The 115,343-nt window shown below is 65.4% G+C and carries 85 protein-coding genes and 1 pseudogene (2 of these 86 cut by a window edge); 27 read left to right on the top strand and 59 right to left on the bottom strand.

The window, feature by feature from the left end; all coding sequences use genetic code 11:
* The 6 genes from pncB to EO174_RS04985 all read right to left on the bottom strand — a co-directional run.
* A protein-coding gene (pncB, locus tag EO174_RS05010; protein ID WP_115677932.1) for a nicotinate phosphoribosyltransferase crosses the window boundary here: on the bottom strand, nt 1-1,186 show its 5' portion. Its footprint begins 11 nt before the window's first position; the window shows 1,186 of its 1,197 coding nt (coding positions 1-1,186); its start codon is at nt 1,184-1,186; its stop codon lies off the left edge, out of view.
* 162 nt (nt 1,187-1,348) lie between these two features.
* Nucleotides 1,349-2,317 (bottom strand): glycosidase-like protein, encoded by a 969-nt coding sequence (locus EO174_RS05005; RefSeq protein WP_126942709.1) that lies wholly within the window; start codon nt 2,315-2,317, stop codon nt 1,349-1,351.
* The gene (locus EO174_RS05000) at nt 2,299-3,594 is read right to left on the bottom strand and encodes a hypothetical protein (protein ID WP_164740088.1); all 1,296 of its coding nucleotides are present in this window, start codon (nt 3,592-3,594) and stop codon (nt 2,299-2,301) included. The genes EO174_RS05005 and EO174_RS05000 overlap by 19 nt, the downstream gene beginning before the upstream one ends.
* Nucleotides 3,595-3,643: 49 nt before the next feature.
* On the bottom strand, nt 3,644-5,551 hold the full coding sequence (locus EO174_RS04995) for a glycosyltransferase family 2 protein (protein WP_126942703.1): 1,908 nt from the start codon (nt 5,549-5,551) through the stop codon (nt 3,644-3,646).
* Nucleotides 5,552-5,564: 13 nt separating this feature from the next.
* Nucleotides 5,565-6,596, bottom strand: a complete 1,032-nt coding sequence (locus tag EO174_RS04990) for a transporter (RefSeq protein WP_164740087.1) — start codon at nt 6,594-6,596, stop codon at nt 5,565-5,567.
* 130 nt (nt 6,597-6,726) lie between these two features.
* Nucleotides 6,727-7,566 carry a glycosyltransferase family 2 protein gene (locus EO174_RS04985; protein ID WP_104649423.1) on the bottom strand — a complete coding sequence of 280 codons (840 nt, stop codon included), beginning with the start codon at nt 7,564-7,566 and terminating at the stop codon, nt 6,727-6,729.
* A gap of 353 nt (nt 7,567-7,919) precedes the next feature.
* Here EO174_RS04985 and EO174_RS04980 point away from each other — a divergent pair, with 353 nt between their 5' ends.
* The 4 genes from EO174_RS04980 (at nt 7,920) to EO174_RS04965 (ending at nt 12,955) form a co-directional block, all read left to right on the top strand.
* A complete protein-coding gene (locus EO174_RS04980) occupies nt 7,920-9,080 on the top strand; it encodes a phosphotransferase (RefSeq protein WP_126942700.1) in 1,161 nt (386 codons plus the stop codon).
* A 32-nt stretch (nt 9,081-9,112) separates the two neighbouring features.
* The gene (locus EO174_RS04975) at nt 9,113-11,278 is read left to right on the top strand and encodes a TonB-dependent receptor (protein ID WP_119127330.1); all 2,166 of its coding nucleotides are present in this window, start codon (nt 9,113-9,115) and stop codon (nt 11,276-11,278) included.
* Nucleotides 11,279-11,545: 267 nt separating this feature from the next.
* Nucleotides 11,546-12,121, top strand: coding sequence for a nicotinamide riboside transporter PnuC (gene pnuC, locus EO174_RS04970; protein WP_104598297.1), 576 nt, complete (start codon nt 11,546-11,548; stop codon nt 12,119-12,121).
* Between the two features lie 105 nt (nt 12,122-12,226).
* Nucleotides 12,227-12,955: a UTRA domain-containing protein gene (locus tag EO174_RS04965; protein WP_126942697.1), complete on the top strand. Its 729-nt coding sequence runs from the start codon at nt 12,227-12,229 to the stop codon at nt 12,953-12,955.
* Nucleotides 12,956-13,467: 512 nt separating this feature from the next.
* Here EO174_RS04965 and EO174_RS04955 read toward each other — a convergent pair.
* The 19 genes from EO174_RS04955 to xerD all read right to left on the bottom strand — a co-directional run bounded on the left by EO174_RS04955 (nt 13,468) and on the right by xerD (nt 47,319).
* Nucleotides 13,468-14,307 carry a glycosyltransferase gene (locus tag EO174_RS04955; RefSeq protein WP_126942694.1) on the bottom strand — a complete coding sequence of 280 codons (840 nt, stop codon included), beginning with the start codon at nt 14,305-14,307 and terminating at the stop codon, nt 13,468-13,470.
* Nucleotides 14,304-16,628, bottom strand: coding sequence for a type II secretion system secretin GspD (gene gspD / locus EO174_RS04950; RefSeq protein WP_126942691.1), 2,325 nt, complete (start codon nt 16,626-16,628; stop codon nt 14,304-14,306). The genes EO174_RS04955 and gspD overlap by 4 nt, the downstream gene beginning before the upstream one ends.
* Complete coding sequence (gene xpsN / locus EO174_RS04945; protein ID WP_126942688.1) at nt 16,625-17,416, bottom strand: type II secretion system protein XpsN; 792 nt, start codon at nt 17,414-17,416, stop codon at nt 16,625-16,627. The genes gspD and xpsN overlap by 4 nt, the downstream gene beginning before the upstream one ends.
* On the bottom strand, nt 17,406-18,059 hold the full coding sequence (gspM, locus tag EO174_RS04940) for a type II secretion system protein GspM (protein WP_126942685.1): 654 nt from the start codon (nt 18,057-18,059) through the stop codon (nt 17,406-17,408). Before gspM ends, xpsN begins: the two co-directional genes overlap by 11 nt.
* The gene (locus tag EO174_RS04935; protein ID WP_115677920.1) at nt 18,043-19,164 is read right to left on the bottom strand and encodes a PilN domain-containing protein; all 1,122 of its coding nucleotides are present in this window, start codon (nt 19,162-19,164) and stop codon (nt 18,043-18,045) included. Before EO174_RS04935 ends, gspM begins: the two co-directional genes overlap by 17 nt.
* Complete coding sequence (locus EO174_RS04930; RefSeq protein ID WP_126942682.1) at nt 19,161-20,012, bottom strand: type II secretion system protein GspK; 852 nt, start codon at nt 20,010-20,012, stop codon at nt 19,161-19,163. The genes EO174_RS04935 and EO174_RS04930 overlap by 4 nt, the downstream gene beginning before the upstream one ends.
* Nucleotides 20,009-20,644: a type II secretion system protein J gene (locus EO174_RS04925; protein WP_104585580.1), complete on the bottom strand. Its 636-nt coding sequence runs from the start codon at nt 20,642-20,644 to the stop codon at nt 20,009-20,011. Before EO174_RS04925 ends, EO174_RS04930 begins: the two co-directional genes overlap by 4 nt.
* Complete coding sequence (locus EO174_RS04920) at nt 20,641-21,057, bottom strand: prepilin-type N-terminal cleavage/methylation domain-containing protein (RefSeq protein WP_115050127.1); 417 nt, start codon at nt 21,055-21,057, stop codon at nt 20,641-20,643. The genes EO174_RS04925 and EO174_RS04920 overlap by 4 nt, the downstream gene beginning before the upstream one ends.
* Nucleotides 21,054-21,563: a GspH/FimT family pseudopilin gene (locus EO174_RS04915; RefSeq protein WP_119131815.1), complete on the bottom strand. Its 510-nt coding sequence runs from the start codon at nt 21,561-21,563 to the stop codon at nt 21,054-21,056. The genes EO174_RS04920 and EO174_RS04915 overlap by 4 nt, the downstream gene beginning before the upstream one ends.
* 10 nt (nt 21,564-21,573) lie before the next feature.
* Nucleotides 21,574-22,005, bottom strand: a complete 432-nt coding sequence (gene gspG / locus EO174_RS04910) for a type II secretion system major pseudopilin GspG (RefSeq protein WP_024939118.1) — start codon at nt 22,003-22,005, stop codon at nt 21,574-21,576.
* A 123-nt stretch (nt 22,006-22,128) separates the two neighbouring features.
* Nucleotides 22,129-23,346: a type II secretion system F family protein gene (locus tag EO174_RS04905; protein WP_126942679.1), complete on the bottom strand. Its 1,218-nt coding sequence runs from the start codon at nt 23,344-23,346 to the stop codon at nt 22,129-22,131.
* Nucleotides 23,347-23,521: 175 nt separating this feature from the next.
* Nucleotides 23,522-25,249, bottom strand: coding sequence for a type II secretion system ATPase GspE (gspE, locus tag EO174_RS04900; protein WP_164740086.1), 1,728 nt, complete (start codon nt 25,247-25,249; stop codon nt 23,522-23,524).
* Between the two features lie 129 nt (nt 25,250-25,378).
* Nucleotides 25,379-27,262 (bottom strand): diffusible signal factor-reguated S8 family serine peptidase, encoded by a 1,884-nt coding sequence (locus tag EO174_RS04895; protein ID WP_104585978.1) that lies wholly within the window; start codon nt 27,260-27,262, stop codon nt 25,379-25,381.
* 223 nt (nt 27,263-27,485) lie between these two features.
* The gene (locus EO174_RS04890) at nt 27,486-34,046 is read right to left on the bottom strand and encodes an ESPR-type extended signal peptide-containing protein (protein WP_126942676.1); all 6,561 of its coding nucleotides are present in this window, start codon (nt 34,044-34,046) and stop codon (nt 27,486-27,488) included.
* A 541-nt stretch (nt 34,047-34,587) separates the two neighbouring features.
* The gene (locus tag EO174_RS04885; RefSeq protein ID WP_126942673.1) at nt 34,588-36,471 is read right to left on the bottom strand and encodes a S8 family peptidase; all 1,884 of its coding nucleotides are present in this window, start codon (nt 36,469-36,471) and stop codon (nt 34,588-34,590) included.
* 87 nt (nt 36,472-36,558) lie between these two features.
* The gene (locus tag EO174_RS04880) at nt 36,559-40,524 is read right to left on the bottom strand and encodes a YadA-like family protein (protein WP_126942670.1); all 3,966 of its coding nucleotides are present in this window, start codon (nt 40,522-40,524) and stop codon (nt 36,559-36,561) included.
* A gap of 431 nt (nt 40,525-40,955) precedes the next feature.
* Nucleotides 40,956-45,002, bottom strand: a complete 4,047-nt coding sequence (purL, locus tag EO174_RS04875; RefSeq protein WP_126942667.1) for a phosphoribosylformylglycinamidine synthase — start codon at nt 45,000-45,002, stop codon at nt 40,956-40,958.
* Nucleotides 45,003-45,425: 423 nt separating this feature from the next.
* Nucleotides 45,426-46,229, bottom strand: coding sequence for a DsbC family protein (locus EO174_RS04870; protein WP_104585968.1), 804 nt, complete (start codon nt 46,227-46,229; stop codon nt 45,426-45,428).
* Nucleotides 46,230-46,347: 118 nt separating this feature from the next.
* The gene (gene xerD, locus EO174_RS04865) at nt 46,348-47,319 is read right to left on the bottom strand and encodes a site-specific tyrosine recombinase XerD (protein WP_104585982.1); all 972 of its coding nucleotides are present in this window, start codon (nt 47,317-47,319) and stop codon (nt 46,348-46,350) included.
* Between the two features lie 188 nt (nt 47,320-47,507).
* Between xerD and EO174_RS04860 the strand changes: the two genes are divergently transcribed.
* Nucleotides 47,508-47,969, top strand: coding sequence for an RDD family protein (locus EO174_RS04860; RefSeq protein WP_126942664.1), 462 nt, complete (start codon nt 47,508-47,510; stop codon nt 47,967-47,969).
* A 152-nt stretch (nt 47,970-48,121) separates the two neighbouring features.
* Here the strand turns inward: EO174_RS04860 and lptG are convergent, their stop codons facing one another.
* Both lptG and lptF read right to left on the bottom strand, forming a co-directional pair.
* On the bottom strand, nt 48,122-49,228 hold the full coding sequence (gene lptG, locus EO174_RS04855; protein WP_104585972.1) for an LPS export ABC transporter permease LptG: 1,107 nt from the start codon (nt 49,226-49,228) through the stop codon (nt 48,122-48,124).
* The gene (gene lptF, locus EO174_RS04850; RefSeq protein WP_104585974.1) at nt 49,225-50,307 is read right to left on the bottom strand and encodes an LPS export ABC transporter permease LptF; all 1,083 of its coding nucleotides are present in this window, start codon (nt 50,305-50,307) and stop codon (nt 49,225-49,227) included. Before lptF ends, lptG begins: the two co-directional genes overlap by 4 nt.
* 107 nt (nt 50,308-50,414) lie before the next feature.
* Here lptF and EO174_RS04845 point away from each other — a divergent pair, with 107 nt between their 5' ends.
* From EO174_RS04845 to EO174_RS04835, 3 genes are all read left to right on the top strand, one after another.
* Nucleotides 50,415-51,899 (top strand): leucyl aminopeptidase, encoded by a 1,485-nt coding sequence (locus tag EO174_RS04845; protein ID WP_104560061.1) that lies wholly within the window; start codon nt 50,415-50,417, stop codon nt 51,897-51,899.
* A gap of 121 nt (nt 51,900-52,020) precedes the next feature.
* A complete protein-coding gene (locus EO174_RS04840) occupies nt 52,021-52,446 on the top strand; it encodes a DNA polymerase III subunit chi (RefSeq protein ID WP_104535058.1) in 426 nt (141 codons plus the stop codon).
* 207 nt (nt 52,447-52,653) lie between these two features.
* The gene (locus tag EO174_RS04835) at nt 52,654-55,488 is read left to right on the top strand and encodes a valine--tRNA ligase (protein WP_126942661.1); all 2,835 of its coding nucleotides are present in this window, start codon (nt 52,654-52,656) and stop codon (nt 55,486-55,488) included.
* A gap of 1,138 nt (nt 55,489-56,626) precedes the next feature.
* Here EO174_RS04835 and EO174_RS04820 read toward each other — a convergent pair.
* The 5 genes and pseudogenes from EO174_RS04820 to pssA all read right to left on the bottom strand — a co-directional run.
* A pseudogene (locus EO174_RS04820) lies at nt 56,627-56,839 on the bottom strand (pectate lyase); the annotation flags it as partial.
* 56 nt (nt 56,840-56,895) lie between these two features.
* The gene (locus EO174_RS04815; protein WP_104583309.1) at nt 56,896-58,029 is read right to left on the bottom strand and encodes a pectate lyase; all 1,134 of its coding nucleotides are present in this window, start codon (nt 58,027-58,029) and stop codon (nt 56,896-56,898) included.
* A gap of 798 nt (nt 58,030-58,827) precedes the next feature.
* Complete coding sequence (gene rimI / locus EO174_RS04810) at nt 58,828-59,310, bottom strand: ribosomal protein S18-alanine N-acetyltransferase (protein WP_164739833.1); 483 nt, start codon at nt 59,308-59,310, stop codon at nt 58,828-58,830.
* Nucleotides 59,307-59,774, bottom strand: coding sequence for an alanine acetyltransferase (locus tag EO174_RS04805; protein ID WP_126942655.1), 468 nt, complete (start codon nt 59,772-59,774; stop codon nt 59,307-59,309). Before EO174_RS04805 ends, rimI begins: the two co-directional genes overlap by 4 nt.
* Before the next feature lie 10 nt (nt 59,775-59,784).
* The gene (gene pssA / locus EO174_RS04800; RefSeq protein ID WP_126942652.1) at nt 59,785-60,558 is read right to left on the bottom strand and encodes a CDP-diacylglycerol--serine O-phosphatidyltransferase; all 774 of its coding nucleotides are present in this window, start codon (nt 60,556-60,558) and stop codon (nt 59,785-59,787) included.
* Between the two features lie 118 nt (nt 60,559-60,676).
* On the opposite strand from pssA, the gene EO174_RS04795 reads away from it, so the two are divergent.
* The 3 genes from EO174_RS04795 (at nt 60,677) to EO174_RS04785 (ending at nt 63,484) form a co-directional block, all read left to right on the top strand.
* A complete protein-coding gene (locus tag EO174_RS04795) occupies nt 60,677-61,078 on the top strand; it encodes a DUF4124 domain-containing protein (RefSeq protein ID WP_164740085.1) in 402 nt (133 codons plus the stop codon).
* 114 nt (nt 61,079-61,192) lie between these two features.
* Entirely contained in the window at nt 61,193-62,887 is a 1,695-nt protein-coding gene (locus tag EO174_RS04790; RefSeq protein ID WP_126942649.1) for a proline--tRNA ligase, read from the top strand.
* A 144-nt stretch (nt 62,888-63,031) separates the two neighbouring features.
* On the top strand, nt 63,032-63,484 hold the full coding sequence (locus EO174_RS04785; RefSeq protein ID WP_104583304.1) for an H-NS family nucleoid-associated regulatory protein: 453 nt from the start codon (nt 63,032-63,034) through the stop codon (nt 63,482-63,484).
* Nucleotides 63,485-63,540: 56 nt separating this feature from the next.
* Here the strand turns inward: EO174_RS04785 and EO174_RS04780 are convergent, their stop codons facing one another.
* Complete coding sequence (locus EO174_RS04780; protein ID WP_126942646.1) at nt 63,541-64,800, bottom strand: threonine/serine exporter family protein; 1,260 nt, start codon at nt 64,798-64,800, stop codon at nt 63,541-63,543.
* A gap of 49 nt (nt 64,801-64,849) precedes the next feature.
* On the opposite strand from EO174_RS04780, the gene EO174_RS04775 reads away from it, so the two are divergent.
* The 4 genes from EO174_RS04775 to EO174_RS04760 all read left to right on the top strand — a co-directional run bounded on the left by EO174_RS04775 (nt 64,850) and on the right by EO174_RS04760 (nt 68,595).
* Nucleotides 64,850-66,079 carry an ABC transporter permease gene (locus EO174_RS04775; protein WP_180496775.1) on the top strand — a complete coding sequence of 410 codons (1,230 nt, stop codon included), beginning with the start codon at nt 64,850-64,852 and terminating at the stop codon, nt 66,077-66,079.
* An 85-nt stretch (nt 66,080-66,164) separates the two neighbouring features.
* On the top strand, nt 66,165-67,007 hold the full coding sequence (locus EO174_RS04770) for an ABC transporter ATP-binding protein (RefSeq protein ID WP_104583301.1): 843 nt from the start codon (nt 66,165-66,167) through the stop codon (nt 67,005-67,007).
* A gap of 2 nt (nt 67,008-67,009) precedes the next feature.
* Nucleotides 67,010-67,936 carry an MlaD family protein gene (locus EO174_RS04765; protein WP_011035876.1) on the top strand — a complete coding sequence of 309 codons (927 nt, stop codon included), beginning with the start codon at nt 67,010-67,012 and terminating at the stop codon, nt 67,934-67,936.
* Nucleotides 67,933-68,595, top strand: a complete 663-nt coding sequence (locus EO174_RS04760; protein WP_126942643.1) for an ABC-type transport auxiliary lipoprotein family protein — start codon at nt 67,933-67,935, stop codon at nt 68,593-68,595. Before EO174_RS04765 ends, EO174_RS04760 begins: the two co-directional genes overlap by 4 nt.
* On the opposite strand, the gene EO174_RS04755 is transcribed toward EO174_RS04760, so the two are convergent.
* Nucleotides 68,592-69,191: an alpha-ketoglutarate-dependent dioxygenase AlkB gene (locus tag EO174_RS04755; RefSeq protein WP_126942640.1), complete on the bottom strand. Its 600-nt coding sequence runs from the start codon at nt 69,189-69,191 to the stop codon at nt 68,592-68,594. The two genes, EO174_RS04760 and EO174_RS04755, sit on opposite strands and share 4 nt — an antisense overlap.
* A 127-nt stretch (nt 69,192-69,318) precedes the next feature.
* Here EO174_RS04755 and EO174_RS04750 point away from each other — a divergent pair, with 127 nt between their 5' ends.
* Both EO174_RS04750 and EO174_RS04745 read left to right on the top strand, forming a co-directional pair.
* Nucleotides 69,319-70,968 (top strand): electron transfer flavoprotein-ubiquinone oxidoreductase, encoded by a 1,650-nt coding sequence (locus EO174_RS04750; RefSeq protein ID WP_126942637.1) that lies wholly within the window; start codon nt 69,319-69,321, stop codon nt 70,966-70,968.
* 109 nt (nt 70,969-71,077) lie between these two features.
* Nucleotides 71,078-73,813, top strand: coding sequence for a rhamnan synthesis F family protein (locus EO174_RS04745; protein WP_126942733.1), 2,736 nt, complete (start codon nt 71,078-71,080; stop codon nt 73,811-73,813).
* 23 nt (nt 73,814-73,836) lie between these two features.
* On the opposite strand, the gene EO174_RS04740 is transcribed toward EO174_RS04745, so the two are convergent.
* Both EO174_RS04740 and EO174_RS04735 read right to left on the bottom strand, forming a co-directional pair.
* Nucleotides 73,837-74,475, bottom strand: a complete 639-nt coding sequence (locus tag EO174_RS04740; protein ID WP_126942634.1) for a CoA transferase subunit B — start codon at nt 74,473-74,475, stop codon at nt 73,837-73,839.
* Nucleotides 74,475-75,206, bottom strand: coding sequence for a CoA transferase subunit A (locus EO174_RS04735; RefSeq protein ID WP_126942631.1), 732 nt, complete (start codon nt 75,204-75,206; stop codon nt 74,475-74,477). The genes EO174_RS04740 and EO174_RS04735 overlap by 1 nt, the downstream gene beginning before the upstream one ends.
* 135 nt (nt 75,207-75,341) lie before the next feature.
* On the opposite strand from EO174_RS04735, the gene EO174_RS04730 reads away from it, so the two are divergent.
* Nucleotides 75,342-76,688 carry a phosphomannomutase gene (locus tag EO174_RS04730; protein ID WP_104583295.1) on the top strand — a complete coding sequence of 449 codons (1,347 nt, stop codon included), beginning with the start codon at nt 75,342-75,344 and terminating at the stop codon, nt 76,686-76,688.
* A gap of 45 nt (nt 76,689-76,733) precedes the next feature.
* A complete protein-coding gene (locus tag EO174_RS04725; RefSeq protein WP_104535074.1) occupies nt 76,734-78,137 on the top strand; it encodes a mannose-1-phosphate guanylyltransferase/mannose-6-phosphate isomerase in 1,404 nt (467 codons plus the stop codon).
* Between the two features lie 115 nt (nt 78,138-78,252).
* Here EO174_RS04725 and rfbD read toward each other — a convergent pair whose 3' ends face one another.
* The 4 genes from rfbD to rfbB form a co-directional block, all read right to left on the bottom strand.
* Nucleotides 78,253-79,161: a dTDP-4-dehydrorhamnose reductase gene (gene rfbD / locus EO174_RS04720; protein WP_126942628.1), complete on the bottom strand. Its 909-nt coding sequence runs from the start codon at nt 79,159-79,161 to the stop codon at nt 78,253-78,255.
* Entirely contained in the window at nt 79,158-79,715 is a 558-nt protein-coding gene (rfbC, locus tag EO174_RS04715) for a dTDP-4-dehydrorhamnose 3,5-epimerase (protein WP_104583293.1), read from the bottom strand. Before rfbC ends, rfbD begins: the two co-directional genes overlap by 4 nt.
* Entirely contained in the window at nt 79,712-80,599 is an 888-nt protein-coding gene (gene rfbA, locus EO174_RS04710) for a glucose-1-phosphate thymidylyltransferase RfbA (protein WP_104583292.1), read from the bottom strand. The genes rfbC and rfbA overlap by 4 nt, the downstream gene beginning before the upstream one ends.
* Nucleotides 80,600-80,660: 61 nt before the next feature.
* Nucleotides 80,661-81,716, bottom strand: coding sequence for a dTDP-glucose 4,6-dehydratase (rfbB, locus tag EO174_RS04705; protein ID WP_104583291.1), 1,056 nt, complete (start codon nt 81,714-81,716; stop codon nt 80,661-80,663).
* Between the two features lie 230 nt (nt 81,717-81,946).
* Here rfbB and EO174_RS04700 point away from each other — a divergent pair, with 230 nt between their 5' ends.
* The 6 genes from EO174_RS04700 (at nt 81,947) to EO174_RS04675 (ending at nt 88,120) form a co-directional block, all read left to right on the top strand.
* A complete protein-coding gene (locus EO174_RS04700) occupies nt 81,947-82,693 on the top strand; it encodes an electron transfer flavoprotein subunit beta/FixA family protein (protein ID WP_126942625.1) in 747 nt (248 codons plus the stop codon).
* Entirely contained in the window at nt 82,693-83,637 is a 945-nt protein-coding gene (locus EO174_RS04695; protein ID WP_126942622.1) for an electron transfer flavoprotein subunit alpha/FixB family protein, read from the top strand. The genes EO174_RS04700 and EO174_RS04695 overlap by 1 nt, the downstream gene beginning before the upstream one ends.
* A gap of 210 nt (nt 83,638-83,847) precedes the next feature.
* Entirely contained in the window at nt 83,848-84,546 is a 699-nt protein-coding gene (locus tag EO174_RS04690; protein ID WP_104561987.1) for an NAD-dependent epimerase/dehydratase family protein, read from the top strand.
* On the top strand, nt 84,536-85,486 hold the full coding sequence (locus EO174_RS04685; RefSeq protein ID WP_102580563.1) for a glycosyltransferase family 2 protein: 951 nt from the start codon (nt 84,536-84,538) through the stop codon (nt 85,484-85,486). The genes EO174_RS04690 and EO174_RS04685 overlap by 11 nt, the downstream gene beginning before the upstream one ends.
* Entirely contained in the window at nt 85,483-85,899 is a 417-nt protein-coding gene (locus tag EO174_RS04680) for a GtrA family protein (RefSeq protein ID WP_164739832.1), read from the top strand. Before EO174_RS04685 ends, EO174_RS04680 begins: the two co-directional genes overlap by 4 nt.
* A gap of 40 nt (nt 85,900-85,939) precedes the next feature.
* The gene (locus EO174_RS04675; protein ID WP_126942619.1) at nt 85,940-88,120 is read left to right on the top strand and encodes a hypothetical protein; all 2,181 of its coding nucleotides are present in this window, start codon (nt 85,940-85,942) and stop codon (nt 88,118-88,120) included.
* Nucleotides 88,121-88,355: 235 nt separating this feature from the next.
* Here EO174_RS04675 and EO174_RS04670 read toward each other — a convergent pair whose 3' ends face one another.
* The 15 genes from EO174_RS04670 to EO174_RS04600 form a co-directional block, all read right to left on the bottom strand.
* On the bottom strand, nt 88,356-88,625 hold the full coding sequence (locus EO174_RS04670; protein ID WP_126942617.1) for a hypothetical protein: 270 nt from the start codon (nt 88,623-88,625) through the stop codon (nt 88,356-88,358).
* Nucleotides 88,626-89,018: 393 nt separating this feature from the next.
* On the bottom strand, nt 89,019-89,960 hold the full coding sequence (locus tag EO174_RS04665; RefSeq protein ID WP_102580566.1) for an NAD-dependent epimerase/dehydratase family protein: 942 nt from the start codon (nt 89,958-89,960) through the stop codon (nt 89,019-89,021).
* Complete coding sequence (gmd, locus tag EO174_RS04660) at nt 89,944-90,978, bottom strand: GDP-mannose 4,6-dehydratase (protein ID WP_012439287.1); 1,035 nt, start codon at nt 90,976-90,978, stop codon at nt 89,944-89,946. The genes EO174_RS04665 and gmd overlap by 17 nt, the downstream gene beginning before the upstream one ends.
* A gap of 77 nt (nt 90,979-91,055) precedes the next feature.
* Nucleotides 91,056-91,655: a glycosyltransferase gene (locus tag EO174_RS04655; protein ID WP_206515039.1), complete on the bottom strand. Its 600-nt coding sequence runs from the start codon at nt 91,653-91,655 to the stop codon at nt 91,056-91,058.
* 35 nt (nt 91,656-91,690) lie between these two features.
* A complete protein-coding gene (locus EO174_RS04650; protein WP_126942730.1) occupies nt 91,691-93,439 on the bottom strand; it encodes a glycosyltransferase in 1,749 nt (582 codons plus the stop codon).
* Between the two features lie 20 nt (nt 93,440-93,459).
* A complete protein-coding gene (locus EO174_RS04645; protein WP_126942614.1) occupies nt 93,460-94,527 on the bottom strand; it encodes a glycosyltransferase family 4 protein in 1,068 nt (355 codons plus the stop codon).
* A 43-nt stretch (nt 94,528-94,570) separates the two neighbouring features.
* Nucleotides 94,571-96,859, bottom strand: coding sequence for a methyltransferase domain-containing protein (locus EO174_RS04640; RefSeq protein WP_241239969.1), 2,289 nt, complete (start codon nt 96,857-96,859; stop codon nt 94,571-94,573).
* Nucleotides 96,860-96,898: 39 nt separating this feature from the next.
* Nucleotides 96,899-98,185, bottom strand: a complete 1,287-nt coding sequence (locus tag EO174_RS04635) for an ABC transporter ATP-binding protein (protein ID WP_102580569.1) — start codon at nt 98,183-98,185, stop codon at nt 96,899-96,901.
* Nucleotides 98,182-98,967: an ABC transporter permease gene (locus EO174_RS04630; protein ID WP_042827951.1), complete on the bottom strand. Its 786-nt coding sequence runs from the start codon at nt 98,965-98,967 to the stop codon at nt 98,182-98,184. Before EO174_RS04630 ends, EO174_RS04635 begins: the two co-directional genes overlap by 4 nt.
* A 92-nt stretch (nt 98,968-99,059) precedes the next feature.
* Nucleotides 99,060-100,343, bottom strand: a complete 1,284-nt coding sequence (locus EO174_RS04625; RefSeq protein ID WP_241239968.1) for a glycosyltransferase family 4 protein — start codon at nt 100,341-100,343, stop codon at nt 99,060-99,062.
* A gap of 92 nt (nt 100,344-100,435) precedes the next feature.
* Nucleotides 100,436-101,635, bottom strand: a complete 1,200-nt coding sequence (locus tag EO174_RS04620) for a cystathionine gamma-synthase (protein ID WP_126942608.1) — start codon at nt 101,633-101,635, stop codon at nt 100,436-100,438.
* Between the two features lie 101 nt (nt 101,636-101,736).
* Nucleotides 101,737-103,107, bottom strand: a complete 1,371-nt coding sequence (locus EO174_RS04615) for a pyridoxal-phosphate dependent enzyme (protein WP_104583283.1) — start codon at nt 103,105-103,107, stop codon at nt 101,737-101,739.
* Nucleotides 103,108-103,386: 279 nt separating this feature from the next.
* Nucleotides 103,387-103,605 (bottom strand): YdcH family protein, encoded by a 219-nt coding sequence (locus EO174_RS04610; protein WP_002814034.1) that lies wholly within the window; start codon nt 103,603-103,605, stop codon nt 103,387-103,389.
* A 345-nt stretch (nt 103,606-103,950) separates the two neighbouring features.
* Nucleotides 103,951-104,841, bottom strand: a complete 891-nt coding sequence (locus tag EO174_RS04605) for a hypothetical protein (protein WP_115677892.1) — start codon at nt 104,839-104,841, stop codon at nt 103,951-103,953.
* Nucleotides 104,838-105,221, bottom strand: coding sequence for a DUF4398 domain-containing protein (locus tag EO174_RS04600; protein WP_039525328.1), 384 nt, complete (start codon nt 105,219-105,221; stop codon nt 104,838-104,840). Before EO174_RS04600 ends, EO174_RS04605 begins: the two co-directional genes overlap by 4 nt.
* A gap of 98 nt (nt 105,222-105,319) precedes the next feature.
* On the opposite strand from EO174_RS04600, the gene EO174_RS04595 reads away from it, so the two are divergent.
* Nucleotides 105,320-106,453, top strand: a complete 1,134-nt coding sequence (locus EO174_RS04595) for a PilT/PilU family type 4a pilus ATPase (RefSeq protein WP_104583280.1) — start codon at nt 105,320-105,322, stop codon at nt 106,451-106,453.
* A 960-nt stretch (nt 106,454-107,413) separates the two neighbouring features.
* Here EO174_RS04595 and maiA read toward each other — a convergent pair.
* Together maiA and EO174_RS04585 are read right to left on the bottom strand one after the other, a co-directional pair.
* Nucleotides 107,414-108,076: a maleylacetoacetate isomerase gene (gene maiA / locus EO174_RS04590; protein ID WP_126942605.1), complete on the bottom strand. Its 663-nt coding sequence runs from the start codon at nt 108,074-108,076 to the stop codon at nt 107,414-107,416.
* Between the two features lie 43 nt (nt 108,077-108,119).
* Nucleotides 108,120-109,178, bottom strand: a complete 1,059-nt coding sequence (locus tag EO174_RS04585) for a fumarylacetoacetate hydrolase family protein (RefSeq protein WP_184356804.1) — start codon at nt 109,176-109,178, stop codon at nt 108,120-108,122.
* 308 nt (nt 109,179-109,486) lie between these two features.
* Here EO174_RS04585 and EO174_RS04575 point away from each other — a divergent pair, with 308 nt between their 5' ends.
* A complete protein-coding gene (locus EO174_RS04575) occupies nt 109,487-110,875 on the top strand; it encodes a DEAD/DEAH box helicase (protein WP_104649381.1) in 1,389 nt (462 codons plus the stop codon).
* A gap of 146 nt (nt 110,876-111,021) precedes the next feature.
* On the opposite strand, the gene EO174_RS04570 is transcribed toward EO174_RS04575, so the two are convergent.
* Both EO174_RS04570 and EO174_RS04565 read right to left on the bottom strand, forming a co-directional pair.
* The gene (locus EO174_RS04570; RefSeq protein ID WP_126942600.1) at nt 111,022-113,307 is read right to left on the bottom strand and encodes a transferrin receptor-like dimerization domain-containing protein; all 2,286 of its coding nucleotides are present in this window, start codon (nt 113,305-113,307) and stop codon (nt 111,022-111,024) included.
* A 104-nt stretch (nt 113,308-113,411) separates the two neighbouring features.
* Nucleotides 113,412-115,343, bottom strand: the 3' portion of a protein-coding gene (locus EO174_RS04565) for a TonB-dependent receptor (RefSeq protein ID WP_126942724.1). The gene runs 690 nt beyond the window's last position; the window shows 1,932 of its 2,622 coding nt (coding positions 691-2,622); its start codon lies off the right edge, out of view — the gene reads right to left on this strand; the stop codon is at nt 113,412-113,414.

The following is a 115,343-nucleotide window of genomic DNA, read 5'->3' as shown; positions in this document are numbered from 1 at the left end:
CGTGGTCACCGGCGTCCGGTACCGGCGGCAGGCCGAACACATCGCGCAGATAGCGCAGGTAACCGGCGTCCTCGCACATGCTCTTGCCCGGCGAGTCGCTGAGCTTGGCCACCGGCTGCCCGTTGCAGCGGACCATCTTGATCACGATCTGCAGCGGCGTCGGCCCCAGGTCGTTGGTCAGGCTGGTGCCTACGCCGAACGCCAGCCGGCAGCGCGTGTGGAAGTGCGCGTACAGCCGCATCACCTTGTCGATATTGAGGCCATCGCTGAACACCAGCACCTTGGTCGCGGGGTCGATGCGGTGTGCCTGCAGATGGGCGATGACGCGCTCGCCCCATTCGAACGGGTCGCCCGAATCATGGCGCATGCCGTCGAACAGCTTGCAGAAATACAGATCGAAGTCGCGCAGGAACGCGTCCAGCCCCACCACATCGGACAGGGCGATGCCCAGGTCGCCACGGTACTCGCGCGCCCACGATTCCAGCGCGGCCACCTGCGAGTCGCGCAACCGCGGCCCCAGTGCCTGGAATGCCTGCAAATATTCGTGCGCCATCGTGCCCAGCGGGGTCAGGCCGTAATGCTTGGCGAAATACACATTGCTGGTGCCGACGAACTGCGCGCCCAGGCCGTCGCGCAGCAACGGCAGCAACTCGCCGTGCCAATGCCGCGAATAGCGCCGCCGGGTGCCGTAATCGGCAATCTTGCAGCCGGCCGGCATGCTGCGCAGGCTGCTCACCTTCTCGCGCAGGCGGCTGCGGCCTTCCTCGAAATCCGGCTCGGAGGTATTGCGGAACCACACCTCGTTGATGATCGCCAGCAACGGCACTTCGAACAGGATGGTGTGCAGCCACGGGCCGCGGAGGGTCAGCTCGATCTCGCCCGGATGGGTGGTCGATGCCGACAGCTGCAGGTATTTGCGGTCCAGATGGAACAGCGCCAGGAAGTCGGCGAAATCCGGCTTGATGAAGCGCAGGCCGCGCAGATAGGCCACCTCGTCCTCGTGCAGCCGCAACCGGCACAGCGCGTCGATCTCACCCGAGATCTCATCGATGAACTGCGCCAGATCCACGCCGGGCGTGCGGCATTTGAAGCGGTACTCGACCTGCGCGGCCGGATGCTGATGCAGCACCGCCTGCATCATGGTGAATTTGTACAGGTCGGTGTCGAGCAGCGAATGGATGATCATGCCGCCGGATTATGCCCGCAGCGGCGGGCGTGCCGCGTGCAAGCCGGTCGATGCGCGGGGGCGGCGGCACGCAAGCTGGCGGCAGTGCGCCGGGCCATTACCTTGGCGATACCCCAGCGATGGCGCTGGGCAATGGCGCTGGACGATGCCCAGCGCCATCGCTCAGCGCGCCAGCACCTGCTGCGCCGGTTTGCCCTGCACGGTGAAGTCGCTGTCGCCCGGCCCGCCGGCCTTGGGATCGGTGTACCAGCACCACAGCGCGATGCCTTCCACGCCGTGCGCCTGCAACACCTTGCGCCACTGCTGCAACACCTGCAGTTGCAGGCGGGTATCGACGGCGGCAGCGCGTTGTTCCGGGCTTTCCCAGGGTGCGGCCAGGCTGCCGCGTGCAGACCGCAGGCCCAGCTCCGCCACCCACACCGGCTTGCCCACACGCTGGCCCAGTTGCTGCAGGCGCTGCGCGGCGGCGTTCATCTCGGCCGTGCGGGCGGCGGCCGCTTCGGACAGGCGCGGATACAGGCTGGTGCCCACCGCATCGAACAACGACCAGTAGCGGAAGCTTTCGGCGTGCTCCATGCCATCGGCCACGTACAACAGCTTGCCGCGGTAGACCTTGCGCACCTCCGCCACCAGGCCGGGCCACTGCGGCGCGTCCTGCAGCTTGCGCAGTTCGGTGCCGATCACCAGTGCTTCGGCGTGCTCGTCTTCGGCCAGCCTGGCCAATGGCAGCAACGCGTTCTGATACGCGGCAAACCAGGCTGCCTGGTCGGTGGGCGCGGTGTCGCCGGCCCAATGCCCGGGAATCCACACATGTACCTTGAGGGTGGCCTGCAGGCCGGCGTGGTGGCTCTGCCGCAACGCGGCGCGCATGTCCTCCACGCTGCTGTCGCTGCCCAATACCGGGTCGTTCGACTGCGGGCTGGCCTGCCACACAAACGCCACCAGCAGCGCCTTGCTGGCGCCGGTCTTGGCCAGCGCATCCAGCGACTGCGCCGCGGCCTCGCTTTGCCACGGCGCATTGGCCGAGACCTTGACGTTGGCGCCCATCCACGTCGATGCATCCGCATTGCAGCCGTTGGCCAGCATGCACGCCCCGACCAGCAACGCGGTGCTCAGAACGCGTTTGAACATGTGGCAGATGCCTCGGTGGTGGACGCTGCGGTGCTCCGCGCGCAGTCCATTGCACCAATGGCCGCGGTGTTCTTGCCCGGCTGCACCATCGCCGCAGTGGCAGCCGCAGCGGGCGCACTGGCGCCGGCAGCACCCTGCGTGGCCACGGCATCGCCCACGGCGGTCGCCGCGGTGGGCGGCAACTGCGCCGCGTCCGCTGCCGGCGTCGCCGGGCCACTGGTCGGCAACGACACCGGCGCGGTCATCACCACCGCCTCGCCCTGCAGCAGGGACTGCGCGTCGGCAGGCGCCGCACGCATCCAGCTGCCCCAGCCCTGCGGCTGTACCCAGGCCGCCCCGATCAGGCCCAGCAACAGCAGGCCGGCGGCCTGGGTGCGCTGATCGGCATGCAGTGCGCGCAGCAGCAACGCGGCCGGCACCCACAGCAGCAGCAAGGCGTCGAACCCGGCCCAGCCGAAGGCGAACGCCAGCGCCGCCGCACAGAGGACGGTGCCGGCACTGGCCACCACACCGCGCGTGAGCGCGCTGCTGCGGCTGCGGGCCAGCAAGGCCAGGACCGGGAAGCAGACTACCGCCGCCACGCCCCAGCGCACCGCCGGCAACCAGTCTTGCGCATGCTCGGCCAACGGCAGCGGCAGCGGATGCGCGCCCTGCCCGATGCTGGACAGCGTCGGCCATGGTGCGTTGAACACGGTCAGGTTGACGTAGGCCCACATGCCGACCAGAAACGCGAACGGCAGGTAGCACACCAGGTAGAACGAGCCCGGCGCCTTGCGCAGCATCTGCGGCGGCATCACCAGCAGCAGCCACGGTGCCACCATCGTCGACAGTGCCAGGGTCTGCAGATCCAGGCACAGCAGGATGCACAACCAGCCGGCGATACGCAGATAGGTGAAGGCCTCCACCGGTGTCTGCAGGCGGCGCAAGGTGCGGCACAGGCCGTAGAACGCCAGAAGGCCCAGCGCCTGGCTTCCGCCTGCGGCGATCGGCAGCAGGAACAGCGGATTGCAGCCCACCAGCACCGTCAGCCCACTGGCCCAGCCACGTCCGAACACGCCGGCCAGATCGCGCCACAGCAGCGACAGGAATAGCGCGTTGGCGGCGACCGCCAGGAACGGCCAGACCTGGAACGGCAGATCCCAGCTGTCCAGCCCCAGATTGATCGCCCAGGCCAGCACGCCGGTTGCCGGCAAGCCGGCTGCTGGTGCGATGGCCGGTGCGGCGGAGCCGGCCGACTGCAGCAGCAACGGCTGGCTCAGCAGCGACAGCGCCACCACGGCGACCAGAAATGCCGGCAGCCCGCTGTGCCGGCGCGGAACTGGCGACTCACTCTTCGAGTGCGGCGCGGCGCTCGTTTTCCGAATGCTTGCTGATGCCATGAGTGGTCTTCTCCCAATAGAACGGATTGTGGATCAGCTGCCAGAGGCCCTTGTAGGCGGCGATCGACTGCAGCGCCCAGTACAACGGCACGGTCAGCGCATAGGGCGCCAGCTTGAAGTAATCGCGTTTGAACGCGGCCACCAGCGTGATGTAGATGAAGAACGCATTGGCCAACAACAGATTGACCAGCGAAATGGTGGCCAGCCACGGCGGGAAGAACCGTTCGAACGCGCTTGTCCCGGTGACTGCCCAGACCACGTACAGCGCCCACAGCACCGGCACGCCCAACGCGGTGAAGAAGCCGCCACCGATGAAGAACTGAAAGCCCCAGAAGCCCTTGAACCCGGTGCTGCGATACAGATGCACCGGGTCGCGCATGTGCACCAGCCAGGTCTGCATATAGCCCTTGAGCCAGCGCGAACGCTGCCGGATCCAGTTGGGAATGCTGACGTTGGCTTCTTCGAACGTGGTGGAGTTGACCACGTTGACGCGGTAGCCGTTCTGGATCAGCCGCACGCCCAGATCGGCGTCTTCGGTCACGTTGTACGGGTCCCACGCGCGCACCTGGCGCAACACATCCAGACGGAAGTGGTTGGAGGTGCCACCCAACGGAATCGGGATGCGCAGGTATTCCAGCGCCGGTAGGTAGAAGTCGAACCAGAGCGTGTACTCCAGCGTGAACATCCGCGTCAGCCAGTTTTCGTCGGCGTTGTAGTAGTTCAGGCGCGCCTGGATGCACACCACATCCTTGTCGGCCTTGCGGAATGCCGCCACCACGCGCTTGAGCTGATCCGGCTCGGGCTTGTCTTCGGCGTCGTAGATGGTGAGCAGTTCGCCGCGCGCAAAATGCAGCGCGTAGTTGCAGGCCTTGGGCTTGGTCTTGGGCTGCGACGGCGGCACCCGGATGATTTCGAAGAACGCTTCCAGGCCGAGTTTCTTGGCGGCCTCGATGGTGTCGAAATCGTCCGCTTCCAGTACCAGCTTCACGTCGAGCTTGCTGATCGGGTAATCCAGCTTGCGCAGCGCATTGGCCAGGATCGGCAGGACTTCCGGCTCCTTGTACATCGGCACCAGCACGGTATAGACCGGCAGGTCGTCATCGCGCAGTGCGGCCACTTCGTCCTCGGTGACCTTGATGTCGATGCGGTGGCGCGAGCCGAACCACACCAGCAACAGCTTCAGTCCGAAGGTCGCCAGAAAGCCCAGCGCCACCAGCACGTTGACGGTGATCAGGGCCGGCACCGGGAACAGCACCATCGCGATCACCAGCACCGCGGCGATTGCCCACAGCGTGAGCTTCTGCCCGCGCGTGACCACCTGGCGCGCCGAGTAGGTCGGCGCATGCGCTGCGAGCAGGTTCAGCGCATTGTCGGTGAGCTGCTCGTCGGCGTAGCGCTGCAGGCTCCAGATGATGTCGAACTTGGCGGTGCCGACAAACCGCACGTCTTCGCCGTAGTGCGCACGCGCCCAGGCGAACACCGCCGGGTCGGGGTCGGCCACGGCCAGCACCAGCACGCCGTCTTCGCGGCGCCACGGCAGCAGCAGACGCTGCGCATAACTTTCCAGATCGCCCGGGGTGAGCAGTTCCGGATCCGGCGGCTGCTGCACCAGGTCGACGAACTCCAGGCCGAAGTGCGCGGCGACGATGGCGTAGAACCGCTGCGCCGGCACGCCGCGCTGGGCCAGGATCACATCGCCCAGGCGCGAGTTCCAGCGTTGCTGCAACGCCAGCGCCGAGCGCAGTTGTTCGTCGGTGATGACGCCTGCCGTGACCAGCGCGCGGCCCAACAGACCGCGTTCGCGGCCGATGTCCGGTGCCCGTCCCAGCGCGTCCATTTCGCAGGTGACCGTCATTGTCGTGGCGTCCTTAGAACCGCCACCAGGCAGCCACGAATGGCCCACCTGCAGCGCCGGTGTTGCGGCCCATCACTGGCTGCTGATATCCCACCTGCCACTGGCTGCCGCCCGGCGCGGTGTACAGCGTGGACAGCTGCAGCTTCGTGAGGTCGTAGTTGGTGCCGGTGGCAACGAAGCCGACGCCCCCAGCAGAGCCTGGGACGTCAAAATTGTTGCGCCCGTTGCCCAGACCCTGGATCACGTTGACTTCGCCAAGCAGCAACCAGCTCGGGGTCAGGCTCAGACCGGTAGACGCGTCCACGCGCAGTTCGTCGGAGGCCGCACTGCCGCGCAGGCGCACTGCGCCGCCCAAATCCACGTAGCCGTTGCGCCCGCCCAGCGTGTAACCACGCCCACGGCTGTAACGCAGCTCTAGGCCATAGTCGCCCAGGCCCAGCGCAGGATCGGTATTCGCACTGGGATTGTTCGGATGGTAGGTCTTGCTGCGGCCATAAGCCGGAATGCTGACCAATGCCTGCACCGAGCTGCGCCAGACGTCCTCTTGCGCGCTTGGCAGCGCATAGCGCAAGCCAACTTCCTGATCGGCAAGACCGGTCGTACTGGTGCGGGTCCGGCCATCACCGCCGTAATTGCTGAAACCCACTTCGGTGAAATAGAAATTGCCGATGAAGCTCAGCTTGTCGGTCAGCCCATGCTCGACGTAGACATTCAACTGGTCCTGGCGGCTACGCCCGTTTCCGTCGAATTGTTGGCCCTCGCCAAACGTCGTGCGGTGATGGCTGTCGTCGAACCAGCCGCGGCCATCGCTATGCAGCGCCTTGACGATCACCAGGGTGTCGCCCTGCGGCTGGGTCCAGGCACCGGCCACGGCGATGGCCGGCACGGCGGCCATCACACAGCTCAGAGCAAGCGTCGATAGCGCAGCCGCCGGCACGCGGCGGGTGCTGGATGCAAGAGAAGGAGGCGAGACAACCGGACGGGACTGCAGCGCAGCGGCGCACGGCTGACGTACCCGCAGTTGCGGGTCGTTCTGTAAGGACATTTGCACGATTCCTGATGGGGGACCCGGAAGGGACAGGAAGCTAGTGATTGATCACACTTCGAAGCGAAACGTATCACAGTTACGCCCTGCCACCCATCACTGATTTATCACAAATTTAACGCTAGCGAACTCATCTCTTTCGCAACAATTTCGGCACCTGGGCAGCGGCATGGGTCCAGATCGCCAGCCATACGCCAAGCCGGGTGACCGGCCCGCGCCGGCCCGCTTCGAACTTGCGGAAATAGCGCCACAGCCCGCGGTGTTTGTGCCACTCCACGAAGAACGGCCGCGACCGGCTGGACACGCCACGCACGTGCACGACCTGCAGATCGTTGGCCACCGCCACCAGCGCGCCGGCCTGACGCGCCCGCCGGCACAGGTCCAGGTCTTCGGCATGCAGGCGGTAGGCACCGTCCCAGCCGTCGAGCCGGTCGAACAGGCTGCGCTGCATCAGCATCAAGGCGCCGGAGATGGCGTCGACCACCTGCAACGTCGCAGACGGATCGGCCGGCACCGCCAGCTGCGCGGCAGCGCGCGGTGCGCGCAGCATCGCGGCAAAATCCGGATCGCGGCGGCGCACTGCCGCATCCGGCTGCCCCTGCTCGTCCACCTGCTCCACGCCCAACAACACTGCCGCATGCCCTGCCGCGCGTGCGCACAGCTGCGCCAATGTGTCGCGCTCGACCATCAGGTCCGGATTGATGAACACCAGCCAGGGCGCCTGCGAGTCGCGCGCGCCCTGGTTGCAGGCCGTCGCAAAGCCGGGGTTGTCCGGGTTGGCGATGAAGTGCAGGCGCGCATCGGCCAAGGCATGCCGCTGCACGACTTCCAGGGTGTCGTCGCTGGAGGCGTTGTCGACCACCCGGATCTCGCTGATGCCCTCGGCCACGCGCAGCCGCGACAGGCACGCATCGATGGTGCTGCTGCTCTGGTAGGTGACGACGACGGCGGCGATCTGGACAGGAGTCATCGGTCCATTATCCGGTGCCGAGGCCGCGCAACGCCATCACGCCGATGCCGGCCCGCACATGACGGCTGGCAGCGCCAGCAGGCATACTGCGCGCCCGGAGCCGCCCGGCGGTCTTCCGCAGGCGCCGCCCACGGCGCACCCCACATTCTTCAGTGTCGAGATGACGGCCAGCGACCTTTCAGTGTTGCGCTGCCTTTTCATTCCCTGCAGCGCAACCGCCTGATGGCGCGCGTGCTGCAACGACGGCCCGGCAGCGCCGTCCGTGTTATCGCCGGTGCGCGCGCCGGGTCCGCTACAACGGCATCGATTGGCTGGTCTATACCACTGGCATGCGCCGCACAGGAGCTGCACGCATGAGCACCTCGCATCAGGTGCACGGCATGAGCCTGGAGTTGGCACTGCCGGACTGGCCGGTGTTGACCGCCGAGGAAATCCATCGCGTGCTGCAGCACGTTTGCGCTGCCGGCGATGGCGCACGGATTCGCTGGCATAGCGCACGCCCGTTTTCCGCTGCCGCCTGCGTGGACACCGCCACCGGCACGCTCATCGTCAAGCGGCATCACCGCAGCGTGCGCAGCATCGCCGACTTGCGCCAAGAACATGGCTTCATGGCGCACCTGCGCTGGGCCGGCGCGCCGGTGGTCGAGGTGCTGCACGATGCCGCGGGCCACACCGCCCTGGCCGATGCGCACTGGGTCTATGAAGTACAGCGCGCAGGCCTCGGCCAGGACCTGTATCGGGACGCCTTGTCGTGGACGCCCTTTACCAGCACCGCGCATGCGTTGGCTGCAGGCGCCGCGCTGGCACGCCTGCATCTGGCAGCGCAGGGATTCGATGCGCCGCCACGTCGAAGCAGCGTCCTGGTCGCCAACCTGGCGCTGTTCGCGCAGGCCGACCCGCTGCGGGCGGTGGAACAGGCATTGCTGTCGCGCCCCGGCCTGGCCGCCGATTTCCAGGGCCGGCCCTGGCGCCGCGATCTGGCCGACCATTTGCTGCCCTGGCACGCCCGGGCATGGCCGGTATTGTCGGTGCCCGGTGCATTGCCGCCGCTGTGGACGCACGGCGACTGGCATGCCTCCAACCTGCTGTGGCGCACGCACGACGATGGCGACATCGAGGTCGGCGCGGTGTTCGACTTCGGCCTGTGCGACCGCAATTTTGCGATGTTCGACCTGGCCACGGCGATCGAACGCAACCTGATCCCATGGTTGAACCTGGACGCAGGGCAACGTGCGCAGCCACAGCTGGAGCAACTCGACGCCTTGCTGGACGGCTACAGCCGGCACTGCACGCTGGGCGCGGTGCAGCTGCGGCAGCTGGTCGCCTTGCTGCCGATCGTGCATGCCGACTTCGCCCTGAGCGAGATCGACTACTTCGCAGGCATCACCCGCTCGGCCGACAACGCCGACATCGCCTATCACCGCTACCTGCTCGGCCATGCGGACTGGTTTGCCAGTGCCGATGGCCAGCGTCTGCTCGACCACCTGCACGCGCGCGCGCGCCGGTTGCCATGAGCGCTCTTTCTTCTCCTTTTCGAGTCCTGCGCATGTACCTGCCCGTCTCCCTGCCCCACCGCCGCCCGCTCGCGCTTGCACTCGCGCTGTGCGTGGCCACCCCCGCACTCGCGCAGCAAGACCCCGGCGCCGAGGCGGTGGAACTGGATGCGGTCAACGTGCGTGGCGAGCGCGCCGAGGCCAGCACCGCGTTGACCGGCTTCGGCGCCACGCGGCTGCTGGATGCCCCGGCCTCGATCGCGGTGATCGATCGCCAGCAAGTGCTCGACCGCCAGGCACGCGTGCTCAGCGAGGTATTGCGTGCCGATGCCTCCACGGGCGAGGCCTATGCACCGATCGGCTACTACGAAAATTTCGTCGTGCGCGGCTATTCGCTCAACGCCGCCAACAGCTACCGCATCAACGGCCTGAGCGCGGTGGGCGAGCAATCCATCGCGCTGGAAAACAAGCAGCAGGTGCAGCTCCTCAAGGGTCTGGCCGGGCTGCAATCGGGTGTCAACGAACCGGCCGGGTTGATCGACTACCGCACCAAGCGGCCCGAGCACGTGCGCAGCGTGACCCTGGGGACCGACGAACAAGGTTCGCGCTATGTCGCCGCCGACCTGGGCGACTGGTTCGGCGCCGAACGCAGCCTGGGCCTGCGCGTCAATGCCGCACGCGAAGACATCGACAGCTATGTCGACCACGCCGACGGCTACCGCAATTTCCTCTCGCTGGCCGGCGACTGGAAGATCACCCCGCAATCGCTGCTGCAGCTGGACGTGGAATACCAGCATCGCCAGCAACGCTCGGTGCCGGGTTATCAACTGCTGGGCGGCACCCAGGTGCCGCGCGCCATCGATGTGCATCGCCTGCTCGGCTACCAGCCGTGGTCGCGGCCGGTGGAGATGGATGCGCTCAATGCGCAACTGCGTTACGCCTACCAGTTCAACGACGACTGGCGCGCCACTGCCGAAGCGGCGCGCAGCCGCTCGGTGATCAACGATTTCTCCGCGTTCGCCTGGGGCTGTTACGGCGCGGCCAGTTGCGCCGATATCACCACACCGAACTTTTTCAGCGCGCAAGGCGAGTACGACGTCTACGACTACCGCAACCCCGACGACACCCGCGTGCACGATCAACTGCGCGCCACGCTGGAAGGCCGCGTGCTCACCGGCGCACTGGATCATCACCTGAGCATCGGCGGCGACTGGCTGCGCCGCACCATCGATCGTTTCGGCTCGGTCAACGAATTCGTCGGCAGCGGCAGCATCGACCGCGACCCGGAGGTGTTTGCACAAACCGACGTAGCCCTGGACCCGAAACAGCGCCGCCTGGACAGCCGTCAACGCGCCCTGGTGGTCGCCGACCGGATCGGACTGGGGCCGCGGTGGGAGCTGTCGCTGGGCGCGCGCTATGTGCGCCTGGACGAGCGCAGCTTCGATCGCGATGGCGTCCTGGAGCGCCGCACACGCAAGGACACGCTGCTGCCGCAGGCCGCACTGCTGTTCAAGCCGCAACAGAACGTGTCGCTGTATGCCAGCTACGCCAAGAGCCTGGCCGCCGGCGGCACCGCGCCGTGGTTTGCCGACAACGCCGATGAGATCCTGCCGCCGACCAATGCCTACCAGCTGGAAACCGGTGCAAAATTCGATTTCGACGGCCTGCGCCTGGGCGCGGCGCTGTTCGATATCCGGCAGGCCTACCAGTTCACCCAGCCGCAGGCCGATGGAGGCTTGCGCTATGTGCAACAGGGCCGCCTGCACAACCGTGGGCTGGAACTATCGGCCGACGGGGCGGCAACCGAACAGCTGCGCCTGTTCGCCAGCATCGCGGCGATCCGCGCGCGCGCCGAAGACACCGGGATCGCCGACTACGAAGGCCATCAGGCCATCAACGTACCCAAGCTGCGTGCCAGCCTGCAGGCCGACTACAGCGTGCCCGGCATCGACGGCCTGGCGCTGCTGGCAGGCCTGCAATACAGCGGTCGCAAGTTCGCCGACCGGCTCGGCAACGCCAGCGTGCCGGCCTACACCGTGGCCAACCTGGGCGCGCGCTATGCCACTGCACTGGGCGGGGTCGCCACCACCTGGCGCCTGAACGTGGACAACGTGTTCGACAAGCGCTACTGGCGCGATACGGGCGAATACCAGGGCGATGCGTATCTGTTCCCGGGTGCGCCGCGTACGGCGCGCCTGACGGTGCAGGTGGATTTTTGAGGTCTGCTGCCCCCATCCGCCCTTCGGGCACCTTCCCCCGCAGGCGGGAGAAGGACGTCGAAGCGAGTCAGCCGTGTTTGTGCGTGTTTGAGGCAATGGCTGAAAACAGCAGGCACCAGTTGAAGGCAGGGACTCAGCGGTGAGAGCGCTATCGCGTTTCCATCGCATGCAGATTCGGGGCACCGCGCAGCATCCACGTCCGACCGCACCGCTGTTTTGTACGGCTTGCACCTCTCCCACCGCTGTCCACTTTCCATCAGGCATTGCATGTCGTTGCTCGAATCCACCGCCGTCGTGATCAACCTGCTGGGCGTGTGGCTGACCGCGCGGCGCATTCGCTGGTGCTGGCCGGTCGGCATCGTGGCGGTGGCGCTGTATGCCTGGCTGTTCTATCAGTGGAAACTGTATTCGGACATGCTGCTGCAAGGGGTCTATGTGCTGACCCAGCTGTACGGATGGTGGCACTGGCAACGCGGTGCCGCTGCAGAAACGCGGATTCGCCCGCTGCCGATGCCGGCTGCGGAACTGTGGCTATCGCTATGCATCGGCGCGGCGTTCGCTGCGGCGCTCGGTGCCTACATGCATCACCGTACCGATGCCACGCTGCCGTGGCTGGATGCGGCGCTGGCCAGTTTCAGCCTGGTCGCCAGCGTGTGGGCCGCGCGCAAACGCATCGCCAACTGGGTGCTCTGGATCGTGCTCGATTGCATTTACGTAGGCGTGTTCCTGAGCAAAGGGCTATACCCCACCGCCCTGCTCTACGCCGGTTTCGTGGGGCTTGCGGTGTATGGATGGCGTAGCTGGAAAGCCCAACAGCAGCAGAACCCGGCAGGCGTTGCCTGAGCCACCTGCGGTTTGCGGGCGCGTTCTTCTTTACCATCGCCGCATGTACCTCTCTCACCCAACTGTCTTGCACAGGCGCTGCGGCCACCACCGGCGGATCGCCGCATGAGCGCACCGCGCCAGCACGCCATCACCGAAATTGTCTCCGCGCAGATCGCCGCCGGCGAATGGGGTCCTGACCAGCGCCTGCCGGTCGAGCGCGAGCTTGCCGAACGCTTCGGCTGCACCCGCATCACCTTGCGTGAGGCCTTGCAGCAACTGGAAGCGCAGGGACGCATCTACCGCGAGAACCGGCGCGGCTGGTTCGTCAGCGCACCGCGCGTGCGTTACGACCCCACCAGCATCGCCGGTTTCATGCAGTACGTGGCGGCGCAGGGGCGCAAGCCGCGCACCGAGCTGTTGAGTGCCACCCGCCAGGCGGCGGGCGCTGCCTACGCGGCGGCGCTACGGCTGCAGACGCCCTACGAAGAGGTCTTCGTGCTGCAACGCCGGCGCTGGATCGACCGCCGCGCGGTGCTGCTGGAAACCAACGTGGTGCTGGCTGCCTGGGCGCCGGGCCTGCTGGACCACGACCTGGCCGGTTCGCTGTCGAGCGTGTTCAACCGGAAACTCGGGCTGTTCCTGAGCCGCGCGCAGTTGTCGATGCATCCGGCCGGGCTGGACGCCGCGCAAGCCCTGTTGCTGCAGTCCACCACCGGCACGCCCTGCTTCCGGCTGCAGCGGATCAGCTACGCCGAAGACGGCCGCGCGGTGGAGCTGGATATCGAATCCTGGCGCCACGACGCGCTGGAGGTGGTGGTACGCACCGAGGCACCGATGCGGTCGGCTTCTTGAGCGGCTAACAAGACGACGTCACGTCAGTCATTGCACTGCGGCCTGGCTGCAGGGCCCTTGCCCGCCCACCATCGCGGGACACGCCGTGAATCCGTCCATGGAGGCTCTTACGCGGCATCCATGCCGCGTAAGGTCCCGCGACGGTGGGCGGGCAAGGACCAGTCGAGATGGTCGGTGTGCATGTTTTCAACAAAGCAACCGACTCACTCTCCGGTGCGGTGTCCTCGCCGATTGCGGGACCGTGTGGCGGCATGGATGCCGCCACCGAGCCCCCAGGGACGGGTTCACGGCGTGTCCCGCGAGCGGTGAGGGCACCGCGCCCTCGACCCCCTCGGCGTTTGACCTGGACTCCCGATAGCATCTACCAGCATACGGCCGACAAGCCACTGCACTCACCGCACGGCAAGCAGTCGTCAGGTTGCATAGGACAGCGCTCAAGAACTGCACTGCACAAGTCCATCGAACACCGGCTGCGCCCGCCTGACGGTGAGCATGCCGCTTTGGCAGCTGTTCTACGCGTCGAACAGCGTGCGCTGCGGGTCCGGCGGCGGCAGGTCGGCGAGCAGCTGCGCGAGTTGATCGCGCTGCGCACGTAGCGGGTCGTGCATCAGGAAGTTGGCCAGGCGTGCGTGCCAGGCCGGCCAGCGCGTGGCCAGTGCATCCATGTCGCCATCGGCCGGGCGGCCTTCGTGTGGCGAGGCGACAAAGGCGGTATCGCACAGCACGTTGCGCCATCCCAGCCCCGCCATGCGCAGACTCAGGTCCACCAGTGCCGCATACCAGGAGCCATAGCTGCTGGCATCCAGGCCGCCGGCCTTGCGCCGTGCGCTGCCGCGCAGCAGCACCGCGTGGCCGATCGCCGATGGCAGTTCCGGATGCAGCGGCGGCATCGCCGCACACGCAGCGGCGAGTCGCTCCGGCGCGGCCGGCAGTGGATTGAGTTCGCCCAGGCGTGGCCAGGCACAGGCTTCGCCTACATTGCTCCACGGGGTGGCGGTGGCAATCGCCGCATCGCGCGCAAAACAGGCATCGAGTTGATTCAACCAACCCGGCAGCGGGCAGGCATCCACACCCAGCACCACCACGTCGGCATCGCCGCAGGCGCTGAGCATTTCGTCCAGATGCGCGACCTCGCCGAGCATGCGCTGGCGCCGTGTGTGATGCGCCTGCAGCCGCGTGCGCGCCAGCCAGTGTGCGATCACCGCGCGGCCACGCGGGCCGGCCTGCGCGTCGTCGGCCAGCCACACCCGCGTGCCGGCGGGCGTGGCGGCATCCAGTGCGCCCAGGCAGGCATCCAGGGCCTCGTCGTCGGTGCCGACCGGCACCAGCACGACGGGCAACGCCGCACTCATTGCGGCTTCTGGCTGGGCTTCAGCGGCTCCATGGCCTTGAACTTCTGGCCGTATTCGTCGGTGAGATTGCGCGCTTCCTGCGGGTTGCGCACGATCGACGGGGTGATCAGCACGATGACTTCGCGGCGACGAGAATCTTTGGTCTTTGTCCCGAACAGAGCGCCGACCACCGGCAATTTACTCAGGAACGGCACACCGTCGCTACCGTCAGTTGTGCTGTCGTCGATCAAGCCCGCCAACATGATGGTGTCACCACTCTGCACGGCTGCTTCTGTCTTGACGCGACGCGTGTTGATATCGACATTGCAGGCAGCCGCATTGACTGTTGCTGTCGCAGAAAGACAAGCAGCAGGGCGATTCTCTGGACTACTAACCTCCTGCACGATATCTAGAAATACCATGCCGTCTTTCGTGACGCGCGGCCGTACTTTCAGGATCACACCGGTGTCGATGTATTGCACCGAAGAGAAGCTGCTGTCGCTACCAAGCCCGGTATTGATGGACGTCGAATTGATGGCAATACGCGAACCGACATTGAGCGTCGCTTCGGCATTGTTGCGCACAAACACAGAAGGCGTCTGCAGCAGGCGAACGTTAGTTACTTGATCGAGCGCAGTGATAATCGCAGCAGCGTTTTTCCCTAGAAAACTCCAAGCAACCCCTCCACTACCGACTTTCCCGGCGATGTCACCCCAGATGTTACGTCCCGCTGCATTTGCAAGACCAGCTCCCAGACCGATGCCCGTTCCATTGGTCAGACCGCCATCGGTCGCGGTTGCCGGTGCATTTACTGCATTTTCAAAATACCAGTTAACGCCGTAACTCAGCGCACCGGTCAAATTCACCTCAGCCACCTGCGCCTCGATATGCACCTGCATCGGCATCACGTCGAGCTTTTCGATGACGTCGCGGATGGAGGTCCATGCCTGCGGGGTGGAACGCACCAGCAAGGTATTGGTTTCGGCCACCGCCGACACGCCGACCTTGTCGCCTTCCACCTCCAGCGTCACCGCGCCATTGCCGTTGCTGCGCGGCGACAGCTGCAGGCTGCCGTTGCCCAGCCCACCGCTACTGCTGCCACTGCTGCTGCTGCCACCGAAGCTGCTGCCGGAGGAGCTGCCATCGCTGCTTTCGCCGACGCTGCCGCCGGTCATGCCCGAGCTGCCGCCCATGCTGCTGTCGCGATTGCCCAGCTGCCCACCCAGCACGCTGGTTTCCGCGCCCGGCGCCAGCGAAGCATTGGAGTCGCCGTTGTTGCCGCGGCCGCCGAACACCTCCGACAGGCGGTCGGCCAGGTCCTTGGCCTTGATGTACTTCAACTCATACGAGAACAGCCGCACGCCGCCACCGGCGCTGTCGATGCGGTCCAGCCACTGCTGGATCTGGTCCAGGTAGCGCGGTTGCGGGGTGATCACCAGCACCGCGTTGGCGTTCTCCAGCGGCATGAAGCGGAACATGCCGGCACTGGGCGTCTTGCTCTGTTCGCCGAAGACCTTTTCCAGATCTGCAGAAACCTTTTCGGCCTTGCCGGACTGGATCGGGAACACGCCCACCGACATGCCCGACAGCCAGTCCACGTCGAAGATCTGCACGGTGCGCAGGTAGTTTTCCAGCTCGGCGCGGGTGCCGCCCAGGGTGATCACGTTGCGCGAGGGATCGGTACCGACGATGGCGTTGGGGCGCGCGTACGGCTCCAGCACCTTCTTCATTTCGCTGGCGGAGATGAACTTCAACGGCACCACGCGCACCTCGAAGCCGCGCGCGGCCGAGGCCGATGCGGTGCTGGGCGCGACGGTGCCGGCCAGCGCCTGGTCGGCCGGCACGATGTTGTAACGGCCCCCGCTGAACACCATGCGCGCGTTATTCCAGCCCAGCACCATTTCCAGCAGGTTCAAGGCCTGCGCCGGCGAGACCGGATTGGGCGTGGCCAGGGTCACGGTGCCCTGCACGCCGGGGGCGATGACGTAGTTCTGCCCGAGCATGTCGCCCAGGATCGCCTTGACCACCGCCTGCACCGACTCGCCTTCGAAGTTGAAGGTGGCGCTGCCGCTGCTGGCCATGCCCAGCGTCGGTGCCGGCGCGCTCGCCGCGCTCTGGTTGATCATGGTGCCGCTGCCCCGCCGGATCACCGGGGTGGGCTTGGCGCTGGCATTGCCCTCGGCGCGTTGCTCGGCGCTGGTCTGGGTGGCGCCGGCAGCGCCGACTTGCGGGTCCAGGCGCGCGTCGCGGCGCACCTCCGGCGGCGGCGTGGAGGCGCAACCGGCCAGCAGGCCGATCAGCAGGGACACGGGAAACAGGCGCTGCGTCATGCGTTCACTCATTGGGTCTGACCGGGGGTAGAGCCGCTCTGGCGCTGCTGTTGCAGCTGGCGGCGTCGGGCTTCGATACGTTCGCGGATGGCGCGCATCTGATCGTCGGAGGGGCGTGGGGCTTCCTGAGCGCCATCGCTGCGCTGCGGCGGCACCGTCGGCGGTGTCTGCCCGCCGGGCTGCTGTGGCTGCGCGGCGGGCTGGGTCTGCGGCGGTTGCGTCGGCGCAACGGCGGCGGCATCGGGCGAGGGTAACGGCGGGATGGCGCCGGCAGCGGCGCGCGCGCCCGCATTGGCGGTGGGTGGCTGCCCGCCCAGGCCGTTGAACACATGCAACTCCAGTGTCTGAGTGCCGCCGGGGCCCTCGATGGTTGCGCTGCGCGGCTGCAGGGCGAGCAGGCGCCAGCCCTTGACCGTCTCGCCGCCCAGTTGCACACGCACCGAATCCTGCGGGTCCAGCGTCAGCGTGGCCATCTTGAAGTTGTCCGTCAGCAGCACACCGGTCAGGCGCACCGTCGAGGCAGCGCTGCTGCCGTCGTTGCCGGACAGGAAGAACGGATGCGGCAGGCGGTCTTCGGCGAAGGCCGGATGCGCGGCGATCTCCGAATATTTTTCGAATGCGCCCAGCCGTTCCGGGGCCGGTGCCGGCAGCGTGGGCAGGCGCTGCACCAGTGCCGGGTCGTCCGGCAGCAACTCCACGCGCTTGCCCAGCCCGGCCACGGCCAGTATGCATACCAGCAGCGCCCAGCCGACCACGGTGGCCAGCAGCCAGGTGCGCAGGCCGATCATGTCAAGGCGCATTGCCGGCCTCCGCAGCGTCGGGGGCGGCGGGCGCCGCGTCGGTGTTCAACGGCGCGGCGCTGGCGCCCGGGCGCAGATAGCCGGCCAGCTCGAAGGCGATATCCAGGCCGTTGCCGCTTTCGTTGGGCGAAAGTTGATAGCGCTGCGCCATCACGTTGAGATTGTCCACGAACAGGCGCGGGGTGCCGTTTTCCAGGCTGTACAGCACCGAGGCCAGCTCCGGCGTGCCGCAGCGCAGGCGCACCTGCACCGCAACGCGGGTGAAGCGGTCCTTGCTTTCCGGCTGCAGCGGCGAGCGGTTGCTGATCGCGCAGCTGCGGTTGCCGGGGCTGGCTTCCACCACCGCGCGTTCCAGCCGCTGCACCAGGCCGGCCGATGCCAGTTCGGCCGAGGTTTCCGGCAGGAAGCCCGGGCGGCTTTCCAGGGTCTGGCGCGCCTGGTGTAGCCGTTTGCTGACTTCCGGCGCCTGCTGCAGCTGCACGCGCACGCGCAGCTCGCGTTCGCGCAGCGCCTGCAGCTCGTCCTGCACGGCGATCATCGGCTGGGTGAACCAGGGGTGCACCAGCACCAGATAGGCCACGCCGATCACCAGCAGCAGCAGGCCCAAAGCGATCCAGCGATCGCGCTTAACGTTGCGTGGCATCGGCCGCCTCCTTGGCATCGGGGCCGGCCAGTTCGGCGGTGATGGTGAAGCGGTCGACGTTGCGGCCGGCATCGCTCTGCAGCACGCCGGTCAGCGAGGGCGTGCGCCACAGCGGCGAGCCTTCCAGACGCCGCACCAGCGAAGAGGCTTCGTTGCTCAACCCGATCAACTGCAATTGCCCGCCTTCGACCGAGAATTTTTCCAGATAGGTCCCACCGGGCAGGCGCCGGCTCAGCTCGTCCCAGATTTCCACCGAGGTCGGGCGGGTGGCGCGCTGCTGCTGGAAGAAGTTTGCACCTTCGACCAGATCCAGCAATTGCTGGCGTTCGGCGGCAACCTGGCGCGCACGCGCGGCGTTGGCCTGCACCTTGGCACGCAGGTCGTCGGCGGCCTGGCGGCGGTTGTCCAGCAGCAGCCAGCCGGCCACGGCCAGCAACACCAGTGCGGCGGCCGCGAGCAACAGGTTCCAGCGCTGCATCGGGTCGCTGCGCCGCAGCCGGCGCGCCGGTGGCAGCAGGTTCACACCCAATGGCAGGCCCTGCGCGTCGGCAACATCGATGCCGGACAAGGCGCTGGTCCATGCGTCGGGCACGCCGTCGGGGCCATCGATCATGCGTCGCGGCACCACCACCAGTTCGGCATCGAGCTGGCCGTCTTCGCGTACGTCCAGCACGCGCGCATCGAAGTACACCTGGTCGGCGGTGAACGGGGTTTGCCGGTCGATCTCGAAGCGCGCCACGTCCTGCAGGCGCGCCGCTGCCGCAGCAGGCAGGCGCAACGGGCGACGCAAGGCATGCGCGGCCGGCAGCAGCCAATGCCGCGGCAGGCCCTCCAGCGCGGTGGGCAGCAAGGCATTGACCTCCTGCGGCTGCACCGGCCATGGCAGGCTGGCGATGGCCTCGCTGCTGTGGTCGCGCTGACGCAGCAACTGCAACGCCTGCCCATCGGGCTGCAACAGCAGCCGCGACGGCGACAGGCCCAACTGCCATTGCCAGCGCTGCGGCAGCCAGGCCAGCAGCGATTGCTGCCACCAACGCCAGAAGCCTCCGGCGCCCGGCATGGCGCGTACGCCGATACGACCCAAGGTATCCCGCCATGCGGTCATTGCACTGCTGCTCCCTCTTCCCAACGCAACACGGTATACGCCGACCCAGGTAATGCGGACGCACTGGTGGAGACGACTGCCCGCAACACGGCCTCGCGTCCCTGACTCAGTCGCGCCCGGCTCTCGATACTATAAGTGTCCGACCCACCGACCGTCGCCTCGCTGCCCGGCAAACCCGGCGGCGCGTCACGCTGGGCCAGCAGTTGCCGCGCATCCAGGCCCATCGCGGTCAGCACCGGGCCGGGCGCAAAGCGCGCCTCGGGACGCGAGCGGCCGCTGTACAGGGTGAGGTTGGGCAACAGCTTGCGATACAGCTCGCCATCCATGCCCAGCACCAGGCGCAACTCGCCCAGCGTTTCGAACGGGCCATCCTTGGCACCGTACGGCAATCCGGCATCGGCGTAATCGCGATCTTCTGCGCCCCCCCCGGGCTGGCTCAGCGAGTCGCCGTCGCGCCAGTCGACGATGGCGCCGGCAATGCGCGTATCGCGGCCCTGTTCGGCACCGACCGCGCGCATCAGGCCGGCCAGCAGCGCGGGCTCGGCCATGTTCAAGTCCACCTTGCCGCTTTCGTCGGTGATGCGGATCTCCACCGTGGCATCGTCCATCTGCCAACGATAGCGCCGCCCGTCTGCAAGCCAGCGTGCCTGGGTGTCGGTGCTCTGCAGGCGGGATAACGCGTATTCCAGCCCGGAGCGCGCGCATTCCTGCGCCTGCGCGCCGTTGCGCAGCATGCTGCCCTGCAGCGCTTCCACCCGCGCGGTCAGCGCGAATGCGCCGATCATCGCGGTGAGCAGCGCAATCAGCCATAGCACCAACACCAGTGCGGCACCGCGCATCGCGCTCATTGCCCCGCTCCCGGGTTGCTGGATTGCGGCAGGGCCACCACCAGCGGCGGCCAGGCGGCACCGCCGCTACGGATCTCGATGCGCACCAGCAACGGCAGGCGGTCGTGCCATTCCCACTGCGGCAACCACGCGCTGAGGCGGCCGCTCTGCGGATCCATGCCGCGATACCGGAAGCTCACCTGCTGCACGTCGTCGGCAAGTGTTTCCGGCGGCAGCGTGGTGCCCTCCTCAATCGGCTTGCCCGATTGCAGCATGGTCAATGCGATCCGCAGGGTGCGCTGCTCGCCATCGCCGGCCACCGACAGATCGTGCAGATACGGCCCGCCGCGGCCCAGGTAATCCGGCACATCGGCGGCAAACCGCATGCGCTGCGCCTCGCCGATGAACAGCATCGGCTGCTGACTCTGCGGGTCGATGCCCATCGCGATCGGCAGTGCCGCCGCCAGCCGCCGGCGCAGGAATTCCTCCACCGCACGCACGCGCTCGCTGCGCTGGGCGATCGCCTCGCCGCGCTGGCTCACCGCGCTGGCCGAGCGCAAGGTGGCAAACGCCAATGCCAGCCCGCCCACCAGCAACATCGTCGCCAGCAACACTTCGATCAAGGTGAACCCGGCACTACGCGGCCGACTCATGGCGCGCTGCCCGGTTGCGCCGCCGCGACCAGCCGCAAGGTGCGCCACTGCAACACCTGGTTGGGTTGCTCGCCCCAGCGCACCACCAGGGTCAGCTGCAGCAGCGTGTGTGCGCCGGGGGACACCGGCGCCTGCGGATTGCGCCGCGGCTCGTCGTACGGGCGCACATCCATCGACCAGCGGAAATGCCCGTCCTCGAACGTGCCTTGCTGCTGCTCGGGCACCAGCGGTTTGTCCATGCCCTGCGCCGCCAGCAACGATTGCGCATGCAAGGTGGCGCGCGTGCTGTCGTCGGCCGCGCGCACCTGACGCGCGGCACCGGACAGCGATCCCAGCAACAGGCTCAATGCCAGCGCCAGCAACGCAAAGGCGACGATCACCTCGATCAGCGTGTAACCGCGCTGGCGCTTCATGGCGCCGGCGTCCGCAACTGCCCGGAACGCACTTCGCCGGTGATCCAGCCCACGTCCACGCGCCAGGTGGCGTCCTTGACGCGCAGATCGATGCGCCCGCCGGTGGAGGCGCCATCGGGGAAGAACTGGATGGCGCCCTGATCCTGCCGCGACTGCACCTGCCGAGCACCGGTGAAACGCACCTCCAGCGACGCCGGCAGATCGCCGTGATGGCCGCCGGGTGCTTCCCAGCGGCGCTGCTGCGGGTCGATCAGAAAGCGCTGCGGCGTGCCGGTGGCGATCGCCTGCGTGCGCGTATAGCGCAGCTGCGAGGCGATCGCCTTGCCGGCGGTGCGCAGGCGCATGCCGTCGATCCCGCCGTTGAGCGCTGCGGCGGCCAGCACACCGGCCATCGCGATCAGGGCGATGACCAGCAGCATCTCCAGCAACGAACTGCCACGCGTGCGTGTGCGACCAGGGCCGACCACTCCATGCGGATGACGCAACGGCTGACACGCAACGCGCATGGCGAGCGGCTTATTGGTACTTGATGTCCGCGTCGTAACTGCTGCCACCGGGGCGGCCGTCCTTGCCCAGGCTGATCAGATCGAACGGCTGGCCATCACCGGGCGCGCGGTATTCGATGGTGTGGCCCCACGGGTCGTTGAGTTCGGCCGGCTTGGCGTACGGGCCCAGCCAGCCGCTGCTGCCGCCGGGCTGGGTGACCAGGTCATCGAGCTTGCTCGGCAACTTGCCGGTGTCGAGCTGGAAATTCTCGATCTTGCCGGCCAGGGTCTGGATCTGCGACTTGGCCAGATTGGCCTTGCCGCGATCGGCACCACCGAGTACACGGCTGCCGACCAGGGTCAGCACCGCGCCGATCAGGACGATGACGATGATGATTTCCAGCAGGCTCATGCCGGCCTGGCCTGCACGCGATGGGCTACGGGTGATGGAGCGCTTGATCATGAACGATTTCCTTGCACGTCGATGAAAGATGCTGCCGCCAGAAGATGACACAGCGGCCATTGCAATGGTTCCCGCATGGGTGTCGCGCGGTCACCGGAACGTTGTTGTGAATCCACCGCCACGTTATCCGATGGCATTGGTCAGGTCATACAGCGGTACCAGCACCGAGATGATGACAAGCCCCACCACCGAGGCCAGCACCAGCGTGATCAGCGGCACCAGCGCGGCCAGCGCGCGGTCGATGGCCTGCGCGGTTTCCAGCTCGAAGGTGTCGGCGGTCTTGAGCAGCATCGTATCCAGCGCGCCCGATTCTTCGCCGACCTGGATCATCTGCAGGGCCAGGCGCGGGAAGCGCTTGCCGCGTGCCAGCGCCATCGCCAGGCCATGGCCGTTCTTGACGTCGTCGGCGGCGGCATCGACATCCTCGACCAATGCCAGATTGGACATCACGTTGCGCGCAATGCCGATTGCCGCCAGCAGCGGCACGCCGTTGCGCAACAAGGTGCCCAGGGTACGCGTCAGCCGTGCGGTTTCCAGGCGCGCGATCAGGCTGCCGACCACTTTCTGCCGCAGCAACCATTCGTCCAGCGCGGCACGGAAGGCGGCATTGCGGCGTTTGCGATCCAGCCACAGCCCCAGTACGCCCGGCACCACGATCAATACCACCCACCAGTCGCGCACCAGCAGGCCTACGCTCAACACCGCCTGGGTGAACCACGGCAAGGCCACATCCAGGCTTTCGTACATCTGCGCGAACTGCGGCACCACATAGCCGAGCAGGAACAGCAGCGCGCAGCCGACCACCGCCAGCAGGATCGCCGGATAGATCAACGCGTTGATCACCTTGCCGCGCAGCGCGCGGCTGCGCTCCAGGTAGTCGGCCAGGCGTCGCAGCGTGTCCTGCATGCTGCCGCCGGCTTCGCCGGCGCGCACCATGTTGATGTAGAGCTTGGAAAACAGCCCGTGCTGGCGTTCCAGCGCCGAGGACAGCGGCGCGCCGCCACGCACGGTGTCGCGCACATCGCCGATCACGCGCCGGCTTTTGTCGTCTTCGGGCAGATCCATCAGGATCGACAACGCGCGATCCAAAGGCTGGCCGGCACCGATCAGCGTGGACAACTGCTGGGTGAACTGCACCAGCGCGGCGTTGTCGAACGGCTTCTTGCGCAACAGCATGCGCAGCGACGGCGAGTCGTTTTCGCCGGTGGCCAGGCGTGTTTCCACCGGCAGGTGGCCCTGCTCCTGCAGGCGCAGGGCCACGTCGGCATCGCTGGCCGCTTCCATCTGGCCATCGAGCATTTCGCCGTGGGCGTCGAGCGCCTTGTAGCGGTACAGGGGCATCAGGCTGGAAGGCCGGGAGTGGGGAATCGGGAATCGGGAATCGGGCAAAGCAGGGTGCTGCGCTGTGTTGGCGCGACTGCGCGCATCTGCGCGTGCGCGTACCGCAGTGCCACGACGCTGCCTTGGTTATCTTCCGATCCTGAGCATCCGATGCTCGTTGTGGCTCCGTTGACTCTCACGCATCCTCCGTCACGCGCAGCACTTCTTCGATGGTGGTTTCGCCGCGCAAGGCCTTGGACAGGCCGTCTTCGTACATGGTGCGCATGCCGGCCTTGCGGGCCAGTTGCTCGATCTCGCCCATGCCGGCGCGACGCATCACCGCGCGCCGCAATTCGTCGTTCATGACCAGGAATTCGACGATGGTGGTGCGGCCGAGGTAACCGGTCGGCGCGGCGGCAGAGGCGCGCGGGCGATACAGGTAGATCTCTCCGTCCGGCTGCAGCCGGCGCAGGTTGAAGCGTTCGACTTCTTCCGGCGATGCCGGATAGCGCTCGGCGTTGGCCAGGTCGAGTTTGCGCACCAGCCGCTGCGCCAGGATGCCGTTGATGGTGGAGGTGAGCAGATAATCCTCCACGCCCATGTCGAGCAGGCGGGTGATGCCGCCGGCCGCATTGTTGGTGTGCAGCGTGGACAGCACCAGATGGCCGGTGAGCGCGGACTGGATCGCGATGCGTGCGGTTTCCAGATCGCGCATTTCGCCGATCATGATGATGTCCGGATCCTGGCGCACGATGCTGCGCAGCGCGTTGGCGAAATCCAGCCCGATCTGCGGTTTGGCCTGGATCTGGTTGATGCCTTCGATTTGGTATTCCACCGGGTCTTCGACGGTGATGATCTTCACGTCAGAGGTATTGAGCTGGCTCAATGCGGTGTACAGCGTGGTGGTCTTGCCCGAGCCGGTCGGGCCGGTCACCAGCATGATGCCGTGCGGTTGCTCCAGCACCTTGCGGAACTGCGGCAGAAACTCTTCGGTGAAGCCGAGCTTGTAGAAGTCGAACACCACCGTCTCGCGATCGAGCAGGCGCATCACCACGCTCTCGCCGTGCGCGGTGGGCACGGTGCTGACACGCAGGTCCAGCTCCTTGCCCTGCACGCGCAGCATGATGCGGCCGTCCTGCGGCAGCCGGCGTTCGGCGATGTTGAGCTTGGCCATGATCTTGATGCGGCTGATGACCGCAGCGGTGAGCTTGGCCGGCGGGCTTTCGCCTTCCACCAGCACACCGTCCACGCGGTAACGCACCTTGAGCCGGCTTTCGAACGGTTCGATATGGATGTCCGAGGCGCGCAGCTCCACCGCGTGCTGGATCACCAGGTTCACCAGGCGAATCACCGGCGCCTCGGACGCCAGGTCGCGCAGCGCTTCGATATCGTCGCTGCTGTTGGCATCGCCATCGGCGGTTTCCACGATGGTGCCCATCGCGCTGCGGCCCTGGCCGTACCAGCGCTCGATCAGATCGTCGATTTCCGAGCGCAGGCCAACCTGCAGGAATAGCGCACAGCCGGTGGCAAGCCGCACCGCGTCGATCGCGTAATCATCGTAGGGATCGGCGATCCACAGCTCCAGCCGGCCATCGCGCTCGCCGACCGGGCACAGATGGAATTGCTTGAGGAAGCGTAGCGACAGCCCCTGCACTTCCGGCAGCATCTCCGGCGGGGTATCGCCGAGCTGGCGGGCGTCCACCAGCGGCAGACCCAGCACATCGGCGCAGGTCTCGGCATGATCGCGTTCGGATACCAGGCCCAGACGGCCGAGCAAGGCCAGCAGGCCCATGCCGGATTCGGTCTGCAACTGGCGTGCGCGCAGCAGATCGGTGTCTTTCAGGCGACGGCGTTCGAGCAGCGCCTCGACGATGCGCGTCTCCGCACTGCGATGCTCAATTGGATCGACGGCAACCGCGTTCACACTCGTCTCCACTGGTCCGGCGCCGACTGTAGCAGTTTGCCGCGACGATCAACCGCACGCATCTGAATCGCCCTGAAAAACGATGCCCCCGGTGATTGGCCGGGGGCATCGGTCACACTATCTGCCTACTTACTGTCGTGCAACGAGCGTCAGCTTCGCGTAGTCGCCAGCGCCCACCAGCTTGATGTAGTAGGTGCCTGCCTTGGGAGCAGTGAAACGCACGGTTTCGCTGTTGCCCGGGCGGGTCGACTTGGCGTCGTAACTGGTCGCGCTGGGTTCGGCTTCATGGCTGACGTACACCGACACATCGCCGGTGCCACCGTAGGTCATGAAACTGAGCACGGCCCCGGCCTTGGCTTCGAAGCTGTACAGCGTGGCGCTGCCGGCGGTACCACTCAGGCCGGTCAGCGGGGCCTTGTTGGTCAAGGCAATGGCGGTCGGCGCGCAGCTTTCGGTGGCCGGATCGCAGGGCTCCACCAGCACCGCTTCCAGCGCGGCCTTGGCATCGACGATGCCGCTGCCGATCGGGGTGCTGGCCGGCGGCGTCACCGGGAAGCGGCGGCTGGTCTGCTTGAGCAGGGCTTCCACTGCGGCCGGAGTCAGCGGGCCATCGCCCAGGCCGATCGCCGCGCTCTGCACCAGGGCGACGACACCGGCCACGTGCGGCGATGCCATCGAGGTGCCACCTAGTCCCATATAGGTATAGGTGCCCGAGGTCGGCGTGGTCGCACCGGTATAACCGGCCTGCCAGATGTAGCCGCCCGGATTGCCGTCCACGCTGCCACCGCCGCCCGGACCGGACAGGTCCACCTTGCTGCCGTAGTTGGAGTAGTAGGTGATGCCGCCGGTGATGCGCGTGGCACCCACGGTGATGGTGTTGTTGCAGCTGGCCGGCGAATGGTTGGCCGCGTCTTCGCCGCTGTTGCCGGCCGCCACCACCACGGTGGTGCCGCGCGAGACGGCGCCGTTGATTGCCAGCTGGGTGGCCGAATCGCACGGCTCGCCGCCGCCCAGGCTCATGTTGATGACCTCGGCCGGGTTGGTGTTGGCGGGCACGCCAGCAACCGTACCGCCGGAGGCCCAGACGATCGCATCGGCGATGTCGGAGGTGTAGCCACCGCAACGGCCGAGCACGCGCACCGGCAGGATGGTCGCCTTCGGCGCCACGCCGGCCATGCCGACGCCGTTATTGGTCGCTTCGGCCACGGTGCCCGAGACATGGGTGCCGTGCCAGGAGCTTTCCTGCGCCACCGAGCCGTCATAGCAGACGTTGTCGGCCTCTTCCCAGTCGCCGTAATCCAGCGCGCCCGGTACCCGGGCGTCGGTCGGACGACGCGAGACTTCTGCATCGGTAATGAAGTCGTAACCCTGCAGCAGGTTGCCGGCAAAATCCGGATGGCCGGGCAGGATGCCGGTATCCAGCACCGCCACCACCACGCCAGCGCCCTGCGACAGATCCCATGCGGCCGGCGCATTGATGCCGCCGTTGGGGTTGCTCAGATGCCACTGGTACTGCGCGTACAGCGGGTCATTGGGCACCAGCTGCGGGCTCACGTCGGTGGCGGCGAGGCTCTTCTTGATCTCGACCGGGCGCAGCATGCGGTCGATCTGCACGTCGGCCACGGACGGGTCGTTCTTGAGCTCGACCACGACCTTGTCCACCTGTGCGGTGGTCAGCGTGCTGGACAGCTTGATCAGGTCCGAGCCGATGCCGAGCTTGCGCACATACGTCGCCTTGGCGGCGGCTGCGCTGCTGCGTGCGCCAGTGCTCGCACCGACACGGCCGACGGCGGCCTGCACCGCGCTCAGCTTGCTGGCGCGATCGGTCGCGGCGGCGGTGTTGTCCTTGTAGCGCACGATCAGGCGGCTACTGAACGCAGCGCCGGCCGATGCTGCCTGGGTCGGTTCCTTGACCAGCAGTTGCGGGGCAGCAGCGAGCGTGCCCGATGCACCGAGCGCCATCATCAAGATGGCGCCGGTCAGCGGGGAGAGACGGAAATTCTTGTCGATCACGGTGAAGTCCTCTTCGTGTTTTTCGTCGATCAGCTGGGAGCGGCTTTCGAAACTGCTGCGCAACTGCGGTGCAGCTCGCTGCGTTTGATCAGCCACTCCTGGTAAGGCCATCACTCCATCGAATCCGTTGGCCGGCCCAGCCACGGTCCTTGCCCGCCCCCTCGGGCCTTGCTCTGGCGCGGCGGCGCACACCGGCGCCGCCGCGTGTCATGCACCCAGCGGGTTACCAGCCGAAGCCGGCACCCACACCGATGGAACTGTCGTCACCACTGAGCGCGCCGCCCACCGTCAGCGTGGCGCGCGGGCTGATCGCACGCTGGTAGCCCACCGACAACGCCGATTCGCCGTTCTGGAAACCGACACCGGCACCGACGCGGTTCTGCGTGGCGATGCCACCGACGCTGGCGGCCATGTTCAACATCGCCGAACTCATCGCGCCCTGCCGGTCCAGGCGACGGTTCTGCCGGCGCAGACGGTCCTCGATGTCGCCCTGGTAGGTCTCGAAGCTGTCGGCCATCGCGCTGTAGCGGCTGTCGGTATAGCTGTTGGCCGCGGCGACGCCGTTGTCCAGCTGGCCCTTGTTGACCGCATCGGTGGCACGCGTGCCGGCCGCCACATTGGCCACCTGACGCTCGCCGCCGACGCTGCCCACCGACACCGTGTTGGCACGATCGGCAACCGACCCCTGACCCAGGGCCACCGCACCTTGTGCGCTTACCCGGGCACCCTGGCCAATCGCAGTACCGGAGGCCGCACTGACTTGCGCGCCCTCGCCCATCGCCACCGCATTGGTCGCCACCGCGGCAATCTGCGTATTGGCGCCGACCGCGGTGCTGCCATCGGCATTGACGCGCGCATTACTGCCGATCGCGGTGTCGTTGGGTCCATGCGCATACGCGCTGCCGCCGATCGCCGTGCCGGTCACGTGGTTGGCCACTGCCGCCGTGCCGACGGCGGTGGACGTTGCGGCCGGGGTGATGCTGCCGACTACCGCTGCGGTCGGCGTGCCCTGCACGCTGGCGCCGGTATCGGCGACAGCGTTGCTCGATGCAGTCACTGCACTGGTGGCAACAGCCGGCACCGCTGCGGTGCGCAGCGACAGCGTGCGTACCGCAGTGCTGGCCGTTGCGGTACCGCCACGTGCGTCCAGCTCGGTGACCTTGCTGTCCAACGCGGTCAATGCCGCACCGACGTTGTTGTAGCTGGCACCCTGGATCACGTAGGTCGGCGCCACGAACACGCCTTGCGCACCAATCGCCGCACCACCGCCGAGGAAGCTGGCAGCGTTGCTCAACGACTGGAACAACTGGCCGCCGTTGACTGCATCGGTGCTGGCACTGGCAATCGCGCCGCTGCCGACATTGACGATGCGACGGGTAGCCGGGCCGCCGCGGCCATCGCCGCTACCGACCGACACCACGTTGGCGTCATAGGTGCGCGAGCCCGAGCCCAACGCCACCGAGTCCGCACCGCTGGCACCGGCATTGGCACCCAGCGCCACCGCATTGGCACCGCTCTGGCGCACGAAGGAGTTGTAGCCCAGTGCCACGCCGTTTTCGCCGATGGAATTGGTCTGCCGGCCCATCGCAGTGCTGTTCACGCCGCTGGCGCTGCTGTCCACGCCCATGGCGCTGGCGCCGGTGGCCGAGGCGCGGCTGCCGGAGGCGATCGCCACGCTGCGTGCGCCACTGGCAGTTGCGCCGGCACCTGCGGCGGTGGCGCGATCACCGGTCGCGGTGGCCACCCCTTCGCCGGTGGTCTGCACCATGCCGGTGGTGGTCTGCACATCGGCCGCCAGCGCATCCAGCTGGCCCTTGTTGACCGCATCGGTCGCCGCCTGGCCGTCGCTGACATTGACGATACGGCGGGTGGCCGGGCCGCCGCGGCCATTACCGCTGCCGATCGACACCGTGTCGGCTTCGTCGCTGCGCGAGCCCGAGCCCAGTGCCACCGAATCGGCACCGGTTGCACCGGCATTGGCACCCAGGGCCACACCGTTGACCGCGCTCTGGCGCACGAACGAGTTGTAGCCCACCGACACCGCGTTCTCGCCGATCACGTTGACCTGTCGGCCGACGCCGGTGCTGTTGATGCCGGTCGCCGATGCATCCACGCCGACCACGCTGGCACCGACCGCATCGGCGCGGCTGCCGCCACCCAGGGCCAGCGTGTTGTCGGCAAGTGCCGCCGCGCTCTGACCCAGCGCGGTGGCATTGACGCCGTCGGCATAGGAATTCCAGCCGATCGCGGTGGTGTAGTCGGCCGTGGCCCAGGCACCTGCACCGAATGCGGCAGCGCCGGTTCCGGTGGCACGCGCCGGGATGAAGCCGAAGAACGTGCTGCCGCCCACCGCCACGCTTTCGTCGCCGGTGGCTTCGCTGAACTCGCCCACGGCGACCGCGCTTGCACCGGAGGCCAGCGATGCGGCACCGACCGCGGTGCTGTAGTCGCTCGAGGCCACCGCGCCGTAACCCAGCGCCGACGACAGCCGGCCGCTGGATTCGCTGTAGCCACCGAAGGCGGCGCTGCCGACATTGGAGGCGGTGCTGCGGAAACCGGCCGCCGTGGCCTGGTTGTCCGATGCCACTGCCTCGCTGCCGAGCGCGGTGGTATAGGTCGAAACCGCTTGCGCGCCGGCACCGTTTGCGGTGGCGCCGACATCGCTGGCCAGGGCATTGCTGCCGACCGCGCTGCTGTTTTCGCCGGTGGCCTGGGCATTGTTGCCCACCGCCGCCGCGCCGATGCCGCTGGCCAGTGCGCTCACGCCGACCGCCGTTGCGTTATCGACCACCGCCTGCGCGCCTGCGCCCAACGCCGTGGTGCCGGTGCCGGTGGCATTGGCGCCCTCGCCTGCAGCCAGCGCGTTGTCGCCATCCACATAGGCGCCGGCATCGCTGTCGGCGCTGCCGCTGGCCTGGAAGTACTTGCTGGTGGATTGCGCGGTTTCGGCCACGGCGTTGAGCTGGTCCAGATTCACCGCATCGGTGCCCTGCGTACCGGCGGCCACGTTGGTGATCTGACGCTCGTTACCGGCGCTGCCCACCGAGACCGCAAAATCGCGATCGGCCACCGAATCGGCGCCCAGCGCCACGCTGCTTTCGCCGGTGGATTCGGCGAAATTGCCGAGTGCGGTGCTGTTGAGGCCAGGCGCCCATGCAGCGCCGCCGAGCGCGGTGGAGAAGTCGCCGGAGGCTTCGGTCGGCAGCAGGCCGAGCAAGGCGCCACCGACCGACACGCTGTTGTAGCCGCTGGCCACGCTGCCCTGGCCGGCCGCAACGCTGTAGTCGCCGGTTGCGGTGGCATCGCCACCCACGGCCACGGTACTGGAGCCGCTGGCGGTGCTGAAATTGCCCAGCGCGGTGCTGTTGAACCCGGTCGCGCTGGAATAGCCGCCCAGGGCGGTGGAGTAGTTGGAGGTGGCCTCGGCGCCGAAGCCGAACGCTGCCGCGCTGGTGCCATCGGCCACGCTTTCTGCGCCGACCGCGGTGGCCGAATCGCCACTGGCGCTGGCGAAATAGCCCACTGCGGTGGTTTCGCTGCCATCGGCCACGCTCAGCGTGCCGGCGGCCAGCGACCCATCGCCATAGGCGCCTGCCGCCGCACCCAGCGCGGTGCTCTGCGCGCCGGCGGCTTCGCTTTCGCCACCCACGGCCACGGCGTAATCACCGCTGGCCTGGCTGAAGGCGCCGCTGGCCACACTGCCGTAGCCGCTGGCGGCGGCGTTGTAGCCGGCCGCATTGGCGTACTGCGCGGTGGCGCTGGCACCGCTGCCGATGGCGACCGCGCCAATCGCGGTGGCCTGGCTGCTGGAGCCGAACGCGCTACTGTAATCGCCATCGGCGGTGGCGTTGGACCCGGCCGCGATGGCGTCCTCGCCCTGCGCATCGGCGGTGCCGGTGCCGGTACCGGTAAACAGGCGCGCAGTGGTTTCGGCGGTCTCGCCGACCGCGTTGAGCTGGTCCAGGTTCACCGCGTCGGTGCCTTCAGTCCCGGCGGCGACATTGGTGACCTGGCGCTCGCCACCGACGCTGCCCACCGACACCGTATTGGCGCGATCGGCAACTGCGCCGGCGCCCAGCGCTACGCTGCTTTGCGCGGACGCAAGCGCGTTGCTACCGATGGCCACGCTCTGCGCGCCATCGGCCTGCGCTTCCCAGCCCAGCGCAGCGCTTTCATCGCCTACCGCGGCAGATTCGCTGCCAAGTGCAATGGCACGCGCGCCCCACCCGTTGGCGAACGCACCCATCGCCACCGAGGCGGTGTCGGCGGCGAAGGCATTGGGGCCCACTGCGGTGCTGTCGTAGCCATAGGCCGAACTCTCGATGCCGATCGCGGTGCTGCCATCGCCCCAGGCGACGCTGGCCATGCCCAGCGCAGTGGCCGAGCCGCCGTTGGCGATGCTTTCATAGCCGATCGCTGTCGAGTAGCGTCCGTTGGAGATGCTGTTGCCGCCGACGGCGGTGCTGAAATATCCCGATGCATTGCTGTCGCCGCCGAGCGCGGTGGCGTAGTCGTCACCGGCGCTGCTGTTGAAGCCCACCGCCGTGGCATTGGCGATGCTGGCGTTGGCATTGCTGCCGACCGCCGTCGTGCCCAGCGCGGAGGCCTGGCTGCTCGCACCGAGCGCAATGCTGTCGTCGCCCGACGCGTTACTGGCGCCACCCAGCGCAACGGTGCGCTCGCCGAAGGCACTGCTGTTTGCGCCGATCGCAGTGGATGCGCTACCGCCGGCGGCGGCATTGGCGCCGAAAGCGGCGCTGTCATCGCCGAACGCGACGCTTGCACCGCCCACGGCCGTACTGGTGTCGCCGAAGGCCACACTGCCCGCCCCCAGCGCAGTGGAGTCGGCGGCGTTGGCAATGCTCTCGTAACCCAGTGCGGTCGCGCCGCTGGCGGTGGCCTGGCTTGCGCCGCCCACTGCGGTGCTGGACTCGCCCGACGCGCTGCTGGTGGCGCCAAGCGCAGTGGCGTTGTCGGCGACTGCATTGCTGTTGAAACCGAGCGCGCTTGCATTCTCGCCGGTCGCGATGGCGCCGCTGCCGAGCGCGGTGCTGCCCTGCGCGGATGCCTGGCTGGTCGAACCGAATGCAGTGCTGTAGTCACCCGTTGCCGATGCGTTGGAACCGGCCGCAACACTGTCGATGCCTTCAACAATCGCGGTGCCATCGCCGGTGGCCACGAACGTGCGCGCGGTGGTGGATGCAACGTCGGACACGGCGGTGAGCTGGTCGAGATTGACCGCGTCGCTGCCCTCGGTACCGGCGGCGACGTTGGTGATCTGGCGCTCATCGCCGGCCGCGCCCACCGACACGGTGTTGGCGCGCGTGGCAATCGAATTGGCGCCCAACGCAACCGAGTTGGCGCCGCGTGCTGTGCTGTAGTAACCCAGCGCCGTGCTCAGCTCGCCGCTGGCCCAGGATTCCGGGCCGACTGCCGTGGCGCCTTCGCCGGGTGCATAGGCGAAGTAACCCACGGCGGTGGCTTCGGTGCCGGAGGCTTCACTGAGCACGCCGACGGCGGTGGTGTAGGTACCCGATGCGATCGCCCCGGCGCCGAGCGCGGTGGACGCATCGCCGCTGGCCTGGGTCTGCACGAAGAAACCCAGACCCGGGACGTAATCGACCGGACCACCGACTGCGGTGCTGCTGGTGCCGCTGGCGCTGGTCTGCGTGCCCACGGCGGTGGCGTAATCGCCTGCCGCATTGGCAACCGCACCGAACGCGGACGACTGCGCACCGGCCGCATACGCGCCGACGCCGAACGACGAGGCCGCGAAGCCATCGGCATTGGCGCTGGCGCCGACCGCGGTTCCGCCGACGCCGGCACTGGTGGCACCGGTGGTGACCGGCACGCCGCCGTTGGTGACCAACGGCTCGCCATCTTCGTCCACCGCAGCGCCGCCGACGGCCACGCTGCCGGGGCCGTTGGCCTGCGCGTTATGGCCGAATGCCGCGCTGTTCTGCCCGGAGGCGAGCGCATTGGCACCGACCGCGGTGGCATTGTCGGCCACCGCATTGGCACCGGTTCCCAGCGCAGTGGTCGCCGTGCCCGTGGCATTGGCGGCATCGCCGGCAGCCAGCGCGCTGTCGCCATCGACATAGGCGCCGACGCTGTCTTCGCCCGGGGTCGCCTTGAAGAACGTGGCGGTGTCTTCGGCCACGTCGGCCACGTCGCGCAACTGCGCCACGTTGACCGCGTCGGTGGCGTTGACGCCGGCGCTGACGTTGGTGATGCGGCGCGTGGCCGGGCCACCGCGGCCATTGCCGCTGCCGACCGACACCACATCGTCCTCGTGGGTGCGCGAGCCTGCGCCCAGCGCCACCGAGTTGGCACCGGTCACGCCGGCGTTGGCGCCCAGCGCCACGCCGTTTTCGCCGCTCTGGCGCACGAAGCTGTTGTAGCCAATGGCCACCGCGTTCTCGCCGATCGCATTGGTCTGGCGGCCGATCGCGCTGCTGTTGACGCCGCTGGCGCTGCTGTCGGCACCGGTGGCGAGCGCGCCGGTCGCGCTGGCGCGACTCCCGGCACCGATGGCGGTGGCATTGGCGGCAGGTGCCGACGCACCGCGACCGACTTCGACCGATTGCGCCACTGCGGAAAGGGGGATGGCGATGCCGGCGCTACCCAGCGCCAGGGCGATCGCGGCAACCAGGCAACGGCTCTGGCGGCGGTCGATGAATGCGGCGGTGCTCACTGCGCCCGGGCTGTCGCCGCTGGCCAACTCCGATGCCACGGCCCACACGCCTAACGATTTGTTCCAGACCTTGCGATAAATCCGATTCATCGACGCCCTGCTCCTGAATGTTGGGACTGGTTTTTTGACAAACACCCACCGTCGCGAGGCCGTCAGCCACTGCGATCCCCGTGGTGATTGGCGCCATGGGCCAACTGGCGGTGCGCGGAAAGCGGCACCCTGGATAGTCAAAAAGTGAACGCTACCCAACCATAGAACTGAGCGAAGTGTTAACAGCGGTCAAATCGGGCGTCAAGTTTTTGACAGAAAGCGAAGCTGAGCGTGCTTTTCATCACACTTCGGCTTGCGTTTATTAGTTTTTTGATAATTCTTTGGAAAACAGCGATCTAGATCATGTCCCGCGAGACATTTGAAAGCTGAATACGGATGTCTGCAGCAGACAAAAAAGCCCGCTGGCAGGACGCCAGCAGGCTTGGTTGCGCAAAACCGCGCGCGAAACAGGTCAGGAACCGCGCCAGCGCGTCCCGCGCCGACGCTTCAGGCCACGACGCCTCGCAATGAGGCCGCTCTCATCCGCATCATCGCGCCAAGAAACCGGCGGCAGCGCCCTCTGGGGCCACCGCGTGTCGGATCACTGGCGCGCCAACAGGCTCACCCCATCGAAGCTGCTGCCATCGAGCCGGATGAAATAGGTTCCGGCACGCGGTGCGGTGAAGCGCACCGTCTGGCTGGTCCCGCTCCGGCTGGACATGCCGTCGTTGTCGGTTGCGGTCGGCGCGCGGCCCATGGCGACATACAGCGCCACCTGCCCGCTGCCGCCGAAGCTGACGAAGCTCAGCACCGCACCCGCATTCGCTTCGAAGGCGAAGACGCCGGCATCGCCGGCCACATTGGACAGACCGCGCTCGGGCACGCTGTTGCGCAGCGTCTGCGCGTCCAGCTGGCAGCCCAGGTCGCCGCTGTCGCAACGGCGCAGTGCCCGATCGATGGCCGCGCCGGCATCCACGATGCCGCTACCGGCCGGCGTGCTCAACGGCAACTGCACCGGAAACGCGCGCGCACTGCGCTTGAGCAGGCGCTCCAGTGCCGCGGGTGTCAGCGGCGGCTTGCCGTCGGCGATCAGGGCGCTCTGCACCAGCGCGGCCGTCCCCGCCACATGCGGCGCGGCCATCGAGGTTCCGGCAAAGCCAGGCCCGAGATAGGCGAATTGGCCGGACGTGGGCGTGGTCTTGCCGGTGTAACCGGTCTGCCAGATCCAGCTGCCGATCGGGCCGTCGTACAAGGTGTGGGTTTCCAGATCGCGCGCGCCGCCGCCGGGTGCTGCCACATCGATCAAGCTGCCGAAATTGCTGTAGTACGCCAACCCGCCGGTCAGGCGGGTGGCCGCCACCGACACCACGTTGGCGCAGTTGGCCGGCACGGCACTGGACACGTCCGCGCCATCATTGCCGGCCGCCACCACCACGGTGGTGCCACGCGACACCGCAGCGTTGATCGCCGCCTGCGTGACCGAATCGCAGGGGCCAACGCCGCCCAGGCTCATGTTGATGATTTCCGCCGGGTTGCGATTGTCCGGCACGCCATCCACATGGCCACCCGACGCCCACACGATGGCATCGGTGATGTCCGAGGACGAACCGCCGCAATGACCCAGCACGCGTACCGGCAGCACCTTGGCCTTGTAGGCCACACCGGCACCGCCAATGCCGTTGCCGGTGGCTTCGGCAATCGTGCCGGCCACATGCGTACCGTGCCAGGAACTGTCGCGGGCCGCTGAAAAAATGCCGCATTCGCCGTCCGTTGCTTCCCAATCCCCGTAATCCAGCGCGCCCGGCGCACGTGCGTCGGTGGCGCGTCGCGATCTGTCGGCGTTGGTGATGAAGTCGTAGCCCTGCAGCAGGTTGCCGGCCAGATCCGGGTGCCCCGGCAAGATGCCGGTATCGATCACCGCCACGACCACGCCTTCGCCCTGGGCGGTGGCCCAGGCTGCCGGCGCATCGATGCCGCCAACCGGATCGGTGAGATGCCATTGATTGCCCGCCAGCAGCGGGTCGTCGGGCAGGCTGCCACCGCTGTTCTGCAACGGATACATGCGCGTGTCGATCTGCGCGTACTCCACTGCAGGATCGGCCTGCAGTTCGCGCACCAGGCGGTCGGCGTCACTGCGGCTGAGCTGTGCGGGCAACCTGATCAACTCACTGCCCACCGCCAGCGTACGCACATGCGTCGGCGCGGTTTGCGTGCCGCTGCGCGCGGCCGGCACCAGGCGCACTGCCGCGCGCGATGCCGCCGCAGCGATCGTGGCCACCGACGCAGTGCCGACGCTGCGCGCGCTCACCCGGCCACTGCGATAGTTGACGATGATGCTGTCGACCGGGGCGTCGCGCATGGCCTGCTGACGTTGCGCAGTGCGCACGCCGGAATCCGGTATGGCCGCGGTGGCGATGCCGCTGGCGAGCGACAGGACGGCACTGCAGGCGATGGCGAGCGTTCGGGAACGATGGGTCTGAATCACGATGACGTCCTCTTCAAGATGAAATGCAAAGCAAATGAGTGAGCACGCAGCGGCCATACGCGCGCCGCTGCAACGGCAAGGCCTGCGTTACCAGCCGAAGCCGGCGCCCAGGCCGATCGACCTGTCGTCACCACTGAGCGCGCCGCCCACCGTCAGCGTGGCGCGCGGGCTGATCGCACGCTGGTAGCCCACCGACAACGCCGATTCGCCGTTCTGGAAACCGACACCGGCACCGACGCGGTTCTGCGTGGCGATGCCACCGACGCTGGCGGCCATGTTCAACATCGCCGAGCTCATCGCACCCTGCCGATCCAGGCGACGGTTCTGCCGGCGCAGACGGTCTTCGATATCGCCCTGGTAGGTCTCGAAGCTGTCGGCCATCGCGCTGTAGCGGCTGTCGGTATAGCTGTTGGCCGCGGCGACGCCGTTGTCCAGCTGGCCTTTGTTGACCGCATCGGTGGCACGCGTGCCGGCGGCCACATTGGCCACCTGACGCTCGCCACCGACGCTGCCCACCGACACCGTGTTGGCGCGATCGGCAACCGACCCCTGGCCCAGGGCCACCGCACCTTGTGCGCTTGCCCGTGCACCCTGGCCGATCGCCGTGCCGGAGGCCGCGCTGACCTGCGCGCCTTCGCCCATGGCCACCGCATTGGTCGCCACCGCGGCAATCCGGGTATTGGCGCCGACCGCGGTGCTGCCGTCGGCATTGACGCGCGCATTGCTGCCGATCGCAGTGTCGTTGGGGCCATGCGCATACGCGCTGCCGCCGATCGCCGTGCCGGTCACGTGGTTGGCCACTGCCGCCGTGCCGACGGCGGTGGACGTTGCGGCCGGGGTGATGCTGCCGACCACCGCCGCGGTCGGCCTGCCCTGCACCGCGTTGCCTGCATCCAGCGCGCTCGCCGTTGCAGCAACCGACGACGCCGAACTTTCTGGCATGCCGTCGGTGGCCAGCGCTGTCGCCTGCAGGCCATCGCCTGTCGCATCCGCCGTGGTGGCGACAGTCGAGGCGTCCGCAACTGGTGAAGGCGCCGTTGCCACACGCGCAGCGCTTGAACGTGCGGCAGTGCCGGGCGTGGCCGCTCCACCTCGCGCATCCAGCTCGCTGACCTTGCTGTCCAGCGCAGCCAGCGCCTCGCCCACATTGCGGTAACTGCTGCCCTGGATCACGTAGGTCGGTGCCACGAACACGCCTTGCGCACCGATCGCCGCGCCACCGCCGAGGAAGCTGGCAGCGTTGCTCAACGACTGGAACAACTGGCCGCCGTTGACTGCATCGGTGCTGGCACTGGCAATCGCGCCGCTGCCGACATTGACGATGCGACGCGTGGCCGGGCCGCCGCGGCCATTGCCGTTACCCACCGACACCACGTTGGCCTCGTAGCTGCGCGAGCCCGCGCCCAACGCCACCGAATCGGCACCACTGGCACCGGCATCGGCACCGAGTGCGACGGCGTTACTGCCCCCTTGCCGAGTAAAGGCGTTGTAGCCCATCGCCAGACTGTTGTTGCCCAGCGCATTGGATTGCACGCCCAGTGCCATCGCCGCGCTGCCCGCTTCACCGACGAACACGCCGACGCTGGCATTGCGCCCGATCGCGATCGCATCGGGCGCGTCCGCCCTGGCGTTGGTTCCCAGGGCGATATTGTCGCCATGGAGGATAGACGTATTGGCGCCGCTGCCGATCGCAATGCTCCTGCTGGAGGTGGCGCGCGCGTCATAGCCGATGCTGATCCCCTCAACGCCCTCGGCAGATGCCAGCGCCCCCAGCGCCACCGTGCGCGGCGCGAACGAGGCCGCACTATGGCCGATCGCCACCGCATCGGCGTTGGTGTCGTTGGAGAACACATTGGCGTTGTAGCCCAGCGCAACGGCGTAATCGCCGTCGCTTCGCGCGCCGGCGCCGATGGCAACGCCACCGACCCGGAAGGCACCTGCCGACCTGAGCGTGGAGCTGATCAGTGACATGCCGCCAAGCGTCACGCTGCCCTCGCCAGCGGCAACCGCCAGACTGCCCACGGCCACACTGCCCTCGCCAAGACTGGAGGCGTTGAAGCCCACTGCCGTGGTCATGCTCGCGTTGGCCAGCGCACCGAAGCCGAAGGCCGACGCCGCCGCACTGCGGGCGCTCGAAAAGGCGCCCACCGCAGTGGCCACATCATCCTGCGCACGGGCGCTGAATCCGGCCGCCATCGATTGCTCGCCACTGGCCGCTGCCCCCGTGCCGACCGCAGTGGCGAAGCTGCGCTGGGCAATGGCCGCGCTGCCCAGCGCCACCGCGCCGCGTGCCTGGGCCGAGGCACCCTGTTCCTGCGCGCCGACGATCGAGCCCTCCGCGTCGAAGACCGGCACGGACGCCACGCCGCCCACTGCAACGGCCGATGCATCGGCCGCGCTGGCGTTGCGGCCGACAGCCACGGTATCGCGCCCCAGCGCCAAGCTGCCCGAGCCCAGCGCATTGGCGCCATCGCCGATGGCGTTGCTGGCGCTCCCCAAGGCCAGCGCATTGAGTCCGTCGACATGGGCAGCGGCTTCGTCCGTATCGGTCTTGCCAATGGCCAGCGTGCTGTCGAGCCGATTGGTGATCGCACGCACGCTGTCGAGTTGGGCTACATTGACCGCGTCGTAGGCCTCGGTGCCTGCCGCCACGCTGGTGATCTGCCGCGTCAGCCCGGCCTGCACATCGCCCACCGACACCGTGTTGCTGCGGTACGCGTAAGAATGTGCGCCCAGTGCGACGGCACTGGATGCCGAACGATTCCAGGCATCGTCGACAAAATCACCCACGCGCGCGCCATAGCCGATCGCCAGCGCATCGATGCCATTGGTCTGGGAATCTGCACCGATCGCGGTGTTGTTGCCGTTGAACCACGAGGTGGCGGCGCGCGCGCCCAAGGCGATACTGTTTTCCAGGTAGGCCGTGCTGTCGTGACCGATCGCGATGCCGCCATCGCCCATCGTCAATGCAAAACCACCCAGCGATACCGTGCGTGGCGCGAACGAACCGGCGCTGTGGCCGATCGCCACGGAATCGGTATTGCCAGGCCGATTCGGAAAGATGTTGGAATCGTAGCCAATGGCAATCGCATAATCGGACTGGCTCTGCGCACCTGCGCCGAGCGCGATGCCGCCTGTTCCGGTAGCGGCGGTGATCGAGCCGAAGTTGCTGATGCCACCCACCACCACACTTTGCACACCGCTGGCCAGTGCGGTATCGCCCACTGCAATACTGCTACTGCCTTCGCTGCGCGCCCGGTAACCGAAGGCGGTGGACGTATCTCCGCTGGCACGCGAACTGTAGCCGCCGGCGGTGGAGAGAAAACCACTGGCCGTGGACAGACCGCCCACCGCGGTGGCGCCGTCGTTGCCGGTCTGCGCGCGATACCCCACCGCCGTGCCCTGCACGCCGATGGCGCTGGCGCCGCTGCCCAGGGCGCTGGAAAACGGATCGCCGGCCAGTGCACCACCGCCGATGGCCGTCGCCCCCACCCCGGACGCTTGCGTGGCCTGTTCGCGTTGCCCGATGACAAAACCGAATGCGTCGTAGTCGTAGACCGTTGCCACGCCGCCAATGGCGGTTGCCGATTCCCCGGCGGCCGATACGTTGTGCCCGATCGCGGTGGCGTCGCGCTCCAGCGCCAGGCTTCCGCCACCGAACGCACTGGTGCCATCGCCCAGCGCATTGCTTGCATTGCCCAGTGCCAACGCATCCTGCCCATCCGCAAACGCCGGTGCATCGGTATCGGCCGCAGGCGTTGCGGTCGCCTGCGCGCTCGCGGTTGCAGGCACCACGTCGTTGCGGGTCGCCGCATCGGTGTCGCAACGTTGCTGGCCCTCGACCACCGTGCAATGCGCAAGCGCATCGGCATGCGTGGTGGCCTGGGCAGCTGCGGCCAGGCCGGCAAGTGCCAGCAGCATCGCTGCCGCCAGCCTGCCGCGCGCGTGCACCGGCGATCGATTCAACCGCTGATTCCCCACATCGCAGGCAAGCCTGCCCGTTCGGCAATGGGCATGCTGCCCACCGCCGCCATCCAAGTACATTGGTTTCATCGACGACTTACTCCCCATTGGTCTGGTGTAAAAACCGACCACCGCGCGATTGCATCGCACGGTCCCCCTGAGGTTTATCTAAAATGCACTCGCACTGCGTCTGCGCCGGAGATTACCCGCGCAAAAGAACCCACGAATCGCGACATAAAGTGCTGCAGAAACGCCATGAATCAATGATTCAAAACGTGGTCTGAATCTATTGAAAAACCAAAGATTCAATTGGGATTGACATCACACAAGCAGCATCACCGTATACCGCAAGTAAATAACTAGTAGTTTTTATAGTGACCTGAAGTAAACCATGTCCCGGCGTTGATCACTTACTTTCTTGCAGGACCAGCAACGACAACGGCCGTGTGCATCGCTGCACACGGCCGTCCGATGGCACCGTTGGTACGGCGCTTCAGCTCATGCCGTACCGCGCCACATCATCAACCGCACCAGACCCGCGCATTGCGGAACATGCGCAGCCACGGCGAGTCCTCGCCCCAGTCGGCCGGGTGCCAGCTCAGGTTTGCCGTGCGCGGGGTGCGCTCCGGATGCGGCATCAGAATGGTGGCGCGACCGTCGGTGCTGGTCAGCCCGGTGATGCCGTCCGGCGAGCCGTTCGGATTGAGCGGGTACTGCGAGGCCACCGCGCCATCGCCATCGATGAAGCGCAGGGCCACACGTGCAGCGGCCTGATCCACCACGGTGTCGAACTCGGCGCGGCCTTCGCCATGCGCCACCGCCACCGGAATCCGCGAGCCGGCCATGCCGCGCAGGAAGATCGACGGCGACTCCACCACTTCCAGCAAGGCGGTGCGCGCTTCGAACTGCTCGCTGCGATTGCGCAGGAACCGCGGCCAATGCTCGGCACCGGGAATGATGTCCTTGAGCTGGCTGAGCATCTGGCAGCCGTTGCACACGCCCAGCGCGAAGGTATCGCTGCGCGCGAAGAACGCGGCGAACGCATCGCGCAAGGCCGACCGTTCCAGGATCGAGGTAGCCCAACCGCGGCCGGCACCCAGCACGTCGCCGTAGCTGAAGCCGCCGCAGGCGGCAAACCCGGAGAACTGCGCCAGATCCACCCGGCCTTCTATCAGGTCGCTCATGTGCACGTCGAACGCACGGAAACCGGCGCGCTCGAAGTTGTAGGCCATCTCGATCTGCCCGTTGACGCCCTGCTCGCGCAGGATCGCCACCTTGGGCCGTGCACCGGTCGCCACGAAGGGCGCGGCCACGTCTTCGGACGGATCGAACACCAGCTTCGGACGCAATCCCGGTGCCTGGAAGTCGCGCGCCTGTGCACGCTCCTCGTCGGCGGTTTCCGGGTTGTCGCGCAACTTCTGCATGGCGTGGCTCACCGACCACCAGGCATCGAACAAGGCTTCCCAACGCCACTCGGCCAGCACGCGGCCCTGCCCGCTCACGCGGATGCGCGGCGCGCCGGTGGGACGTGCGATACGCTGCGCGCATTCGGTCAAGGCATGCCGCTCGACCAGATCGGCGAACGCGGCGCGATCCTCGTTGGCGATCTGCACCACCGCGCCCAGTTCTTCGTTGAACAGGCTGCGGAACGCATCGTCGCCCCAGGCATCGAGCGTGATATCCAGGCCCTGGCGCGAGGCGAACGCCATTTCGCACAGTGCCGCAAACGCACCGCCATCGCTGCGGTCGTGATACGCCAGCAACAGGCCGCTCTCGCGCGCGGCGCGGATCAGTTCAAAGAAACTGCGCAGCCGCTGCGCATCGTCCAGATCCGGCACCTCGCCGCCGAATGCCGGCAACGCGGCATCGTCGGCATACACCTGCGCCAGCACCGAGCCACCCAGACGCTGCTTGCCGCCGCCCAACCCGATCAACCACAACTCGCTCTCTTCGTCGCTACGCAACAGCGGCGTCAACTGCGTGCGCACATCGGCGACAGGCGCGAACGCACTGATGATCAGCGAGACGGGTGAAACGCTCTTGTGGGCGATGGGATTGGAGATTGGGGATTGGGGATTCGCAACGGCGGAAGGCTGCGGCGTTTCGCCAATCCCGAATGCCGAATCACCAATCCCAGCTTCTTGCCACTGCGCCTGCATCGACAGCGAGTCCTTGCCCACCGGTACGCTCAGTTCGAGCGCCGGGCACAGCTCCATGCCGATCGCGCGCACCGCGTCGTACAGCAAGGCGTCTTCGCCGGCATGACCGGCCGCGGCCATCCAGTTGGCCGAGAGCTTGATGCTGTCCAGCGTCTGCACCGGGGCGGCGCACAGGTTGGTGATCGCCTCGCCCACCGCCATGCGTGCCGACGCGGCGGCGTTCAACAACGCCAGCGGGGTGCGCTCGCCGATCGACATCGCCTCGCCGGCGAAGGTATCGAAGCCGGCCAGGGTGATCGCGCAATCGGCCAGCGGCAGCTGCCACGGGCCGATCATCTGCTCGCGCGCGGTCAGGCCACCCACGCTGCGGTCGCCGATGGTGACCAGAAAGCTCTTGGACGCCACCGTGGGATGCGCCAGCACGCGCAGGCCGGCCTGCTGCAGATCCAGCACGGCGGTCTGCAGCACCGGCCATTGCGGTGCCGGCGGATGCACCGCATCGCGATGCATCTTCGGCGCCTTGCCGAAGAGGACGTCCATCGGCAAATCGATCGGCAGCGAGGAATCGGGAGTGGGGAATGGGGAATGGTGAGAAGCGGCATCGGCAACCGGCAGTGCGCCGTTACCATTCCCGATTCCCGACTCCCCATTCCCGGCGTCGAAGACGCCATAGCCGACCACCAGCCGCTCCTCGGCCGTGGCCACGCCGACGGCGGCAAACGGGCAGCGCTCGCGCGCGCAGATCGCGGCGAATTCGTCCAGGCGCGCCTGCGGTACGCCCAGCACGTAGCGCTCCTGCGATTCGTTGCACCACAGTTCCAGCGGCGACAGCGAGGGGTCGTCGGTGAGCACGCGGCCCAGGTCGATGATGCCGCCCACGCCCGAATCGTGCAGCAACTCGGGAATGGCGTTGGACAGGCCGCCCGCGCCCACGTCATGGAACCAGCGGATCGGGTTGTCGGTGCCCAGCGCCACGCAGCGGTCGATGACCTCCTGGCAGCGGCGCTCCATCTCCGGGTTCTCGCGCTGCACGCTGGCGAAATCCAGTGCCTCGGCGCTGTCGCCGGCGGCCACCGAACTGGCTGCACCGCCGCCCAGGCCGATCAGCATCGCCGGGCCGCCCAGCACGATCACCGCATCGCCGGGCTGCAGGCGCAGCTTCTCGACCTGGTTGCGATCGATCGCGCCCAGGCCACCGGCCAGCATGATCGGCTTGTCGTAGGCACGGGTCAGGCCCTGCCCTTCGGCAAGCTCGAAGCTGCGGAAATAGCCCAGCAGGTTCGGCCGGCCGAATTCGTTGTTGAACGCGGCGCCGCCGAGCGGGCCGTCGAGCATGATGTCCAGCGCCGGGGCCATGCGCGGGTTCAGCGCGCGCGGCGCCTCCCACGGCTGCGGCAGGGTCGGGATGCGCAGGTGCGAGACCGTGAACCCGGTCAGGCCGGCCTTGGGCTTGCCGCCGCGGCCGGTGGCGCCCTCGTCGCGGATCTCGCCGCCGGCACCGGTGGCGGCACCGGGGAATGGCGCGATCGCGGTCGGGTGGTTATGCGTTTCCACCTTGATCGCAAACGCCGACGGCAGCACCGCCTCGGCGCGGTACTCGCCGCTGGCCGGATCCGGGCGATAGCGCGCGGCCGGCACGCCTTCCACCACCGCGGCGTTGTCGCTGTAGGCCGACAGGGTGTGCTGCGGGGTCTGCTGGTGGGTGTGCTTGATCATGCGGAACAGCGAGCGTTCCTGCGGCTTGCCGTCGATGGTCCAGCTGGCGTTGAAGATCTTGTGCCGGCAATGCTCGGAGTTGGCCTGGGCGAACATCATCAGCTCGACATCGGCCGGGTCGCGGCCCAGCTCGGCGAAGCGTTCGCGCAGGTAGTCGATCTCGTCCTGCGCCAGGGCCAGGCCCAGGTCGCGGTTGGCCTGCTCCAGCGCCGCCAGCGGCACGCGCTGCAACTGCCCGCGATCGGGCACGTTGAACAGCGCCTCGGCGGCCGCGGCCGAGCCAAGCAGCGACTGCGTCATCGGGTCGTGCAGCAGCTTGGCCACGGCGGCCTGCGTCGCGTCGTCGGCCGGCCAGCCGGCCAGATCGATGCGGGTGCCGCGCTCCACGCGCTGGATCGGCTGCCCGGCTCCGCGCACCAGTTCGGTGGCCTTGCTCGACCATGGCGACAGCGTGCCCAGGCGCGGCACCACGTAACGCGAGGAAGCCTCCTCGGCCCGCGGCGCGGGGGCGGCTTCGGCCTGCAGGATCCGCTGCAAGGTGGCTTGGTCGGGCGCTTGCCCGGCCTCGGCGCGGATGAAGTACACGTGCCAGGCGCCGGTGATGCGCAGCGCGGGAACGAGGGTTTGCAGGCGGGTTTCGAGCCGAGCGCGGCGGAACGGCGAAAGGGCGGAAGCGCCCTCGAGGACCATCATGTCCGGGGAACCGTGTCAGAAACGGGGCTGCAGATTGTAACGGAGCTGATGCGTCGGCGCCGGACCCGGGATGTGGCGGCCAGCGATCTGTGCGGTGGTGACTCGCACCGCCCGGCGCGGATTCGGCACGTTCCCGCCAGATGCGGCAGCGGCAGCGGCGGATGGCGATGCCGACCCGGATTCGCGCGCACACCTGCCCAGGGCCGGATCTGCGCGCGGGGGCGACGTCCGCAGCGCTGGCCGCCACGCCGGTCCATCGCCGCTCTCACCCGACAAACCGTGCTGCCAGCCCAAACCCCGCTGCCAGCCGGTCCTGAAACGCAACAGGCCGGAATGCATGCGCATCCCGGCCTGTTGATCGATCACGCCGACCGTCGCGGCGGCCAGCGTCAGCGCAGCATCACGGCGCTGCCGGCGGCGACGTCAGCGGCTGCCACCGGCGGTGGTGACCGCGCGCTTTTCCAGCGCTTCACGCAGCTGCGCCGGCGGCAGGTAGCCACCGAGCTGGGTGCCGTCCGGGGCGAAGATCGCCGGAGTGCCGTTGACGCCCAGACGCTGGCCCAGCGTGTATTCCATCGACACCGGGTTCTTGCAGTCCTTGGCATTGACCGGCTGCCCGGACTTGGCCGCGGTCAGCGCCTGCTTGCGGTCGGCGGCGCACCACACCGCGATCATTTCCTTGTGGTCCTGGCTGCCCAGGCCCATGCGAGGAAACGCCAGGTATTCCACCGCGATGCCCTGCTTGTTGAGCTCGCCGATCTCGCTGTGCAGCTTGCGGCAGTAGCCGCATTCCACGTCGGTGAACACCGTCACGGTGTACTTGGGGTTTGCCGGCGCAAACACGATGCGGTCGGCCTTGGGCACGGTCTCCAGCTGCTTGCGGCGGTAGGCCAGCAGGCCCGGGCTGGCAGCGAACTGCTTGTTCTGGATGTCGAACGGCTGCGCCTGGATCAGGTAACGGCCGTCGTCGCTGACGTACAGCACCTGCCCGCCGACCACCACTTCGCGGAAACCGGGAAACGGCGCTGCGCCGATGTAGTCCGGCTTGAAATCCGGATCCAGCGCCTTGAGCGCAACGCTCACACGCTGGTCCACGTTGCCCGCGGCGGCGGGGGCGGCAGCAGCGGCTGGCTTGGCGCCGGCGTTGCTTGCCGCAGGCTGCGAGGATTGCGCGCAGGCGGTAAGGCTGAGTGCGCCCAGCAGCGCGGCGATGGCAAGACGATACATTCACGCATCCAGTGGAATGGGGTGCCTGGATTCTCGCACAGCGCAGATGAAGCCAGACAGCGGCTGAAACGCTTTCTTCTTTCTCTGGACCGTTGCCTCGCCTGCGGCGCACCCGCCATCACCCGCGCGGGTGATGGGCGGCATGCAGCTTCTGCAGGTGCTGACGCGCGACCAGCGTATAGATCTGGGTGGTGGACAGCGAACTGTGACCGAGCAGCATCTGCAGCGCGCGCAGGTCCGCGCCGTGGTTGAGCAGATGGGTGGCAAAGCTGTGCCGCAGCCCGTGCGGGCTGACCGTGGCGGGGTCGATCCCGGCCACCGCCGCATAGCGTTTGACCAGCGCCCAGAACTGCTGGCGGCTGGGTGGCTGCCGCGCCGCATCGATGAACAACGGCACCTGCCCGTCCACCGCTGCCACCGCCTTGTGGCTGGCCAGCAGCGGGCGCGCCTGGCTCAGATAGCGCTCCAGCCAGTGCTGGGATTCCTCGCCCAACGGCACCAGGCGCTCCTTGCTGCCCTTGCCGGTGACCCGCAGCACGCCCTGGCGCAGGTTGACCCCCACCGCCGGCAGGTTGACCAGTTCGCTGACGCGCAGGCCGGCCGCATACATCAGCTCGAGCATCGCGCGGTCGCGCAGGCCCAGCGGCGTGGCGATATCGGGCGCGGCCAGCAGCGCCTCGATCTGCGTCTCGGTCAGCGCCTTGGGCAGCGAGCGCGGCAGGCGTGGCGGGTCCAGCAATGCGGTGGGGTCGTCGCCGCGCACGCCATCGCGCAGACACAGGCCGTAGAACGCACGCAGGGTCGACAGCAGCCGGGCATTGCTGCGCGGCGAATAGCGCGCCTCGGTGCGCCAGCGCAGATAGTCGAACAACACAGCCCGATCGACACCCAGCAAGCCGCCGCCGGCACCGTCGCGCCAACGCGCCAGCCCTTCCAGGTCGCGCCGGTAACTGTCCAGGGTCTGCCGCGCCACGCCCTGCTCGGCCCACAACCGGTCCAGAAAGCGTTCGATGGCGGCGGCATCGGCGGCCTGCACCGGCGGCAGGTGTTGCGCCAGTTGGCGGCGTTCGGCAGGACTGCTGGCTGACATCGCAACAGCATAGAGCGTGGCATGCGTTTTGCGGCGCGCCATGTCAGCCAGGAGCGGGATTTGGCAACGCAGACTGCCTCGATCGGCCACACGCCACGTGGCTCTCAGCTCAACACCCAGGCCCCGCCTGGCACGGGATTGCCGCAGCGCGACGTTGCTCGCTCGCCTGCGCCGGCTATGCTCGCGGCATGACTTCGCCCCCCGCACCGCGCAGCGCGCGCGCACCCGCCCTGGTGGTCTGGCGACTGCTGGCCATGTGCTACGACGCCTGGCCGGTGCTCGCGCTGTGGATGCTGATCTCCGCCGCGTTCACGTTGGGATTTACGCTTGCCGGGCATCCGGCCCGCGAGAACATTGCCCCCTTCAGCGGCTGGCAATGGCTGTTGTGGCTGTGCTGCTGGATCGCGGCCGGGGTCTACGCCACCGTCAGCTGGCGACGTGGTGGCCAGACCCTGGGCATGCGCCCGTGGCGCTTGTCGCTGGTCGGGCCGCAAGCCTCGTGGCGCGCACTGTGGATCCGCTATGCGGTCGGTACGCTGTCGCTGGCCCTGGCTGGCGCGGGATTCTGGTGGGCCTGGCTGGACGGCGATCGGCTGGCCTGGCACGACCGTGCCAGCGGCACCCGGCTGCAGCGCACGCCCAAGCGCTGAAACGCCCGGGCCGGCAGCTTGCCGACCTCCCCGGCAGGCAGTGCTGGAATGGGGCCGCCATGCAAAGCCCTGGCAGCCACACGCGCAAACCGGTACCACCGTTTAGCGCAGGCAGCGCACGGTTCCGAAGACGCTGAACCGGCGCAGCCGCGTCAGCTACTGCGCCGTCGGAACAACCACACCGACACGCCCAGCATCACCATCGGCGGCAGCGCATAGGCGATGCGGTAGTCCAGCTTGAGGGCACCGGCCATGCGGCCGAAGAACAGCTGCAGCAGCCAGAACCCCAGCGCGAACAGGATGCCCAGAAACAGGCGCTTGCCCAGCCCGCCGCTGCGCAGCGAACCGAACGAGAACGGGATCGCCGCCATGCACAGCGCCAGCACGTTGAGCGGGTAGAACCAGCGGCTCCAGTACTGATCTTCGTAGTCGCGCGCATCCAGGCCGTTGCGGCGGCGGTATTCGATGCTCTGCTGCAGATCGCGCGCAGACAGGTTGCGCGGCTTGGCCAGCCCGGCCGCCAGCGCTGCCGGGCTGAGCTGCGACTGCCATGCCAGCTCGGGGAAGGTTTCGCGCTGCACCGAGCGTTCCTGGAAGGTATCGCGGCGCACCTGGCGCAGCGTCCAGGTCCCGTTGCGGTTCTCGGCCAGCGCCGCGTAGGTCAGCTGCGCCAGACGGCCGCCGGCATCGAGGTGATACAGCCGGACATCGTGCAGATCCAATGCGGTGCCGCCGCCATCGAGCAGCTTCTCTTCGCCGCTCAGCGCATTGAGGAAGGTGTCGCCCTCGCGCGCCCACAGGCCGGAATAGCGCGCCATTGCCATGTCGCTGTTGTAGCGGGCGCTGGTTTTCAGGGTATCGGCCTGGTTCTGTGCCCACGGCCCCACGGTCTCGCCGCTGATCACCATGGTGGCGGTCAGCAGCGCCATGGCCGCCACCACCGAAGCCGACATGCGCTTGCGCGACACGCCAAGTGCGCGCAGCGCGGTGAGTTCGGACGTCGCCGCCAGCTGGCCCAGGCCCATCAAGGCGCCAATCACCGCAGCGGTCGGAAACAAGGTGTAGGCCCGGCGCGGCACCGTGTAGGCCACATACGCGATCGCGTGTCCAAAGGTGTAGGCACCCTGGCCGATGTTCTTGGCCTCGCTGGCAAAGGCATTGACCAGGTCCAGGCCCAGCAGCACCGCCCACGTAAGCAGCACGGTGAACAGCACCGCACGCCCGACGTACCAGTCATGCACCCGCGGCATCAGCCTCATGCGCGCACCCTCGGCCGCCGCACGCGGCCATCGCGCGCATACGCCCAGATCGCCACCGCCAGCAGCGGCAAGGTCAGCCACCACAGACCGAGCGCAGCCGGGGTCTTGCCATTGGCGATCCACTGGGTGCCGACGATCATCAGATTGGTACCCACCATGTAGGCCAGGAAGGCCAGCATGATCCGGCCGTAACGCTGCTGCCGCGGCGCGCTGCGCGACAGCGGCAGGGTCAGCAGCGCGAAGGCCAGGGCCAGCAACGGCGGCGCCAGGCGCTCATGCAGCTGCGCGCGCGCCGCCGGGCGCTGGTCCGAGAGCAGCTGCGTGGTCCACATCACTTCCGGATCGTTGGCATCGTGTACCTGGGCCCGGTCGGGCAAGGCCACGTCGTTGCTGGCGAACTTCATCAAACGGTAGTCCAGGGTGTTGCCGGCGGCCGGGCCTTCGATGCGGTAGCCGTCCTCCAGGCGCAGGTAACGGTCGGCCTTGCCTTCGAAGAACATCGCGCCGCGGTCGGCGGTGACCACGTCGATGCGGTCGTCCTTCTGGCGCTGCAGGAACACCTTGCCCAGGCCCTTGCCGTCGGCCGAGATCGTGGTCAGGTAGACCACCCCGCCGCCGGACAGCGGCGTGAACTTGCCCGATTCCAGGCCGGCCATCACGATGCTGCGGTTGGCGTCCTCCAGCATGGTCTCGGCGGTGCGGCTGGCCCAGGGGCCCAGCCACAGCGAGCACAACCCGATCACCACCACGACCGGCACCACCAGCATCAACATCGGCCGCAACATGCGCCGCGGGCCCACGCCGATGGCGGTGATGACCGCCATTTCTGAATCGCGGTACAGCCGCGCCAGTGCCAATAACAGCCCCAGCATCAGCGCCAGCGGCAGGATGATCGGCAGGTACGCCACGAATTGCAGGCCCACCTGGGACAGCAGCAAGCGAGCAGGGATGCGGCCATCGGCGATATTGCCGAGGATATCCACCAGCACACCGCCCACGCTGACGACCAGCAGCACGATCAAGGTGGCCAGGAAGCTCTGGGTGAAATCGCTAAGCAGGTATCGATCGAGCTTCGGCATGGGGTGGGCTTGTTTTAAACTCTCGGATTCGTTCGCGGCGGCGCCAGCCTAGTCCGGTTGGCGTAAACAGCCCGCGATTGTACGGATTTGCCTACGGAATCTGATCAATGGCCCTGCAATTCACCCTGAACCAAGACGCGCCGGCAAGCGCCGCCGTCGACTGCATCGTGGTTGGCGTGTTCGCCGACAAGACCCTGTCGCCCGCCGCCCAGGCGCTGGACAGTGCCAGCCAGGGCCGTCTGACGGCCCTGGTGGCACGTGGCGACGTGGCTGCCAAGACCGGCAGCACCAGCCTGCTGCACGACCTGCCGGGCGTTGCCGCCCCGCGCGTGCTGGTGGTGGGCCTGGGCGAGGCCGGCAAGTTCGGCGTGGCGCCGTACCTCAAGGCGGTGGGCGATGCGACCCGCGCGCTGAAGACCGGCCCGGTCGGCACCGCCCTGCTCACCCTGACCGAATTGCCGGTCAAGGCGCGCGACAGCGCCTGGAACATCCGCCAGGCGATCATCGTCAGCGACCATGCCGCCTACCGCTACACCGCCACGCTGGGCAAGAAGAAGGTCGACGAGACCGGCCTGACCACGCTGGCGATTGCCGGCGACGACGCCCGTGCCCTGGCCGTGGGCGTGGCCACCGCCGAGGGTGTGGAATTCGCCCGCGAGCTGGGCAACCTGCCGCCGAACTATTGCACCCCGGCCTACCTGGCCGAGACCGCGGCCGCCTTCGCCGGCAAGTTCCCCGGCGCCGAGGCCGAGATCCTGGACGAGACGCAGATGGAGTCGCTGGGCATGGGCTCGCTGCTGTCGGTGGCGCGTGGCTCGGCCAACCGCCCGCGGCTGATCGTGCTGAAGTGGAACGGCGGCGGCGACGCGCGCCCCTATGTGCTGGTCGGCAAGGGCATCACCTTCGACACCGGCGGCGTCAACCTCAAGACGCAGGGCGGCATCGAGGAAATGAAGTACGACATGTGCGGCGGCGCCAACGTCATCGGCACCTTCGTGGCCACGGTCAAGGCCGAGCTGCCGATCAACCTGGTGGTGGTGGTGCCGGCGGTGGAGAACGCCATCGACGGCAATGCCTATCGCCCCTCCGACGTGATCACCAGCATGTCCGGCAAGACCATCGAGGTCGGCAACACCGACGCCGAAGGCCGCCTGATCCTGTGCGATGCGCTGACCTACGCCGAGCGCTTCAACCCCGAAGCCCTGGTGGACGTGGCCACGCTGACCGGCGCCTGCATGGTGGCGCTGGGTCACCAGACCGCCGGCCTGATGAGCAAGCACGACGACCTGGCCAACGAACTGCTGGCCGCCGGCGAGCACGTGTTCGACCGCGCCTGGCGCCTGCCGCTGTGGGACGAGTACCAGGGCCTGCTGGATTCCACCTTCGCCGACGTCTACAACATCGGCGGCCGCTGGGGCGGCGCGATCACCGCCGGCTGCTTCCTGTCGCGCTTCACCGAGAACCAGCGCTGGGCACATCTGGACATCGCCGGCGTCGCCAGCGACGAAGGCAAGCGCGGCATGGCCACCGGACGCCCGGTGGGGCTGTTGACGCAGTGGTTGCTGGACCGCGCCGCAAGCGGCGCGGCGTGATTGGGGAGTGGAGATTCGGGATTCGTGCGAGCGCACGCATCCCGCCGTCCTTAGCAACCTGCAGGCAGACAGTGACCCGCTGTCGCCAATCCCGAATCCCCCTCAACGAATCCCTGCCCTGATGCCCCGTGCCGACTTCTACCTGATCGCCAAACCGCGCTTCCTCAACGAACCGCTGCGGCTGGTCTGCGAGCTGGCGCGCAAGGCCAACGACGCCAACCTGCCCACGCTGATCCTGGCGCGCGACGCCGCGCAGGCCGAGGCATTGGACGACCTGCTGTGGGCATTCGACGACGAGGCCTACATCCCGCACCAGATTGCCGGCACCGACGAGGAAGACGAGCTGGCGCCGGTACTGATCGCCTCGCCGGAGTTCGATGCTCCCTCGCGCCCGCTGGTGATCAACCTGCGCGACGATCCCTACCTGGGCGCCTGCGACCGCGTGCTGGAAGTCGTCCCCGCCGACCCGGCGGCCCGCGAACCGCTGCGCGAACGCTGGAAGCAGTACAAGGCCCTGGGCCTGGAACTGACCAAGTACGACATGTGAGAGGGGCGGGGATTGGGGAGTTGGGATTGGGGATTCGTAAAAGCAGATTTTTTGCGTCTCCGAGGACTGCATCCAACGACTAATCCCAAACGGCCGACCTTCGCTCCACGGCACCACCACTGACGTTGATGACTGGATGCCGGCGGTTCTCGCCGGCCCCATGACGCAACCAATCCCGAATCCCGAACAACGAATCCCCGCCCCACTATGACCACCCTCGCCTCCAGCTACGACCCCTCTTCCTTCGAATCGCGCCTGTACGCGCAGTGGGAGGCTGCCGGGTATTTCGTGCCGTCCGGCCAGGGTGAGCCGTATACGGTGCTGCTGCCGCCGCCGAATGTGACCGGTACGCTGCACATGGGCCATGCGTTCCAGCAGACGCTGATGGATGCGTTGGTGCGCTATCACCGCATGCGCGGCTTCGACACGCTGTGGCAGGTGGGCACCGACCATGCCGGCATCGCCACCGAGATGGTGGTGTCGCGCAACCTGGCGCTGGAAGGCAAGGGCGAAACGCGCGACTCGCTGGGGCGCGAGGGCTTCATCGCCAAGGTGTGGGAGTGGAAGGCCGAATCCGGCGACACCATCGAGCGCCAGATGCGCCGCCTGGGCACCTCCAGTGACTGGTCGCGCAGCACCTTCACCATGGACCCGCAGCCGTCGGCCGCGGTCAACGAAGCGTTCGTGCGCTGGTACGAGCAGGGCCTGATCTATCGCGGCCAGCGCCTGGTCAACTGGGACCCGGTGCTGAAGACCGCGATCTCCGACCTGGAGGTGGAAAACGTCGAGGAAGACGGCTTCCTGTGGTCGATCCGCTATCCGCTGGCCGATGGCGTGACCTACGAGCACGTCGAGCACGATGCCGACGGCGCCGAGACGCTGCGCGAGACCCGCGATTACCTGGTGGTCGCCACCACGCGCCCGGAGACCATGCTGGGCGATACCGCAGTGATGGTGCATCCGGAAGACCCACGCTATGCCACGCTGCACGGCGCCCGCATCGTGCTGCCGCTGACCGGCCGGCAAGTGCCGGTGATCACCGATGACTATGTCGACCGCGCCTTCGGCACCGGCGTGGTCAAGGTCACGCCTGCGCATGACTTCAACGATTACCAGGTGGGTGTGCGGCATGAGTTGCCGCTGATCAACCTGTTCACCGTCACCGCCACCATCAACGAGAATGCGCCGGAGCGGTACCGCGGCCTGGATCGTTACGACGCACGCAAGCTGGTGCTGTCCGAACTGGAAGACCTGGGCGTCTTGGTCGAAACCAAGCCGCACAAGCTGCAGGTGCCGCGCGGCGACCGTACCGGCCAGGTGATCGAGCCCTATCTCACCGACCAGTGGTTCGTGAAGATGGACGCGCTGGCCAAGCGCGGCCTGGAGCTGGTCGAAAGCGGCCAGGTCAAGTTCGTCCCGCCGAACTGGATCAATACCTATCGCCACTGGATGGAGAACATCCAGGATTGGTGCATCAGCCGTCAGCTGTGGTGGGGGCATCGCATTCCGGCGTGGTTCGACGAGGCAGGCAAGTGCTATGTCGGCCATGACGAAGCCGAGGTGCGCGCGAAACACGGCCTGGGTGCCGACGTCGCGCTGCACCAGGACAGCGACGTTCTGGAAACCTGGTTCTCCTCGCAACTGTGGCCGTTCTCCACGCTGGGCTGGCCGGACGCGAACGCGATGGCCGAGCGCGGTTTCGCGCGCTATCTGCCGTCGTCGGTGCTGGTCACCGGCTTCGACATCATCTTCTTCTGGGTGGCGCGCATGATCATGGCCACCGACAGCTTCACCGGCCAGGTGCCGTTCCGCGATGTCTACATCACCGGCCTGATCCGCGATGCGCAGGGCCAGAAGATGTCCAAGTCCAAGGGCAACGTGCTCGACCCGCTGGACATCATCGACGGCATCAGCATCGAAGACCTGGTTGCCAAGCGCACCACCGGGCTGATGCAGCCGCGCATGGCCGAGAAGATCGAAAAAGCCACGCGCAAGGAGTTTCCGGACGGCATCATCGCCCATGGTGCCGACGCGTTGCGCTTCACCATCGCCGCACTCGCCACGCATGGCCGCGACATCAAGTTCGATCTGGGCCGCGCCGAAGGCTACAAGAACTTCTGCAACAAGCTGTGGAACGCCACGCGCTTTGTGCTGATGAACACCGAAGGCGCGCGCTTTGCCGGCGTGCCGCAGCCGCGTACCGAAGCCGAGCAATGGATTCTGGCGCGCCTGGACAAGGTGACTGCAGAAACCCACGCACACTACGCCAGCTATCGCTTCGATCTGCTGACGCAATCGCTGTACGAGTTCGCCTGGAATGCGTTCTGCGACTGGTTCGTCGAACTGGCCAAGCCCGCGCTCAACGGCCAGGACAGCGAGGCAGCCGCCAGCACGCGCCACACACTGCTGTACGTGCTCGAAGCGCTGCTGCGCCTGCTGCACCCACTTACCCCGTTCGTCACCGAGGAACTGTGGCAGCAGGTTGCACCGCGCCTGGGCATCAGCGCCGCCACGATCTCGTTGCAGGCATTCCCGCAGGCCGGCGATGTCGACACCGCGGGCTACGCCAGCGCAGAGGCCGATGTCGAATGGCTGCAGTCGATGGTGTCGGCACTGCGTCGTGTGCGCAGCGAGTTGAACGTACCGCCGTCCAAGCAGGTGCGCCTGCTGCTGCAAGCCGGCACTGCCGACGATCGCGCCCGTGTCGGCCGCTTCGCCTCGCAGCTGTCGTTCCTGCTCAAGCTCGAAGCGATCGACTGGCTTGACGCCGGCCAGGACACACCGCCGTCGGCCACGGCCATCGTCGGCGAGCTCACCCTGCTGGTGCCGCTGGAAGGCCTGGTCGACATGGATGCCGAACGCACGCGCCTGGACAAGGAAATCAAGCGCGTGGAAGCCGAGATCGGCAAGTGCAATGGCAAGCTGGGCAACGCCACCTTCGTGCAGAACGCACCGGCCGTGGTGGTCGAGCAGGAACGCGCGCGCATGAACGATTGGACCACGCAGCTGACCGGCCTGCGCGAGCAACGCGCCAAGCTCTAGGACCGCCAATCACTGTTGGCCGAGACGGAGTCAACAGCCTGGCTAGTCGAGGGCGCGGTGCCCTCACCGCGTGCGCGACACGCCGTGAACCCGCCCCTGGGAGCTCGGTGGCGGCATCCATGCCGCCACACGGTCCCGCAACGGACAAGGACACGGCACCAGAGAGTTGGTCGGCGCTTATCTGAAAAGCTGTCTGTCGTGCGGTGTGCATTAGACGCAGGGCCGATACGTCACGATCGAACAGGGCGCATCCAGCACTGCTCTTCCATGCACACCGACCGTCTCGACTGGTCCTTGCCCGCTCACCGTCGCGGGACCTTGAGCGGCATGGATGCCGCGCCAGAGCCTACAAGGACGTACTTGCGGCGTGTCCTGCGATGGTGGGCCGGCAATGGCCGCGCAGCAAACTCGCAGCGTCGAGTGCGCTGTGCCCTCACCAGACAGTTGGTCGGCGCTCATCTGAAAGCTGTCTGTCGCGCGGTGCGCATCAGACGTGGAGGCGATGCTTCACGATCGAACAAGGCGCACCCAGCACTGCTCTACGTGACGTACCGACCATCTCGACTGGTCCTTGCCGGCCCACCGTCGCGGGACCCTGAGCGGCATGGATGCCGCGCCGGAGCCTACATGGACGTACTTGCGGCGTGTCCCGCGATGGTGGGCCGGCAAGGGCCCTGCAGCAAACTCGCAGCGTCGAGTGCGCGGTGCCCTCACCGCTTGCGGGACACGCCGTGAACCCGTCCCTGGGGGCTCGGTGGCGGCATCCATGCCGCCACACGGTCCCGCAACCGGCAAGGACACCGCGCCAGACAGTTGGTCGGCTGCTTTACTGAAAACCATGCACACCGATCATCTCGACTGGTCCTTGCCCGCCCACCGTCGCGGGACCTTACGCGGCATCGATGCCGAGTAATGGTGGGCGGGCAAGGGCCCTGCATGGATCCTGCGCCCAGCTGCGCAGAGAACTGAAGACGCGTGATGCTGCGCGCACGCGCCACGGCGTCGAAACAGCGTATGTCGCCGGACAATGAGACATCGATAAGGACATTACGCAAACGCACAACGCCCGCAGTGCTGCGGGCGTTGTGGAAAGACGTGCAACGCTGCACGCATCGCGGCGTTGCGTACCGCAGGGGCCTTACAGCTTGCCCGCGCCGGCCTTTGCCTTGACGTCCGCCGCCACCTTGGTAGCGGCCAGCAGGCTGTAGGTATACAGCGGCTTCCAGCCGATGTTGCTGTTCCACGAGCAATTCAGCGCCTTGCCGTTGATCAGCGAACCCTGGTCACGATACACGCTGCCCTTGTAGTCGCCGGCGATCTTGTCGCAGCTGCTCACACCACCGATGTCGAACGCATTTGCAGTGCCCGTCTTGCGGGCACTGCATTTGCGTGGTGCATTGATAAGGCTTACAGCTTTCCAGCGCCGGCCTTCGCCTTGACGTCCGCAGCGACCTTGTCGGCCGACAGCAGGCTATAGGTGTACGGCGGGGTCCAGCCGATGTTGCTGTTCCACGAGCACGTCAGTGCCTTGCCGTTGAGCAGCGAGCCTTGATCGCGATAGACGCTGCCGCCGTAGTCGGCCGCAATCTTGTCGCAGCTGCTCACCCCACTGATGTCGAACACGTTGCGCTCGGAGAAGATCTTCGACTCCTTGCCCACGCCATGCGCATGCGAGAACGGGTAGACCTTATTGCTGGTGCTGCCGACGTGGTAGTTGTTGTACAGATGCACCTGCCCGAAGCGCACCCGCGGTGCGCGTGCGGAGATGTTCTCGAACAAGGTGTTGTGGATGGTCACCTTGAGCTTGCCGCTGTCGGTGCTGGAGGCGCTGTCACTGGAACCGATCAGGTCGTTCTTCTCGTGCGACTTGAACGCCGAGTAGGAAATGGTGACGAAGTTAGCGCCCTTCTTAACGTCCATCGCACCATCGTGATGCTGCTTGGGACGGCCGTTGGCGGTGCCGTTCTGATCGTCGGTACGACGACCGTCGGTGAAGGTAACATGGTCCACCCACACATTGGTTGCGCCCTCGACCGTCAGGCCGTCGTACTCGGCATTCCAGTTGCCGGCGCTGCCGTCATCCGGGTCCCAGACCGGCTGCGGATCCCACGGATTTTCAATGGTGAGATTGCGGATGATGACGTCGTTGGCCTTGACGTAGAAATAGCCTTCGCGGATCTCCGCATTGCTGGTGATGCCGATCAGCGTGGTCTTGGTGGGGATGTCCAACCGCGCGCGGCTCTTCATATCCGAGGTCGTGGTGTACGGCTTGCCTTCGCTGATATCGATGATGCCGCTGATCTTGATGATGCGCCCGTTGCTGCCCACGCTGGCTTTCAGCGCGCTCTTCAGCTCGGCGGCAGTCTTGACCGTGTAGATGTTGGCTGCGGCCGCTTTGGAACCGCCTTTGGTCCCTCCGTTCTGTGTTGCCCAACCAGTGGTTGCAACTTCCAGTGCAGGATCGGCGCAGGCAACGCCAACAACCAGCAACGACCCGACAAACAGCGACGCGGCGGCCGCCGTTGAAAATTTCGGCTTCATCTTGATCTCTCCCTCGGATAGGTTCGATGCGCCGCGCGGCGGCACACCCCTCGTCTAGCAGGCGCGGAACATACTTTTCATCTCTGTAATGTTCAGTTCCGCGACGCCGATACTAGGAGCATCGCAATGGCTTGTATCTAGCCGATGTATCGATGTGCACGCGCAGTCACGCAAACGGTTGCGGGACATCCAGGAGAAGACAAAACGCTGTAATCAAGACATGCGGGGACAGGCATGAGGACACTGCAGCGCAGCATGCTCTGCAGTGCAACGCAGACCGACACAGCTCCAGCACGGTGTGCCGCCGCCATCACATGCATGTGTGTTTTTTCTAACGCGCACGGCAATTAAACCGCGATGCATCGCTATCGCAGTGCGCCTGGCACATGGACACAGGCGATTGGCGCTGCTGGAAACCACGGGTGGCACGTGGCGGCATGATCACCATCGCGGCTGCCGGTGCGCTCTGCCGGATGGCGGCGCGCAGACGACACGTCGGGCGATGCAAATGGGAAAAACATTCACCCTGTTGCGATCGATTGCAGCGATGCGCAACAGCTCGGCGCACAGCGGGTGCGTTGCTTGATGACCTGATCGTGGTGCGTCACCACAACGCCGCTTCAGGGGCGAAACAGCAAGGCGCCGGCACGGTCGCCTGGCGGCTACGCAGGAGCCGGGGTGGTGTCTCGGGTCGTGACGCGTGCCTCACCGATGCAACCGCGCGACGCGTATCAGGTGCGTCGGGGCAGAACCAGCCGGACGCGGGAGAACGCTTCCATCAGCCTCGGCCGATGAGGCTCAGGAGAACCCTTCGAAGGACAACTCGATTGCCATCACCAGCGCATCTTCGCGGCCGGTATTGGAGGGGTAGTAGCGTGGGCGCCGCCCGATCTCATTGAAGCCTTCGGAGTGATACAGCGCAATCGCCGACGGATTGGACGGGCGTACTTCCAGAAACGCGCGCCGCGCGCCGCGATCGCAGGCACCCTTGATCAGCGCGCGCAACAGCACGCGGCCATGCCCGCGGGATTGCGCCTCCGGTGCGATGCAGACATTGAGCACGTGCGCCTCGTCGGCAGCGATGCTGATCACTCCGTAGCCAATGACCTGCCCGCCCTGCTCCATCACCCAGCCCGGATAACCGGCCTGCAGGCAGTCGCGAAAGATGCTGCGCGTCCACGGGAACGGATAGGCCCGATGTTCGATGTCCATCACCACATCCAGATCGCTCTCGCGCATGGCGCGCAGCGAGGTGGGCAGCGGCGCGTTCAAGGCGCTCATGCCGGGTTCCGACGCCGCCGCAGCGCGCGCAGTTGCGGCCACAGCGCGCGCTTGGCGGCCGGGTTGCCGCGCAGCTCGGCCAGCGGCCAGGACGCCATCAAGGCTTGCGTATTCGGATCGCCGGGGTTGCAGCCGGAGGCGCGCAGCAACGCCATCTGCAGGCGATCGGGCATGCCGACCCGGCTGCGCCGCGGCGGCGCTGCCGGTGCAGTCGTGACCGCATCCGGCGCGTGGGCGGGCGCCACCGGTGCGCTGCGGCGGACCGCCGGCGCTACCGCTGGCACCGGCATTGGTGGCGTGCGCTCCACGCGCGGCGGTGCGGCCGCCCGCGCACGCTCCATCGTCTCCTCAGGCACCGCCGCCGCGTCCACGGTATAGCGATCCAAATACACGGTGTGTCCCAACGCCTGCAGATACGACACCTGCAGATCGGACCACATCGGCTCGGAGGCCAATTGACTCATGGCACCTGGCTCATGGCAGCTCGGGCGTGCGCCGCCAGCGCCGCCACAGCCACATCACCGGCCCGGACAGTGCATACAGCACGCCGATCACCAGCAGCGAACGGGCCAGATCGATCACCAGCAGCGCGATCACCACCGTGGCGATCGCCAGCGCCAGGAACGGCACACGGTCGGCACGCGGACCACGCGCGCCGCCCTTGAAACTCCAGAACCGGATCCGGCTGACCATCAGCAAGGCCGATACCACCGTGACCGCCAGCGTCAGATAACGCAGCTGCTCGCCATCGAAGCCCAGGCTGTCGTCGGCAAACGCCCAGACGAAGGACATCATCAAGCCGGCGGCCGCCGGGCTGGCCAGGCCGATGAACCAGCGCTTGTCGACCACCCCCACTTGCGTGTTGAAGCGCGCCAGGCGCAGCGCCGCGCAGGCCGCATACAGAAACGCGGCCGACCAGCCGACCCGGCCCATCACGTTGCTGTCGTACTTCAGCGCCGACAGCGACCAGTGATACATCACCAGCGCCGGGGCCATGCCGAAGCTGACCAGATCGGCCAGCGAGTCGTACTGCACGCCGAACTCGCTGCTGGTATTGGTCAGGCGCGCGACCCGGCCGTCCAGCCCGTCCATCACCGCGGCCACGAACACCGCCATGGCGGCCTGGACGAATTGCCCGTTGGCGGCGGCGATGATGGCGTAGAAACCGGAAAACAGCCCGGCGGTGGTGAACAGGTTCGGCAGCAGGTAGATCGTGCGCGAGCGCGGGGGCGGTCTCATCTCATCCATCCGGCAAGTGTAGGGCCTGAGGTCCATCCGGCGGTAGCGCGCCGGCGTCGTGCAGCTCACTTGCCAGCGCCGGCCGCGGATGCTGCAATCGCTGCGGTAATCATCCAGGGGAAGCCACATGCACCTGTCGTCCGGGCTTTGTGCCCTGTTGATGCTGGTCAGCGCCGCCGCCGGCGCGACCGATCTGTACAAATGGAAGGACGCCAAGGGCGTCACCCACTACACCGAAACCCCGCCACCGTCCGGCCAGCGCTACGAAGCGCGCCGGATCGATGCACGCAGCGGCACCGCCGCCATCGCCGCGCCGGACACCACCACGCCCGAATCGGCCGACTGCCTGACCGCACGCCGCAACCTGGAACTGCTCAGCGGCAAGGGCGAGGTCACCATGGGTGCCGGCGCCGATGGCAAGCCCGGCACCCCGCTGGACCCGGATGCCCGCGCGGCGCAACGCAACCTCGCCGAAGCGGCCGCCAAGGCCTATTGCAAGCCGTCAGCGAGCGCCACTCCGGCCTCCTGAGCCGGCCCGGGAGCGGCCACCTACCAGCCCATGCGTCCGGCCGATCGGCCGGCGCCACTGACCGGCAGGGCGCGAGACTGGCAAACTATGGGCTTTCCGCCCAAGCGAAGCCCGATGCGTCTTTCCCAGTTCCACCTGCACACCACCAAGGAAACCCCGGCCGACGCCGAGTTGGTCAGCCACCGTCTGATGCTGCGCGCGGGCATGATCCGCAAGCTGGCCTCTGGGCTGTATACCTGGTCGCCACTGGGTCTGCGCGTGCTGCGCAAGGTCGAGGCCATCGTGCGCGAGGAAATGAACCGCGCCGGGGCGGTGGAAGTGCTGTTCCCCACCATCCAGCCGCGCGAACTGTGGGATGCCACCGGTCGTTGGGAAAAGTTCGGCGGGCAGTTGCTCAAGATCAAGGATCGCAAGGAGCAGGAGTTCTGCTACAGCCCGACCGCCGAAGAGGCCGCGGCCGAATTCGCGCGCCAGGAAATCAACAGCTACAAGCAGTTGCCGCTGAACTTCTTCCAGATCCAGACCAAGTTCCGCGATGAGATCCGTCCACGCTTCGGCGTGATGCGCGCACGCGAATTCCTGATGAAGGACGCCTACTCCTTCCATCTCACCGATGCCGACATGGCGCGCGAATACGACAACATGCGCGCGGCCTACACCAGCATCTTCACCCGGCTGGGGCTGGAATTCCGCGCCGTGCAGGCCGACTCCGGCGCGATCGGCGGCGATGCCTCGCAGGAATTCCACGTCATTGCCGCTTCCGGCGAAGACTCGCTGGCATTCTCCACCGGCTCCGATTACGCCGCCAACGTGGAAACCGCCAGCGCCGCCCTGCCCGCCCCGCGCGCCGAGGCTGGCGAGGCGATGCGCCAGGTCGCAACGCCCACCCAGAAGACCTGCGAAGACGTCGCCCGGTTGCTGGGCATCACGCTGCAGCGCACGGTCAAGTCGGTGGCGGTGATGACCGAGGCCGGCTTCGTGCTGGTGCTGGTGCGCGGCGATCACGCGGTCAACGAGATCAAGCTCGGCAAGGTCGCCGGCCTGGCCGGCTACCGCCTGGCCAACGAGACCGAGATCCGCGACCACCTCGGCTGCGAGCCGGGCTTCCTGGGCCCGGTGAACACCGCCCGCCCGGTGCGCGTGGTGGCCGACCGCGATGTCGCGGCGATGGCCGATTTCGTGGTCGGTGCCAACGTGCCCGGCGAACACCTGGCAGGGGTCAACTGGGGCCGCGACCTGCCCGAACCTGACACCGTTGCCGATGTGCGCAACGTCATCGACGGCGAACGCGCGGCCGATGGCGGCGAACTGCGTCTGGCGCGCGGGATCGAGGTGGGCCATGTGTTCCAGCTCGGCGACCAGTATGCGCAGGCACTGCAGGCCACCGTGATCGACGAGAACGGCAAGCCCGCGGTGATGAAGATGGGCTGCTACGGCATCGGCATTTCGCGCATCGTGGCTGCGGCGATCGAGCAGAACCATGACGATGCCGGCATTGTCTGGCCCGCACCGATGGCACCGTGGCAGGTGGCGATCTGCATCATCAACCCCAAGCAGGATGCACAGGTGGTTGCCGCCGCCCAGGCATTGCTGGACGAATTGATCGCTGCGGGGATCGACGCGGTGCTGGACGATCGCGGCCTGCGCCCGGGCGCCATGTTTGCCGATATGGAACTGCTGGGCATTCCGCATCGGGTGGTGGTCTCCGAACGCGGATTGGCCGCCGGCACATTTGAATATCGTGCCCGCACTGCAGAGGCAGCAGAAAACCTGGATAAGGCCGGGTTATTCTCCCGCCTGGGTTGTTGATCAAATCAGCCGAAACTACTTGGATTGGATGAACACAAGGCGCCGAATTATTTCGGCGCATTTGTCACCCGGGTTTTCTGACATTATGATGGCCAGCGCTGCCACGGACCGGCATTCTTTTCTCTCTCATCCTCCGGAGTAGTGATGTCGATCGATCTTAGCGGCCTGTCGGCCAAGCAGTTGGGTGCCCTGATCAAAAACGCGAAGAAGCAGCAGACCGTGGTTGCCAAGCGCGCTCCGATTGCCAAGGTCCGCACGCAACTGACCCGCGCGGCAAAAGCCCAGGGTTATTCCATCGAAGAATTGTTCGGCACCAGCGCCGGCCCGGGTCGTCCTGCTGCCGCTGCCAAGCCGGGCCCGCGCGCCGGCCGCAAGCTGGGCAAGGTTCCGCCCAAGTATCGCAACCCCGCCAATCCCCAGGAAGCCTGGACCGGCCGCGGCAAGCAGCCGCGCTGGCTGGCCGAACTGACCGCCGCCGGCAAGAAAGTCGAAGACTTTCTGATCAGCAAGGTCAGCACCAAGAAGACTCCGGCCAAGAAGGCCGCCCCGCGCAAGGCCGCCACCAAGCGCGCGCCCAAGAAGTCCAAGGCCGCTTGATTCACCGCAATAAAACCCCCGGCATTGCCGGGGTTTTTATTGCGCGTTTTTATCTGTCATAAATTCTTGCGGGCCGGAATCAACAGATTGCCGAACAGCAATCCGGCCATCAAGGCCATCACGATATTGGTCACCGCCAATAGTGCGGCCTGCCCGACACTGACATCCTGTTGCTGTACTAAGGTCAGAAAGCCACGCAAGCTGACACTGCCCGGAACCAGCATGATGATGCCGGGCAAACGGATCAATGCGCCGGGTTTTTGCACCACCCGCCCGAACAGATTACCGGCGGCGGTCAATGCCATCGCCGATGCAAAGACACCGGCCGGACCACCCCAGGCGTGCCCGGCATAACGCGCAATGACATACCCGGACATGGCCGCTGCCATGATCCATAAATAATCGCGCCGATTGGCCTTGAACAACACCGCAAATGCATAAGCGGCCACCAGCAGCGAGGCCCATTCCACCCAGCTGGCCTGCGGGCGCAATGCGGCCACCTGCGGATGCAGGCCGACCACCTGGGTCAGCGTCACCGCGATCACCGCACCGACGGTGAGCTTGAGCACCGTGGTCACCGCACCGGCCAGCCGCGCCGTGCCCGAGACCCAGTGCTGGCTGGCCAGCTCGTTGAAGGCATTGGTCAACGACATGCCGGGCAGCAGCACCACCAGCGAGGCGATGATCACCGTATTGAGGTTCAACGGCCCGAGCAGCGACGCCACCACCGCGGCCACGACCCCGGCCAACAGCCCGGCCAGCGCCTCGCCGGCCTCCTTGGTCGCCGGCCGCTTGTCGGTGTACTGGGTCAGCAGGCCGATCGACATGCCGATCGCGCCGGCGGTGGCGATGTCCAGCCAGGGCAGTTTCCACAGCCCTGCCACGCCGGCGGCGGCCAGCCCGAATGCCAGCACCTGCAGGGTCTTGCCGCGCCGATCGACCTCGCGGTCCAGCCGCCGCAGCGCGGTGTGGCCCTGCGCGATGCTCATGCGCCCGTTGGCCACGCTGTCGGCCACGTAATCGGCCACGCTGAGCTTGTACAGGTCATTCTCGCCCGGGGCCAGCCGGATCACCCGGGTGATGTCGCTGGAGCCGATGGCCTTGGTCGGATCGCTGAAGCTCAAGATGATCCCGGTGGGATTGGACCAGGGCTCGCAGTCCAGGCCCAGCTTCTGCGACAGTCCGACCACGGCGGCCTCCAGGCGCTGCGCGGTGGTGCCGTAGGAATGCAGGCGTCCGGCGATTTCCGAAACAAAGGCGACGCGCTGGGCATAGGTGGCGCTGGCGGACGGTTGGACGACGGTGGCAGCGGACATGCGTGGCGGGTCGGATCGGAGAAACGCCGTCTGGCGAGGCCGCCAGTGTATGCCGCAGCGCCCCTGGCCGGCGTGCCGATCGTCTGTGCCGGGACCGCAAGTGCGAAGCGTCCCCATCATTCGCTCACGCCGGGCGCGGTATGCTGGCGCCACGGACAGGCCACCCATGATCAAACCGCAACCTCCCCGCATCGACCAAGACTCGCAGGATCAGACCCAGCTCCGCCTCGCCGGCAGTTGGGTGCTGGCAACCGCCCTGTCCCAGGCAGAACAGCTGCAGGCCGTGCCCGACGGGGTGCGCCGCATCGACGCGCGCGGCATCGGCCAACTGGATTCGGCCGGCGTGCTGCAGTTGCTGCGCTTCGCCGGCCGCATGGGCCTGAAGGAAGATGCGATCGATTTCCGCGATGAGCACCAGGCCCTGGTGTGCACCATCGAGGAACTCAACGACGAACGCCCCAAGCCCAAACGCGACTACGGCTTTGTCGCCGCGCTGGACCGTCTGGGCCGCACCACCCATGGCGTCGGCCAGGGCATCCTGGAACTGAACAGTTTTCTGGGCGAGAACCTGGTCAAGATCGGGCGGCTGATCCACGAGCCGCGCCGCTTCCGCCTGACCGCCACCGTGCACCACATGGAGCAGGTCGGCCTGGATGCGGTGCCGCTGGTGGTGCTGCTGTCGTACCTGGTTGGCGCGGTGATCGCGTTCCTGGGCTCGACCATCCTGCGCGACTTCGGTGCGGAAATTTATGTGGTGGAACTGGTGTCCATCGCCTTCCTGCGCGAGTTCGCGGTGCTGCTGACCGCCATCGTGCTGGCCGGGCGCACTGCCAGCGCCTTCACCGCGCAGATCGGTGCGATGAAATCACGCGAGGAAGTGGACGCGATCCGCACCCTGGGCCTGGACCCGATCGACCTGCTGGTGATCCCACGCCTGCTCGCGCTGATCTTCACCCTGCCGCTGCTGACCTTCATCGCGATGATCGCCGGCCTGGCCGGCGGCGTCACCGTGGGCGCGTTCGACCTGGACATTCCGCCGCAGATGTACCTGGCGCGCATGCACGACACCATCCAGTTGCGGCATTTCCTGGTCGGGCTGTCCAAGGCGCCGCTGTTTGCGCTGGTGATCGGCCTGATCGGCTGCCTGGAAGGCCTGAAGGTCAGCGGCACCGCGCAATCGGTGGGCGAGCGCACCACCTCCTCGGTGGTGCAGACGATTTCCTTGGTCATCATCCTCGACGCGGTCGCCGCGCTGTGGTTCATGAAGATGGGGTGGTGATGGAGCCGGGATTGGACATTCGGGATTCGGGATTCGTGCAAGGCAGAAGCGCAGCTGGCGCCCTGACACTCGGGAGAGCTGTGCTGTGACCAATCCCGAATCCCCACTCCCCAATCCCGGCACAGAGGCCGAGGCCGACGACGACCAGCTGGCAATTTCCGTGCGCGGGCTGACCAACCGTTTCGGCAGCCAGGTCGTGCACGAGGACCTGGATCTGGACGTGCGGCGCGGCGAGATCCTGGGCGTGGTCGGTGGCTCGGGCACCGGCAAGTCGGTGCTGATGCGCAGCATCCTGGGCCTTCGCGAGCCGGATGCCGGCAGCATCCAGGTATTGGGAGCGGATGCGCGCTCGGGCCGCTTCGCCGACCGCCAGCACATCACCCGCAATACCGGCGTGCTGTTCCAGGACGGCGCGCTGTTCTCGTCGATGACCGTCGGCGAAAACGTGCAGGTGCCGCTGAAGGAGCATCACGGCGAGTTTCCGGAGCGCTGGTATTTCGAGCTGGCGCTGCTGAAGATCAAGCTGGCCGGCCTGCCGGCCGATGCGCTGGACAAACTGCCCTCGCAGCTGTCCGGCGGCATGCGCAAGCGCGCCGGCCTGGCGCGGGCGCTGGCGCTGGATCCGCCGCTGCTGTTCCTGGACGAGCCCACTGCCGGGCTGGACCCGATCGGCGCGGCCGCCTTCGACCGCCTGATCCGCACCTTGCAGCAGGCATTGGGCCTGACCGTGTTCCTGATTACCCATGACCTGGATACGCTGTACGCCATCTGCGACCGCATCGCGGTGCTGGCCGATCACAAGGTGATTGCCAACGCGCCGCTGGCCGAGATCGAACAGGTCGACCACCCCTGGATCCAGGAATACTTCCACGGTCCGCGCGCCCGCGCCGCGCGCGCGGCCAAGACCGACTCCACCGAGACCGCCTGAGCATGGAAACCAAAGCCAATTACGTCCTGATCGGCGCCTTCACCATCGTGGCAGGCCTGGCCCTGCTGCTGTTCGGGCTATGGGCCGCAAAGTATTCCTCCGACCGCACCTGGCAGCAGTACCGGGTGGTGTTCCGCGAGGCGGTGACCGGCCTGTCGGTCGGCAGCCCGGTGCAGTACAACGGCATCGCGGTCGGCTCGATCACCGAGCTGACGCTGGCGCCGAACGACCCGCGCCAGGTGGTCGCGCACGTGCGGGTGAACTCCACCACGCCGATCAAGAGCGATACGCGTGCCAAGCTGGCCATCACCAGCCTGACCGGCCCGTCGATCATCCAGCTCTCCGGCGGCACGCCCGAGGCACCATCGCTGACCACCATCGACAAGAGCGACGCGCCGATCATCCAGACCACGCCGTCGGCGCTGCAGAACATCACCGACACCGCCAACCGCATCGTCGAGCGCATGGACCAGATGCTCTCGGACAAGAACGTGGCCAGCATCACTGCCACCTTGCAGAACCTGGAAAAGATCAGCGGCGGCATCGCCGATCGCGACGAAGGCATGCAGGCGCTGATCGTCAGCGCGCGCGATGCCGCACGCAATCTGGACACCACCCTGACCACCACCAACGGCACCATCAAGCGGCTGGACCAGAACCTGGTGCAGCAGCTGCCGGGCATCCTGGAGAAGCTCGATGCCACCCTGGTCAAGCTGGATTCGGCTGCCGGCAACGCCGACAACATCCTTGGCGAGAACCGCGCGGCCATCAACAGCTTTGCCAATGACGGGCTGGGCCAGCTCGGGCCCACGCTGACCGAATTGCGCGGCCTGATCCGCGACCTGCGCCGGGTCAGCGACAAACTGGACAACAACCCTGCGCGCTACCTGCTTGGCCGCGACGCACCCAAGGAGTTCGAACCGAAATGACTGCCATGCGCCTGTTGCGTCCCGTGTTGTGCGTCTCCCTGCTGGCGCTGGGCGGCTGCTCGCTGCTGACCGGCGGCGACCAGAAGCCGGCCACCATCTACGCGCCGACCGTGCGGGTGACACCCAATCCGTCCTGGCCGCAGGTGACCTGGCAACTGGCGGTGGCCAAGCCGAGCGCGGCGCGCATCATCGACAGCCCGCGCATCAACGTGCGCCCAACCCCGAGCGAATTGCAGGTCTACCACGGCGCAGGCTGGGCGCAGCCGGCCACCGATATGCTGGAAGACAGCGTGGTGCGCGCATTCGAGGACTCCGGCAAGATCGCCGCGGTCGCCCGCATCGGCACCGGCATCCGCTCCGACTACAAGCTGGCGATCGACCTGCGCCGCTTCGAGTCCGATTACGCCGGCCAGGCGCTGCCCTCGGCCACCATCGAACTCAATGCCAAGCTGCTGCACGCCGCCGACCAGCGCGTGGCGGCTTCGCGCACCTTCCTGGTGGCACGCCCGTCCAGCGGCACCGACACGGCGGCAGTGGCAGCGGCATTCGAACAGGCGATGACGCAGGTCACCACCGAACTGGTCGGCTGGACCCTGCTCAATGGCCAGCAGGATAGCCAGCGCTTGCCGCGTCCGCTGTCACCGCGACAGCCGGACTAGCGCTTGGGGCCACGCGGGGCAATCTGGCGAAACGTCAGATTGATGCGCTCGCCGACCGGTTTTGCGGTGCGCGGCAACGCATGCTTGTAGTGGCGCTGGGTATCGCCTCCCATCAGCAGCAAATCGCCGTGCCCCAGTTCCAGCGCCTGCTTCAACGCCGCGTCGTCGCGATGCCTGAAGGCAAAGCGCCGCGTCGCGCCCAGGCTCACCGAAGCGATCAACGGCTGCGCGCCCAACTCCGGCTCGTCGTCGCTGTGCCAGCCCATCGCATCGTTGCCGCTGCGGTAACGGTTGGCCAGCACGCTGTTGAATGGCGCCCCGGTCTCGGCCTGCAGGCGCGCGCGTAGAGGCTGCAATACCTCCAGCCACGGCTGCGGCGCGAACTGCGTGCCCGAGTAGCGGTAACTTGCCTCAGCATCGCCGATCCAACTGCTCAGACGCGGCGAATCCACCGTCCGCCCGAACATGCGGATGCGATGCACCTCCCACTGCACCTGCGTCAGCAGCACCTGCAGCAGCGCATCGGCCTGCGCGCGCGGCAACCAGCCGCGGCACCAGGCGATCTCCGCATGCGGCAAGGCAACCCGAATCTTCATGTTTCAAACGCTAGCACGCTCCGGCTGCGTGGAGGCTGGGCGGTACGGATGAATCGATCCGATTTGCCGCCGTCACATCGAATCCCGGAAAATGCGCGGTAGCCATCGAGCCAACGGGAGCGGAGCAATGTCGGAAGCAGGAGTCGGCGCAAGTGCGCCAGAGACGGTCGAGCGCGACGTGATGGAGTACGACGTCGTCACCGTCGGCGCCGGCCCGGCCGGGCTGGCTTTTGCGATCCGGCTCAAGCAGCTGGATCCGGCCATCAGCGTCTGCGTGATCGAAAAATCCAGCACCATCGGTGCGCATATCCTGTCCGGCGCGGTGATCGAGCCGGGCCCGCTGGATGCCTTGCTGCCGGGCTGGCGCGACAACCCGCCGCCGATCTGCGTGGCCGCCACCGACGACGAGTTCTGGTTCCTCGGCAAGGACAGCGCGCGCAAGTTCCCGGTGGTGCCGCCGGGCATGCGCAACCACGGCAACTTCATCGTCAGCCTGGGCGCAATGTGCGCCTGGCTGGCGCCGCAGGCCGAAGCATTGGGCGTGGAGATTTACCCGGGCTTTGCCGCTGCCGAAACGCTGCACGACGACAACGACCAGGTCATCGGCGTACGTATCGGCGACATGGGCGTGGCCAAGGATGGGTCGCACAAGCCCGGTTACACCGCCGGCATCGACATCCGTGCCAAGGTCACCGTGCTGGCCGAAGGCGCACGCGGGCACCTCACCAAGCGCCTGCTCAAGCGCTTCGACCTCACCGCCGACGCCGACCCGCAGGGCTATTCGATCGGCATCAAGGAACTGTGGCAGGTACCGGAGGGGCGCGTCAGTCCCGGCAAGATCGTGCATACGCTGGGCTGGCCGGCAGACAACCGCACCTACGGCGGCAGCTTCCTGTATCACCTGGACAACAACCAGATCGCGCTTGGTTATGTGAGCGGGCTGGACTACAGCGACCCGCAATACCAGCCATGGGAAGCCTTCCAGCAATGGAAAAACCACGCGCTGATCAAGCCGTTGCTGGAAGGCGGCAGCATCCTCTCGGCCGGCGCGCGCGCCATCGTCACCGGCGGCTGGCAGTCGCTGCCGAAGGTGGAAATGCCGGGCGCCCTGTTGATCGGCGACACTGCCGGCCTGCTCAACGTGCCCAAGATCAAGGGCACCCACCAGGCGATCCGCAGCGGCATGCTGGCGGCCGAGCATCTGGTGCAATCGCAGCTGGCGCCGCAAGGCTTCGACGCCAAGTTGCGCGCCTCCGATGCGATGGCCGAGCTCAAGCAGGTGCGCAACATCAAGCCGGGCTTCAAGAAGGGCCTGTGGTTCGGCCTGCTCAACGCCGCCTGGGAAACTGCGCTCAAGGGCGCCTCACCATGGACACTGAAGAACAAGCCCGACTGGTCGGCATTGCACAAGATCGGCGAGTACGAGCAACCCACGCGCCACTACGGCACGCGCGAGCTCGCTCCGCGCGACCGGCTGCAGGCGGTGTACTTCGCCGCCACCGAGCACGACGAAGACCAGCCCGTGCATCTGAAGGTACTCGATACCGACGTGTGCGCCACCCGCTGCGTACAGGAATACGACAATCCCTGCACCCGCTTCTGCCCGGCCAACGTCTACGAAATGGTCGCAGACGCCGGCAGCCCGTACGGCAAGCGCCTGCAGATCAACGCCGCCAACTGCGTGCACTGCAAGACCTGCGACATCAAGGACCCGTACGAGATCATCACCTGGGTCACGCCGGAGGGTGGTTCGGGCCCGAACTACCAGAATCTGTGAGCAACGGTCGGCATACCGCGTGAGCGGCAGTCTCTCCAAGCTCCTGGCCGCGGCACGTCGCTCGGTAGAGCTCCATGGCGGCGGTTTCGCCGGCGTAGCCACGGTCGCAATACGGGCCTTCAAGGTCATCCGCGCCCTGGGCATACGCGGCCTGCTGGGGCGGCTGCAACTGGCCGGGCGTACGCAGCCGGCGGTCCATCACCTGTCTGACCAGGAACCTTTCGTCGCGCCTGCGCCGCTGTCGCAGCTGCGGCTCAAGACTGGCGTGATGCTGCACGTCTTCTATCCCGACCTGATCGACGAATTCGCACAGTCACTCCAGCACATGCCGGTGGGCTACGACCTGCTGGTATCGGTGATGGATGAAGCCGCCGCCGTCCAAGTGCGAGACCGTTTTTCAAGGTTGCCGCGGGTGGACAAGCTCGATATCCGCATCGTGCCCAACCGTGGCCGTGACATCGCGCCGCTATTGGTGACATTTCGCGAACAGGTCCTGGCATTGGATGTCGTTGGCCATCTGCACACGAAAAAGTCGCTGTATACAGGCAGCGAGCAAGGCCAATGGCGCCGTTACCTGGTGTCATCCCTGATGGGGAGCCCGGAGCGCATCGCCTGGCACCTGGGAATGTTTCAGGCCGAGCCGCGGCTTGGCATGCTCTATCCCGAGAGTTACGAGCGGGTGCTGCTGTGGGCGCATACCTGGCTCAGCAATTTCAGCGTGTGTCGCGCGCTTGCCCAGCGACTTGGATTCGACATCAGTCCCTCGGAGTACATCGATTTTCCTGCCGGATCGATGTTCTGGGCGAAGGTGGATGCATTGCGGCCGTTGTACGCGCTGGATCTGGAACTCAAGGATTTTCCGGAAGAACACGGTCAGATCGATGGCACCCTGCACCACGCAGTGGAGCGCATCTTCGTCGCTGTTGTGCGCCATCAGCAGTATCGGATTGGCATATTGCCGCAAGATGGCACGCTGGCACTCAGCGGCGAAGGTGGACGCAACTGGCAGGCGGCGTTCGAAACACCGATCGCCACGCGGTTGACCCTGTCCTCTCTTCAAGCTCGGCTGGTGTCGCTGGATATCTTCGATACCTTGGTAGTGAGGCCGTTCCTGTTTCCGGCGGGTGCGCGCGCCTATCTTGCCCATCTGGTCGCGGACCGATTCGGGGTCGGAAATTTTCTCGAACTCCGCGAGCTTGCCGAGGCAAAGGCACGCCATCAACGTGGCGCCGATGTCGATCTATCAAGCATCTACACCACGCTGTCTGGCCTGCCCGGTGCGGGAGGACTTCCCATCGGTGCCTTGCAGGCACTGGAAGTGGCGCTGGAAGCCAGATTGCTGCAACCACGGCGAGGCGTGATCGCAGCGGCGGCGCACCTGCAACAACGTGGCATCCGCCTGGTTGCGCTTTCGGACATGTATCTGGATAGCACGTTGCTGCAGCAGGTCCTGCCGGCCGACGTCAGCGCGTTGCCAGCTGCCTGGTATGTGTCGTGCGAGACGGGCTGGCGCAAGGATGCTGACAGCGCCTGGAAGGAACTGCCAGGCATCGAAAACATCGAGACATCGCACTGGCTGCATGTCGGCGACAACGAACATGCAGATGTCCAGCGTCCACAGATGCACAAGCTGTTGACGCCGGTGCACGTGCTTCGCCCATCCGCGCTGTTTGAGGTGGTCCCCGCATTGCGCCCGCTCAGACTGCCGTCCGGTGACGCAACGCGGTGGCAGGACCAGTTGTGGCTTGGCCTATTGGCCAACCGGTTCGCCGATCTTGCCGACCGGCACCCGGAAACCTTGATGCCGCTGCCGATTCTTTCACCGGCATCTCTCGGCTACGTGGTCATCGGCCCGCTGATCTTCGATTATCTCGCCTGGCTGATCCGCATGGCGAAGCAAGCCAATATCGAAACAATCCTGTTTTTGAGCCGAGAAGGCCACCTGCTGGAGCAGGGTTTTCAGCTAGTAAGGCAAACCTCGCCTTCGCTGCAGCAGCTTCAGGGCAAGTATCTGCTGGCATCTCGGCGGGGAACCGGAACACCCTCGCTGCATGCGCCGAATGATCTTGCAGTGCTGCTGGACAGCACCTACACCGGCACGTTGAGCGGCCTGATACAGGCGCGCCTGGGAGATGCTGCCGCAGCTGTTCTGGAACGTCGCCTGGGGCGCCCGGTCATGCAACGCGATGTCTACCTGCCGGAGATGCATGCCGAGCTGCTGCAACTCATTGCCCCAGCGATCAATGACCTGCTGGCGCTTGCCGAAACTGAAAGGACGGCCTACCTGCGTTACTGGACGGCGACCGCAGGCGACGGTGCCGCCATGGTGGCCGACATAGGGTACTCCGGCACCATCCAGGCCAACCTCACGCGATTGACCGGGCAGCCACTGGGTGGCGCGTATTTTGCACTGAACGGGCGCGCCACGAAGATCGCTGCCCAGAGTTGGGCCGCCGCCCGCTATTTTGATGGCCGTACCGAAGGTGGTCCGGAGCAGTCGACGATCCTGCGCCATGACCTGCTTCTGGAGACACTTCTCACCGCTCCTTCGCCGCAGTTTTCCTATTTTGCAGACGCCACCAACGTTCCGACTGCGGTCTACGCCAGTGCGGAGCTGTCGCCAGCGCAATGGGCGACGATCGCGCAGGTGCATGAAGGTGCATTGGCGTTCATTGCAGACGTTTGCAAGGTTGCGCAGGACGAAAGCCATCTGCTGGACTTCGATCGAGCCGCGGTCCAGATCCCGCTGCAGTGCGTCGGCTCCGGACGCTGGCAGGCGCCGTGGCTGGCGGATCTGCAACTCGACGACCGTTTCACCGGACGCGGATCGGTTCGAGCCGGATGACCTGACGGCCATCCGGCCTGGCCTCACGGTTGAGGCGTCAGAAGTGCCACGCCGGTCTTCTGGCGCAACTCCTCCAGTTCTACCCCATCGGCCGCCTCCACCAGCACCAGCCCGCCATCGGTAACATCCAATACCGCCAGGTCGGTGATGATGCGATCGACCACGCCGACGCCGGTCAATGGCAGATCGCATTCGGGCAGGATCTTGTGGCTGCCGTCCTTGGCGACGTGTTCCATCAGCACCACCACGCGCTTGACGCCGGCCACCAGGTCCATTGCGCCACCCATGCCCTTGACCATCTTGCCGGGCACCATCCAGTTGGCCAGGTCGCCGCGGTCGGTGACCTGCATCGCACCGAGAATCGCCAGATCGATGTGCCCGCCGCGGATCATCGCAAATGAGTCGTGGCTGCCGAAATAACTGGCACCGGCACGCGCGGTCACCGTCTGCTTGCCGGCATTGATCAGGTCCGCATCCACCTCGTCCTCGGTGGGAAACGGGCCGATGCCGAGCAGGCCGTTTTCCGATTGCAGCCAGACGTCCATGCCATCGGGAATGTGATTGGCCACCAGCGTCGGCAGGCCGATGCCCAGGTTGACGTAGGCGCCATCAGTCAATTCGCGCGCCGCACGTGCGGCCATCTGGTCCCTGGTCCAGGCCATCAGTGCTGTCCTTCGCGCACGGTGCGCTGTTCGATGCGTTTTTCCGGCGTGGCGTTGAGCACCAGCCGGTCGACATAGATGCCGGGCAGATGCACCTGGTCCGGATCGATCGCGCCCACCTCGACGATCTCCTCGACCTCGGCAACGCAGACGCGACCGGCCATGGCACAGGCCGGGTTGAAGTTGCGCGCGGTCTTGCGGAACACCAGATTGCCGGCCGTGTCCGCACGCCAGGCCTTGACCAGCGCGACATCGGCCTGCAGCGCGGTTTCCATCACGTACTGTTTGCCGTCGAATTCGCGGGTTTCCTTGCCCTGGGCGACGATGGTGCCGTAGCCGGTTGTGGTGTAGAACGCGGGGATTCCCGCACCGCCCGCCCGCAGACGCTCGGCCAGCGTGCCTTGCGGGTTGAACTCCAGCTCGAGTTCGCCGGCCAGATACTGCCGCTCGAATTCCTTGTTTTCGCCCACGTAGGACGAAATCATCTTGCGGATCTGCCGGGTGGCCAATAATTGGCCCAGCCCGAATCCATCGACGCCGGCGTTGTTGGAAATCACGGTCAGCCCGCCGACCCCGCTCTCGCGCACCGCTGCAATCAGCGCCTCCGGAATTCCGCACAGGCCAAAGCCGCCGACCGCCAGGGTCTGGCCATCGGCCAGCACCCCATCCAGCGCCGCCCCGGCATCGGCATAGCGTTTGCCGCTTGCCGCACCACGCCCACCATTGCTCATCACCGCCCTCGCCTCGCTGATGTGAAGCGGCCATTCTAGCCGCTGACTGTTCCCTGTCCCCGATCGCAATTCCGCCACACCCAAGACACGGCGCAGCCGCTAAACTCGGGATTTCCCCCACCCCAGGAATTGCCCATGACGCTACCCGCCTTCAAGGCCTACGACATTCGCGGCCGCGTGCCGGATGAACTCAACGAGGACTTGGCGCGCCGCATCGGCGTGGCATTGGCGGCGCAGCTGGAGCAAGGGCCGGTGGTCCTGGGCCACGACGTGCGCCTGGCCAGCCCCGGCCTGCAGGAAGCGCTCTCGGCCGGCCTGCGCGCCAGCGGCCGCGAAGTGATCGACATCGGCCTGTGCGGCACCGAGGAGGTCTATTTCCAGACCGATCACCTCAAGGCGGCTGGCGGCGTGATGGTCACGGCCAGCCATAACCCGATGGACTACAACGGCATGAAGCTGGTGCGCGAGCAGGCGCGGCCGATCAGTTCCGACACCGGCCTGTTCGCGATTCGCGACACCGTCGCTGCCGACACCGCCGCCCCCGGCGAGCCCACCGCAAGCGAGCACAGCCGCACCGACAAGACGGCCTACCTGGAGCATCTGCTCAGCTACGTGGACCGCAGCACGCTCAAGCCGCTCAAGTTGGTGGTCAACGCCGGCAACGGCGGCGCCGGCCTGATCGTCGACCTGCTTGCACCGCAGCTGCCGTTCGAGTTCGTCCGCGTCTTCCACGAACCCGATGGCAACTTCCCCAATGGCATTCCCAACCCATTGTTGCCGGAAAACCGCGACGCCACGGCCAGGGCGGTCAAGGAACACGGCGCCGATTTCGGTATTGCCTGGGATGGCGACTTCGATCGCTGCTTCTTCTTCGATCACACCGGCCGCTTCATCGAAGGCTATTACCTGGTCGGCCTGCTGGCGCAGGCGATCCTGGCCAAGCAGCCCGGCGGCAAGGTCGTGCACGACCCGCGCCTGACCTGGAACACCGTCGAGATGGTCGAGGACGCCGGCGGTATTCCGGTGTTGTGCAAGAGCGGCCATGCCTTCATCAAGGAAAAGATGCGCAGCGAAAATGCCGTCTATGGCGGCGAGATGAGCGCGCACCATTATTTCCGTGAGTTCGCCTATGCCGACTCCGGCATGATTCCGTGGCTGTTGATCGCCGAGCTGGTGTCGCAGTCGGGTCGTTCGCTGGCGGATCTGGTCGAAGCGCGCATGCAGAAATTCCCCTGCAGCGGCGAGATCAACTTCAAGGTGGACGATGCCAAGGCGGCGGTTGCCCGCGTGATGGAGCACTACGGCGACCAGTCGCCGGAACTGGACTACACCGACGGCATCAGTGCCGATTTCGGCCAATGGCGCTTCAACCTGCGCAGCTCCAATACCGAGCCGCTGCTGCGTCTGAACGTGGAAACGCGCGGCGACGCCGCACTGCTGGAAACGCGTACGCAGGAAATTTCCAACCTGCTGCGCGGCTGATTTAACATCGTCCCCCACTTTGACGCATTGGAGTTTCCCCCGCTCATGAGCGATGTCCTTCCGATTATTCTGTCCGGCGGTTCCGGCACGCGCCTTTGGCCGTTGTCGCGCGAATCCTATCCCAAGCAGTTCCTGCCGCTGGTCGGCGAGCACAGCATGCTGCAGGCCACCTGGTTGCGTTCTGCTCCGGTGGCGGCACACGCCCCCATCGTGGTGGCCAACGAAGAGCATCGCTTCATGGCCGCCGAGCAGTTGCAGCAGCTGGGCGTGAAGCCGTCGGCCATCCTGCTCGAGCCCAAGGGACGCAATACTGCCCCGGCAATTGCCGTCGCTGCGCTGGAAGCCACCCGTAACGGTGGTGATCCGCTGCTGCTGGTGCTTCCTTCGGACCATGTCATTCGTGACGAGGCTGCTTTCCAGGCGGCAGTCACCGTCGCAGCCGCCGCCGCAGAGCAGGGCAAGCTGGTCACCTTCGGCATCAAGCCGACCGCGCCTGAAACCGGTTATGGCTACATCAAGGCCGGTGCCGGCACCGGCGCCACTGCGGTCGAGCGCTTCGTCGAAAAGCCCGACCTGGCCACCGCGCAGGGGTATCTGGCCAGCGGCGAGTATTACTGGAACAGCGGCATGTTCCTGTTCCGTGCCTCGCGCTACCTGGAAGAACTGCGCAAGTTCCAGCCGGCCATTGCCGATGCCTGCCAGAAGGCGTGGGAAGGCGGCAAGCGCGATGCCGACTTCACCCGTCTGGACAAGGACGCGTTCGCCTCCAGCCCATCGGATTCGATCGACTATGCGGTGATGGAAAAGACTGCCGATGCAGTGGTGGTGCCGCTGGATGCCGGCTGGAACGATGTCGGTTCGTGGTCGTCGCTGCTGGACGTCTCCGAACAGGACGGCCAGGGCAATGCACACCACGGCGATGTCATCCAGCTGGACTGCAAGAACACCTATGCGTATGGCTCGCGCCTGATCGCCATGGTCGGCCTGGAAGACGTGGTTGTGGTGGAAACGCCAGACGCCGTTCTGGTCGGTCACCGCGACCGCATCCAGGAAGTGAAGGATGTGGTCGGCCGGATCAAGGCCGACGGTCGCTCCGAGGCGACCTGGCATCGCAAGGTCTATCGTCCGTGGGGTGCTTACGATTCGATCGACATGGGTCACCGTCACCAGGTCAAGCGCATCACCGTCAAGCCCGGTGCCGTGCTCAGCCTGCAGATGCATCACCACCGCGCCGAACACTGGATCGTCGTCAGCGGCACCGCAGAAGTCACGCGTGGCGAAGAGGTGCTGTTGCTCACCGAGAACCAGAGTACCTATATTCCGCTTGGCGTGACCCATCGCCTGCGCAATCCGGGCAAATTGCCGCTGGAACTGATCGAAGTGCAGTCCGGCAGCTATCTGGGCGAAGACGACATCGTGCGTTTCGAAGATACCTACGGGCGTACCTGATCGGTCGCTTTCGGGATTCTGCAGTACATAAGCAAACAGCCGGGGATTCCCGGCTGTTTGCGTTTGCGGCTTGAATGCGTCGGCGGAAATATCGCCACCGGCCAGAGTCGCGTATCTAGTGCCTGGCAGCGGCGATTTCGGCAATCACGCGCTGCAGGCCGACTTGCCAGTCCGGCAACACGATGTCGAAATCGCGCTGCAGTTTGTCGATCGACAGCCGCGAATATGCCGGCCGCTGTGCGGGCGTCGGGTAGTCGGCGGTCGTGATGGGCACCACACGCGGCGCGCGCGACAACAGGCCTGCGCTGACCGCCTCCTGGAAGATCGCCTCGGCAAAGCCATGCCAGCTGGTCTGCCCCGTAGCCGTGAGGTGCCATGTCCCCGAGGTGTCTGGTCTGCGTTGGCGCAGCAACTGCGCAGTGACATCGGCGATCAGGGCCGCGGGCGTCGGTGTTCCGACCTGGTCGGCCACTACCCGCAGCTCATCGCGCTCGGCACCCACACGCAACATGGTGCGCAGGAAATTCGCGCCATGCGAGGCATACACCCATGCGGTGCGCAGGATCAGATGCTGCGCGCCGGAAGCACGGATGGCCTGCTCACCCGCAAGCTTGGTCTCGCCATACACGCCCAGCGGCGAGGTCGGCGCGTCTTCGGGATACGGTGCGGTACCCCGACCGTCGAAGACGTAGTCGGTCGAGTAGTGCACCAGCGGTACGTCACGGGATGCGCACCAGGCGGCGATGACGCCAGGCGAGGTTGCATTGACACGCAATGCGCTGGCGCGATCCTGCTCGGCGCGATCCACCGCGGTATAGGCGGCGGCATTGACCACATGCGACGGGGAAACCCGGTCCAGCAAGGCAGTTAGCGTTTGCGGTGCGTCGAAGTCCGCCGTCTCGCAGGCGCTGCCGTCAGGCAGCTGACCACTGCGTGTCGTTGCCTGCACCGAGCCATCGGCGGCCAATGCGCGCAACAGTTCCGCACCCACCTGCCCGTTCGCACCAAACACCAACGTGGTCACGGCATATACACCGGCAGTCGGTCGGCTGGCACCTCATCCAGGAACGGCGCCTTGGCGTCCTTGGCCGACAGCAATGGATCGCTGATCGGCCAATCGATACCGATCGCCGCATCGTTCCAACGCACGCCTGCATCCGCTTCCTTGACGTACACGTCGGTGCACAGATAACTGAACAACGCTTTCTCTGAAAGCACTGCAAAGCCATGTGCAAAGCCTTCAGGTATCCAGACCTGGCGTCGGTTTTCTGCGCTCAGTAAAACGGCGGTCCAACGCCCGAAGTGGGGAGAACCGGCGCGGATATCCACCGCAACGTCGTAGACCTCACCTTCAAGCACGCTCACCAGCTTGCCCTGTGGCCGAGGCCACTGGTAATGCAGACCGCGCAGCACGCCCCTGGTGGACGTGGAGACGTTACTTTGCACAAAACTCGTCGGCAGCCCATGCTGCCCGAAGCGCTCTGCATTCCATGTTTCGAAGAACTGACCGCGCTCATCGCCGAAGACCGCAGGCTCGATGACGACGCAGCCGGGCAATGTCGTTTCGATCACGTTCAATGGACGACCCCACGCTTGGCTAATGCAGTCAGATACTTGCCGTAGTCATTCTTCAACAACGGCGCCGCCAGGCGCTCCAGCTGCTCGGCATCGATCCAGCCCTGGCCAAATGCGATTTCCTCCGGGCAGCACACCTGCAGACCCTGGCGCATCTGGATGGTCTCGATGAAATTGGCCGCTTCGTGCAATGACTGGTGCGTCCCGGTATCCAGCCATGCATACCCGCGCCCCAGTGGCTCCAGGTGCAGGTTGCCGGCTTCGAGATAGCAGCGATTGAGATCGGTGATCTCCAGCTCGCCGCGCGGCGAGGGCTTCAAGGCAGCCGCGTAGTCGCTGGCCTGGCCGTCGTAGAAATACAAGCCGGTGACCGCGTAGTTGGAACGGGGCTTTGCCGGCTTTTCGGCAATGTCGATGACCTTGCCTTGCTGATCGAATTCGGCAACGCCGTAGCGTTCGGGATCGTTGACCCAGTAACCGAAGACGGTGGCACCCTGCTCGCGCGCATCGGCGCGGCGCAAGGTGTCGGTCAGACCATGCCCATGGAAGATATTGTCGCCCAGCACCAGGCAGCTCGGCTTGCCGTCGATGAACTCGCGACCGATCAGATAGGCCTGCGCCAGGCCGTCAGGGCTGGGCTGCACGGCATACTGGAGATTGACGCCCCACTGGGAACCGTCGCCCAGCAGCGACTGGAACAGCGCCTGCTCGTGTGGGGTGTTGATGATCAGGATGTCGCGGATGCCCGCGAGCATCAGCACGCTCAGCGGGTAGTAGATCATCGGCTTGTCGTACACCGGCAACAGCTGCTTGCTGACGCCCTTAGTGATCGGGTACAGGCGCGTGCCGGAGCCGCCCGCCAGAATGATGCCTTTACGTTGTGTCATCAGGGTGTCCTGTTGAGGCCCGCACACGCAGACATGCGCGGGCGCTTGCTAGGGGGTCGCGTCAGGCCGCGGCGCCGATCCGTTCCAGCCGGTAGCTGCCATCCAGCACGCCCTGGACCCAGGCCTGGTTGGTCAGGTACCACGCCACCGTCTGCGCGATGCCCTGCTCGAAGGTATACGCCGGCTCCCAGCCCAGCTCGTTCTTCAGCTTGGAGGCATCGATCGCGTAGCGACGATCGTGTCCGGGGCGATCGGTGACATGGGTGATCTGGCTTGCGCGTGGCTTGCCGTCCGCACGCGGGCGATGCTGATCCAGCAGCGCACAGATCGCCTGCACGACCTCGATGTTCTGGCGCTCGGAGTTGCCGCCCACGTTGTAGGTCTCGCCGACCTTGCCCTTGGCCAGCACGGTGCGGATCGCCTCGCAGTGGTCGCTGACGAACAACCAGTCGCGCACCTGCTTGCCATCGCCATACACCGGCAACGGCTCGCCGGCCAGCGCCTTGGCGATCACCAGCGGAATGAGCTTTTCCGGGAAATGGTAGGGGCCGTAGTTGTTCGAGCAGTTGGTGGTCAGCACCGGCAGCCCGTAGGTGTGGTGGAACGCGCGCACCAGGTGATCGGAGGCCGCCTTGGATGCCGAATACGGGGAATTGGGTGCATACGGCGTGGTTTCGGTGAACTTGCCGGTCTCGCCCAGCGTGCCATAGACCTCGTCGGTGGACACATGCAGGAACCGAAAGGCCTCGCGGCGCGCGTCCGGCAGCGCTTTCCAGTAATCGCGCACGGCCTCGAGCAAGGCCAGGGTGCCGACCACGTTGGTCTGGATGAACGCGCCGGGGCCTTCGATCGAGCGATCCACATGGCTTTCGGCAGCGAAGTTCAGCACCGCATCCGGTTGATGTTCCTGCAGCAGCCGGGTCACCAGCGCGCCGTCACCGATGTCGCCCTTGACGAAGACATGGTCGGCATTGCCCTCCAGCGACGCCAGCGTGTTCAGGTTCCCCGCATAGGTGAGCGCGTCGAGATTGATCACGCGGACCCCGCGCGCGACTGCCTCAAGAACAAAATTTCCGCCGATAAAGCCGGCCCCGCCGGTTACTAGCCAAGTCGCCACTGTCTACCCCTCCTGGTCGCGCGCGCGCGGCGCCGCATTTTCAAACCACACAGGATATACGGTCCGGGCAATACCGGGCCTAAGCATTGCCCGAACAACTGCGCGGAACTGTTGCGCCGCAACATCCATACGCCATCGCATGGTACTGCTTGCCCGGTTAGAATGGCCCCACTCCCGAGCCTGCCGCCGCGGCCGGGCCTTCCCGCAACAGCTGAAGGATCTCGTACACGATGAAAATCCTCGTCGCCTACAAGCGCGTGGTGGACTACAACGTCCGCATTCAGGTCAAGCCCGATGGCTCCGGTGTGGTCACCGACGGCGTCAAGCTCTCGCCGAACCCGTTCGACGAAATCGCCCTGGAAGAGGCGCTGCGCCTGCGCGACGCCGGCATCGCCACCGAGGTGGTGGTCGCCACCCTGGCGCCGGCCGATGCGGCCGCGCATCTGCGCAACGGGCTTGCCATGGGCGCCAACCGCGCCATCCACGTGGTCACCGACGCGGCGATCCAGCCGCTGACCGCCGCGCGCACCCTGCTCAAGCTGGTCGAAAAGGAACAGCCGGACCTGGTCATCCTGGGCAAGCAGGCGATCGACGACGACGCCAACCAGACCGGTCAGATGCTCGCCACGTTGTGGGGGCGCCCACAGGCGACCTTCGCCGGCAAGCTGGTGGTCGCCGATGGCAAGGCCACGGTGACCCGCGAGGTGGACGCAGGCCTGGAAACGCTGGAAGTGGACCTGCCGGCGGTGATCACCACCGATCTGCGCCTGAACGAGCCGCGCTTCATCAAGCTGCCGGACATCATGAAAGCCAAGAGCAAGCCGCTGGAAACGCTGGCATTTGCCGATCTTGGCATCGCTGCGCACGACAGCCTCAGCACCACCCACTATGCGCCGCCGTCCAAGCGTAGCCGCGGGGTGATGGTCAAGGATGCCGCCGAACTGGTGGCCGCACTCAAGCAGAAGGGGTTGCTGTAATGGCCAAGGTTCTCATCGTTGCCGAACATCTCAACGGCCAGCTCAACGCGGCCACCGCCAAGACCCTGAGCGCCGCGCTGGCCGTGTCGGCCGAGGCCATCGACGTCGTCGTGCTGGCGGCCGACCCAGCCGCGGTTGCGACCCAGGCCGCGCAGCTGGCGGGTGTTGCCCGCGTACTGACGGTGGCAAACGCCGCCAACGAACATGCCATCGCGCAGGTCCTGGGGCCGCAGATTGCCCAGCTCGCCGGCCAGGGCTACACCCATGTGTTCGGCCCCTCGACCACCTTCGGCAAGGACCTGATGCCGGTGGTGGCCGCGCTGCTGGGCGTCAACCAGGTCTCGGACCTGATGACGGTCGAAGATGCCTACACCTTCAAGCGCCCGATCTACGCCGGCAATGCGATCATCACGGTGAAGGCACCGGCCGACCAGGTCGTGGTCGCAACCGTGCGCAGCGCCTCCTGGCCGGAGGCGGCAGCCGGTGGCAGCGCAACGATCGAGTCCGTCGCTGTGGATGCCGCGCTGCCGACCCACACCCGCTTCTTGGGGCTGGCCGCAGGCAGCTCCGACCGCCCCGACCTGCAGAGCGCCAAGCGCGTGGTCTCCGGCGGCCGCGGCGTCGGCTCGGCCGAGAACTTCCAGCACATCTACAGCCTGGCCGACAAGCTCGGCGCCGCCGTGGGCGCCTCGCGTGCCGCCGTGGACGCCGGCTACGTGCCCAACGAACTGCAGGTCGGCCAGACCGGCAAGATCATCGCCCCCGAGCTGTACGTGGCGATCGGCATCAGCGGGGCGATCCAGCATCTGACCGGCATCAAGGACGCCGGCACGATCGTGGCGATCAACAAGGACCCGGAGTCGCCGATCTTCGAGATTGCCGATATCGGGTTGGTGGGGGATTTGTTCACGCTGTTGCCGGAGCTGGAACAGGCCTTGGGCTAACGGCTACTCTCAAGATTACGATGGCCGCCACGGCTGACGGTATACTGCGCCGTCAGCGTGGCGGCGCCACTCTTCGCCGCTTGCATGCCTGATGGGGACACGCCGCGGCCGAAGCAAGTGTTGGCCCGGGACGATCGTATGGCGTCGGCGGCCTTGTAGTTGTCCAGCGCTGCATAAGGACAACGTCGATAAATGGGAATTGGTAATTAAGTGATCATCGGTAATGGCCTGCTGGCCAGATCCTTCGCAGCAGATAGGCTCGCTGAGCTCAACGCCACGGTATTCGCCTCCGGGGTGTCCAATTCATCCGAGACCGATCCGGCGGCATTTGAAAGGGAAGCCCGTCTGCTGGTCAAGGCTCTGGACGAGGCGCGGGGCCGGTTCGTGTACTTCAGCACGTGCAGCGTGACAGACCCCGACCGCGCGGAAACCCATTACGTCCGCCACAAGCTGAGAATGGAACGGCTGATTGCGGAACGCGACGAGTATCTGATCCTGCGCCTGCCTCAAGTCGTGGGACGCACTGACAATCCACACACCCTGTCCAATTACCTTGCCAGTGGTATTCGCAATGCGGAGCCGCTACGCATCTGGGTCAAGGCAGTGCGCTGCCTGATCGACGTAGAAGATGTTGCCCGAGTGACCCTTCATCTGGTGGAGCGCCGCCTCGAAACCAATGCCGTGCTGGATCTGGCTCCGCCAGAAAATGTCACCCTGCTCGAGCTGGTCTCGATGCTGGAGGCCACGCTGGGCAAGAAGGCAAGCATCGACTTTGTGGACCGTGGCGGCGGTGCCATGCCTGATCCGGCGCCATTTGTTCGTTATGCAACCGCCATCGGCATTGATTCCTCTCCCGGATACATCGCCAGGCTGATTCGCAAATACTACGGAACGAGCGATGCAACCTGATATTTCCGTCGTCATCCCGGTCTATGGCAGCGCGACCATCCTGCCCACGCTTGTCGAGAAACTCGAGGAGTCGCTGACTGCGCTCACCGACAAGTTCGAAGTCGTACTGGTGTACGACTGCAGCCCGGATAACTCCTGGCAGGTCATAACAGGGCTGTGCACCTCCCGGCCCTGGTTGAAGGGAGTCCGCCTGCGCAAGAACGCGGGGCAGCACAATGCATTGATGGCTGGATTCGGTGTGGCACGCGGCCGCTACATCGTCACCATGGATGACGATCTGCAGCACTCGCCGTCCGACATCGGGCGCGTCGTGGCGGAGCTGCGAAGTGGAGCCGATGTTTGCTACGTGCAGTTCAAAAGCCGGCGGCACGCTCTCTGGAAGCGCCTCGGCAGCCAGTTCAATGACCGCATGGCGTCGTGGCTGCTCGCCAAACCTCGCGGGCTGTATCTTTCGCCATTCCGCGGCTTGATCAGCGAAGTTCGTGACGAGATATTGCGCTACGGCGGCCCGTTCGTCTATGTCGATGGCCTTATCGTTCAGAGCACCAGCAATATCACCACCATTGAAGCGGAGCACCACGCCCGAAGCGACGGCAAGTCTGGATACAGCCTGCGCAAGTCGATCTCACTGTGGATGCAGATGGCGACAAGCTTCTCGATCACACCATTACGGGTAGCGTCGCTGACAGGAATCGTCTCATCCGGCCTCGGCTTTCTGTGCGCCATCGTGCTGATCCTGCAGAAGCTGCTTTGGCCGCACACCGTCATCGGCTGGACGTCATTGATCGTTGCGGTATTGATCATGGGCGGCATCCAGCTACTCGCGCTGGGCGTGGTGGGCGAGTACGTAGGGCGCGTGCTGCTCAACGTCAGCAATCGTCCCCAATACATAAAGGGCCAACAGCTCAACGTAGGCCAAGAGCAAGAGACCGTGAAGTGATATCACAGCGCCATCGCGCCCTGGCCGCACGCTTTCTGCGCTTTTGCATCGTTGGTGGCGCCAGTACCGTCGCCTTCAGTGTGCTTACCTGGGTGGCTGTATCAAAGCTTGGCATGCAGCCAACCATGGCCACGGCGCTCTGCTACCTGGTGTTGGTGCCAATCAATTTCGTCGCGCACCGCAGCTTCACGTTCGTGTCCTCTGGTCATCTGAGTTCGGAAGGCTTGCGCTTCATTTTGCTGCACAGCTTCAACCTCGCCTTGTCCATCATCGGGATGGGCGTGGCTGTGAACAGTCTGCACTTGCATTACGCGTGGGGCATTGCGTTCTCGGCCGTCGTCGTGCCTGTCGTGGTGTTTCTCGTGATGAATTTCTGGGTGTTCAACCGGGACCGACGTCGCGATCACGTCTAAATCCAACCTACGCCGCAACTGCAACCAAACAAGCCATCGAATGTCCAATCCCCTAATCCGCAACGACGCTTCCCAGCGCACCATGTTGTTCATCGCTTGCTCCACAGCGATCGTCATGCTGCTTTGGCTTCCCTTCGGCTTCAACATGATGGGACATATCGAGGAATGGGATCTTCTGAACCTGTTCACTCGCCACGGCGTGTTCTACGTGGTTGGTGAGGGTGGGCCGCTTCCCAGCCACCGCATGCGGCCCCTCATGCTGTTGCCGAATGCGATCGCGTACCAACTATCGCCAAACTCCTTTTTCGCCATGCATCTGTTGCAGATGCTGGCCTTGGTGTTGAAGGGTGTTTGCGGCGGAATCCTGGGGTGGTGGCTGCTGCGCTCGCGGCTCTATGCCGTGTTGTTGGCGCTGCTGGTGGTCATTTATCCCGCAGATACAATGCAGCTGTCGTTCCGCTCCTTCCATATCAACTGGTCTGTCTTGCTGGCATTTGCCGGCGTGACAGGGATAGTGCATGCATATGGAAGTCAATTGATGGGCAAGGGCAGGGCGATCTTGGTATCGCTTGTGTCTACCGCAATGTTGGTTGTTGCCACGCTGATCTATGAAGTGGCATTGGCATACGCCATCTTGCCTCTGCTGTTGCTCTGGTGCCGATTCGGATTGGTGGAGACGGTCAGACTTCCCCTCCGTCGTTGGTATGTTTCACTGGTCTGGTGCATAGGCATATTGGCTTGTTTAGCCTACATCTACTACGTTGCCAAGACTGGCTCGACCTACCAAGGGCATCTGTTAGAGAGCCAGGCCGGTGGCATTGCCCTGCTTAAAGAGCGCGCCCTGGTGATGTTTTACACGGGCATCGGCCGAAGCGTAGTGGGCGGTTGGATCGACGCCGGAAGGATTCTCTTCGTCGAGTACCGCAGCTTCTGGTACCTGTCGGCCATTGCGTTGATGGCGTTGGCTCTGCTCCGCTACATACGCGAACCCTTTTCCGCACCAACCCCGGAAAAGCAAATCGGCGTGCGTTGGTCGCTACGGGTGCTCGTTACCGGCGTGGCATTTGCCGCCGTCGGCTATCTTCCCTTTCTTGCATCACCCGCGCATACCAGCATCAGTCAACGCACCTTCCTCTTCGCGACTCCAGGCGGAGCATTGGCCACGGTGGCTCTGGTCATGCTGTTTTCTGGAGCCCGTCGAACCCTGGCAATGTTGTTCGGCACCGTATTGATCGTACTGGGCATGGCGGCACAAATGTTCCAGTTCCATCACTACTCACAGATTTCTGATACAGAACGCAAAGTCCTCCAGGACGTGGCTGTAAGCCTGCCGGATATCGCCAACGACCGCGATCTTCTCATTCTCGACGGCTCCCACCTTATCAACAGCGTGTGGATGCTCCGGGAAAACATGATGAACGCGCTAACCTATTTGTACGGCAAGCCGATCGACGTGGTACAGATCTGCAATCAACCTGAGAACGACTGGCAACACGCAGATGAAAGAGGCCGCACCGGCCGATGCGCAGAATACCCTGACCACTGGGAGTTCAGTTCAGGCCCAGCCATTGATGGACCAGACTATAAGTCGCCGCCGCAAAGCGTTCTGTATCGCGCAGACAAGAGCAGGACGCAGATCGTGCGCATTCCCGAAGAGGGCGTTGTACCGCTAAGTGGTGCGCGTAAAGACGAGCTTTCGTTGCGCAACGACGCCGTTTCGCGGCGCTATCGCGCCATGCTCGCGCCGTCTCCCTGGCCTCTGGCTTTCGATCAGTTCCGCCACAGGGAACGGGAGGCAGGCTTTAGGTGGGATTTCGGCCGCTGGTGGAATTTGGACGTGCCTGCGCCGGGACGCGGATGGCAGGATGCCCAGTGGCAACATGAAGGACGTATGGAACATGCTTCATTCTCGTGGACCGTCGTTGAGAATCCATGGCTTCAATTCAAGCTAAAACCAACTGGCCGGGTTTATCGAGTACGGGGAAAGGTCATGTCCATCGCCCCCGGCATACACCCTGAGAAGCTCGCGATTTCAGTGAACGGCCATGTGGTCCCGGTCCGCTGGATCACTTCCAATGAGTTTTATGGAGAATTGCCCTCGTCCTTCCTGAAGGATGGCAACAACAGGGCCACCTTCCTGCTTCCGGTCGACAATCACTCTTCTGGATTCGGCATGGCGTTCGATTGGATCAAATTCGCTCCGATCGAGTCGACTGACTGACCGAACGAAATATGCGTCGCCTCAGCACAACTGGCATACGGAATTCAAAATGATTGCCATCAATCGCGACATTAAGGCTGCACTTCTAGCTTCCGTCTTATGCCTGTTACTTCCAGGCTGTACGGCAAGAGAGACCGAGTCCTCCCTGGATGCTGCTTCAACCAGGTCCGCGGTTATTTCGGCAGGTGATAGGATAGGTCCTGCTGACCTGAGGCCATTTCTGACAAATGGCTGGTCAACAGATGAACCCTTCGGAGTGTGGTCCGTCGGCGAGGATGCAGGCCTTTTGATGCGGATGGAAACGTCGGCAGACGCAGGCGCTCGACTGGTCATGCAGGCTGGTGGCCTTTGGGCTCCACGACGCCAATCCATGGATGTTGGTATTCGTGTGAATGGTGGCAACTGGCAGCACCAAACCCTCACAGCATCGGCCCCAGAGCCGCAACTGATCACTATTGCCCTGCCAAAATTGGCGGCTGGCGATGAAGTCAGGGTCGAACTGCACTTCGATCGTCCAGCCTCACCAGTCGAGCTTGGAATATCTTCGGACGCGCGCGCTCTGGGCATTTCACTCAGGTCTATGCAGCTGTTGGGCCGCACGCCCTAGCAGTCACTGGCCGCGGGCGGGCAAGCCAGCAAATGCAATCAGGCCTTACGTTACCTGACCCGTATCAGGTGCGCGCCTCTGCACGTGGTTGACAGCACGCGCCGCGGAATCATGTATCTCAGATCGACCATTGATCGCATGTCTACCAAGCAACCTACGTCACGTCATACCCAACGTGACGTAGGCTGTCCGGCTACATCAGTCACCGCACCTCAGACTTCTGCGCGCACATACGCGTAGATGGATCACGAAGCCAGCCAGCTGCCAGCATTTCGTGAGGCCGAGCTTCACTCAGCCTTCTTCGAGCATCCATTCCAGGGTTTTCCGCAACGGCGGAGACGTCCAGCTCCCGGTGAGCTCCTGCAGCAATCGATTATCGCCGCATAGCATCTTGACTTCATTGCTACGCACAAACTTCGGGTTCACAGAGACTTCCAACGAGTGGCCAGTGATCTGTGTGCACAGGTCGATCACTTCCCGAAGGGAATAAGCCGTTCCGGAGCACACATTGACTGTACGACCGATGGCATCGGCTGATTGCAACAGCTTGCCATAGGCCGATGCCACTGCCCTGACGTCACCGAAGTCACGCGATACATCCAGATTTCCTAACTCGATCCGTGGCTCTCGCCGGACAAAGTGCGAGACAATCTTGGGAATGAGGAAGTTTTCCGACTGCCCCCTACCCGTGTAGTTGAATGGTCTGACTACGGTGACAGGCAGCCGACCCTGCCAAAGCCGAACCACGTACTCCATGCTCAGCTTGCTGATGGCGTAATCGTTTGTTGGTGCCGGAGCAACCGACTCATCCAAACGCCCTTCCGAGGAGTTGCCATAAACATTGGCACTGCTGGCGATGAGGAGCCGCTCGAGAGAAATTTCAGCCTCTTCCACTGCCTGCAGCAAATGACGCGTGCCGATCAAATTTACGTTGTAGAAATCATCTGCACTCCCGTGACCGACAAACGCAAGCGCAGCCAAGTGAATGATAATGTCCGGACGGGTAGTCTTCAGCACCTCACGCAAGGCATCCTGATCGAGCAGGTTGACTTGATAATGACGGTCGACAGAGGCCAGGCCGCTAGCCCAGTCCGGTGCGGAGTGATCGGAGCCGCCAAGCCCCAGCACTTCGCAGCCTAGATTTTTCAGTTCATCAGCCACATAGCGGCCGGTGAAACCGGACGCGCCAGTGACTAGAACCCGCTTACCGTTCAGATCAGAACGAGAAGCCATGCGCGTTCCTCTTGAGATCGGCCTCGACCATCATCTGGCAGAGCTGCTCCAGCGTGGTTTCAGGCTTCCAGCCGAGGACGCGCGTTGCCTTCTCGGGATCGCCGATCAACAGATCCACTTCTGCAGGACGGTGGAATTTCGCATTGATGCGCATCACCACCTTGCCGGTAGCGACATCCACTGCAGTTTCATCTGCATCCTTGCCGCGGAATTCGACGTCGATTCCGGCCCCCTTGAAGGCCATGCTGACAAAATCACGGACGGTTTCAGTGCGATTTGTCGCCAGAACAAAGGTATCCGGCTCATCGGCCTGAAGCATGCGCCACATCCCTTCCACGTACTCGCGCGCAAAACCCCAATCGCGCTTGGCATCCAGATTGCCCAGCTCCAGGCATTCCAAGCGTCCAAGTTTGATCTTGGCCACCGAGTCAGTGATCTTGCGCGTCACAAATTCGCGGCCGCGCAGCGGGCTTTCATGATTGAACAGAATTCCGCTGGAGCCGAAGATGCCATAGCTCTCACGGTAATTGACCGTCATCCAATGCGCGTACAGCTTGGCAACGCCATAAGGGCTGCGAGGATAAAACGGCGTGCTTTCGATCTGCGGGACCGCCTGCACCTTGCCGAACATTTCTGATGTCGAGGCCTGGTAAAACCGGATGTCCTTGTTCACCTGCCGAATGGCTTCCAGCAGGTGGACCGGGCCGATGCCGGTGATGTGCGCGGTCGTCGTCGGCTGGTCGAACGATACGCCCACGAAACTTTGAGCCGCCAGATTGTAAACCTCGGTGGCGCCCGTGCTCTCAAGCATGCGGATACTCGAACCAAGGTCGGTCAGGTCGTACTCGATCAGGTGCAAATTAGGGTGATTTGCAATTCCCACCTCTTCGATCCGCCAGAAATTGACCGAACTGGTACGGCGGTATGTGCCGAACACGCGGTAGCCCTTATCCAACAACAGCTGGGCCAGGTAGGCACCGTCTTGGCCGGAAATGCCGGTAATCAACGCAGTTTTCATCATCCCTCTCTTGGTTACTTATAAGTTACGGAATCGAGCCGGGATTGAACGCGGCTCGTTCCGATGATCATTGAGTCTCAGCGCGTGGCCAAAGGCTTTCCGCCCGCACCACAAACCGTTTCCTTGCCCTGGTCCTGGCACGAAGTCAGGGGGCCATAATCGAGCGAATCCACCTTGAAGTCGCTGTACCACGCCACCGATTCCTGGACAAGGCCGAATCGCAGCGTTTTCCCGATCACTGCCTGGCTGGGCACATCTGCGACCACTTCAGCGGAGCCACCCGCCGGAATGCCCTCGGCAGGAAGCGGAGCGCGCAGGAAGTCCCGGTTCGAGACATTGCCGGAATCATCCACCAGGGAGATGGCGAGATTGACCGGCAGTGTGCCCTTTGAGTTGATGGCGACCTTGCCCGAATTGGTGACAGACACTGCAACCCGTACCAGCTCGCCGTTGTTGACCAGTACCGGCTCCGAGGCAATGGCGTAGCGTGCGCCAACCTGCTCTTGCGTCAACGGAGTCGACATGCCGCCTGCTTCGGTGGTCTGGGCAGCCTGCTGGGGTTCGGCCTTCGCTGGCTGTTCTGCCTCCGGGGCCTTCGAGCAGCCGGTGAACGCAATCACCGTCGCCAGGACGGCAACGGAGCCGAAGGAAACAGGAGATTTCATACGATTTTTCATGGATAAGGACCTGTGGTGGATGAGCACGCCGCCCATTATTGAGCGGCTTCTACTCGAATGAGAAGTCGGGCCGGTGAAAAGCCACGGCTTTTGAACCAGCAGACCGACTCCTGGACTAGATCAATCTCCAGGTAGTAGTCACCTGCGACTGCCGGAGCGCGGACTGTGAGATCGTGAACTGCAGAAGACATCGGCGCGACCGCATCGTGAATAAAATGGCGAGGTTGTTCGGCTACCGCCGTCGGTGTTTCGGCATGAATCCAGAAGTGTCCGAGATAAATGCCGAACGGCCGCAATGCGTGACCGAGCGGACTGAACCAGGAGTACTCGCTGTTGTTGGTCAATTCGACACGCAACGAGATTATGCTGGACGGCTCGGCAACCAGCACCTCCTGCTCAGCAACGGCAGCCTGCCCCTGAAAGGCCTCTTCCGGCAACGGCTCACTGTAGGGATAGGGTCCCACTGTTGCCCCAACCACACGCGCATACGAATCCAGCTCCTGATCCTTCAATGCTGCCAGGGCCGGATTAACCCAGCGATCCCCGCGCAGGCTGCTCAGCACGTCGATTCGATGCAGCTCCTCGGCAAGCGGAGAATCGATGTCGACCTTCAGGCTTGCGACCGCATCAGCCACACAGTCCTTGAAATCGGAAACAACCCGATGGCGTCTCAGCAGCCGCGCATATCCTTCCGCGGCTGCATAAGGATCAAGCGCCAGCCGTCTTGATGCATCGGAACACTCTTCGGCCCAAGCGGCATAGGTTGCAGGGTCGCGCGTCAATTGACGCAGCAACGCTGCCAGAGCGTCCGGGCATTCTGCATCCGGCGCGACTTTTTTTACCGAAGCGGGCAGCTCTGCATACCAACCGTGATCCGATACGATGACGGGGAGACCCGCCTGCATCGCTTTGCATACGACAGCCGACGCCTCGCCCATCGTTGGCTGGCGCAGGGCAATCATCAGATCCGCACGCTCAAATACCTTACTGAACTGATCGTCGTCCAGATGGCCATGATTGATCAGCTGCACGTTACGCAGGTCTGCAATACTCTCCAGCTGATCGAGTACGGCTGCTTCTACCTGACCGGCGATTTCCAACGTAATCGGCCCATTCAGTTCGGAGTCGATCGCCGACAGCGCCTGCACAATCCAATCGAAGCGACGATTCGTATGCCCACCGCCCAGCAACGCGATGGTGCGCAGATTGTCACGAATGCGATGCTGAGCGACCGTCGGGTACAACTGCGGCACCACCGTCACGGGGAGCCAGGGAAAGTCCTTGCCGATCTGATCGGCTGCATAGCGTGAGTGCACCACTACCTCAGTGGCCAGTTTGGTGGCCACGTGATGCAACGGAAAACGCACCACGTCTTCCCGATTCCAGACAGGCGATCCGCTACGAAGCGCCAGTTTGGCGCTCCTTACATCGGTGCTGGAATACCACTTTTCCAGCAGATTGAAATAGTCGCCGTTGAGAAGGCGGCCTTCTTCATTCAGAACGCCAGCAGCCATATGATGCAATACAAGGTCATGCAGATGCACGATTCCCGGCGCTGCTGCCATCAACGGAAGCATCCATCCATGGAACGCTGGATGGTTACCCATCTGGTAAACGATCGCATCCGCTCCAAGCAGCCTGTGGACGGTGTTGTTCATCCCGAGGCGAACAAGATCGGCATGTGCAATCGCATCGACCTGCAGCCCCTGATCTCGCAGTAGGTTCGACAGACCCGCCGTGTACTCTGCAATGCCTGAGCGCTCCGGAGGATGCGGCCCGACCATCGCGATGCGAAACGGCGTACTCAAAGCCGGCTCTCCACCAGATTGCTTATCACGCGATCCCAGGTAATGGAGGTACTCATGTGCTGACCAGCCTCAGCCAATGCACGAAGTTGCGCCGGTCCTTTCGCATAACAATCGAGCAGGCTCTCAGCGATCGCCTCTGGTGTAGGACTTGTGACCCAACCGCTGCCGGTGGACTCGACGATCCTGCCCACCTCACCGCTATCGTCAACCGTAATGACCGGCTTGTAGGCGGCGAAGCTTTCCAGCGTCGCAAAACCATAGTCCTCATCCACCGGCGAGTAGAAGACCGCACGGCAGTTGGCAATCAGCTCGAGCAGCTTCTCGTCTTCCACGAAACCTGCAAGCTCGACGCGATCCGTCAGGCCCAGCTCGCGGATCAGCGGTGCCAGGGAGTGGGCATACTCGCTGGCACCGGTTCCGGCGATGACCACCTTGGCATGGGGGACATGCTTCGCGGCCCGGATCAGCAGGTCGGGACGCTTCATCACCTCAAGACGACCGATACACAGCACGTAGTCGCCATAGTCTCCCGAGGTGATGAATGGCGCCAGCTTCGACGGCGGATAGAGAACCTCAGAGCCCAGACCGCTGTACTGCTGCAGACGTTCGGTAACCGTCTGAGAAATGGTATATCGAGGCTCGATCTCCGCCAGCAACTCCCGGTCGGACGCCCGCAGGGCATCACGCACCGCCGAATCCTTCGCGGTCAGGTGGGGCTGATCGAAGCGCGTACGTTCCAGGTCATAAAGCACTCGATGCTGATGCACGAGCCAAAGCGCCTTATTGGCATGCGAGGCGGCATAGGTCGGATACTTGGTGCAAATGCACAGGTCGATTTTCTGACCATTGCTTTCGTTCAAATTCAACAACCTCCATGCGAGCATGGAAGACAGAATTTCTGTTTCTGGATACCACTTATAGGGCAACTGCACCAGCTCTGCGACGACCTGGCGCTGCTTGCCCCACAGATTGATTTGCTTGACAAGCTCTTCGTTGAGCAGCTCCGCGCCGCCTCTGACAAACGGCACTTGCGCGCCAAGCACAATAACTCTCTTCACCTGCATTCCCCTTCATGATGTCCTTGCCGGTACATGGCAATCCCTGTCCTTATTTCTTCGATTTCCTGATCCGGCTACCCAACTGATCCAGCGCTGCCAGCTGCTTGTCGATGGCCACATCGGCGGGCGTTGCCACCTCATCCTCCGCAAGCACAGGCTCTGTGCGCTCCAGCCGCTGCGGCGCATGAACCACGAGAGGTCCGCCACGCTTGGTCACCTTCATGGTGACCCATCTCAAAGGTGCTGTCACACGCCATGAGCGGCTCGTATGAAGCTCTCCGATCTGGCCCTCCAGCATATCCACTGCCAACTCAAGTTCACGAATGCGGCTACGTGCGTCCTCGAGGGCCTGCAAGCGATGGGACAGATCCAGCTGCAGCTCCTTCACCCTGCGTGCGTCCGCGGCGCCGGCAGTCTCCGACCTATTGACGCGCTGAACCAGAGAAACAACTTTCGCCTGCAGTTCGTCGATGGTTGACTGCTGCTGCGTGTTGACGCGTTCCATCTCCGACATGCTGACCTGCATGCCATCGCGCTCTTCGACCAGTCGACTGAGGTCAGCGGCAAGCAGTTCCGACAGTTCACGAACGCGTTGACGCTCTTCCAGCTCGGACTCGAGCACCGAAATCTGCGAGACGAGCCTTGCATTCTCGGCCTCCCGATCCGCCAGGCCCCTGTTGAGCTGTTTCTCCCTGTCCTCGGCTTCGGCAGTGCGCCTTTCCAGATCTTTTGCCCACTCCTGCAGTTCGCTACTCACCTTTTCCAGATCGCGGTAGCGGTTATCGGCCGTCTCTGCTTCCAGCTGAAGGGTTGCAAGCTTGTCCTGGGCCTGCTGAGCACCTACCTGCAGGCGCTCAATCAAGGATGCGCGTGCCGCAAGCTCAACACGGTCATGCTCGCTCTGCGTATAGAGGGCGCCAAGGCGCGTGTTGTAGCTCAGCAACGCCTGTTGCATGTGGCTGTAAAGCGATGTCCACTCGGGCGCATGCAATGCGACCGGTTCAGAGCGCGCCAGGCACTCTTGCAGCTCTGCAAACGTCCAGCGTGCCTGGTCTCCCCCAAATGCCTGGATGAAGGCATTGCGATAACGAGGAGGAAGCGTCATGAAGTCCAAAGCCGGTTCCCGACCGGGACTGGCCGGAACAATGCGACGTTGCAGGATCTCCTTGACCGTAATCAGGAAGGACAGCAACAAGTCGCCCAGCCAGGAGCAATCGGTGGCTTCGGCAGAAATGGCGCCGTAGTCGATCAGAATGGCCTTGCCTTCCTGCGACATCAGAACATTCCAGCAACGCACGTCATTGTGATAAAGACCCGCGCGCTCGAGCATTACCAATTGCTCAAGCAATTCGGAGACTACTTTATCCGGATCGTAGGGCGAGCCGTCGTCGATCAACTCCGAAAGCAGGCGTCCGCCGGACATCTCCCTGACGAGGAACAAATCCGATGCATCGTCCAAGGCCGCAATCAGCCGTGGTACGGGATACGATGCAGGAGGATTTCTGAGAAACTCGACCTCGTTATTGAATTCCTGCCAATTGATTTCGGCGCGCCCACCGATGCCCATCGTCATCTTCTTGACGAACACCTTGTCGCCGAAATAATAGCGCCTGCTGTACTGATGCGTTCCGCGCCCATAGGCGTGCGCCTCGCCCGACCAGGAACTGAACCTGCCGACAGCCTCGCCCACGTACCAGAACTTGCTGCTGGCAAAGTACAGCGGCCTGGAAATCGAAGACAGATGGGTTGCCTGCCTCGACAACAATCTGGTGAAGGCATAATCGGTCAACAACTCCGCAGGGTCGTGCGGCAGAGAAGGCCCCCAGTACAGCGGCTCCTCACGCAATGCCAGCTCGAAGATCCCGGCGTCGGTGACCTCGGAGAGCTTGCGGCATAACCCCGCCACCCGCGCAATTCCCTGGGAATGCACCAGATGATGAAAGACACTCAGCCCCAGGACAAGGTCGTACTGGTCTGGATCAAGCCGCGCGATAACGTCTTCCACGGTGCCGTGCTCGAATGACGCAGCGAACATCGGGTGCTCCTGGGCCAACGCCTGGCACACATCGACATTGAGATCCAGAAAATCCACACCGTGGACTTGATGCCCTTCGGCCGCCAGGCTCAATGAAAAAAATCCCTGGGCGCAGCCGAGATCCAGCACCCGCAGTGGGCGACCAAGCTCTCCCTGGAGCCTTTGCGCACATTCGCGAATCAGCACAAACCTGTCTTCGCAGCCGCGCGAACTTCCCTCCGAAAGCTCGGGGTGTCCGAAAATCGGCTGATATTTCTCAGGCAGAGCGGCCACGCGCGCGCCAATATGCATTGTTTCAGTCATGACTGATGTTCTCTGATGTGATGGTAGATCCTGACGCCGTCATGACAACGCTTCTACGATTTCGAAATCGGCCTTGAGGTCCATCATCCCCCAGAATTGCATCCCTCTTGCGACGTTCAGCACGATGGCGTCGTAACGACGATCCAGCGGCGTCAATTCCACAAGCGGGTCACCACTGGAAATGCCGAGCGAGACCAGATAGTTCGCTTCATTGAGGTCGAGAGGCATGCTGAACTTGCAGACGATGACCTGTCCCGCTTTTACCGAAATCCCGGACCGCCCCTCACTGGAAAGGAAGGAGTTGGTGCCGTAGAGGAATAGACCCTCGAGGGTTTTAATCAAAAACCCGGGCACTACACTGTCAAAATCCTGATCGAAGGCGATCTTGACGTAAAATACCGTCCTGGTACCGCTCTCTACGCGAGCAGGAAACTCTTCCCCGCCGCTGACAACGACATAATCGAGTATTCGCGCACCGCCCTGCCCCCAGCGATGTTCACCGGCATTGTAGTAAGGGCGCGTATGAAAGATATCCTCATCGCCAGCGTGCATCTGGCCTGGCGCATCATCGGCCTGTGCCTGAAGCGATGCAGGCTTCTTGCCGAACAACTCGTCCAGATAAAGGTTGGAGACCTCACGCGAGGGCCCATCGGCATGCACGCTACCGTCCTTGATCAAAATGGCACGATCGCAGTGTTTGACAACATCTCCGACCGCGTGACTGACGAGGATGAGCGTCATGCCCTCGTCCTTGTAAGACTGGATGCGCTTGAAGCACTTCGCCTGAAAATACGCATCGCCCACCGACAATGCTTCGTCGACGATGAGTACATCGGGCCGAAATGCGGTGGCCACCGCAAACGCGACGCGCACCTGCATACCGCTTGAGTAGGTGCGTACCGGCTCATCGAAGTACTCTCCGATCTCGGCAAACTCCTGTATCTCGGGCAACACCTTGTCGATTTGTTCCAATGTGTAACCCATCAGCCCGGCAGAATGTCTGGCATTCTCCCTGCCACTCAGGTCCGGATTGAAACCCATGCCGAGCTCGAGAATCGCGGCGATACGGCCATGCCGGATGATGCGTCCTTCGGTAGGTTGCGAGGTACCGGTGATCAGCTTGAGCAATGTGCTCTTTCCGGCGCCATTGCGCCCCATGATCCCGATCGACTCACCCGGAGCGACCGAAAACCCGACATTCCGCAGAACCCAGTGCTCTTCTCGCGGCTTGACCTTCAACCCGAACCAGCTGGCGGCGCGTAGCCACTCGCTACCCCAGACACGATAGGACTTCCCCAGCCCCTCAACCATCAACACAGGGCTCATAGGGCATCCACCATTTCGGCACTCGCGCGGCGAAAAACGACCAACGACAGGACACACAGGACGAGGGTCGCCAGCATGAGCGGGACAAGCTCGATCCACGCCGGGGAACGCCCGTAAAGAAGTACTCCCTGATAAGCGCTGACAAGCGGGAACAGCGGATTGAGCTTGAAGAGTTCCTGGGTCTGCGCGGGAAGGATATCGATGGTGTAAACGATAGGCGTCACCCAGAACATTGCCTGCAGAACGACCGGCACGACCTGCCCGATGTCACGCACGAAGACATTGAAGACGCCGAGCAGCAATCCGATCGACATCGCGAAAGCCAATGTCAGCAGCATCAGCAGCGGCAGCCAGGCTGCCTGCGGCCCCAAAGTGTGCCCCAGAATCGCGAACACGATGATGATTGCCAGGAACAGCAGCAGGTTGTTCACCATGACGGTGCCGCCGGCAATGAGTGGGAGACATATCCGCGGGAAGGCCTGCTTCTTCATCAGATTGCCGTTATCCACGAACAATGAAACACACTTGCCAATGCATTCGGCAAACAGGGTCCAGCAAAGCGTTCCGGCCATCAGATACAGGGCGTAAGCAAACTTGTTATTGACGCCTGGCAGCTTCGCGGCCAGCACCTCGGAAAGAATCGTCGCAAAGATCAGCACCTGCATGAGCGGGTGAATGATCATCCACAATGCGCCGAGTTTGCTGCGCAGGAAGCGCAGACGCAGGTCATTCCTGATCGACGACAGGATGAAGTATCGGAAGGCCCATACGGACCGGATCATGTCCAACGTTGCTACCTCTGAAAGTGTTCACTACTTTGGTGAAGCGGGGTAACCAGATCGCTACATCACAGGGTCGACAAAACCAGTCACCGTCAGTGCGCTGACGCGACCACCTTCGCAGCCCTTGCCAGCAGGTGCTCCGCTACGCTTCGGGGAGCAAGCCTTGCGCAGATATCGGCCCTGGCTGCTTCGCCCAGCCGCCGCGCCTGTAACGGATCGTCCGCAAGCCGACGCATCGCAGCTGCGGCAGATGCGATGCGCGGCTCTGCCCAGCGCGCGCCATCCGACTCCGGATATCGGCCCGCAACCGGCACCAGGTCGTAATCTACGAGGCAGGAGTTGCTGTCCGTCATGAACTCCATGTTGCCCGACCAGCCCGTTGCAATGACCGGCTTACCGAGTGACATGCACTCGGCAAGCCCCAACCCGAAGCCTTCGGCCCGATGCAGCGATACATACACATCACAGCATCGCTGCAGCGCGCGCACATGCATCCTGTCGATCACCTCGTCCCGCAGCAGGATCCGCTTGTCAGCTGCGACCAGGCTCAGGAGTTCCGCCATCTGTTCGGGGTACATATGCCCATTGCTTGACTTCACGACCAGACGCACATCGTTGCGATCGACGGGAAACGCATGCCTGAATGCATTGACCACGGCCTGGGGATTTTTCCTGGCCACGAAGGAGTGGAAATCAAACGTGAAAAGAAAGACGAAGGCTTCCGGGTCCAGCCCGAAGTCCTGTCTCTGCAAACCGCTATCAGGCTGGTCAGAGAGCGGCAGCGGAAGTCGCATGATCGGTTTGTCGGTCACGCTGCGGAACGCATCCTCGATGAATCGTGAGGCCACCATGATCTCGTCCACCAGCGCAATGGCACTCAGCCAACTTGGCGGAATCACTTCAAGTTCCCAGAACCAGCACGCAATGACGTAATGCCCGTCCATGCGGGCCCGGCCGATCTTCTCGAACGCGGCTTGGAGGTAGTCGGGGTTGACGAAGACGACGGTGACCTGGTGCGGCATGCGCTGGTCGATGAGGCCATCCAGGCTCCGGTCGTCCCAGGAGTGCGCAAGTCCCATGTCCAGGTCATACAACGACACGGGAACGCGTGCGCTGATCAGCGCACGCGCATACATCCTTGCGCTCTCCGCCAGCCCGAATTCGCCACGGAGATAGCCGACAATGTTGATCCCCACCGATGGAATCCGGGTGACGGAGATATCAGCGTCCATCGGCAAGGAAGCGTCAGCGCCTTTCGCGCACAGCTCCCAGGCGGCGGTGCGCTGAAATCGCGTTTGAACCAAAGAGCGGGCGGACAGCGTGGAAGAAACGCGGTCGCGCCAACGCTGCGGGAAAACGCGATAGATACGCTGCAACCAGGACTGTTGGCGTACCCACGACTGCAGGCGAAGGCCGGCCAGCCCGCTCCGCCAATACGCGAACACGTCCTGTCGTTGCGGCGACGCAGTCATGAAGAACGAGACGCCTCAAGGGCACGTTCCAGATCCCCGCGCAAATCCCCCACATCCTCAACCCCCACGCTCAGCCGCACCAGCGCGTCGCTGATGCCGAGCTGGTCGCGGCGGGCCACCGGGATGGAAGCATGGGTCATGACGGCGGGATGGTTCACCAGGCTTTCCACACCGCCCAGGGATTCGGCCAGGGTGAACAGCTCGGTCTTCTCGCAGAAACGCTTGGCCGCGTCGAAGCCGCCCTTGAGGACGATCGAGACGATGCCGCCGAAGCCGGACATCTGGCGCTGGGCCAAGGCGTGCTGGGGGTGCGAGGCCAGGCCGGGGTAGATCACCTTTTCGATCGCGGGGTGGGTGTCAAGCCACTGCGCCAGCGCCAGCGCGTTGTCGCAATGCGCGCGCATGCGCAGCGGCAGGGTCTTGAGGCCGCGCAGGGCGAGGAAACTGTCGAAGGGCCCCTGCACGCCGCCGATGGAGTTCTGCAGGAAGGCCAGCTGCTCGGCCAGTTCGGCGTTGTCGCCGACCACCGCGATGCCGCCGACCATGTCCGAGTGGCCATTGAGGTACTTGGTGGCCGAGTGCACGACGATGTCGGCGCCCAGGCCGAGCGGGCGTTGCAGCATCGGCGAGGCGAAGGTGTTGTCGACCACGATCAGCAGGCCGTGCTTGCGTGCGATCGCGGCAATGGCGGCGATGTCGACCAGCTTGAGCATCGGGTTGGTCGGGGTCTCGATCCACACCATCTTGGTCTCGGGGCGGATCGCGGCTTCGAAGGCGGCCGCATCGGTCAGGTCGACGAAGCTGAAATCCAGGCCGGCGGTACGGCGACGCACGCGCTCGAACAGGCGGAAGGTGCCGCCGTACAGGTCGTCCATCGCCACCACGTGGCTGCCGGCATCCAGCAGCTCCATCACCGTGGAAGTCGCGGCCATGCCGGAGGCGAACGCGAACGCGCGCGTGCCGCCTTCCAGCGACGCGACGCAGCGCTCATAGGCAAAGCGCGTGGGGTTGTGGGTGCGCGAATATTCGAAGCCCTGATGCTCGCCCGGGCTAGACTGCGCATAGGTGGACGTCGCGTAGATCGGCGGCATCACCGCCCCGGTGCTGGGATCCGGCGACTGCCCTCCATGGATCGCCAGCGTCGCCAGCGACAGTGCGCGCTCGCCATCGTGGCTGGGTGGGGTGCGATTGGACATGGAGGTTCCCGGAAAAAGTGGCGGATTGTAGCAAGCAGGTCTGAATGGCCGGTGCCGCGCGTCTCATCCGGGCGCGCGGCGTTACCCGACCCTGCCTGCGATCACTGCACGCGGCGGCGCAGGTAGTTCAGCAGGTCGATACGGGTGATCAGGCCGAGGAACTGGTTGCCGTCCATGACGATGGCGACCTGGCCGCGGTCGAACACCGGCAGCAGCGCTTCGATCGGCGAGGCGACATCCAGGCGATCGAGCTTGCTGACCATGGCGGTGGAGATCGGGTCGCGGAAGCGCGCCTCGTCACCGTACACATGCAACAGCACGTCGCTCTCGTCGACGATGCCGACCAGCTCACCGTCATCGATGACCGGCAGCTGCGAGACGTCGTACAGCTTCATGCGCTGGTAGGCGGTGGTCAACAGGTCCTTCGGCCCGACCACCACGGTGTCGCGCTTGTTGTACGGGCGCAGGATCAGGTCGCGCAGGTCGCCGTGCTGCGGACGCTCCAGGAAGCCGTTGTCCAGCATCCAGTAGTCGTTGTACATCTTGGACAGGTACTTGTTGCCGGTATCGCAGACGAACACCAGCACGCGCTTGGGCGTGGTCTGCTCGCGGCAATACTTCAGCGCGGCGGCCAGCAGGGTGCCGGTGGACGAGCCGCCCAGGATGCCCTCCTTGGCCAGCAGCTCGCGCGCGGTGTGGAAGCTTTCCGCGTCGGTGATCGAATAGGCCTTCTTGACCCGCGAGAAGTCGGAGATATCCGGCAGGAAGTCCTCGCCGATGCCTTCGACCAGCCAGCTGCCGGATTTCTCGCTGACCGTGCCCTCTTCGATGTACTGGGTCAGGATGGAGCCGACCGGGTCGGCCAGTACCAGCTCGGTCTGCGGCGATGCGGTGGCGAACGCGCGCGACAGACCGGTCATGGTGCCGGAACTGCCGCAGCCGAACACGATCGCGTCCAGCTTGCCGTCCATCTGCGCCAGGATTTCCGGGCCGGTGCCGAATTCGTGCGCGGCCGGGTTGTCCGGGTTGCCGAACTGGTTGATGAAGTAGGCGCCCGGGGTCTCGGCGGCGATCTTGGCGGCTAGGTCCTGGTAGTACTCCGGGTGGCCCTTGGCCACGTCCGACCGGGTCAGCACCACCTGGGCGCCCATGGCCTTGAGGTTGAAGATCTTCTCGCGGCTCATCTTGTCCGGCACCACCAGAATCAGCGTGTAGCCCTTCTGCTGGGCGACCAGTGCCAGACCCAGGCCGGTGTTGCCGGCAGTGCCTTCGACCAGGGTCGCACCAGGGCTGAGGTCGCCGCGCTGTTCGGCCGCTTCGATCATCGACAGGCCGATGCGGTCCTTGATCGATCCGCCGGGGTTGGCCGCCTCCAGCTTGAGGAACAGCTCGCAGACGCCGGTGTCCAGGTGCTGTGCCTTGACGATCGGCGTGTTGCCGATCAGTTCGAGTACGGAGGAATGGATCGCCATCGGAATATCGTCACTGCGTCGCGCGGGGCTTGGCCGCCCATTATCCGACGAACCGCTGGGGAATGCTCATTCAGACTGGAACCGATCGCGCCGGCCGGTGAACGGGCGGGCCAACGCGCGCTGCCATGACCTGACTGTCCGGCCGCGGGGCGGGCGTTGGCGCCATCTTGCCCGCCGCGTGACCCACGGATTGCGCATAGAAAGACGCGGACGGTGGCAAGCCGACGAGGAGGCCGCCACCGCCCGCGACGGTGAACTTGTTCTAACGGTGGGGAAGGATCAGTGGGTGAGCTGGTCGTACATCCGGGTGAGCTTCTCTTTCGCCTGCAACTTCTCGCGCTTCATCTGGCCCAAGGTCACGTCGTCGATGGGGAGCACCCCGAGTTCGGCATCCATGCATTTCTTGTTCAAGAGCTTGTGGCGTTGGTACAGCTGCTTGAACTCGGGATCGGACTTGACCAATGCGTCAATTTCGGTCTGCGGTTGCCCTTCGAACATGGCGTTACCTCCTTCACTTGAAACACTTAAAACAAGAACGCCCCGGCCGCGGGCGGCACGGGGCGCTGCTTGGGGATGGAAGACTCACGGATCACAATGGCAGGCGCACTGGCGGAACCCACACGCTGCCCGCCGAATTGCGTTGATGCGTGCCCTTGCGTCACTGGCCCGGCCCTCCGTACGTCCAGGCAGCGGAGTGCTGCCCGGGAGTACGACCCTACGCCGGTCGCGGAGGGGGTTCAAGGCCGGAACGGCCGCTTTTGCCGTTCCCTGTGCCAATCAGTGACCGCGGTTCAACCAGGCGTCATGCCCGGGTTAAAAGACCTTAACTTCCAACCACTTGCATCACGGCGAGACAACGACCTCGGCAGCGCGCGTCTTGCTGGCGGCGGCCTTGGTGCCATTGACCTGCAGACGCGCACTGGCCACGCCGGCAGCCACCAACGCGTCGCGCAGCGCTTCGGCCCGCTTCTTGGCCGTGGCCGCATCGCTGTCGTAGCCGACGATGCTGACCCGGCCCTTCTTGCCGATGTTCAGGTATTCGGCCAGCGCCTTGGCCTGCCCTGCGGCATCGCCGGACAGCGCCGCCTTGCCACCAAACGCGCCACTGCCCAGCGAAAACACTTCGCCGCGGCTGTCGAACCTGGCGGATGGCAACTTGGCCCCGGCCACCAGCTCGGCTTCTTCGTGCGCCAGTTGCACGGCCTTTTGCTGGGCCGCATTGAGCTTGGCGGTCTGCTTGCCGGCCACGCTGGTCAGCGCCAGCTCGGCGTCCTGGCGGGCCAGGGTCTCCTGCTCGGCCGCCTGCCGCATGCGCTCGGCCTCCTCGGCCTGGATCTGCGCCTGCACGCGCAGACGCTCGGCCTCCTGCCGCGCACGCGAGGCGTCACGGCGGCTGGCTTCGATCAGCAGGTCGTTGCGGGTGCCCTCCAGCCGATCCAGTTCGCGCCGCGCCAGCGCAGTGCGGGCGGTGAGTTCGGCGATTTCGACCCGGCGGTCGGCCAGGAACACCAGTTCGTCGCGGTCGCGGCGCTTGGCCTCGGCCAGCGCCGCCACGCTTTGCTGCGCCTGCAGCCGCTCGTAGCGGGCCAGGTCGTTGGTCTGCGGGTCGTTCTGCAGCGCGGCCAGGCGCCGGTTGAGCGCATCGGCCTGCGGGTCGTCCTTGGCGGCCATCGCCAGCGGTGGCAGCGTGGCCAGGCTCAGCACACCAAGATAGAGAAGCGGACGCAGTTTCATCGGCCGGCCTCCCCGGTGTTGAGGCTGTTCTGCAGCTGCGCCACTTCCTTGCGGCGCTGTTCCAGCTGGGCGGTGACCACCGCCTCTTCGCTGCGCGCCTTGGCCAGGTCGGCGTCGGCCGCTGCGCGCAAGGCGATCTGCGGCACCTGCTTGCGCTGGCGTTTGTCCAGTTGCGCCTGCTGGGCCTGCATCAGTTCCTGGCGGGCCAGGTTGACCAGGTCGGGGGCGTATTGGTCGGCATCGGCCTGGGTGGCGCGTTGCACGGCCTGTTCGGCGGCGGTGAGCTCCGGTGCCACCTGGGCAGCAGCAGGAGAGGAAAGAACCATGAAACAGGCGATGCCATACAGGGATCGCCGCAAGTATGCGAAGCTAGCCGTCATTAGGGGAGCCGTAGCGAGAAGTCTCGAGCACGGCCATTGTCGGAAGCCTGCGGCGTACTTGCAACGAGACGCTGCTGTTTGTTGGGGAACCATTGCGCATGGATATCGGCTACTTCCTGAAGCTGATGACCGAGAAGAATGCCTCGGACATGTTCTTGACCACCGGCGCGCCGGTGTACATCAAGATCGAAGGCAAGCTCTACCCGCTCGGCAATACGGGGTTGCCGCCGGGAATGGTCAAGAAAATCGCCTACTCGCTGATGGACGAAGGCCAGGTGCCGCAGTTCGAGCGCGAGCTGGAACTCAACATGGCCATCGCCCTGCAGGACGCCGGCCGCTTCCGCGTGAACGTGTTCAAGCAGCGTGGCGAGGTGGGCATGGTGATCCGCGCCATCCGCAGCCGGATTCCCAGCATCGAAGAGCTGAACCTGCCGCAGGTGCTCAAGGACGTCATCATGACCCCGCGCGGGCTGGTGCTGGTGGTCGGCTCGACCGGCTCGGGCAAGTCGACCTCGCTGGCCTCGATGATCGACCACCGCAACAGCACCACCACCGGGCACATCCTCACCATCGAGGACCCGATCGAATATCTGCACAAGCACAAGATGTCGATCGTGAACCAGCGCGAGGTGGGCCTGGACACGCATGCCTTCCAGAGTGCGCTGAAGAACGCGATGCGCGAGGCGCCGGACGTGATCCTGATCGGCGAGATCCTGGACGCCGAGACCATGGAGGCGGCGATCGCCTTCGCCGAGACCGGCCACCTGTGCCTGGCGACGCTGCACTCCAACAATGCCGACCAGACCATCGAGCGCATCCTCAATTTCTTTCCCGAGAGCGCGCACAAGAACGTGCTGATGAACCTGGCGCTGAATCTGCGCGCCGTGGTGTCGCTGCGCCTGGTCAAGGGCGTGGACGGACGCCGCCGGCCGGCGACCGAGGTACTGCTCAACACGCCGATGATCCGCGACCTGCTGCGCCGCGGCCAGGTGCACGAGGTCAAGCAGGCGATGGAAGAATCGCTGGAAGAAGGCATGCAGACCTTCGACCAGTGCCTGTTCCGCATGGTCAAGTCAGGCGAAATCGAGCAGGAGGAAGCGCTACGCGCGGCCGACTCGCGCGACGGGCTGGCGCTGAAGTTCCGCCTGTCCGAGGGCGGCTCCGGCGAGCACGACCCGTATGCGGACTACGAAACGGCAGCGGCACCGAAGATCAGCCACGGCTTTATCTGATGGATTCGGTAGCGAAACGCGGCATGCGGCAGCACTGATGGATCACGGCTGCCGGCGCTGGGTTTTCCGGCGTGCTGGCGCTGCCGCAGGCACCCTCATCCGGCGCTGCGCGCCACCTTCTCCCGCCCGCGGGAGAAGGAGAAAGACGTCGGTAACACCGGAACGTCACCCAAGGGCTCAGGGCGGGCACCATCGCGGTCGGCGGCACCTTTTCCAGCGCTGCTGCCTTCTCCAGGCACATCACCCGCTCGAAAGCACATCACCTGCCTTCTCTAGAGCGTCACCTGTTCCAAAGCACGTCATCCGGCTTCTCCAGAGCGCCTCACCTGCTCCGAGGCACGTCATCCGGCTTGTCCAAAGCGCCTCACCTGCTCCAAAGCACATTATCCGGCTTGTCCAGAGCGCCTCACCTACTTCGAAGCACATCATCCGGCTTCTCCAGAGCGCCTCACCTGCTCCGAAGCACGTCATCCGCTTCTGCAGAGCGCATCCTGCGTTTCTCCAAGGCCCCCACTCCGCACTCTCCGAAGCACCTGGACCGGCGTTGCGAGCCTCTCCTCTCAATTGATGGCGACACCAGGATCGGCGGTCGCCCAAAACGGCGCGTCATTCGCCCGGAATGCCTGGCCGGAAGCTGACGCGTCGGCTCCCCGGCAGACCCTTCTCCCGCGCGGCGGGAGAAGGTGCCCGCAGGGCGGATGAGGGCCTTGATGTGCCAGCGGCGAGCCAGTTCCTGGGAGTACCTGGCCGGCCGCCAGCGTGTCGGTGTCCCGGCATACCCTTCTCCCGCGCTGCGGGAGAAGGTGCCCGCAGGGCGGATGAGGGCCCTGATGCGCCAGCGGCGAGCCAGTTCCCGGGAGTAGCTGGCCGGAAACTAGCGCGTCGGTTTCCCGACATGCCCTTCTCCCGCGCGGCGGGAGAAGGTGCCCGCAGGGCGGATGAGGGCTTGATACCCTGCCCTCACGCCACCGCATCCACCTGCATTTCCGGCCGTGCCGCATCGAAGGCCGGCAGCGCCAGGCAGGCCTGCTCGATGCGTTGCAAGGTCGGATACGGCGCCAGATCGACCTCGAAGCGATGCGCGTTGTACAGCTGCGGAATCAACACGCAATCGGCCAGGCCTGGCGTATCGCCATGGCAGAAGCGCCCGGTGTGCGCATCCCGCGCCAGTTGCATTTCCAGCGCGGCGAACCCGCGCTGCATCCAGTGCCGGGTCCAGTGCTGACGTTGCGCGACGTCCAGCGCGAACGCGCGCTCCAGCAGCTGGGTGACACGCAGATTGTTGAGCGGATGCACATCGCAGGCGATGAGCTGCGCCAGGGCGCGCACGCGGGCGCGCTCGGCCGGCGCAGCCGGCAGCAGGGCCGTGGTGTCCGCGAACGCCTCTTCCAGATATTCCAGGATCGCCAGCGACTGCGCGATCACCACGCCGCCGTGGCGCAGCGTCGGCACCAGTTCCTGCGGGTTGAGCTGCGCATAGGCCGGCGCGTGTTGCTCGCCACCATCGCGCACCAGATGCACCGGATGCGCGAGGTAGGCCAGCGCCTTCAGCTGCAGGCCGATGCGCACGCGGTACGCGGCGCTGGAGCGCCAGTACGAGAACAATTCCAGTGGCGCACTCATGCCCGGCCCCGCATGCGCTGTTGTGCGTGCACACGCGCCGATGTCATGGCAGCGACTGACGTTCGACGCGTTGTTCGATCGCACCGAAGATGCTGGCGCCATCGGCGGCGACCATCTCGATCCGCACCACGTCGCCGAAGGACAGGAACGGCGTGCGCGGTGCACCATCGCGCAGGGTTTCCACCACGCGCTGTTCGGCAAAGCACGAGGCGCCCAGCGTGGTGTCCTGATTGGCGATGGTGCCGGAGCCGACGATGGTGCCGGCCGACAGCGGCCGGGTCCTGGCGGCGTGGGCGATCAGCTGGGCGAAGTCGAACTGCATGTCGTTGCCGGCTTCCGGCGCGCCGAACCAGGCGCCATTGACGTGGGTGACCAGCGGCAGGTGCACCTTGTTGTCGCGCCAGGCCTCGTCCAGCTCATCGACGGTGACGAACACCGGCGACAGCGCCGAGCGCGGCTTGGATTGCAGAAAGCCAAAGCCCTTGGCGAGCTCGGCCGGAATCAGGTTGCGCAGCGACACGTCGTTGACCAGGCCGACCAGCTGGATATGCGCGGCGGCCTGCTCGGGCGAGGCGCCCATTGGCACATCGTCGGTGATCACCACGATTTCGGCCTCTAGGTCGATGCCGTGGTCTTCGCTGATCACCTTGATCGCATCGCGCGGGCCGTAGAACCCGGCGCTGGTGGCCTGGTACATCAGCGGGTCGGTGTAGAAGCTCTCCGGCACCTCGGCATTGCGCGCGCGGCGCACGCGCTCCACGTGCGGCAGGTAGGCGCTGCCATCGACGAATTCGTAGGCGCGCGGCAACGGTGCGGCCAGCGCCTGCAGATCCAGGTCGAACACGCCATCGGCGCTGCCCTCGTTGAGCGAGGCCGACAAGGCATTCAGGCGCGGCGCGACATTGCTCCAGTCTTCCAGCGCGCGTTGCAGCGTGGGCGCGATGCCGGTGGCGCGAACCGCGGTGCGCAGGTCGCGCGCGACCACGATCAGGCTGCCATCGCGGCCGCCTTCCTTCAGGGAACCTAGCTTCATGACCGTCCAATGCTGTGGCTGATCGGTCGATTGTACGGCCTGCCACAAGGGTGGTTGCACCTGAAACAACTGACCCGTAGCCCAACCGGGGAACGGGCCTTTTGTGCAGCGCGCCAAACGCGCGTACACTGGCCCGGTCTGCATGCGGCCGTCCGTTTCCCTTAGGGACAGCCGGCGAGGCCAGGATCGATCGATCCGCTCGCCCGCCCCACCCGACGCCTTTCGTGGTGCCGACAAACCCATCGTTCCTTGATTGGGTTGTTCCACCATCTCGCAGCGCGGTTCACGGGAACGCTCCGAGCCTCACCTTTTTGCATCTGCAATGCGTTTGCGCTCCGGGCCTGTCCTGGTGGCGACGCTTTACTTGGAGCTTCCTGATGTCTTTTGAATCCCTGGGCCTGGCGCCCTTCCTGCTGCGCGCGTTGGCCGAGCAGGGCTACGAAACCCCCACTGCGATCCAGCAGCAGGCGATCCCGCTGGTGCTGGCAGGCCACGACCTGCTGGCCGGCGCACAGACCGGTACCGGCAAGACCGCCGCGTTCGGCCTGCCGCTGCTGCAGCACCTGGGCACCTCGCCACAGCCGGTCAACGGCCCGCGCAAGCCGCGCGCGCTGATCCTGACCCCCACCCGCGAGCTGGCCACCCAGGTGCACGACAGCCTGCGCGGCTACAGCAAGTACCTGCGCATCCCGAGCGCGGTGATCTACGGCGGCGTGGGCATGGGCAACCAGCTGGACACGCTGCGTCGTGGCGTGGACCTGCTGATCGCCTGCCCGGGCCGGCTGATCGACCATATCGAGCGGCGCAGCGTGGACCTGTCCGGCATCGAAGTGCTGATCCTGGACGAAGCCGATCGCATGCTCGACATGGGCTTTTTGCCCTCGATCAAGCGCATCCTGACCAAGCTGCCGCGCCAGGACCGCCAGACCCTGCTGTTCTCGGCCACCTTCGAAGAGAACATCAAGCAGCTGGCGCTGGAGTTCATGCGCAACCCGATGCAGATCCAGGTCACCCCGAGCAACACCGTGGCCGAGAGCATCACCCACCGCGTGCACCCGGTCGATGGCGCGCGCAAGCGCGACCTGCTGCTGCACCTGCTGGCGCAGGACAGCCGCGAGCAGACCCTGGTGTTCGCCCGCACCAAGCATGGCAGCGACAAGCTGGCGCTGTTCCTGGAGAAGTCCGGCATCAAGACCGCGGCGATCCACGGCAACAAGAGCCAGGGCCAGCGCATGCGTGCGCTGAGCGACTTCAAGGCCGGCCGCGTGACCGTGCTGGTGGCCACCGATATCGCCGCGCGCGGCATCGACATCGACCAGCTGCCCAAGGTCATCAACTACGACCTTCCGATGGTGGCCGAGGATTATGTGCACCGCATCGGCCGCACCGGCCGTAACGGCTCCACCGGCGAGGCGATCTCGCTGGTGGCGCAGGACGAAGCCAAGCTGCTGCGCCAGATCGTGCGCATGCTGGGCCGCGATGTGGAAATCCGCGACGTGCCGGGCTACGAGCCGCAGACCCCGATCCGTTGGGGCAATAGCGCGCCGGGGCGTGCCGAGCAGCCGGGTGGCGATCGCGCGCCGCGCAAGAGCCACGCGCGTCGTCCGCATGGCGATGCACCGCGTCAGGCGCATGCGCATGCCGGCCCGAAGAAGCCCGGTGGCCAGCGCAGCAGCGGTCCGCGTCAGGCCGGTGTTGCTGCCGGTGCCGGCGCAGGCCGTCGCGATGGCGGCCGTGGCGGTCAGCGTCCGGGCGGCACGCGCTGAAAATCCCGTGCGCCGGCACGACCGGCGCCCAGGTCTGCGTTGCACTGAAAAAGCCGCCCCTCGGGGCGGCTTTTTTTGTGGGCACGGCGCAGGCGATGCGGTGCGAACAGGACTGCGCGTAGACACCCGACGCAGTCCGTCACGTCCTAACCCTCGATCAACGCCGTATTGCGATCGATCGCCTCGCGATACCGATCCAGCACCACGGCGGTCTGCACGATGTAGGCGCTCAGATCCTCCCAGCGCCGGTCTTCCAGCGCTTCGCGGATGCCGGGCAGGGTCTTGACCTCGTAACCGGTGGCCAGGCCGGGGGCGTAGATCAGGTTGCGGTACCACGGCCGGCCCGGCAGACCGCCTTCGGCCAGCAGGGTCTGGTCGATGCGCTGCAGCGAGGCATTGAGCTTGCCGCGCGCGCGTGCATCCAACGCGCCGCCGCGCGATGCCAGTGCATCGTCATAGCGCTTGGCGCTGGCCTGCAGGCGGGCAATGGCCTGATCCAGTGCAGCGAAGTCGATCTGCGGCACCGCGGCTTTCGGCTCCGGTGCGCGTTGCGGCCGGTTCGGGTTGTCGACAGCCGCATAGGCGCCGGCCTGCAACAACTCGGCCTGGGTGCGTGCGGCAGTGCGGTCGCTGTCGGCCTGCTGCTTGAGTTCCTGCGCATAGCCGGCCACCGCATCGGCAAAGTCGCCGAAGCGCTGCGGCAACACCGGCGCGTTGGCCACGCGCAGCACCGTGCGGCCGACCGTCTGCGACAACAGCGGCAGATAGCTGAAATCCGGATCGATGTAGCGCGCGAAGTAATCGTAGGAGTCGTACAGCGAGTGATAGACACCGCTGCCGCCACCCTGCCCGCCATAGCCCAGATCCAGCGTGGTCAGCCCCAGATGCTGCAGGAACGGGCTGTAGTCGCTGCCGGAGCCCAGCGCCTTGAGTGGCACGTCGCCGCCGGCCGCGACCTGCCTGGCGATGTCCTTCTGCGCCGGCTTGGCGGTGGGCGCCAGCGCGTCGATACGGGCGCGGGCGCGTTGCCGTTCGAGCACGCTCACGCCGCTGTCGGGATCGCGCAGGTCCGCCGCCACGCCGTTGACCAGGCGCTGCAGCGCATGGCTGCCGCCGGCATTGAGAAAGCCGCGCCCGTTGCCGTCGGTGTTGACGTACAGCACCGCCTTGCGGCGCAGTTCGTCGGCGTGCTGCTCGGCCCATTCGGTGGAGCCGAGCAGGCCGGCCTCCTCGCCATCCCAACTGGCATAGACGAGCGTGCGCTTGGGGCGCTGCCCCTGCCTGGCCAGCTCGCCGATCGCCTTGGCTTCGGCCAGCAAGGCGGTGGTGCCCGAGAGTGGATCGGCCGCACCGAACACCCAGCCGTCGCGGTGATTGCCGCGCACCACCCACTGGTCCGGATACTCGCTGCCACGCAGGGTGGCGATGACGTTGTAGATGGTCTTGCTGCCCCAGTCCGCATCCACCTTGAGATGCACGCGCGCGGTGTCGTCGCCGCCGATGCGGTAGGTGATCGGCAGCGCGCCGCGCCAGTCCTCCGGCGCCACCGGCCCGCCCAGCGCGGCCAGCAAGGGCTGCGCGTCGCCCCAGCTGATCGGCAGGGTCGGGATCTTCAACACGCTGCCGGCCTGGTCGACCTTCAGGCGTTTGGCGCCCTTGCTGGCGCCGATGCCCGGAGTGAGCGGATCGCCGGGATAGATGGCGAAATTGGCGACCGAGCCGCGTTGCACGCTCCACTGATTGCGCGCCGGGCCATCCGGATAGGCCCGATCCTGGAAATACCCGTCGTCGCGCGGATCGGAATAGATGATCGCGCCGATCGCGCCATGCTCCTGCGCCAGCCGCGGCTTGAGCCCGCGCCAGCCCTTGCCGTAGCGGGCAATGACGATCTTGCCGCGCACGTCCACGCCGTTGCGCGCCAGCGCTTCGTAGTCTTCGGCGATGCCGTAATTGACGTAGACCAGATCGCCGGTGACATCGCCATTGCCGCCGTAGATGACGTAGGGCGGCAAGACGTTCTCGGTTTGAGTGGAGGTGCTGTCGCCTGGCAGCGGCGGCTCCTTCAGACGCGCGACATACGGTTTGGGACCGAGCAGTTCCAGCTGCGAGCTCCTGGGCGAGGGCCACAGCACCTGGAAGGTTTCGATGCGCGCGTCCCACCCGTAGCCGCGCAGGCGGTTTTGCAGATCGCGGGCGTTCTCCAGGTTGTGCGGCGCGCCAACGTGATTGGGCGCCGACGCCCATTGCTTCAACCAGCCACGATAATCGGCGTCCTTCAGGCCGCTATCGAAACGCGCTTCCAGCGCGCGCTGCGCCTGTGCGGCAGCGGCGTCGTAACCCGGCAGCGCAACGGGTTGGGCCGCAGGTTGGGCGGCGAGGGAAGGTGCGACAAAGGCCAGGGCGAGCAGCCAGGCATGCTGCGAAGACGTCATCGGAGTTCCTTGAAGAGTGTCCGGGGGCGAACGGCGATTGGGTTAAGACAGCACGCTGGAGCACGCACCATCGCACGGGCGTGCATGGGCCATGCGTGTGCCGATCAGAATCGATAGTCCAGGCCCACGGTGAAGTAGCGCCCACGCAGGTCGTACTGGGTGAAGTCGTAAGGGGCGCGAATGCCCGGGAACGAGGCATCCACCGGCGGCTGCTTGTCGGCCAGGTTCTCGACCTTGGCATACAGGGTGAGCTTGTCGATCCCGGTGTACCCCAGATACAGGTCGAACTGGTTGTAGTCGCCCACGCGCGACTGCACCGCAGTGGCCGCGGCGCTGGCCTTCTGGTCGTAGCCGCCGGTGTAGTACCAGGTCAGTGCGGCGCTGACGGTGCCCAGGTTCCAGTCCAGCGTGGTGGTGGCCTTGTTGCGTGGCAGCGACGGGCCGAGATTGCTGCCGGCGTAATCCTGCAACGGGCCACCGACCACGGTGGGGCGACGGTAATCGCGCACGTGGGTATAGGCGGTGTTGAGGCCGAAGTTGCCAGCTGCTTCGGTGCGCCAGCGCTGGCGCAGTTCCACATCGATCCCCGAGGTCGTCAGTTCGCTGAGGTTCTGGTAGCGGTTGTACACCGCCACCAGCGTGCCGCGCGCGTCGCGGATGACGTCGGCCGGGTCGTTGTTCTGTACGATGGTGGCGTTGTTGCCGGTGCCGACCAGATTCTCCAGCTCGATCTTGTACCAGTCCACGCTCAGGCTGGTGTCGGCCCACGGCGACAACACCACGCCGACGTTGTAGCTGCGCGTGCGCTCGGGTTCGAGCGCGGTGTTGCCGACGGTGAAGAAGGTCGGGTTCTGGCGCGAGCCCGGCACGTCCGGATCGAACGGGTCGACCACCGAGCCGTAGGAAATATTGGTGCTGGCCGCATTCTCCGACAACGATGGTGCGCGAAATCCGCGCGAGGCGGCCGCGCGCACCAGCACGGCGTCCAGCGGTTGCCAGCGCAGGCTGGCCTTGGGCGAAAACGCCTCGCCAAAATCGCTGTAATGATCACCGCGCCCGGCAAGCTGCAGTTCCAGCGACTGCAGCAGCGGCAGGTTGACCTCGGCATACAGCGCCGACACCCTGCGCTCGCCATCCACCGCGGCGATTGCGGGACGGATCTGCAGGCCTTGGTCGATCTGCCAGGGATTACGCGAGACCAGCTCCTCCTGCCGCCACTCGGCGCCGGCGGCGAATCCGACGCTGCCGGCCGGCAGCTCGAACAGGTTGCCGGACACCTTGGCATCGACGCCGCGCAGCGTCGATTGCGCCGGGCGCAAGGTGCTGAGGTTGATGCCGTCGATCACCGACTGCGGCGTGGCCGACGGGTCGAGCAGGTTGTAGCTGCCGTCGGCCAGCGCCTGCGCCAGGGTGAAGCGATTGGCGAAACCGCCGGAGACGGTCTCATGCTCGGTGCTGCGCGCGGCGAATGCTGCCGCCTCCCAGTCCCAGCGCTCGGTCTTGCCGCGCACGCCGCCGAGAAAGCGGTAGGACTGCGAGCGATTGGTTTTGACCGTCTGGCCCAGGTCGAAGAAGGTGTATTCGATCGGCACTGCGGTGCCGTACGGGTTGTAAGGGCTGGAGGCCGGCAGCAGGTTGGAGACCGGCTCGGCCAGCCCGCTGGTGGCGTTCAACGCAAAGCGGCCGCCCTCCAGGGTGAAGTACGGGCTGGAGCCGAAGATCGACACGCCCTTGACCTCGCTGTAGAGCGCCTCGCCGAAGGCTTCGACGGTGTCGCTGAGGCGGAAGGTGGCGTTGGTGTAGGCCTGATAGCGCTTGGTCGAGGGGATCAGCGTCGTGAACGGGGCCTGGTTGAAGCCGCAGGTGTCGCCGGCCAGGCCGTCGATCGGTGCGCTGGCGGTGAGCACCGTCCCGGCGGGGCAGTTGCCTTGCGCATCCAGCATCGGCACCGAGCGGCCACCGACCAGGTAACGCGCGCCCTTGGCCGACCAGCCGTTCCAGCGCCCGCCGGGCAGGTCGGTGTAGATGCCCGAGCG

This window comes from Xanthomonas sp. BRIP62418 (genome assembly GCF_003993495.1).
Taxonomy (GTDB): domain Bacteria; phylum Pseudomonadota; class Gammaproteobacteria; order Xanthomonadales; family Xanthomonadaceae; genus Xanthomonas; species Xanthomonas euroxanthea.
Note: the sequence above shows the minus strand (reverse complement) of the source record. Positions and strands in the feature narration are given on the sequence as shown.

What these genes read in the sequence shown, in the direction of transcription:
- EO174_RS05005 (WP_126942709.1), bottom strand. Translation starts at nt 2,317, where the DNA reads ATGTTCAAACGCGTTCTGAGCACCGCGTTGCTGGTCGGGGCGTGCATG.
- EO174_RS04995 (WP_126942703.1), bottom strand. Translation starts at nt 5,551, where the DNA reads ATGACGGTCACCTGCGAAATGGACGCGCTGGGACGGGCACCGGACATC.
- EO174_RS04990 (WP_164740087.1), bottom strand. Translation starts at nt 6,596, where the DNA reads ATGTCCTTACAGAACGACCCGCAACTGCGGGTACGTCAGCCGTGCGCC.
- EO174_RS04985 (WP_104649423.1), bottom strand. Translation starts at nt 7,566, where the DNA reads ATGACTCCTGTCCAGATCGCCGCCGTCGTCGTCACCTACCAGAGCAGC.
- EO174_RS04980 (WP_126942700.1), top strand. Translation starts at nt 7,920, where the DNA reads ATGAGCACCTCGCATCAGGTGCACGGCATGAGCCTGGAGTTGGCACTG.
- EO174_RS04975 (WP_119127330.1), top strand. Translation starts at nt 9,113, where the DNA reads ATGTACCTGCCCGTCTCCCTGCCCCACCGCCGCCCGCTCGCGCTTGCA.
- pnuC (WP_104598297.1), top strand. Translation starts at nt 11,546, where the DNA reads ATGTCGTTGCTCGAATCCACCGCCGTCGTGATCAACCTGCTGGGCGTG.
- EO174_RS04965 (WP_126942697.1), top strand. Translation starts at nt 12,227, where the DNA reads ATGAGCGCACCGCGCCAGCACGCCATCACCGAAATTGTCTCCGCGCAG.
- EO174_RS04955 (WP_126942694.1), bottom strand. Translation starts at nt 14,307, where the DNA reads ATGAGTGCGGCGTTGCCCGTCGTGCTGGTGCCGGTCGGCACCGACGAC.
- gspD (WP_126942691.1), bottom strand. Translation starts at nt 16,628, where the DNA reads ATGAGTGAACGCATGACGCAGCGCCTGTTTCCCGTGTCCCTGCTGATC.
- xpsN (WP_126942688.1), bottom strand. Translation starts at nt 17,416, where the DNA reads ATGCGCCTTGACATGATCGGCCTGCGCACCTGGCTGCTGGCCACCGTG.
- gspM (WP_126942685.1), bottom strand. Translation starts at nt 18,059, where the DNA reads ATGCCACGCAACGTTAAGCGCGATCGCTGGATCGCTTTGGGCCTGCTG.
- EO174_RS04935 (WP_115677920.1), bottom strand. Translation starts at nt 19,164, where the DNA reads ATGACCGCATGGCGGGATACCTTGGGTCGTATCGGCGTACGCGCCATG.
- EO174_RS04930 (WP_126942682.1), bottom strand. Translation starts at nt 20,012, where the DNA reads ATGAGCGCGATGCGCGGTGCCGCACTGGTGTTGGTGCTATGGCTGATT.
- EO174_RS04925 (WP_104585580.1), bottom strand. Translation starts at nt 20,644, where the DNA reads ATGAGTCGGCCGCGTAGTGCCGGGTTCACCTTGATCGAAGTGTTGCTG.
- EO174_RS04920 (WP_115050127.1), bottom strand. Translation starts at nt 21,057, where the DNA reads ATGAAGCGCCAGCGCGGTTACACGCTGATCGAGGTGATCGTCGCCTTT.
- EO174_RS04915 (WP_119131815.1), bottom strand. Translation starts at nt 21,563, where the DNA reads ATGCGCGTTGCGTGTCAGCCGTTGCGTCATCCGCATGGAGTGGTCGGC.
- gspG (WP_024939118.1), bottom strand. Translation starts at nt 22,005, where the DNA reads ATGATCAAGCGCTCCATCACCCGTAGCCCATCGCGTGCAGGCCAGGCC.
- EO174_RS04905 (WP_126942679.1), bottom strand. Translation starts at nt 23,346, where the DNA reads ATGCCCCTGTACCGCTACAAGGCGCTCGACGCCCACGGCGAAATGCTC.
- EO174_RS04890 (WP_126942676.1), bottom strand. Translation starts at nt 34,046, where the DNA reads ATGAATCGGATTTATCGCAAGGTCTGGAACAAATCGTTAGGCGTGTGG.
- EO174_RS04880 (WP_126942670.1), bottom strand. Translation starts at nt 40,524, where the DNA reads ATGAAACCAATGTACTTGGATGGCGGCGGTGGGCAGCATGCCCATTGC.
- purL (WP_126942667.1), bottom strand. Translation starts at nt 45,002, where the DNA reads ATGATGGTCCTCGAGGGCGCTTCCGCCCTTTCGCCGTTCCGCCGCGCT.
- EO174_RS04870 (WP_104585968.1), bottom strand. Translation starts at nt 46,229, where the DNA reads ATGTATCGTCTTGCCATCGCCGCGCTGCTGGGCGCACTCAGCCTTACC.
- xerD (WP_104585982.1), bottom strand. Translation starts at nt 47,319, where the DNA reads ATGTCAGCCAGCAGTCCTGCCGAACGCCGCCAACTGGCGCAACACCTG.
- EO174_RS04860 (WP_126942664.1), top strand. Translation starts at nt 47,508, where the DNA reads ATGACTTCGCCCCCCGCACCGCGCAGCGCGCGCGCACCCGCCCTGGTG.
- lptG (WP_104585972.1), bottom strand. Translation starts at nt 49,228, where the DNA reads ATGAGGCTGATGCCGCGGGTGCATGACTGGTACGTCGGGCGTGCGGTG.
- lptF (WP_104585974.1), bottom strand. Translation starts at nt 50,307, where the DNA reads ATGCCGAAGCTCGATCGATACCTGCTTAGCGATTTCACCCAGAGCTTC.
- EO174_RS04845 (WP_104560061.1), top strand. Translation starts at nt 50,415, where the DNA reads ATGGCCCTGCAATTCACCCTGAACCAAGACGCGCCGGCAAGCGCCGCC.
- EO174_RS04840 (WP_104535058.1), top strand. Translation starts at nt 52,021, where the DNA reads ATGCCCCGTGCCGACTTCTACCTGATCGCCAAACCGCGCTTCCTCAAC.
- EO174_RS04835 (WP_126942661.1), top strand. Translation starts at nt 52,654, where the DNA reads ATGACCACCCTCGCCTCCAGCTACGACCCCTCTTCCTTCGAATCGCGC.
- EO174_RS04815 (WP_104583309.1), bottom strand. Translation starts at nt 58,029, where the DNA reads ATGAAGCCGAAATTTTCAACGGCGGCCGCCGCGTCGCTGTTTGTCGGG.
- rimI (WP_164739833.1), bottom strand. Translation starts at nt 59,310, where the DNA reads ATGAGCGCCTTGAACGCGCCGCTGCCCACCTCGCTGCGCGCCATGCGC.
- EO174_RS04805 (WP_126942655.1), bottom strand. Translation starts at nt 59,774, where the DNA reads ATGAGTCAATTGGCCTCCGAGCCGATGTGGTCCGATCTGCAGGTGTCG.
- pssA (WP_126942652.1), bottom strand. Translation starts at nt 60,558, where the DNA reads ATGGATGAGATGAGACCGCCCCCGCGCTCGCGCACGATCTACCTGCTG.
- EO174_RS04795 (WP_164740085.1), top strand. Translation starts at nt 60,677, where the DNA reads ATGCACCTGTCGTCCGGGCTTTGTGCCCTGTTGATGCTGGTCAGCGCC.
- EO174_RS04790 (WP_126942649.1), top strand. Translation starts at nt 61,193, where the DNA reads ATGCGTCTTTCCCAGTTCCACCTGCACACCACCAAGGAAACCCCGGCC.
- EO174_RS04785 (WP_104583304.1), top strand. Translation starts at nt 63,032, where the DNA reads ATGTCGATCGATCTTAGCGGCCTGTCGGCCAAGCAGTTGGGTGCCCTG.
- EO174_RS04780 (WP_126942646.1), bottom strand. Translation starts at nt 64,800, where the DNA reads ATGTCCGCTGCCACCGTCGTCCAACCGTCCGCCAGCGCCACCTATGCC.
- EO174_RS04775 (WP_180496775.1), top strand. Translation starts at nt 64,850, where the DNA reads ATGCCGCAGCGCCCCTGGCCGGCGTGCCGATCGTCTGTGCCGGGACCG.
- EO174_RS04765 (WP_011035876.1), top strand. Translation starts at nt 67,010, where the DNA reads ATGGAAACCAAAGCCAATTACGTCCTGATCGGCGCCTTCACCATCGTG.
- EO174_RS04760 (WP_126942643.1), top strand. Translation starts at nt 67,933, where the DNA reads ATGACTGCCATGCGCCTGTTGCGTCCCGTGTTGTGCGTCTCCCTGCTG.
- EO174_RS04755 (WP_126942640.1), bottom strand. Translation starts at nt 69,191, where the DNA reads ATGAAGATTCGGGTTGCCTTGCCGCATGCGGAGATCGCCTGGTGCCGC.
- EO174_RS04750 (WP_126942637.1), top strand. Translation starts at nt 69,319, where the DNA reads ATGTCGGAAGCAGGAGTCGGCGCAAGTGCGCCAGAGACGGTCGAGCGC.
- EO174_RS04740 (WP_126942634.1), bottom strand. Translation starts at nt 74,475, where the DNA reads ATGGCCTGGACCAGGGACCAGATGGCCGCACGTGCGGCGCGCGAATTG.
- EO174_RS04735 (WP_126942631.1), bottom strand. Translation starts at nt 75,206, where the DNA reads ATGAGCAATGGTGGGCGTGGTGCGGCAAGCGGCAAACGCTATGCCGAT.
- EO174_RS04730 (WP_104583295.1), top strand. Translation starts at nt 75,342, where the DNA reads ATGACGCTACCCGCCTTCAAGGCCTACGACATTCGCGGCCGCGTGCCG.
- EO174_RS04725 (WP_104535074.1), top strand. Translation starts at nt 76,734, where the DNA reads ATGAGCGATGTCCTTCCGATTATTCTGTCCGGCGGTTCCGGCACGCGC.
- rfbA (WP_104583292.1), bottom strand. Translation starts at nt 80,599, where the DNA reads ATGACACAACGTAAAGGCATCATTCTGGCGGGCGGCTCCGGCACGCGC.
- EO174_RS04700 (WP_126942625.1), top strand. Translation starts at nt 81,947, where the DNA reads ATGAAAATCCTCGTCGCCTACAAGCGCGTGGTGGACTACAACGTCCGC.
- EO174_RS04695 (WP_126942622.1), top strand. Translation starts at nt 82,693, where the DNA reads ATGGCCAAGGTTCTCATCGTTGCCGAACATCTCAACGGCCAGCTCAAC.
- EO174_RS04685 (WP_102580563.1), top strand. Translation starts at nt 84,536, where the DNA reads ATGCAACCTGATATTTCCGTCGTCATCCCGGTCTATGGCAGCGCGACC.
- EO174_RS04675 (WP_126942619.1), top strand. Translation starts at nt 85,940, where the DNA reads ATGTCCAATCCCCTAATCCGCAACGACGCTTCCCAGCGCACCATGTTG.
- EO174_RS04665 (WP_102580566.1), bottom strand. Translation starts at nt 89,960, where the DNA reads ATGGCTTCTCGTTCTGATCTGAACGGTAAGCGGGTTCTAGTCACTGGC.
- gmd (WP_012439287.1), bottom strand. Translation starts at nt 90,978, where the DNA reads ATGAAAACTGCGTTGATTACCGGCATTTCCGGCCAAGACGGTGCCTAC.
- EO174_RS04655 (WP_206515039.1), bottom strand. Translation starts at nt 91,655, where the DNA reads ATGAAAAATCGTATGAAATCTCCTGTTTCCTTCGGCTCCGTTGCCGTC.
- EO174_RS04650 (WP_126942730.1), bottom strand. Translation starts at nt 93,439, where the DNA reads ATGGTCGGGCCGCATCCTCCGGAGCGCTCAGGCATTGCAGAGTACACG.
- EO174_RS04645 (WP_126942614.1), bottom strand. Translation starts at nt 94,527, where the DNA reads ATGCAGGTGAAGAGAGTTATTGTGCTTGGCGCGCAAGTGCCGTTTGTC.
- EO174_RS04640 (WP_241239969.1), bottom strand. Translation starts at nt 96,859, where the DNA reads ATGACTGAAACAATGCATATTGGCGCGCGCGTGGCCGCTCTGCCTGAG.
- EO174_RS04635 (WP_102580569.1), bottom strand. Translation starts at nt 98,185, where the DNA reads ATGAGCCCTGTGTTGATGGTTGAGGGGCTGGGGAAGTCCTATCGTGTC.
- EO174_RS04630 (WP_042827951.1), bottom strand. Translation starts at nt 98,967, where the DNA reads ATGATCCGGTCCGTATGGGCCTTCCGATACTTCATCCTGTCGTCGATC.
- EO174_RS04620 (WP_126942608.1), bottom strand. Translation starts at nt 101,635, where the DNA reads ATGTCCAATCGCACCCCACCCAGCCACGATGGCGAGCGCGCACTGTCG.
- EO174_RS04615 (WP_104583283.1), bottom strand. Translation starts at nt 103,107, where the DNA reads ATGGCGATCCATTCCTCCGTACTCGAACTGATCGGCAACACGCCGATC.
- EO174_RS04610 (WP_002814034.1), bottom strand. Translation starts at nt 103,605, where the DNA reads ATGTTCGAAGGGCAACCGCAGACCGAAATTGACGCATTGGTCAAGTCC.
- EO174_RS04605 (WP_115677892.1), bottom strand. Translation starts at nt 104,841, where the DNA reads ATGAAACTGCGTCCGCTTCTCTATCTTGGTGTGCTGAGCCTGGCCACG.
- EO174_RS04600 (WP_039525328.1), bottom strand. Translation starts at nt 105,221, where the DNA reads ATGACGGCTAGCTTCGCATACTTGCGGCGATCCCTGTATGGCATCGCC.
- EO174_RS04595 (WP_104583280.1), top strand. Translation starts at nt 105,320, where the DNA reads ATGGATATCGGCTACTTCCTGAAGCTGATGACCGAGAAGAATGCCTCG.
- maiA (WP_126942605.1), bottom strand. Translation starts at nt 108,076, where the DNA reads ATGAGTGCGCCACTGGAATTGTTCTCGTACTGGCGCTCCAGCGCCGCG.
- EO174_RS04575 (WP_104649381.1), top strand. Translation starts at nt 109,487, where the DNA reads ATGTCTTTTGAATCCCTGGGCCTGGCGCCCTTCCTGCTGCGCGCGTTG.
- EO174_RS04570 (WP_126942600.1), bottom strand. Translation starts at nt 113,307, where the DNA reads ATGACGTCTTCGCAGCATGCCTGGCTGCTCGCCCTGGCCTTTGTCGCA.